112 protein-coding genes and 5 pseudogenes (1 of these 117 running past the window's edge) are annotated in these 113,645 nt (G+C 57.8%); 49 read left to right on the forward strand and 68 right to left on the reverse strand.

Annotated features, from left to right (window positions below; all coding sequences use genetic code 11):
* The 31 genes from MEB48_RS03830 to MEB48_RS03975 form a co-directional block, all read right to left on the reverse strand.
* Window positions 1-534, reverse strand: a 534-nt coding sequence (locus tag MEB48_RS03830; protein ID WP_237882034.1) for a phage tail protein, incomplete at its 3' end; no start/stop codon positions are given.
* 1 nt (window position 535) lies between these two features.
* Window positions 536-1,180 carry a putative phage tail protein gene (locus tag MEB48_RS03835; RefSeq protein WP_237882036.1) on the reverse strand — a complete coding sequence of 215 codons (645 nt, stop codon included), beginning with the start codon at window positions 1,178-1,180 and terminating at the stop codon, window positions 536-538.
* Window positions 1,171-2,214, reverse strand: coding sequence for a baseplate J/gp47 family protein (locus MEB48_RS03840; protein WP_237882038.1), 1,044 nt, complete (start codon window positions 2,212-2,214; stop codon window positions 1,171-1,173). The genes MEB48_RS03835 and MEB48_RS03840 overlap by 10 nt, the downstream gene beginning before the upstream one ends.
* Window positions 2,204-2,590 (reverse strand): phage GP46 family protein, encoded by a 387-nt coding sequence (locus MEB48_RS03845; protein ID WP_237882040.1) that lies wholly within the window; start codon window positions 2,588-2,590, stop codon window positions 2,204-2,206. The genes MEB48_RS03840 and MEB48_RS03845 overlap by 11 nt, the downstream gene beginning before the upstream one ends.
* Window positions 2,587-3,090, reverse strand: coding sequence for a phage baseplate assembly protein V (locus tag MEB48_RS03850; protein ID WP_237882042.1), 504 nt, complete (start codon window positions 3,088-3,090; stop codon window positions 2,587-2,589). The genes MEB48_RS03845 and MEB48_RS03850 overlap by 4 nt, the downstream gene beginning before the upstream one ends.
* A complete protein-coding gene (locus MEB48_RS03855; protein ID WP_237882045.1) occupies window positions 3,087-4,196 on the reverse strand; it encodes a phage baseplate assembly protein in 1,110 nt (369 codons plus the stop codon). Before MEB48_RS03855 ends, MEB48_RS03850 begins: the two co-directional genes overlap by 4 nt.
* 2 nt (window positions 4,197-4,198) lie before the next feature.
* Entirely contained in the window at window positions 4,199-5,458 is a 1,260-nt protein-coding gene (locus MEB48_RS03860; protein ID WP_237882047.1) for a DNA circularization protein, read from the reverse strand.
* A complete protein-coding gene (locus MEB48_RS03865; protein ID WP_237882049.1) occupies window positions 5,455-7,377 on the reverse strand; it encodes a phage tail tape measure protein in 1,923 nt (640 codons plus the stop codon). The genes MEB48_RS03860 and MEB48_RS03865 overlap by 4 nt, the downstream gene beginning before the upstream one ends.
* Before the next feature lie 3 nt (window positions 7,378-7,380).
* Entirely contained in the window at window positions 7,381-7,503 is a 123-nt protein-coding gene (locus MEB48_RS29085) for a hypothetical protein (protein WP_269137383.1), read from the reverse strand.
* A 5-nt stretch (window positions 7,504-7,508) separates the two neighbouring features.
* Window positions 7,509-7,811, reverse strand: a complete 303-nt coding sequence (locus tag MEB48_RS03870; protein WP_237882051.1) for a phage tail assembly protein — start codon at window positions 7,809-7,811, stop codon at window positions 7,509-7,511.
* Window positions 7,808-8,155, reverse strand: coding sequence for a phage tail tube protein (locus tag MEB48_RS03875; RefSeq protein WP_237882053.1), 348 nt, complete (start codon window positions 8,153-8,155; stop codon window positions 7,808-7,810). Before MEB48_RS03875 ends, MEB48_RS03870 begins: the two co-directional genes overlap by 4 nt.
* A 54-nt stretch (window positions 8,156-8,209) precedes the next feature.
* Window positions 8,210-9,694, reverse strand: coding sequence for a phage tail sheath subtilisin-like domain-containing protein (locus MEB48_RS03880; RefSeq protein ID WP_237882055.1), 1,485 nt, complete (start codon window positions 9,692-9,694; stop codon window positions 8,210-8,212).
* Window positions 9,694-9,903, reverse strand: coding sequence for a DUF2635 domain-containing protein (locus MEB48_RS03885; protein ID WP_237882057.1), 210 nt, complete (start codon window positions 9,901-9,903; stop codon window positions 9,694-9,696). The genes MEB48_RS03880 and MEB48_RS03885 overlap by 1 nt, the downstream gene beginning before the upstream one ends.
* Window positions 9,900-10,508 (reverse strand): phage tail terminator protein, encoded by a 609-nt coding sequence (locus tag MEB48_RS03890; RefSeq protein ID WP_237882059.1) that lies wholly within the window; start codon window positions 10,506-10,508, stop codon window positions 9,900-9,902. Before MEB48_RS03890 ends, MEB48_RS03885 begins: the two co-directional genes overlap by 4 nt.
* 42 nt (window positions 10,509-10,550) lie before the next feature.
* Window positions 10,551-11,072: a hypothetical protein gene (locus MEB48_RS03895; RefSeq protein WP_237882061.1), complete on the reverse strand. Its 522-nt coding sequence runs from the start codon at window positions 11,070-11,072 to the stop codon at window positions 10,551-10,553.
* Entirely contained in the window at window positions 11,065-11,427 is a 363-nt protein-coding gene (locus MEB48_RS03900) for a phage head closure protein (RefSeq protein WP_237882063.1), read from the reverse strand. The genes MEB48_RS03895 and MEB48_RS03900 overlap by 8 nt, the downstream gene beginning before the upstream one ends.
* A gap of 2 nt (window positions 11,428-11,429) precedes the next feature.
* Window positions 11,430-11,981, reverse strand: a complete 552-nt coding sequence (locus MEB48_RS03905) for a hypothetical protein (RefSeq protein ID WP_237882065.1) — start codon at window positions 11,979-11,981, stop codon at window positions 11,430-11,432.
* 3 nt (window positions 11,982-11,984) lie between these two features.
* Window positions 11,985-12,272, reverse strand: coding sequence for a hypothetical protein (locus MEB48_RS03910; protein ID WP_237882067.1), 288 nt, complete (start codon window positions 12,270-12,272; stop codon window positions 11,985-11,987).
* A gap of 48 nt (window positions 12,273-12,320) precedes the next feature.
* Window positions 12,321-13,640 (reverse strand): phage major capsid protein, encoded by a 1,320-nt coding sequence (locus tag MEB48_RS03915; RefSeq protein WP_237882069.1) that lies wholly within the window; start codon window positions 13,638-13,640, stop codon window positions 12,321-12,323.
* A gap of 63 nt (window positions 13,641-13,703) precedes the next feature.
* Complete coding sequence (locus tag MEB48_RS03920; protein ID WP_237882071.1) at window positions 13,704-14,648, reverse strand: S49 family peptidase; 945 nt, start codon at window positions 14,646-14,648, stop codon at window positions 13,704-13,706.
* Window positions 14,645-15,916, reverse strand: a complete 1,272-nt coding sequence (locus MEB48_RS03925) for a phage portal protein (protein ID WP_237882072.1) — start codon at window positions 15,914-15,916, stop codon at window positions 14,645-14,647. The genes MEB48_RS03920 and MEB48_RS03925 overlap by 4 nt, the downstream gene beginning before the upstream one ends.
* Window positions 15,917-15,918: 2 nt before the next feature.
* Window positions 15,919-16,104: a hypothetical protein gene (locus MEB48_RS03930; RefSeq protein WP_237882074.1), complete on the reverse strand. Its 186-nt coding sequence runs from the start codon at window positions 16,102-16,104 to the stop codon at window positions 15,919-15,921.
* Window positions 16,101-17,915 (reverse strand): terminase large subunit, encoded by a 1,815-nt coding sequence (locus MEB48_RS03935; protein WP_237882076.1) that lies wholly within the window; start codon window positions 17,913-17,915, stop codon window positions 16,101-16,103. The genes MEB48_RS03930 and MEB48_RS03935 overlap by 4 nt, the downstream gene beginning before the upstream one ends.
* On the reverse strand, window positions 17,878-18,369 hold the full coding sequence (locus tag MEB48_RS03940) for a phage terminase small subunit P27 family (RefSeq protein ID WP_237882078.1): 492 nt from the start codon (window positions 18,367-18,369) through the stop codon (window positions 17,878-17,880). Before MEB48_RS03940 ends, MEB48_RS03935 begins: the two co-directional genes overlap by 38 nt.
* 195 nt (window positions 18,370-18,564) lie before the next feature.
* Window positions 18,565-18,825 carry an HNH endonuclease gene (locus MEB48_RS03945; RefSeq protein ID WP_237882080.1) on the reverse strand — a complete coding sequence of 87 codons (261 nt, stop codon included), beginning with the start codon at window positions 18,823-18,825 and terminating at the stop codon, window positions 18,565-18,567.
* Between the two features lie 88 nt (window positions 18,826-18,913).
* Window positions 18,914-19,264 carry a phage holin family protein gene (locus tag MEB48_RS03950; RefSeq protein ID WP_237882082.1) on the reverse strand — a complete coding sequence of 117 codons (351 nt, stop codon included), beginning with the start codon at window positions 19,262-19,264 and terminating at the stop codon, window positions 18,914-18,916.
* A 232-nt stretch (window positions 19,265-19,496) separates the two neighbouring features.
* On the reverse strand, window positions 19,497-20,273 hold the full coding sequence (locus tag MEB48_RS03955; RefSeq protein WP_237882084.1) for a hypothetical protein: 777 nt from the start codon (window positions 20,271-20,273) through the stop codon (window positions 19,497-19,499).
* Between the two features lie 34 nt (window positions 20,274-20,307).
* Window positions 20,308-23,007 (reverse strand): bifunctional DNA primase/polymerase, encoded by a 2,700-nt coding sequence (locus tag MEB48_RS03960; protein ID WP_237882086.1) that lies wholly within the window; start codon window positions 23,005-23,007, stop codon window positions 20,308-20,310.
* The gene (locus MEB48_RS03965) at window positions 23,004-23,210 is read right to left on the reverse strand and encodes a TraR/DksA C4-type zinc finger protein (protein WP_237882088.1); all 207 of its coding nucleotides are present in this window, start codon (window positions 23,208-23,210) and stop codon (window positions 23,004-23,006) included. Before MEB48_RS03965 ends, MEB48_RS03960 begins: the two co-directional genes overlap by 4 nt.
* Complete coding sequence (locus tag MEB48_RS03970) at window positions 23,203-23,691, reverse strand: phage regulatory CII family protein (protein ID WP_237882090.1); 489 nt, start codon at window positions 23,689-23,691, stop codon at window positions 23,203-23,205. Before MEB48_RS03970 ends, MEB48_RS03965 begins: the two co-directional genes overlap by 8 nt.
* A 139-nt stretch (window positions 23,692-23,830) precedes the next feature.
* On the reverse strand, window positions 23,831-24,058 hold the full coding sequence (locus MEB48_RS03975; protein ID WP_237882092.1) for a transcriptional regulator: 228 nt from the start codon (window positions 24,056-24,058) through the stop codon (window positions 23,831-23,833).
* A 99-nt stretch (window positions 24,059-24,157) separates the two neighbouring features.
* On the opposite strand from MEB48_RS03975, the gene MEB48_RS03980 reads away from it, so the two are divergent.
* From MEB48_RS03980 to MEB48_RS04020, 9 genes are all read left to right on the forward strand, one after another.
* On the forward strand, window positions 24,158-24,904 hold the full coding sequence (locus MEB48_RS03980) for a LexA family transcriptional regulator (RefSeq protein ID WP_237882094.1): 747 nt from the start codon (window positions 24,158-24,160) through the stop codon (window positions 24,902-24,904).
* Window positions 24,905-25,242: 338 nt separating this feature from the next.
* Window positions 25,243-25,617, forward strand: a complete 375-nt coding sequence (locus MEB48_RS03985) for a hypothetical protein (protein WP_237882096.1) — start codon at window positions 25,243-25,245, stop codon at window positions 25,615-25,617.
* 10 nt (window positions 25,618-25,627) lie between these two features.
* On the forward strand, window positions 25,628-25,903 hold the full coding sequence (locus MEB48_RS03990; RefSeq protein WP_237882098.1) for a phage antirepressor KilAC domain-containing protein: 276 nt from the start codon (window positions 25,628-25,630) through the stop codon (window positions 25,901-25,903).
* On the forward strand, window positions 25,900-26,274 hold the full coding sequence (locus tag MEB48_RS03995; protein WP_237882100.1) for a hypothetical protein: 375 nt from the start codon (window positions 25,900-25,902) through the stop codon (window positions 26,272-26,274). Before MEB48_RS03990 ends, MEB48_RS03995 begins: the two co-directional genes overlap by 4 nt.
* Window positions 26,271-26,513, forward strand: a complete 243-nt coding sequence (locus MEB48_RS04000) for a pyocin activator PrtN family protein (protein ID WP_237882103.1) — start codon at window positions 26,271-26,273, stop codon at window positions 26,511-26,513. Before MEB48_RS03995 ends, MEB48_RS04000 begins: the two co-directional genes overlap by 4 nt.
* 59 nt (window positions 26,514-26,572) lie before the next feature.
* Window positions 26,573-26,914 carry a hypothetical protein gene (locus tag MEB48_RS04005; protein WP_237882105.1) on the forward strand — a complete coding sequence of 114 codons (342 nt, stop codon included), beginning with the start codon at window positions 26,573-26,575 and terminating at the stop codon, window positions 26,912-26,914.
* A 33-nt stretch (window positions 26,915-26,947) separates the two neighbouring features.
* Window positions 26,948-27,769 carry a DUF2303 family protein gene (locus MEB48_RS04010; RefSeq protein WP_237882107.1) on the forward strand — a complete coding sequence of 274 codons (822 nt, stop codon included), beginning with the start codon at window positions 26,948-26,950 and terminating at the stop codon, window positions 27,767-27,769.
* A gap of 653 nt (window positions 27,770-28,422) precedes the next feature.
* Entirely contained in the window at window positions 28,423-29,616 is a 1,194-nt protein-coding gene (locus MEB48_RS04015) for a tyrosine-type recombinase/integrase (RefSeq protein ID WP_237882109.1), read from the forward strand.
* A gap of 20 nt (window positions 29,617-29,636) precedes the next feature.
* On the forward strand, window positions 29,637-31,226 hold the full coding sequence (locus MEB48_RS04020; RefSeq protein ID WP_237882112.1) for an ABC-F family ATPase: 1,590 nt from the start codon (window positions 29,637-29,639) through the stop codon (window positions 31,224-31,226).
* 192 nt (window positions 31,227-31,418) lie between these two features.
* Here the strand turns inward: MEB48_RS04020 and MEB48_RS04025 are convergent, their stop codons facing one another.
* Window positions 31,419-32,456: an alpha/beta hydrolase family protein gene (locus MEB48_RS04025; RefSeq protein WP_237882114.1), complete on the reverse strand. Its 1,038-nt coding sequence runs from the start codon at window positions 32,454-32,456 to the stop codon at window positions 31,419-31,421.
* Window positions 32,457-32,625: 169 nt separating this feature from the next.
* Entirely contained in the window at window positions 32,626-33,237 is a 612-nt protein-coding gene (locus MEB48_RS04030; protein WP_237882115.1) for an FMN-dependent NADH-azoreductase, read from the reverse strand.
* Window positions 33,238-33,369: 132 nt separating this feature from the next.
* On the opposite strand from MEB48_RS04030, the gene MEB48_RS04035 reads away from it, so the two are divergent.
* Together MEB48_RS04035 and MEB48_RS04040 are read left to right on the forward strand one after the other, a co-directional pair.
* On the forward strand, window positions 33,370-34,278 hold the full coding sequence (locus MEB48_RS04035) for a LysR substrate-binding domain-containing protein (RefSeq protein WP_237882117.1): 909 nt from the start codon (window positions 33,370-33,372) through the stop codon (window positions 34,276-34,278).
* Window positions 34,275-34,634, forward strand: a complete 360-nt coding sequence (locus MEB48_RS04040; RefSeq protein ID WP_237882119.1) for an MmcQ/YjbR family DNA-binding protein — start codon at window positions 34,275-34,277, stop codon at window positions 34,632-34,634. The genes MEB48_RS04035 and MEB48_RS04040 overlap by 4 nt, the downstream gene beginning before the upstream one ends.
* A 5-nt stretch (window positions 34,635-34,639) precedes the next feature.
* On the opposite strand, the gene MEB48_RS04045 is transcribed toward MEB48_RS04040, so the two are convergent.
* Both MEB48_RS04045 and MEB48_RS04050 read right to left on the reverse strand, forming a co-directional pair.
* Window positions 34,640-35,068, reverse strand: a complete 429-nt coding sequence (locus MEB48_RS04045) for a DUF1294 domain-containing protein (protein ID WP_237882121.1) — start codon at window positions 35,066-35,068, stop codon at window positions 34,640-34,642.
* Window positions 35,065-35,895 carry an undecaprenyl-diphosphate phosphatase gene (locus MEB48_RS04050; protein ID WP_237882123.1) on the reverse strand — a complete coding sequence of 277 codons (831 nt, stop codon included), beginning with the start codon at window positions 35,893-35,895 and terminating at the stop codon, window positions 35,065-35,067. Before MEB48_RS04050 ends, MEB48_RS04045 begins: the two co-directional genes overlap by 4 nt.
* A 291-nt stretch (window positions 35,896-36,186) precedes the next feature.
* On the opposite strand from MEB48_RS04050, the gene MEB48_RS04055 reads away from it, so the two are divergent.
* The 9 genes from MEB48_RS04055 to MEB48_RS04095 all read left to right on the forward strand — a co-directional run bounded on the left by MEB48_RS04055 (window position 36,187) and on the right by MEB48_RS04095 (window position 44,851).
* Complete coding sequence (locus tag MEB48_RS04055) at window positions 36,187-37,821, forward strand: methyl-accepting chemotaxis protein (RefSeq protein ID WP_237882125.1); 1,635 nt, start codon at window positions 36,187-36,189, stop codon at window positions 37,819-37,821.
* A gap of 215 nt (window positions 37,822-38,036) precedes the next feature.
* Window positions 38,037-38,600, forward strand: coding sequence for a nicotinamide riboside transporter PnuC (gene pnuC, locus MEB48_RS04060; protein WP_237882127.1), 564 nt, complete (start codon window positions 38,037-38,039; stop codon window positions 38,598-38,600).
* Window positions 38,597-39,121: an AAA family ATPase gene (locus MEB48_RS04065; RefSeq protein ID WP_237882129.1), complete on the forward strand. Its 525-nt coding sequence runs from the start codon at window positions 38,597-38,599 to the stop codon at window positions 39,119-39,121. Before pnuC ends, MEB48_RS04065 begins: the two co-directional genes overlap by 4 nt.
* Window positions 39,122-39,605: 484 nt before the next feature.
* Window positions 39,606-40,043 carry a hypothetical protein gene (locus tag MEB48_RS04070; protein ID WP_237882131.1) on the forward strand — a complete coding sequence of 146 codons (438 nt, stop codon included), beginning with the start codon at window positions 39,606-39,608 and terminating at the stop codon, window positions 40,041-40,043.
* Between the two features lies 1 nt (window position 40,044).
* Entirely contained in the window at window positions 40,045-40,617 is a 573-nt protein-coding gene (locus MEB48_RS04075) for an adhesin (RefSeq protein ID WP_237882133.1), read from the forward strand.
* Window positions 40,618-40,667: 50 nt separating this feature from the next.
* The gene (locus tag MEB48_RS04080) at window positions 40,668-42,008 is read left to right on the forward strand and encodes a heme utilization protein (RefSeq protein ID WP_237882135.1); all 1,341 of its coding nucleotides are present in this window, start codon (window positions 40,668-40,670) and stop codon (window positions 42,006-42,008) included.
* Between the two features lie 62 nt (window positions 42,009-42,070).
* On the forward strand, window positions 42,071-42,751 hold the full coding sequence (locus tag MEB48_RS04085) for a C39 family peptidase (protein WP_237882137.1): 681 nt from the start codon (window positions 42,071-42,073) through the stop codon (window positions 42,749-42,751).
* 32 nt (window positions 42,752-42,783) lie between these two features.
* Window positions 42,784-43,524 (forward strand): hypothetical protein, encoded by a 741-nt coding sequence (locus MEB48_RS04090; protein WP_237882139.1) that lies wholly within the window; start codon window positions 42,784-42,786, stop codon window positions 43,522-43,524.
* A gap of 46 nt (window positions 43,525-43,570) precedes the next feature.
* Window positions 43,571-44,851 (forward strand): hypothetical protein, encoded by a 1,281-nt coding sequence (locus tag MEB48_RS04095; protein ID WP_237882141.1) that lies wholly within the window; start codon window positions 43,571-43,573, stop codon window positions 44,849-44,851.
* A gap of 1,321 nt (window positions 44,852-46,172) precedes the next feature.
* Here the strand turns inward: MEB48_RS04095 and MEB48_RS04100 are convergent.
* The gene (locus MEB48_RS04100) at window positions 46,173-47,498 is read right to left on the reverse strand and encodes a sigma-54 dependent transcriptional regulator (protein WP_237882143.1); all 1,326 of its coding nucleotides are present in this window, start codon (window positions 47,496-47,498) and stop codon (window positions 46,173-46,175) included.
* A 343-nt stretch (window positions 47,499-47,841) separates the two neighbouring features.
* On the opposite strand from MEB48_RS04100, the gene MEB48_RS04105 reads away from it, so the two are divergent.
* The 3 genes from MEB48_RS04105 (at window position 47,842) to nhaB (ending at window position 51,257) form a co-directional block, all read left to right on the forward strand.
* Entirely contained in the window at window positions 47,842-48,108 is a 267-nt protein-coding gene (locus MEB48_RS04105; RefSeq protein WP_237882145.1) for a hypothetical protein, read from the forward strand.
* Window positions 48,109-48,387: 279 nt separating this feature from the next.
* Complete coding sequence (locus MEB48_RS04110) at window positions 48,388-49,677, forward strand: hypothetical protein (RefSeq protein ID WP_237882147.1); 1,290 nt, start codon at window positions 48,388-48,390, stop codon at window positions 49,675-49,677.
* 77 nt (window positions 49,678-49,754) lie between these two features.
* Window positions 49,755-51,257: a sodium/proton antiporter NhaB gene (nhaB, locus tag MEB48_RS04115; RefSeq protein WP_237882149.1), complete on the forward strand. Its 1,503-nt coding sequence runs from the start codon at window positions 49,755-49,757 to the stop codon at window positions 51,255-51,257.
* 119 nt (window positions 51,258-51,376) lie between these two features.
* Here nhaB and MEB48_RS04120 read toward each other — a convergent pair whose 3' ends face one another.
* Genes MEB48_RS04120 through gnd form a run of 3 tightly spaced genes read right to left on the reverse strand, consistent with a single transcriptional unit; the run spans window position 51,377 to window position 54,694 of the window.
* Window positions 51,377-52,198 carry an HAD family hydrolase gene (locus MEB48_RS04120; RefSeq protein WP_237882151.1) on the reverse strand — a complete coding sequence of 274 codons (822 nt, stop codon included), beginning with the start codon at window positions 52,196-52,198 and terminating at the stop codon, window positions 51,377-51,379.
* A complete protein-coding gene (gene zwf, locus MEB48_RS04125) occupies window positions 52,191-53,717 on the reverse strand; it encodes a glucose-6-phosphate dehydrogenase (protein ID WP_237882153.1) in 1,527 nt (508 codons plus the stop codon). Before zwf ends, MEB48_RS04120 begins: the two co-directional genes overlap by 8 nt.
* On the reverse strand, window positions 53,714-54,694 hold the full coding sequence (gene gnd, locus MEB48_RS04130; RefSeq protein ID WP_237882155.1) for a phosphogluconate dehydrogenase (NAD(+)-dependent, decarboxylating): 981 nt from the start codon (window positions 54,692-54,694) through the stop codon (window positions 53,714-53,716). Before gnd ends, zwf begins: the two co-directional genes overlap by 4 nt.
* A 272-nt stretch (window positions 54,695-54,966) precedes the next feature.
* Between gnd and MEB48_RS04135 the strand changes: the two genes are divergently transcribed.
* Together MEB48_RS04135 and MEB48_RS04140 are read left to right on the forward strand one after the other, a co-directional pair.
* Window positions 54,967-55,149, forward strand: coding sequence for a DUF6026 family protein (locus tag MEB48_RS04135; RefSeq protein WP_008069248.1), 183 nt, complete (start codon window positions 54,967-54,969; stop codon window positions 55,147-55,149).
* A gap of 188 nt (window positions 55,150-55,337) precedes the next feature.
* A complete protein-coding gene (locus tag MEB48_RS04140; protein ID WP_237882157.1) occupies window positions 55,338-57,083 on the forward strand; it encodes a phosphoethanolamine transferase CptA in 1,746 nt (581 codons plus the stop codon).
* A 119-nt stretch (window positions 57,084-57,202) separates the two neighbouring features.
* Here MEB48_RS04140 and MEB48_RS04145 read toward each other — a convergent pair whose 3' ends face one another.
* The 3 genes from MEB48_RS04145 to zapE all read right to left on the reverse strand — a co-directional run bounded on the left by MEB48_RS04145 (window position 57,203) and on the right by zapE (window position 59,528).
* Window positions 57,203-57,694 carry a GNAT family N-acetyltransferase gene (locus MEB48_RS04145; RefSeq protein WP_237882159.1) on the reverse strand — a complete coding sequence of 164 codons (492 nt, stop codon included), beginning with the start codon at window positions 57,692-57,694 and terminating at the stop codon, window positions 57,203-57,205.
* Window positions 57,695-57,809: 115 nt separating this feature from the next.
* Entirely contained in the window at window positions 57,810-58,391 is a 582-nt protein-coding gene (locus MEB48_RS04150) for a DinB family protein (RefSeq protein ID WP_237882161.1), read from the reverse strand.
* Between the two features lie 18 nt (window positions 58,392-58,409).
* Entirely contained in the window at window positions 58,410-59,528 is a 1,119-nt protein-coding gene (zapE, locus tag MEB48_RS04155) for a cell division protein ZapE (protein ID WP_237882163.1), read from the reverse strand.
* Between the two features lie 38 nt (window positions 59,529-59,566).
* Between zapE and MEB48_RS04160 the strand changes: the two are divergent.
* Window positions 59,567-59,662: pseudogene (locus tag MEB48_RS04160) on the forward strand (metal ABC transporter ATP-binding protein); the annotation flags it as partial.
* A gap of 20 nt (window positions 59,663-59,682) precedes the next feature.
* Here MEB48_RS04160 and MEB48_RS04165 read toward each other — a convergent pair.
* Both MEB48_RS04165 and MEB48_RS04170 read right to left on the reverse strand, forming a co-directional pair.
* Window positions 59,683-60,024 carry a nuclear transport factor 2 family protein gene (locus MEB48_RS04165; RefSeq protein WP_237882164.1) on the reverse strand — a complete coding sequence of 114 codons (342 nt, stop codon included), beginning with the start codon at window positions 60,022-60,024 and terminating at the stop codon, window positions 59,683-59,685.
* 52 nt (window positions 60,025-60,076) lie between these two features.
* On the reverse strand, window positions 60,077-60,793 hold the full coding sequence (locus MEB48_RS04170; protein WP_237882166.1) for a helix-turn-helix transcriptional regulator: 717 nt from the start codon (window positions 60,791-60,793) through the stop codon (window positions 60,077-60,079).
* 224 nt (window positions 60,794-61,017) lie between these two features.
* Between MEB48_RS04170 and MEB48_RS04175 the strand changes: the two are divergent.
* Window positions 61,018-61,152 (forward strand): annotated as a pseudogene (locus MEB48_RS04175) (LysR family transcriptional regulator); the annotation flags it as partial.
* Between the two features lie 255 nt (window positions 61,153-61,407).
* A complete protein-coding gene (locus MEB48_RS04180) occupies window positions 61,408-61,875 on the forward strand; it encodes an LEA type 2 family protein (protein ID WP_237882168.1) in 468 nt (155 codons plus the stop codon).
* 3 nt (window positions 61,876-61,878) lie between these two features.
* Here MEB48_RS04180 and MEB48_RS04185 read toward each other — a convergent pair whose 3' ends face one another.
* Window positions 61,879-63,456, reverse strand: a complete 1,578-nt coding sequence (locus MEB48_RS04185) for an alkaline phosphatase D family protein (protein WP_237882170.1) — start codon at window positions 63,454-63,456, stop codon at window positions 61,879-61,881.
* A 67-nt stretch (window positions 63,457-63,523) separates the two neighbouring features.
* Window positions 63,524-64,447, reverse strand: coding sequence for a carbon-nitrogen hydrolase family protein (locus MEB48_RS04190; RefSeq protein ID WP_237882172.1), 924 nt, complete (start codon window positions 64,445-64,447; stop codon window positions 63,524-63,526).
* Between the two features lie 677 nt (window positions 64,448-65,124).
* On the opposite strand from MEB48_RS04190, the gene MEB48_RS04195 reads away from it, so the two are divergent.
* Complete coding sequence (locus MEB48_RS04195) at window positions 65,125-65,349, forward strand: BPSL0761 family protein (RefSeq protein ID WP_330932692.1); 225 nt, start codon at window positions 65,125-65,127, stop codon at window positions 65,347-65,349.
* A gap of 118 nt (window positions 65,350-65,467) precedes the next feature.
* Entirely contained in the window at window positions 65,468-65,944 is a 477-nt protein-coding gene (locus MEB48_RS04200; protein WP_237882176.1) for an antitoxin Xre/MbcA/ParS toxin-binding domain-containing protein, read from the forward strand.
* 165 nt (window positions 65,945-66,109) lie between these two features.
* On the opposite strand, the gene MEB48_RS04205 is transcribed toward MEB48_RS04200, so the two are convergent.
* The 5 genes from MEB48_RS04205 to MEB48_RS04225 form a co-directional block, all read right to left on the reverse strand.
* Complete coding sequence (locus MEB48_RS04205; RefSeq protein ID WP_237882178.1) at window positions 66,110-66,922, reverse strand: inositol monophosphatase family protein; 813 nt, start codon at window positions 66,920-66,922, stop codon at window positions 66,110-66,112.
* Between the two features lie 1,240 nt (window positions 66,923-68,162).
* Window positions 68,163-72,668: a sacsin N-terminal ATP-binding-like domain-containing protein gene (locus tag MEB48_RS04210; protein WP_237882180.1), complete on the reverse strand. Its 4,506-nt coding sequence runs from the start codon at window positions 72,666-72,668 to the stop codon at window positions 68,163-68,165.
* Window positions 72,669-73,067: 399 nt separating this feature from the next.
* Window positions 73,068-74,306 carry a hypothetical protein gene (locus MEB48_RS04215; protein ID WP_237882182.1) on the reverse strand — a complete coding sequence of 413 codons (1,239 nt, stop codon included), beginning with the start codon at window positions 74,304-74,306 and terminating at the stop codon, window positions 73,068-73,070.
* Window positions 74,307-74,557: 251 nt separating this feature from the next.
* Window positions 74,558-76,315: a UvrD-helicase domain-containing protein gene (locus MEB48_RS04220; RefSeq protein ID WP_237882184.1), complete on the reverse strand. Its 1,758-nt coding sequence runs from the start codon at window positions 76,313-76,315 to the stop codon at window positions 74,558-74,560.
* Window positions 76,315-78,204: an ATP-dependent nuclease gene (locus MEB48_RS04225; protein ID WP_237882186.1), complete on the reverse strand. Its 1,890-nt coding sequence runs from the start codon at window positions 78,202-78,204 to the stop codon at window positions 76,315-76,317. Before MEB48_RS04225 ends, MEB48_RS04220 begins: the two co-directional genes overlap by 1 nt.
* 548 nt (window positions 78,205-78,752) lie before the next feature.
* On the opposite strand from MEB48_RS04225, the gene MEB48_RS04230 reads away from it, so the two are divergent.
* Together MEB48_RS04230 and MEB48_RS04235 are read left to right on the forward strand one after the other, a co-directional pair.
* Window positions 78,753-79,235, forward strand: a complete 483-nt coding sequence (locus MEB48_RS04230) for a GNAT family N-acetyltransferase (RefSeq protein ID WP_237882188.1) — start codon at window positions 78,753-78,755, stop codon at window positions 79,233-79,235.
* 150 nt (window positions 79,236-79,385) lie between these two features.
* Entirely contained in the window at window positions 79,386-80,759 is a 1,374-nt protein-coding gene (locus MEB48_RS04235) for a transposase (RefSeq protein WP_237882190.1), read from the forward strand.
* Between the two features lie 265 nt (window positions 80,760-81,024).
* Here the strand turns inward: MEB48_RS04235 and MEB48_RS04240 are convergent, their stop codons facing one another.
* On the reverse strand, window positions 81,025-81,336 hold the full coding sequence (locus tag MEB48_RS04240; RefSeq protein ID WP_237882192.1) for a hypothetical protein: 312 nt from the start codon (window positions 81,334-81,336) through the stop codon (window positions 81,025-81,027).
* Between the two features lie 479 nt (window positions 81,337-81,815).
* Between MEB48_RS04240 and MEB48_RS04245 the strand changes: the two genes are divergently transcribed.
* Window positions 81,816-82,148: a hypothetical protein gene (locus MEB48_RS04245; RefSeq protein ID WP_237882194.1), complete on the forward strand. Its 333-nt coding sequence runs from the start codon at window positions 81,816-81,818 to the stop codon at window positions 82,146-82,148.
* 251 nt (window positions 82,149-82,399) lie between these two features.
* On the opposite strand, the gene MEB48_RS04250 is transcribed toward MEB48_RS04245, so the two are convergent.
* On the reverse strand, window positions 82,400-82,612 hold the full coding sequence (locus MEB48_RS04250) for a hypothetical protein (protein WP_237882196.1): 213 nt from the start codon (window positions 82,610-82,612) through the stop codon (window positions 82,400-82,402).
* 18 nt (window positions 82,613-82,630) lie between these two features.
* The gene (locus tag MEB48_RS04255) at window positions 82,631-83,638 is read right to left on the reverse strand and encodes a DNA-binding protein (RefSeq protein WP_237882198.1); all 1,008 of its coding nucleotides are present in this window, start codon (window positions 83,636-83,638) and stop codon (window positions 82,631-82,633) included.
* A gap of 181 nt (window positions 83,639-83,819) precedes the next feature.
* On the opposite strand from MEB48_RS04255, the gene MEB48_RS04260 reads away from it, so the two are divergent.
* The 3 genes and pseudogenes from MEB48_RS04260 to MEB48_RS04270 all read left to right on the forward strand — a co-directional run bounded on the left by MEB48_RS04260 (window position 83,820) and on the right by MEB48_RS04270 (window position 86,192).
* Window positions 83,820-84,800, forward strand: a complete 981-nt coding sequence (locus tag MEB48_RS04260; protein WP_237882200.1) for a site-specific integrase — start codon at window positions 83,820-83,822, stop codon at window positions 84,798-84,800.
* A gap of 404 nt (window positions 84,801-85,204) precedes the next feature.
* Window positions 85,205-85,554, forward strand: a pseudogene (locus MEB48_RS04265) (transposase); the annotation flags it as partial.
* Window positions 85,555-85,982: 428 nt separating this feature from the next.
* The gene (locus MEB48_RS04270; RefSeq protein ID WP_237882202.1) at window positions 85,983-86,192 is read left to right on the forward strand and encodes a hypothetical protein; all 210 of its coding nucleotides are present in this window, start codon (window positions 85,983-85,985) and stop codon (window positions 86,190-86,192) included.
* Between the two features lie 265 nt (window positions 86,193-86,457).
* Here the strand turns inward: MEB48_RS04270 and MEB48_RS29090 are convergent, their stop codons facing one another.
* The gene (locus tag MEB48_RS29090; protein ID WP_269137384.1) at window positions 86,458-86,787 is read right to left on the reverse strand and encodes an abortive infection family protein; all 330 of its coding nucleotides are present in this window, start codon (window positions 86,785-86,787) and stop codon (window positions 86,458-86,460) included.
* A gap of 80 nt (window positions 86,788-86,867) precedes the next feature.
* Between MEB48_RS29090 and MEB48_RS04280 the strand changes: the two are divergent.
* Window positions 86,868-87,480: pseudogene (locus MEB48_RS04280) on the forward strand (tyrosine-type recombinase/integrase).
* Between the two features lie 194 nt (window positions 87,481-87,674).
* On the opposite strand, the gene MEB48_RS04285 reads toward MEB48_RS04280, so the two are convergent.
* Complete coding sequence (locus MEB48_RS04285) at window positions 87,675-89,282, reverse strand: tyrosinase family protein (protein WP_237882207.1); 1,608 nt, start codon at window positions 89,280-89,282, stop codon at window positions 87,675-87,677.
* A gap of 432 nt (window positions 89,283-89,714) precedes the next feature.
* On the opposite strand from MEB48_RS04285, the gene MEB48_RS04290 reads away from it, so the two are divergent.
* The 4 genes from MEB48_RS04290 to MEB48_RS04305 all read left to right on the forward strand — a co-directional run bounded on the left by MEB48_RS04290 (window position 89,715) and on the right by MEB48_RS04305 (window position 93,167).
* The gene (locus tag MEB48_RS04290; protein WP_237882209.1) at window positions 89,715-89,870 is read left to right on the forward strand and encodes a hypothetical protein; all 156 of its coding nucleotides are present in this window, start codon (window positions 89,715-89,717) and stop codon (window positions 89,868-89,870) included.
* A gap of 72 nt (window positions 89,871-89,942) precedes the next feature.
* Entirely contained in the window at window positions 89,943-92,123 is a 2,181-nt protein-coding gene (locus MEB48_RS04295; RefSeq protein ID WP_237882211.1) for a multicopper oxidase family protein, read from the forward strand.
* Between the two features lie 43 nt (window positions 92,124-92,166).
* Complete coding sequence (locus tag MEB48_RS04300; protein ID WP_237882213.1) at window positions 92,167-92,400, forward strand: hypothetical protein; 234 nt, start codon at window positions 92,167-92,169, stop codon at window positions 92,398-92,400.
* Between the two features lie 215 nt (window positions 92,401-92,615).
* A complete protein-coding gene (locus MEB48_RS04305) occupies window positions 92,616-93,167 on the forward strand; it encodes a copper chaperone (RefSeq protein WP_269137385.1) in 552 nt (183 codons plus the stop codon).
* A gap of 355 nt (window positions 93,168-93,522) precedes the next feature.
* Here the strand turns inward: MEB48_RS04305 and MEB48_RS04310 are convergent, their stop codons facing one another.
* Together MEB48_RS04310 and MEB48_RS04315 are read right to left on the reverse strand one after the other, a co-directional pair.
* Window positions 93,523-94,170, reverse strand: coding sequence for a hypothetical protein (locus MEB48_RS04310; RefSeq protein ID WP_237882216.1), 648 nt, complete (start codon window positions 94,168-94,170; stop codon window positions 93,523-93,525).
* A gap of 81 nt (window positions 94,171-94,251) precedes the next feature.
* Window positions 94,252-95,298 (reverse strand): DUF4062 domain-containing protein, encoded by a 1,047-nt coding sequence (locus MEB48_RS04315; protein WP_237882218.1) that lies wholly within the window; start codon window positions 95,296-95,298, stop codon window positions 94,252-94,254.
* 251 nt (window positions 95,299-95,549) lie between these two features.
* Between MEB48_RS04315 and MEB48_RS04320 the strand changes: the two genes are divergently transcribed.
* Entirely contained in the window at window positions 95,550-97,322 is a 1,773-nt protein-coding gene (locus MEB48_RS04320; RefSeq protein ID WP_237882220.1) for an SIR2 family protein, read from the forward strand.
* 230 nt (window positions 97,323-97,552) lie between these two features.
* On the opposite strand, the gene MEB48_RS04325 is transcribed toward MEB48_RS04320, so the two are convergent.
* From MEB48_RS04325 to yhhA, 4 genes are read right to left on the reverse strand one after another with little or no spacing between them, the layout of a single operon-like run.
* Window positions 97,553-98,764: a class I SAM-dependent methyltransferase gene (locus MEB48_RS04325; protein ID WP_237882222.1), complete on the reverse strand. Its 1,212-nt coding sequence runs from the start codon at window positions 98,762-98,764 to the stop codon at window positions 97,553-97,555.
* Entirely contained in the window at window positions 98,749-99,762 is a 1,014-nt protein-coding gene (locus MEB48_RS04330; protein ID WP_237882224.1) for a hypothetical protein, read from the reverse strand. Before MEB48_RS04330 ends, MEB48_RS04325 begins: the two co-directional genes overlap by 16 nt.
* Complete coding sequence (yhhB, locus tag MEB48_RS04335) at window positions 99,719-101,893, reverse strand: cyclophane-forming radical SAM/SPASM peptide maturase YhhB (protein WP_237882225.1); 2,175 nt, start codon at window positions 101,891-101,893, stop codon at window positions 99,719-99,721. The genes MEB48_RS04330 and yhhB overlap by 44 nt, the downstream gene beginning before the upstream one ends.
* Before the next feature lie 9 nt (window positions 101,894-101,902).
* A complete protein-coding gene (gene yhhA / locus MEB48_RS04340) occupies window positions 101,903-102,085 on the reverse strand; it encodes a YhhA family cyclophane-containing RiPP (RefSeq protein ID WP_223523683.1) in 183 nt (60 codons plus the stop codon).
* 211 nt (window positions 102,086-102,296) lie between these two features.
* On the opposite strand from yhhA, the gene MEB48_RS04345 reads away from it, so the two are divergent.
* Window positions 102,297-102,488 (forward strand): hypothetical protein, encoded by a 192-nt coding sequence (locus tag MEB48_RS04345; RefSeq protein WP_237882227.1) that lies wholly within the window; start codon window positions 102,297-102,299, stop codon window positions 102,486-102,488.
* A 15-nt stretch (window positions 102,489-102,503) separates the two neighbouring features.
* Window positions 102,504-103,065, forward strand: a pseudogene (locus tag MEB48_RS04350) (efflux RND transporter permease subunit); the annotation flags it as partial.
* A 390-nt stretch (window positions 103,066-103,455) separates the two neighbouring features.
* Here the strand turns inward: MEB48_RS04350 and MEB48_RS04355 are convergent.
* Complete coding sequence (locus tag MEB48_RS04355; RefSeq protein ID WP_237882229.1) at window positions 103,456-104,025, reverse strand: flavodoxin family protein; 570 nt, start codon at window positions 104,023-104,025, stop codon at window positions 103,456-103,458.
* A 105-nt stretch (window positions 104,026-104,130) separates the two neighbouring features.
* On the reverse strand, window positions 104,131-104,457 hold the full coding sequence (locus MEB48_RS04360; RefSeq protein WP_237882231.1) for a luciferase domain-containing protein: 327 nt from the start codon (window positions 104,455-104,457) through the stop codon (window positions 104,131-104,133).
* A gap of 287 nt (window positions 104,458-104,744) precedes the next feature.
* On the opposite strand from MEB48_RS04360, the gene MEB48_RS04365 reads away from it, so the two are divergent.
* The 4 genes from MEB48_RS04365 to MEB48_RS04380 all read left to right on the forward strand — a co-directional run bounded on the left by MEB48_RS04365 (window position 104,745) and on the right by MEB48_RS04380 (window position 109,929).
* Window positions 104,745-105,668 carry a LysR family transcriptional regulator gene (locus MEB48_RS04365; RefSeq protein WP_237882234.1) on the forward strand — a complete coding sequence of 308 codons (924 nt, stop codon included), beginning with the start codon at window positions 104,745-104,747 and terminating at the stop codon, window positions 105,666-105,668.
* A 516-nt stretch (window positions 105,669-106,184) separates the two neighbouring features.
* Window positions 106,185-107,405: an amino acid deaminase/aldolase gene (locus MEB48_RS04370; RefSeq protein ID WP_237882236.1), complete on the forward strand. Its 1,221-nt coding sequence runs from the start codon at window positions 106,185-106,187 to the stop codon at window positions 107,403-107,405.
* Window positions 107,406-107,457: 52 nt separating this feature from the next.
* Window positions 107,458-108,894 carry a coniferyl aldehyde dehydrogenase gene (locus tag MEB48_RS04375; protein ID WP_237882238.1) on the forward strand — a complete coding sequence of 479 codons (1,437 nt, stop codon included), beginning with the start codon at window positions 107,458-107,460 and terminating at the stop codon, window positions 108,892-108,894.
* A 21-nt stretch (window positions 108,895-108,915) separates the two neighbouring features.
* Window positions 108,916-109,929: an AraC family transcriptional regulator gene (locus tag MEB48_RS04380; protein ID WP_237882240.1), complete on the forward strand. Its 1,014-nt coding sequence runs from the start codon at window positions 108,916-108,918 to the stop codon at window positions 109,927-109,929.
* Between the two features lie 6 nt (window positions 109,930-109,935).
* Here MEB48_RS04380 and MEB48_RS29095 read toward each other — a convergent pair whose 3' ends face one another.
* A complete protein-coding gene (locus MEB48_RS29095) occupies window positions 109,936-110,451 on the reverse strand; it encodes an aldehyde dehydrogenase family protein (RefSeq protein ID WP_330932691.1) in 516 nt (171 codons plus the stop codon).
* 2 nt (window positions 110,452-110,453) lie between these two features.
* On the reverse strand, window positions 110,454-111,470 hold the full coding sequence (locus tag MEB48_RS04385) for an aldehyde dehydrogenase family protein (protein WP_269137386.1): 1,017 nt from the start codon (window positions 111,468-111,470) through the stop codon (window positions 110,454-110,456).
* 430 nt (window positions 111,471-111,900) lie between these two features.
* On the opposite strand from MEB48_RS04385, the gene MEB48_RS04390 reads away from it, so the two are divergent.
* Window positions 111,901-112,812: an N-acyl homoserine lactonase family protein gene (locus tag MEB48_RS04390; protein ID WP_237882242.1), complete on the forward strand. Its 912-nt coding sequence runs from the start codon at window positions 111,901-111,903 to the stop codon at window positions 112,810-112,812.
* 57 nt (window positions 112,813-112,869) lie between these two features.
* On the opposite strand, the gene MEB48_RS29325 is transcribed toward MEB48_RS04390, so the two are convergent.
* Together MEB48_RS29325 and MEB48_RS04400 are read right to left on the reverse strand one after the other, a co-directional pair.
* Window positions 112,870-113,025: a hypothetical protein gene (locus MEB48_RS29325; RefSeq protein ID WP_237882244.1), complete on the reverse strand. Its 156-nt coding sequence runs from the start codon at window positions 113,023-113,025 to the stop codon at window positions 112,870-112,872.
* A gap of 231 nt (window positions 113,026-113,256) precedes the next feature.
* Window positions 113,257-113,645 carry the final stretch of an N-acyl homoserine lactonase family protein gene (locus MEB48_RS04400; RefSeq protein WP_237882246.1) on the reverse strand. Its footprint extends 424 nt past the window's final position, so 389 of the gene's 813 nt are visible here — the last part of the coding sequence; its start codon lies beyond the right edge, outside the window; it ends in the stop codon at window positions 113,257-113,259.

Genomic DNA, 113,645 nt, shown 5'->3' on the forward strand with positions numbered 1-113,645 from the left:
ACCCATATCGAAAGAACCGAACTGCTCAAGCGACCCCGTAGCGGAATCCCGCGTCCAACTGGCGACGCCAAAGGAAGCCGTGTTCTTGTCTTGCTTGATCGCTGCCAAGTTATCTATCGAGGCTTGCTTGGCGGCCAACGCAGCATTGATCACCGCCAACAACGCATCGACCGCCGTCTTGGTGTACGCGTCGCCAATCCCGTAGCCGGCCAAGGTAATGGCGTTATTGGCTTTTTGTGACAGCAGCCAATCGGTCTCCGGCTTGGTGTAAGCATTCAAAATGCCATAGCCGGCCAAGGTGGTCGCCTTCAAAGCATAGTTTGCGCCGGAGGCCTGAATGGCCTGGAGCAGTTGCGTGGGGTCATTGGCATCAAGCTCTGGCAGATAAGCCAGGATAGCGTTGACCAACTCTTCTTGAACCATGTTCAGCCACTCCGCCTTGAGTGGCGTGGGGGCCACCCCGCCCGTTACGGTGCCGTAACGAAAGAGGCCTAGGGCCGCGACCAGATCGGTCCAGCTGGAAATTCTCTGCATGTTATACGTCCTCGATACCGGCCACAGCGGCCGGTATCACGTAATGAACGGCGTTCAACAGTTGGTCCACCGTGTCGACAATGCCGTCGACAACTTCTTGGCCAAAGCCCAGCACCACGTCGGTGTATTCCGGGGCGTCGCGTTGCAGCCGGCAATCCAGCGTGGCCGCCGCGTCGGTGCCATAGGTCTCAATGGGCACTGCGGCGATCCAGCTCCACGGCCAACCGGCCCCGTACAAGAAATCACCGACACTGGTCAGGCCCACTCGGGCCGGGCGGAACTCTTGAATCTCGACGGCGATATCCAGCTGCGTGCCAAGCTTTCGGTAATAACTCAGCTGCGGCGCACCAGTGGCGGTCAGCTTGTCGAGCACCGCTTGCCGGCGCTCGTCCAGGGTTTGCGAGCCGGGCATCGTGCACACATCCGGCAGGCCCAGATAGCCCTCCCAATACGGCAACAACGCCGTGGCCGTGGCCGGGTTCAACTCCAGCAACAACGCCTCGCCGTTGCCCTCGATCCGGGCCAATTCCGGGGCCAGGGCCGCCACGATCTGCGCCCAGTCCGGCTGTAATGCCGGATCAAACGCCGGACCCGGCGGTAACATCTGGCGCAATTGCTGCTGGTAATCCGTCTCGGTTAAACCCATGTGATTGCCCCCGGCACTGCCACCTCATTGGCCGCCATCACCACATCATTCGGCGGCACGCTCAAGGCATTGTCTGTTTCACCCGGGGTATTACTGATCGTCGCCCGAATACGGGAAATTTTCAGTGTTTGGTTCGGCCCGCCTTCATCCACAATCAGGCCTCGCAACGCTTGCGTGACCGCGGCGCGCAGAGCGGTGCCATCCGGTACCAGACGGACGCTGAAATCAATCACCCGCTCGATTGGGGCAATGGCATACACCTCGGAGGTAACAGGCCGCTTCTTGTCCAGATAGGCTTGGACCTCGGCGACCTGGGCCGGCGTGGGAATAATGCTTGGATCACCATCACGCACGAACGCTAGGCCAAACGTGCCCGGTCCCATCCAGCGCGGCAAGGCCCATGCCCGGGTGACGCCTGGCACCTCTAATGCCCACTCGACAAAGTCATCACCGTTGCCGACCTTGCTTGGGTTTTTGAAGGCCGCTTGAACCCGCGCGCGCAGCGCTTCAATGCCTTCCTTTTCGGCGCCGCCAACGATGCCATCCGCGCCAATGACTGCCGCCGAGTTGACACCCAGTACCGGCGTCACCGCCGTCAGGGTGCCGGCCTCGATGTTGCCCAGAGTGCCCACGTCTTCGGCCACCACTTGCAAGATGGCCGCACCATTCACCAGGGTGACAGCGTGCAGCACCACATAGCGTCGACCGTCCGGCAATTGATAGAGCTGGCCGGCGTCGACCAGAGCGCCGCTCGATCCCGTCACCGTTGCCAGGCCCTTGGCCGCCACGGCCGGTGTCGGACCTTCCTCCAAACGCCAATCGGCCCAGTGCAGCAGCATGGTTTCATCGCACGTCGCCGGGTTGGACTGGCGCGCGATCCAGTCTTGATAGCCGTACAGCTCGTAGGCCGTACCGCTCAACGCCCGCGCCGCCACCTTAGCATCCGCGCGGCGCAAGGCGTCCGGGGCATTGCGTTCAAAATCGGCCTCGGTGCGCTGGATCAGCGCCGGCAGCGTCGGAATCTCATACGCCATTGATCAGCTCCCAAGTGTCTGCAAAATTCAGTTCCAGCGTTTCACCGCTCTGCTCGGTCAGCATCACGCGCAGGTTCATCCGGTCGTTGCCTTGCCGCTCGGCCGTGACCGTCACAGCCGTGACAATCTGATCATCAAGCAGCCAGGCCAGCGCCTCTTCGGCGTAGTCCTGGGCGTCCTGCAGCGTCTGCGCGACCAGCGTGCGCCGCGACAACAACCACAGCCGCGAGCCGATCTGGTCGCCGGCCACCGTCGGCACGCAGTCGCCCCACCAGCCCTTACGGTCGCTGTCGTCCACCCGGTCATCCGGCCCGGCCCGGCGCCAGGTGAACAGGCTGATGGTCACCGAGCGGCGCAACAGATCTTCACGCGTCATGCCCCACCCCCGGCCGGCGGCCCGCTTTGCTCGGTGCCCTGTTTCACGCCGTTATGCAGGTGATTGATTTGGCTCACGTCGCCGGCGACCTGATCGCCATCCGATTCAATGCGGCCGGTCGTTTTGATCAGCGGCGTATCAAAGTTCACCGACTGCGTGGCCTTGATATTCAGGGTCACGGTTTCAATGTCGATAATCCGACCGCGTTTGAAATGAATGAAATCGCCTTCGTCGGTGTACAAGGCCACCTCGCCCGACTTGAGTCCCTGCAGGCGGAAGCGCCGATCCGCGACCACGATCACCACCGCGTGGCTGCGGTCGCCGCCGATGAAGCCAGCCAGTGCCTCGGCGCCTTCCAGGGGGCAGGCGGTGAAGCCATACGGCTCCAAGTGCTCCACGTTGTCTTTAACCTCACCGGCCAACAACCGCAGCTGCAGGCTTTGCAACTTGCTCGCCGAGTTGCCCAGGGCCACCAGGCCGCGCGCCAGAATGTTTCTCATGGTTTGTAATCCGCTGGAATGAGGTATTCGAAGTTGTCGCTTTTTTTGCCTTTCTTCAGTTTGCGTTTGGCCTGCGCGTCGTTCGGCTCTGGCAGGGAAGCCTCCGGCGGCGCCACGCTGATCTTCGCCGTGGTGCCCTGCTCGCCCAGCTCGTAACTGATTTCACTGATCAGCATGTCGCGGTCCAGGCCGATCAACCGGTCGACCACCCGCACAATCATGTTGTGCCGCCACAGCGCGCCGTTGCTTTGTCGCCAGCCCTGAATCACATAGTTAATGGTCAAGGCCTTACCGACCGCGTTGGCCCGCTCCCACTCGACCCGCTCGCGGGCCAGCGTTGGGGTGATTTGCCCGGATTGTTGAATGACCTTCACCCGCCTCCGGTTAATCCGTGGGTCGCTCAGGCGCGCTTCGACCTCGCTGGCCGCAGCGCCAAAACTGTCGTCGCTGCCGCTGCGTTGGCCCTTGCTGACGTATTCGGAAAACACGCCGGAGAAATCCAGTTCGGTATCGCCGGCCAGCAGGTTTTTACCCAGCTCCAGAATATCGACCGCACGCCCGGCGCTGCCCGGACGGGCAATCACCAGGCGCCCCTGGCCGTCGTCGGTGCTGAACAGCCGCGACAAGGTCAGCAGCCGGTCGATGCTTTCAAACGCGGTCTCGCCGGGCTCCAGCGTGTGGTCCTCGAGGCCCAAGGTCACCGCCGCATCGTTGACCACCTTGATCCCGTATTCGCCGGCAATCGCCGCGATGATCGTCTGCACGCTTTGCCCGCGCCATTGCCCGGGCTGATTGACTGCAGCGCAGTCGACCAGGTCCGCCGTGCGCGAGCGCCCGCCAATGCTCAGGGTCACCGACTTGTCGTCGTAACGAATCGGCGTTTTGTCCACATAACCGGTCAACAGCAGATCCGGGCCAATGCGCACCTCCACCGCTTCGCCTTGGCCAATCCGCACCGGAACCTCGCCACTGCCCGGCCAGATCCACGTCACGCCCAGGTTGAAATCCCGCGCCTGGCGTTCCAGTCCCGCGCCGATGCTGACGCTTTTCCAACCGGCGTAGTCGTGCCCACCCACGCTGAGGGTGACTTTGTTCAGCTCGTCCATGGTTAGGTTTTCGCGACTTGAAGTTCGGTGGCGGGCACAAAGCCCGGGTGACGCACGCGGTTGCGCGCAACGATTTCCCCGCTGCGCCGCGCATCGCCATACAGCGCATGAGCCAGCACCAGGGCTGACACGGTTTCAGCCGGGGCATACACGCGCAGCCCGACCCCACTGCGCGCCACTTCGGTCAAGTGCCGATCCAGGGCCACCCGCGCCTCGCTCAGCGCGCCGAAGTGGTCCGGCGGGCTTTCTCCCGCCACCGACCACACCGCCTCGCTGATCGCGTCACGCACCGCCAGCACGTCATCGGCCACCGGCACGGCCGTCTCGACCTCGGTACCGGCCGCGACCGTGGCCCCTTGCTGCGACAGCTGCACGTCCACCGCCGCCGGCGCACTGCCCCCCTGACTGACCGCGACCGGCACCTCGGCCATGTCCAGCAGCACATCCAGCAGCGCCGCATCTTGCACCAGGCCAATCACCGCGCTCTGAATCGTCGCCACCTGCGGGTCCGCCGGTACCGGCGCCGAAGCCTGCAGCGCGGACAACTCCACGGCCTTGCTGCGGCTACCGTTAAACGCACCGCCGGAGCCGTAGCCGCTGAAAGAACGCTCCAGGCCGCTGATCCCGGAAAGCAGACTGTCGGCGAACGCCCCCGGGCCATTCATCAGCGAGGACACCAGGCCGTTGAGATCGCTGCCCAAGGCGGTACCAGGACTGAGGAACTTCAGGGCAAAGCCCAGCGCCCCCGACACCGCCGAACGCACGGCACTGGTGCGTTGCCGCGCCAGATCCACCGGCGCCATGGCGGTGTTGAAGCGATCCTTGATCGAATCCACCAGGCTCGGTGCCTGGGCCGCCAGCGCCCGGCGGGTATTCGTCGACTGCACCGGGAATTCCAGCATGCCATCGATAAACACCAGGTTAAAACGCGCCATGCCCAGCTCATTGCGCGCATGTGACAGCTCGCATTCGCCGGCGGTAACGGTCAGGCGACCGAACCACGGGTGCACCAACTCACCGGGGCCAGGTTTGTCCAGCGCGGTCAGCAGCCGGTCACGTTGCGCCAGGAAGTCATCCCCGGCGACAAAGCCGGTGAACTTGTACTGCCGGGTACGCCGCCCGAGGTCTTCGACAAAGGGTTGATCGCGCTGCGGGAATTCATGCAACTGGGTCCGCCGCCCGACAGGCACGCTGTCGCTGTCCACCAGGAACGGCACCCCCCGAAAGGAGGCACCTTGTTTGCGGTCACGCCATTCACTCATTGCGGCTTACTCCCTGACAACGTGCGGTAGCCCACCTTCGGCGTGATCGACAGACCCGGCTGATTACTAGTCCCCGGATCGACCCGAAAGCCGGCCGGTGCATTCTCGAAACGCATCACCAGACCGCCTTCCAGCTGCGCCCGGTTATTCGCAGCGCCTTGCTGTAGCAGGGCGCCCGGCGCCGGCATGACCGGCGGGCGCAACAGCTGGCCCGGGGCGAGGCCGGCTTGGGTGAGGTTGCGTTCGGCCTGCTGATTCCGCGCCAGGCTCACTGCATTGGCTTGCAGGAACGCGCCGGTGCCGCCGCCGACGCCAGCATTGCGTTGGCGTTGCTCCTCGGCGTAACTGGCTACTTTCGCGGTGAGCCCGGCGCCGCCCTCTTCCAGCCCGAACACACTGAGGATCGGCTGCAAGTACGGTTTGACCCCATCCCACAGTTCTTTAAAAAAGGCGGTGATTGGCGACCAGTGTTTGATCAGCAGCCCGAGCGGCGACCAATCAAACACGCCCTTCATAAACTCCACAAAGGGTGTCGCCAGCGCCTTGATCAGCTCCCAGAGTGCAGTGAAGAACGGCCCGATCGTTTCCCAGTTGCCCACGATTAAACCCGCCGCCGCCGCGATAGCGACGGCAATGATGCCCACCGGTGTCGCCGCAAAGGCCACACCCAACACCCGGGTGGCCACGGTCGCGGCGTACACCCCAACGCGCAGCGCGGTGAAAGCAGCGCCGGCGATGGCCAGGCCCTTGACCAACTGCGGGTTGGCCTGGATCAGTTCGGCCGCCTGAGAAATCATCGGTCGCAGGCTATTCACTACGGCGTTGATCCCCGGCAGCAGGGCATTGCCAACTGCCCGCGCCACACTGGCTGCGGCGTTGCGCAACAGCTGCAGGTTATTGGCCGTGGTTTCCGCCCGCGAGGCGTACTCCGCATCCATCGAGCCGGCGTATTTCGAGGCGTCGCCGACTTTCTGCAAGTTGCTCTCGAGCAACTCCAGATTGGTCAGCAGCGGCGTAATCGCCGAGATTGATTCACTACCGAATAAATTGGTGAGCAACGCTGGGCGCTTGGCTTTATCGACCTGCGAAATACGCTTGAGCAGATCCAGCATTGTCCCCTGGGCATCCTTTTGCATCGCCACAGCAACGCTTTTGGAGTCCAGCCGTAACGCCTTGTAGGCCTCCGTTTGGCTCTTGGTCGCCGCCGAGCCCTTCGTCATTGCCAGCATGAAGTTCTTGATGCCAGTGGCGGCGACATCTTGCTTCACGCCGACACCGGCCATGGTCGCGCCCAACGCGGCGATCTGACCCGACGAAAGACCTGCGACCTCACCCAGCGACCCGACCTCCGTGACGATGGCGGAAATCTGCTTGGTGTTGGCCGGGCCGGTGTTGCCCAGGTAGTTGATCCTATCCGCCAAGCCGACCACATCGGTTTGAGTCATTTTGAACGCAGTGCGCCACCTCGCCATCATGCTGCCGCTTTCGTCGGCGCTCTGGTCGAAGGCAATGCCCATCTTCACCGCGGCCTCGGCGAAGCCCAGCAGCTCCTCCCGGGCAATGCCCGACTGGCCGCCGGCGGCGACAATTTTGGCAATGTCGTTGGCGGCCATGGGCAGCCGGTCAGACATTTTGCCGATGTCCTCACCCATTTCTTTGAACTGCGCCGGGGTGTCAAAATTGACCACCTTCTTGACGTCTGCCATGACCGACTCGAACTGAATCGCCGCCGCGGCCCCGGCAATGAACGGGGCCGCCAAGGCCCCGCCGGTGACAACGTCGCTAAAGCCGATCTTGCCCAGCCCGGTGCGCTCCAGCCCTTTGCGAAAGCCGGCGACGTTCTTCCGAATACCGGCCAGGGTCGGTGACAGCTTATCGACGCCGGTGATCAGCGCCTTGAGTTGAAACTTATCGGCCATACCCTACCCCTGCTGAACTTGATTAATGCGTTGGGCGTTCGCCAGCGATTCGGCGAACGTATCCAGCGGCAGCACCATCATTTGTTCGGGTCCGACTTTCCAAAAAAAGGCCAGGTCATAGGCCACGGCAATCAGGCCACTGACTTTTTCGATGCCGCAGTCATGAAAAAACCCGCGATGGCCCAGCCCAAGTTGTTCAGGTCGGAAAGGTCGAGCTGGTTGACCGATGGCCCCGGAATCGCCGCACAGATGGCGATGTATTTGGCCACCACGTCCATGTCGAGCGACACCGCTTCGTCCTTGTCGATCTTGTACGGCAGCGCCTTGATCTCGCGGACCTCGGCCACCGTCGGCCGGCGCAGAGTCAGCTCCAGCACCTGCTCGTCATGCGCCTGAATCGGCGCGGCCAGTTTGTGTACGCTCACCTGACTCATTGGAACCCCCCTTTGTTGCCATCCCATTGGATGTCGATGGTGCCGTCGTCGCCCTTGGAGGCCGGCTCGCCCACCACAAACCCACCCGCCAGCACGTACACCCGGCCGTTCTTGAACTCGACGGTGACCGTCTGGTCGGTGGCTTCCATGAGTTGCTTGATCGGCAGGTCCGGCGCATCGATCACAGTGGCCTTCACATACGGCACCAGGTCCTCTTCCTTGAAACAGCCCGGCGCCACCGACTCGCGCTTTTTGTCGCTCAGCGGCACTTCCACACCACCGGTGACGGTGAACTGAACGCCGTCTGCCTTGATGTAGACGGTGCCCGCAACTTTCTGGCCCATGGCCTCTCTCCTATAAAAAAGCCCGCACGCGGCGGGCTATGAACATTGGCTGGATCACACGGCGTATTGCAGACGGAACTGGTACTGCAGCGCGAAGATCCGCAGCTGATTGACCAGGTCCGGCGGGTACAGCACGTTGAGCCGATTCGGGTTGGTGCCGGAGCGCTCGACGATCAGGTTGGCCGCAAAGGCTTCGGCGTTTTCGACAATGCCCAGCTGCTCCAGCGCGTAGTAGCCGGCGATCATTTCGGCGCGAATCACGTTCGGCGTGACGATGGCCTGGCCGGCGCCAAAGCGCGTGCCGTCATTGGCCAACTTGTGTCGACCGTACTTGCTGGTGACCCGCGACTTCAGGTAGCCGATCACAAACGCTGACTGGTGCAACGTCTCGCTGTCCAGGTAGGAATCATCCGCCTGGCCGAAGGCATTGAACTGGTAGCTGGTGATCGCCCGCTCGATGCGCTGCGAACCGCCGCCGAAGTAGGCCGTGGCAATGCCGCGGTTCAATAACGACTGCCGCTCGGTCAAGGTGAAGCGTGCGCCGGCCGGGGCCGGGGTGATGCCTGATAGCTCACCGGTTTGCGTCGGCCGCGCCGGATCGGCCGAGATGAACACCGCCGTGCGCGCCGCATAGGCGGCGGCCACGTTCCACACCGGATCGGGGCAGCTGACCTCAAACCCGTGAATCGTCGCATGCTGATCGTTGCGCGAAGCGCTCAACGCCACCAATTCACCGAGGGTGCCGCGCTGGGCGGTGTAGACATGCCCATAAAGTTGTTTGGCCCAGCTCCAGCGACCGCTGGAGTCGTCCATGAAAGCCTTCCAGGCATCCAACGAGGTGGCATCGGCCCACGGCGCACAGATGAACTCGAACGGCTCGTCGCCGAGACTGGCCAAGGCCACCGCAACGTCAGGTGTCCCCACACCGCCGGTCATCGGTGCCACTACCACCGTCAGCCCGGCCGGCGTGGACTCGCCGTTGTTACGGCCCAAGCGATTGAGGTGCAGCGCCAGGTCGTTGCCGCTCAGGCCCGACCACTTGCAGGTCAGCGTCACCACACCGACGGCTGCCACCGCCGTCACCGCCAGCCCGGCGGCATTCACCGCCGCCGCCAACGCCACAGCCGCCGCCGTCGGGGTCGCGCCCTTGGCCACGGTCGCACGCACACGGCTGCCACCGACGTACAGGTTCAGCTCGCCACCGGCGGTGGCCGTGCCGGTGATGGTCACGGTGCCGGACGCCTTGACGCCGACGCCCTTAAGCGGCAGGCACCAGACCTCACCCGCTGGATCGCTACGGCACCAGGTGTCGTACATCTGCGCCAGCATCGAGCCGATGCCGCCGATGCTCTTGGCCAGGCCCAGGCTCGACACCAGCGTCAGTTGGCCAATTTCCGCCGCAGTGGCGTCGTCGTTGACCTGTGCCACGATCAGCCGCGGCATGCTCGACCCACCGCTGTTGGCTTGCGAATTGTCGACCTCGGCGTAAAACAGCGGCACGCGCAAATCGCTGGGGATGGTGTTAAAGCTGATCGCCATTATTCAGTGCTCCCTGGTTCGGACAAAGCCGGGGTTTTAGGGATGGTTTTGGCCTTCTTCGGCGCGTCGAGGGTGACGTCCAGATCCTGCAGGCGGCGCAGCCAATAGGCGTCACGCGGGACTTCACGCCCCTCCGCGGGCAAGTCGCCGCCAGCTTCAGGGTCGGGCACCACCCGGCCCGCGGCCGGGTACACAGTCATGCGGCTCATGGAGAGTCCTCAGTGGGTTGCGGTAGTTCAACGGAGAAAGTCGCCTCGACCCGGCCATCGGGGCCAGGCCGCTGCAGGTTGGGGTCAGCGGGATCAATGAAGTCGACGTTGAAATCGACGCCTTCCAGCGCCGAAAGCCCATCAAGCTCAAACTCCTCCCAAGTTTCGGCAGGGTCAGACGCCCGGTTTCGGCCCAGCTGAAACGCAGCTTCAAAGCTGAAGCGGTACACAACACGAGCCCGGTTGATAAAGACCAAGCTGCCACCGCCGTACTCGATCGGGTCGTACTCGGTGCCGGGCTTCCAGCCCACTAACGCCTTCCATAGGCCACCCCGCAAATCGTGCAGCAGATCTGCTGCCTCTTGGCCGCGCTCATCGGTGCTGTCGAGCACCAGGATCACGTCAAACAAATCGGTGATGTCTTGGCGGACTCCGTTCTGTAGGTCGTTACCGGCAGCGTCATCACCGGCGGCGATCACGTATGCCGACGGATGGCTCAGCTTTGCGCTATTGGCTACGGCGTCCCAATCGATACCAGCAGACACACGGCCGGAAAAGGCAGGACAGTACGCACGCAGGTGCGCGACGATCAGACTGATTTTCATCTTTGTTCCAGGGATAGAAGCGCCAGCAGCTGCTGGCGGAGATCAGCTCAGAGCCGCGGCGAACGCCGCAGAGAGAATGGCTTGAACGTCTGCTTTGGAGTCCTGCAATGCATCGGCCATGTAGTTGTCACGGGGCGTGATACGCCACTCACCGGCAGCCCGCTCAGCAACGAGTCGAGCGCGGGCACCAGCGGCGCGACGATTTTTCCGCCCCTTGCCCTTACCGGGTGCCAGCTTCCCAGGACGACGGCCTTTCTTCACACCGTAGTGCAAATAGGCTGGATAAAACTCTGGCATGGCACTGGTCTTGCGCGGGGCAACCCTGACCAGGAAACCCGATCGCGACACCTTGAAAGAGATCGACTCCAAGGTCGCCCCGGTGCGATTGACCGGGTAGCCCTCTTCACCACGTGCAAGAGCCAGGTTCATCTGGGCCTTTTGCATCACTAGGCGCCCGGCTTTGCGCATGCCTGCACGAATTTTCTTCTTGTCGAAGATATCTCGCGGCAGGTTGTCGTAGCCCTCGAAATGCAAGTAACCGTCAACAGAAGCTGAGTTAGCCATAGATCCCTCCCCCGGCTTGCTCCGGTCCTAACTCTTCAACCTCAAGCAGGGTAAACCGACGATTACCGTTCATGTCCGCGACCCTGCGAACACGATAAATCGTGGCACCGTGCACAACTTCGTGCGATTCGTTCATGCCCTTCAGATAGTAGAAGGTCACCCGATGGCTGATCTTCACATCGGTCTGGACACCGTTCGCGTAAACAGCGGTACCGACCGGCTCAATCTTTGCCCATCGTTTTTTCTGATCGGTGAACAACGAGTCAAGCCCCTGATCCAGCGCCGGGATGTCGGTTCTCAACCTTAGAGTGATACGCCGGTCCAACTCCCCCGCACTCGGTTCGCGCATGGCCATATTCAGAACCTCGGGGGGACGGTGATCTCTGCCACCAGGTGATCTAAAAATGCCGACGGCAGTTCGGCCAACGCCTGACCCACCAAGAACATTTCCGGGTGACGGTAGATTGTCGCTGCCGCCATTAGCAGCCAGTTGCGGACACCAGGGTGAAGTTCAAGATCGAGCCCGGCCTTGTAGCGGATCCGAAGCCGACCACCGGGGCGAGATGCTGGGAAGAACAGAAAGCTTTCCCGCTGGTCCTGCCGCAACTCGAATGGTCCGGCCTGCTCGGTCCATGTTCCGTCTGGCTGCTGCGAAAAAACCGAGACAACCTCATTGGCCTGCCCAACATCCAAGGCATGCCCGCTCTGCCGATCGGCTGGCCATTCTTCTTCGTAAACGGCACCACGAATCGAAGCACCTGTTTTCGACTCGCACTGGGTGGTAACACCGGGAATGATGATCTGTTCAATCAGCGCCGGCTCCATATCCTCCGGCTCAACCCGACACTGGAAAGCCACCTGTTCCAGTGTCAGGACCGGGTCGCCGAAGTACTCGATTCGACGGGCCATGGCTTACGGCTTCGCTTCGTCATCGGTACCTGTATTACCTTCGCCGCCATCAGCACCGTTCGACGTTGCGCCTGCCGCCTCTGCGGGCGAGCTAGCCGCGCCCGCTTCACCAACATTTTTTGCACTACTGGTTTTCGCCGTTGCAGTCTTACCGGCTTTTGGTTTTTCGTAGACTTCAGCAAAGCCCTTGGATTTCAGGCCTTCAACAACCTCTTCGTCAAACCCAGCCAACTCGTCTGCCGAGTAACCACGCCAGGCTTTCAGAAACCGCACCACAACTTTATCGCTCATCGTTTCGACCTCAGAGATGCAAAGCCCCGCCGAAGCGGGGCAAAGGGATTACATGCCGGCGCCCCACTTCACAGCGACGGCGATCACAATGCACTCCACGTGGCGTGGCCCGAAGTCGTGCTTGGCGATTACCTTGACCAGAGTCTGGTCACGCTGGAAGGCGCTGACCATGTTGCCCTCGGAGTCCTTATACGAAGCCTCGTTGCTGAACGAGATCGTCAGGTCCATGTCTTCGCCGATCATCATGTCTGCGAAGTTGACGAAGTAGAATTCGGTCTCGTTACCGCCGGCGCCGAGGTTGACCGGGATCTGGTTGCTAAGACCAACCGGGTAACCCTTGAACAGACCCTGTTCAATTTCCGGATAGGCTTTGTTGCCGTTGCCATCACGCAGCGATTGCAACCAGCGAAACACGCGCGGATGCATCAACCAACCGCAGTCCTTCATCATCACATTGGCCGTTTCGATGCGAAGCATCATGCCGCCGCAGAACAGGTCGATTTTTTCCAGGGTGATGTCAGCAGTGTCGGGAGCGGGCAACACGTTGAACGCCTGCGCCCAATAGCGCATGCCCTTGGGCAGCGTGCCGCTACCATCTGCACGAATGAAGTGCAGGTCTTCCGAGAGCCCCATCGACACTGCCAGATCGTTCACAACAATGTCGTCAATGCGTGGACTGATACCGGCATTGGCAATCAGGTCATTCGAGATAGGCACAATCGCTGCTGCTTTTTTCGCGGAAAGCTTCGTGTCAGCGAACGTCATGCCGGTGATCGGGATATCGGTTTCGGTACCGATGTAGGTCACGATGGTGTTGCCGGTGATTCGCGGCATGGTCAAGTTGCCATTGTTCAATGGCAGACTCCGGGTACCCATCTTGCGCACAACCGACATTGGGCGCAGAGCTTCAATGATTTCGGTTGCAAAGTTTTGAGGAACCAACACACCACCGGCACCCGGCGTCACGGTGCTCAAAGCCATGGCAACATCGGTGGAATAACCACCTTGCTCTGCCATTTGAGCAGCCTGCTGCTGATTGCCACCGGCAGCGGCCAGCAACCGAACCATCTGAGCCATGCGCACACCTGGCGAATCAGCTGGACCCGAACCGGAAATATAACCTGGTGGTGGACCGGTGCGGCCTTGCGCCGACTCACTGACCGGTACCGCACTGGCGGCGGCCATTCGCTCAGCCTGTTCGGCGCGGCTGATTTTATCAGTCAGCGCATTGAACTGAGCTTCCAGACTGGTGAATTGAGTCAGTTGCTCAGCCGACAGGGTTTCACCGCCAGACTCAAGCTTTGCCAGAGCCTGAAGCGACTCATTGAGTTTGGCGCGTTCGCTACGCAATTGAAGTACAAGGGACATGGTGCCTCCTGGGCATTAAAAAACCCGCACGAGGCGGGCTTCGAACGACTGCCGCGAACGCGGTCAGATCTTGGTTTGAAAATCCATTGCAGCTGCACGGACCGAAAGACGGCCTTGCTGCCGGATGGCTCGACTCTGTGCCACCGAGTTGGATAAATCATCGACGGCTTGTTGGGGGCTTTGCATGCGATCGGCGAGGCCCGCCGCGATGCCGGCCTGCCCTCGGTACAAGCCCGCCTCAGTGGCAATGACCTGCTTTACCGAGAGCCCGCGGTAATCGGCAATCGCATTGACGAAGAGCTGATAGCTCTCCTGCACGACGTCGTTGAGGTACTTGAGCGACTGGTCACTCAAAGGTTCGTGAGGGCTGAGGTCGTTTTTGTGAGCGCCGGCAAACACAGTAGTCACCTTGACGCCCATCCCTTCCTCTTGCTTGGATCGATCCATGTGACTGGCGATGACTCCGATGGAGCCGACACCACTGGTCTGGCTCACCACCAGTTCGCTACAGGCCGCGCCGATCAGGTAGCCGCCGCTGTAGGCCATAAAGTTGACGATGCCGGTGATGGGCTTCTGCTGCGCCATGGCGCGAATGTCGGCCGCCAGCTCGAATGCGCCGACAGCGGAACCGCCGGGGCTGTCGATGTCCAACACGATGCGCTCGACCATCGGATCCGCGACAGCGTTGCGAATCTGAGCCCGCAGCGTTTCATAGCTGGTCATCGTCTCGCACATGCTGACGTGGCTGCCGCGACTGACCAACACGCCGCTAACCGGAATCACTTCGATACCGGTGCGGGCAATGGATGTGCGGCGTTCTTCTTCGCGCTGGGCGATGCGGTCCAGGCCATCATCCGACCAAAGACCGGCGCCTGCTACAGCCCCGATGTTGACGATGTTCAAGCTCATTGCCTGGTTGGCCCAGCGAACGCCGAGGTCCAACATGTCAGGCGTCACTAACAGCGGCTGATTGAACAGCAGGCTGGAAGCTCGCAGATAGTGTTTCATTGCGCCAACATCCTCTCAATTTCAGCGTGCCGCAGTTCGAGCTGCGCTCGCACGTTGGGGTTAGTCAGATCAGGAGCACCCTTGCCGGCGTCCACCATGTTCAGCGGTTGCAGGTAAATCTCACCGCCCGGTACCGGAGGCATGTTCTCCAGCCGGCGGATGTCGTTGACGCTGAGCCAGCCCCACTGGCGCCCGATGGCGTAGGCCTCATACCGACTTTTCTGGTCGCCCCGCAGCAGGCCAGACAAGTTGAATTCGATGAAGTACTCACGCCGGTCAGCGGGCAATAGAAAGTCGCGCATCATCGACTGCTCGTGACGCTTGACCCAAGGCAACAACGCGAACACCACGAACTGAATCATCAGCTGCTCAAGCGTGTTGTAGTTGGACTTCTCCAGGTCGTTGACCATGGGCAGTGGGATCTTGTAAATGCGGGCGATGTCGGTACCGGTGGTTTTGAGAATCCCCAGCACTTCGGCATCGACGTTGTTCATGGAGACGGGCTTGAAGGTCATGCCCTCCTGCAGCAGCGCAACCTTCTTGGCGTTGTCCATGCCGCCAAACTTTTGCCCCCACTGATCGACAATCTTGTCGATGCTGCCTTGATCCTTGATCGCCGGGGCCTCACGCGGCCGCTCGATCACACCGGAGACGGTCACACCGTTGGCGAAGCTTTTACCCGTGTATTGCCGCACCGCCTGAGCCAACCCCAACGATTCGGCATGGACCTCTATCGGCGACAGCCCTACGTAATGGTTGGTGCTGAACCACCGTACGTGGTGGATCATGCGCATCGGCAGAGCTTCGCCACCGCTGATCCGGTAGTACGGCAGCATGTCCCCGCCCTTCAGTACCTGCACCTTGTCGTTGCACAACGGCCAGAGCGCCGCCACGTTTCCATCATCCCGACGGTCAATGAAGCTGTAAGCGTTACCCCGCAAACCAGCAGCACCTTGCGTGCACTCCCGGTATTCATAAGGCGTCTGAAATCCGTTTGGCTGGTACCGAAGGACGTCATACGCCGGATGGTTGATGGCCGCTTCGCGCTGGCCTTTGTCCAGCCGGCGGTACATCTCGCAAGGCAGTTGTCCCATGGTCTCGGCCAGGAGCGTGACGCAGTTTTGCAGGATCGGCAGGCCCAACGCCGACTCCGGCGTGACCCTCACGCCCGTGCTGTTGCGGCCGCCACCCAGAAGACCACGCCAAAAGCCGCCACCCGTGTCTGTCAGATTGCCGCGCCCCTCGCCGAGCACGCTTGAAAAGAACATGCTCAACCTCCTTGGGGTTTGGATTTGGCTTTCAGTGCGGCGGATGCGCGATCGGCAAGGAATGACCAGGCCATCAAGCCGAGGCCTGCGACTATGCAGGCAACCGGCGTACTGATCATTGCCACGCCGCACACCAGCAGACCGAAGCCCAGCAGACCGGCCAGCCATGAAAGGATGACCAATTTCATATACCCGCCCCTTCGTCGTAGATGGATTTGCCACTCGGCCCCGCAGCCTTACTGCTGATTCCGACGGCCATGATGGATGCGACGATGCCGTCGATCCGACCGGTCGCCTTGGCCTTGTCGGCCTTTCGGTTATTGGCTGGATCGGAGACGATCACCGCGTTGCCGGCGCACCAGGTCATTACCGGGTTGCCGTCGTGACGCAGGGTTTCAACTGTCTCGCTTTCAATGACCTCCCAGTCAGCGGGATCAAGAGCGATTACGTCCTGCTCAGGAGCCAGCCCCAGCAGGCGGCGCTCAAACTCATCTACCGCTGGCCCCATGTCCTTGTAGCCCTGGCCGAAGCCCACCATTTCCGGCAGCGAGATGTCGTATTCGGACATCAGCTGCAACAGGTCTTCAATGCGCCACCGGTCATAGGCGATGCGCTCGACGTCGAAATACGCACAGATCGTGACCAGGCGACGCAGCACATGCAGCTTGCTGATGGCCCGGCCCGGGGTCGTTTCAAGGTGCCCATCTTTAACCCACATGGCGTAGGGCACCTTGTCGCGGTCCTCCCGCCCTTGCAGGTCGTCGTCCGGGATCCAGAAGTACGGCAACAGCCGCCAGTGCGGATCGTGTGGGGCAGGCCAGAAGATCAGGACGAATGCGGTCAAGTCCGTGGTGCTGGCAAGATCGAGTCCGCCGACACATCGGCGGTTCCGGAGTAGCCGCATTGGCACACGTTCTTCGGCCTGCTTCCAAACACCCCAAGAAATCCACGGGGCATCGGCTTGCGTCCACTCGCAGAAGTTGAGACGGCGCACCACCGACTCCTGAGCCGGCAACCCTCGGGCCGACTGGACCTGCTCACGCAAGTACTTACGACCGGGGATGCCATCGCTTTGCCCTTCGGCGATGTAGTCCAGCGAGGGGTTGACCTTGGGCCAGCAGGCTTCGTCCTTGAATGGGTCATCACCTTCATCCAGCGAGCAGATGAACGCGAAGAAACTGTCGTCATCTTCAATGGCCGCGCAGATCCGCACGCCCAGATCGTGGTACTGACCGCAGACCGTCTTCTTGTCGGAACCGCTGTTGGTGATCATCACCACCATGGCTTTGCGGCGGTTCTTGGTACCGGCGCGCATCATGTTCACAGTGGCCGCGCTCTTGTGCTCGTGCACCTCATCGAGCAACCCAATGTGGGGCCGTGGGCCGGACTTGCCTTCGTCGGCACTGATCGGCCTGAAGAAGGAATTGGTGCTCGGATAGAACAGGTTCCAGACCTTTTCGTCGCGCCCCGACTGCACGAGCCGGGAGCGAAGTTTTTCCGACATGTCCACCATCGACACGGCATCGCGAAACAAGATCATCGCCTGATCGCGCTTGGTGGCCGCCGCATAAATTTCAGCGCGCTGTTCACCGTCGGCAACCAACCCGTAAAGGCCGATCCCACCAACCAATGGGCTTTTACCAGAGCCCTTGCCAGTCTCGATGTAGCCCAGTCGGAAACGCCGATAACCGTCAACGGTCATCCAGCCAAACAAACTTCCGACCACAAATGCCTGCCAGGGTGCGAGCAGGAAAGGCATGCCTTCGTAATCACCTCCGTTGAGGCAAAGCACATCTTCGAAAAAGCCGATCGCACGATTGGCTTTTTCCAGATCCCAAACCAAACCGCGAGCCGGTCCGTGTTCGAGGTCCCGCAAATGACGTTTAGAAGCGTTTCGAACGTTGGGACCGGCGACAATTTCGCCGGCCAATACAGCATGGGCAAAGGAGGTGACGCGATCGTCAACTGAAGTATTTGTCTGCGGCGTCTCGTTGCTCATTGGGGAATAGCTCACCTTGCGGCGCCGGCATGGTTTTCAGATTGCGCCGGGACATTGGCGACAGGCCAAACTGAGCGCCGGCGGCGTTGGCGCGCTTTTCGGCGTCGTTCGCCAGCTGGCGGAGGACGTGCATTTGCTGCGCGCCGGTTTTGAAGGTCTGGATATCGCCACCCAATTCGTCATCGGATGCAGCGTTGCGCTTGGTGATCAGCCGCTGGTAGCGGCGCCAATCAGCGGCGGCCTGGCAATAAGTCGCCAGCGCCATCGAATCCAGGTTCGAAACGATACCGAGGGCGATCAGTGCGGGAACCAACTGTTCCCATTCAGCAATCGCCTCTGTCGACAGGACGTCTGGCATCGGCGGTGCCCCGACGGGGACCGCCGGCGAAGTGGCTTCGGCCAGCAGGTCACCGAGATTTTCCCGGCCCCGATTTCCCTGCAAAAGTTTGAGCACCGCTGGTTTTCCAGGGCGACCCGAGTTTCCGTTTCCGGCCATAAATACCCCTGCCTATTGATACCCCCCTCCCCTCATTTTTCCCGACTTTGCGAAGAGAGGGGGGCGAGCGGTCTAGAACGAAGTCCGAAAGAAGTTTTTCACCCCCCCTACCCTCGGGGTGGTGCATTTTTTTGGTGCACCGAAGGGTGCCGATCACCGATTCCAGTGGTGGCCCGGATCGACTGGTCTGCCGTCTGCCTGACAGCCAGGGAGCCGGCCGCTCTTCTCCATCCGTTGCTTGGTCGAGTCGTGGCAGAACTTGCACAGGCTCGCCCAGTTCTTCGGGTTCCAGAACAGCTTCCATGCCGCCTTGATACGAACCGGATCACCACTGTCCTTGGCGTCCTTCAGCTTGGGTGCGGTCTTGTGGTCGACAATGGTCGCAGCGACTGGCCGTTGATCAGTCGAGCACATGGTGCAATAGGGAAACTGACTTAGGTGCCCATCACGGGACTTCTGCCACTTGTATCCATAACCCCGCTCTGTGCTACTGCCCCGCCGATCACTGCTCATGCTGACTGCTCGGCGGGACCTCGCACAGGCCGGCCTTCTTCGCCAGCCAACGAGCGTACAACCCGCTGGCTACATCGGCACCGAGGCAAGCCACGACGCTGCCGATCGCGGCAGCCGTCATCAGGCTACAGCTCAAGGCAGTGGCAAGCATTACCGTCGCCAGACCAAACACTGCCGAAGCGCCGAAGCGCAACAGCACCCGTTTGATCAACACCGGCACAGCCATCCCTGCCGCATCAGCGCGCCACATCTCCCCAGTTAAACCTGCAAGCGCCACCAGAATCAGCAGCCAGGTAGGAAGATCGGCCAGCGACTGCTGCACCTCCTGTTCAGTCGACATGCGTTGCCTCCTCGGCGACGGAAGAAAAGCCCTACTGTCTCGGGCAAGACTGGCGGCTCGCATCAGGGCCGGCAGCAAAATGAAAACCCCGCCGAAGCGGGGTTAGGTGACCGGCTCAGGGAGGGCCGGGTGAAGCTGCACAGCACGTGCGAGGTAAGCGCCAAGGCGCAAATTTCATATCGTGGTGACTTTTTACCCCCTGAGTACGGAACCGAAAAGGGGGCACTTTCGGTTATCCGGCTCGATGCAACTTTGACGCAACTTTGAGGAGACTTTGAGGCAAAACGCCCCGACCAGCGGTAAGCCACTTACGGGCATCGGCACGCTCGGTCAACACTTCCAACAGCCGCTCATGCAGCCGGTGCACCTGGTCGTAGTAAGTCTGTTTCGCTCTCGACTCCAACCCCAGCAGATGCAACTGCATAAGCCAGGTCGGCGCCGGATCATCGCCATAACGCAAGGCTGCCAACCGCTGCAACCGCTCACCGCGCTCATCCTGCCGAGCAATCTCCGACAGCGCGGCGGTAATCTCTTGAGCAACACCATCAGGACCAGCTCCAGCACCGAGGATGATCCGCGAGCCAGGCGTGCCGCGAGGTGCACATCCGCCCCACTCCATGATCGTTGCCATCGGGCTGCCCATGCCGCCGCTTTCGCCATTGAGACGGCATTGTTCGCCCCAGTGCTTCAGCAGTACTTCCATTGCCTCAATCATCGCCCTTCCCCCCGAAAAACCGAACCCAACACAGAAAACCCGCAACCCAACACAAACCCAACACAAATAAATCCTTTTAAAATCAATACCCTTATCAACTTTGAGTTGAGTGTGTTGGGTTTGTTGGGTTTCTTGTTCCTCGCATAAGAAAAAAATCCCGCCCTTCTTTTCGGTGCATTTAACGTCACGTATGCGCGTGCGCGACGACAAACCCAACACACCCGGCACAACTGCCGGAAAGCCGCACAAATAAAGGTCCGGAATTGTGTGGGGTACCAAAAACCAACCCGACACACACCCGACACACCCAACACACTTTTAGGCGCACTCATGCTGCTGCCGCCTTGACGTGTTCCCAGTTGTCCACGTTCCAGCCGGCCAACTTCGCCTGGGCACGCCAGTTGGTGACCGTCTTGCCCAGATCGGCCGCCTTCAGTGATGGGGGCTGGGAAGCACCGGGGTCGTTCGGAAAGAAGAACGCACCAAACCGCCTGTTGCTGCCTTCGGTCCAGGGGATAGATCGGGTCTTGTCCACTTCCGAACCGATAAACAGCGAGAACTTCGTCTGGCTCATCACGTGCTCTTTGTTGCGGTGACACCATTCAAGGAACAGCGAATAAAGGTCGGTCGAAAGGCACACGCCCCACAGATCGCGCCCCAGCTCGCCGTACTTCCAAAGGTTGAGGAATGTCTGCCAGCCGGCCCGACTCAACGCCACCAGGCGTTCACGTGCCGCCGTACTAGGTGGCCGAGTGCGCTGGTCAAAATCACCGAGGTCGACCGACAACAGCCAACCATACAGAGCAGCAACTCCGCCGTTTTTCAGCTCCTGGCCGATAGCCTTCTGGCGGTCTTCCGGTAGGGTGAGCTCGGGCCACATCACCAACATTCGCCGGTCACTTTCGCTGATGGGCCACGGCATAATCTCGTTGCTCAGGAAAACCGCGTTCATATGGTTGGCTTCTTCCCAGCCATTGATGAACTTCGATTCCATACGCACCGTCTTGCCGGTGATCAAATGCTTGATCTTGCCCACCTGGTTGTAGCGCTGATCGCGGCTGACGACCTCCTCAAACACCGACCACAGCTTGCGGCTTTGCCAGGCGTTGAAGTTGCTTTCAAGCTGGGTCTGTCCAACGGTGGCGGCGTACTGACCGTAAAGCATGCCCATCGCATCGGCGAACAGCAGGCTCTTACCGGAGCCCTCCATGATCGAGTGCATCAGTACTGCCGTGTCCATCTTGGCGCCGAGGTGTTGCAGCGGGTACGCCATCCACCGTGTCAACCACCGAGCGGCATCCTGATCATGGTTGCAAAGGAACGAAATCAACCAGCGCAGGTTTTCGCAGGCGGCTTCATCATTGATCGGTTCAAGCGGCAGGCCATCGAAGGTATTGATGTAGACGTTCGGGTCTTTGGTCATTGTCGGGTCAAAGACAATATGGTCAACATCGACCACCCGACGCTCGCTGCTGTTCAACCACAATGGATACGTGTCCCCCAGGGCCATCTTCACGGCGCCCTCTGCTACGCGCCGCTTTTTCTCGCGGTCCCAAACATCCTTCGTACCATCGATGTACACGTATCGTTCGGTCGGCGGCATACCGAAGGCACCGCCTTTCTTGCCTGCCATGCGTCGAGACTGTTCGATGTCACGCACATGGTCATCGGATATCAGCTTTCGACGTTCGGTGTCCTCCAGCCATTGTTTCGCCAAAGGCTTACCGACTCGCGCTTCAAATGCCGACTTTTTCATAACCCGCGATTGATCGAAGTCCCACACGTGCGTGGTGCCCTCCACCAATGCAAATCGCCGAAGGACGTGATCGAGCGTCAGCACCTCCCCCGCACCCCCATTAGGAGCCGAAGCGGCCTCGCTGGCGCCGTCATCAGGCGAGCCCGGCTCGCTAGCGTCATCGGATGGGGTCGGGGGAAGATCACGCGGATCAGGCCGCGATGAATGCTGCATACCCAACATGCGCGCAGCATCCTTCACCGCCTTCGACTGGTCACCTCCATGCTCGAGTAAACAGAACACCTCGAAGGCGTCATTCTGATGCCCGTTGGCGAGCGGATCGGCGCCGTGGTGCGAGTAAACTTTTCCATCACTGATCGTCACGCCTGGCAGGCCAGTACTGCTTTGCGGGTAAAGCCATTTGCTGCCCCGTTTGATGTAACCGTGGGTGCGCAAAAGCTCCTCGATGTCGTGGCAACGATTGAACTCATCAATCACCGATGGAGACCTACCCGCCGTAGGAGCTGGACGTTTGTTGACCTTCGCCGGCGGCACTGTTGACTTGACCGCCCACGGGCACGCCGCCTCAGCATCACGCTTGAAGATGTCCCAGTTTTGCCAGATGTTCAGCAGATCGTTGGTGAGCGTCGGCAACCCGTCCATGGCGCTTGGTGGGGTTTTCCAGGTGTAAGGCTTACCGGTACCCGGGTGAATCGAAGGCGGAAACACGTCCTGTACCAGGCCAGCCCGAAGCTCGAACACCGTGAAGCGCTTGTACTCTTCAGCCTCCGCGCGAGCTGCAGCCTCCCCGACACCATCGCCCTGCTCTTTCGCAGCCTTGGCCTTATCCATCAAGCCTTTATGAATCGAACCGTCGGGGTCTTTTTCATTCGGCCAGGAAAGAGAATGCCGGGTCAGCTCAATGCCGTCCGGCACTTTGAACATCACCCGGAAGCGCGCTGGGTTACCAACAATCGTCGGATACACCAACGCCATGGCATCCAGATCGACACCCAGCAGCTCGTACAACACATGCCGCGTCCATTGAACGTCGTCGACATCCAGCGAACAGACACGGCTCGGCCCAAGCACGACGCCGAGGTTGTGATTAGGGTTTCGTTGCCAGAATGCTTCAGCGGTGGCGGCATCAGTGATGTAACCGCCGGGTTTGTTCCACCCCAGGCCCTTTGGGGCTTTTTCACCTGGCTCAATGGAGACCAGGGCAAGATCGAAAGTAGTGATGTAACGTTTTGCCCATGTGGCGATGGCTAGTCCTTTGGCCGATTCACTCATCGCCGAGCCTCCCGCAACCCCTGACAGTCAACGCAGGTTTGGCAACCCACAATCGTCTGCTGTCGAAGCAACGGGATAGCTTCGTCGCAATCCGCGCAAAACTGCGCGCTGATGCGGCTTGATGGCGCACGGCGGCTGCGCTGAAGCGCAACGTCGAGCAGGTATTGCGCCTGGTCGTTGGCGCGATCGATATCGTCAGCCATGGATGCGATCCTCCATCGCCTGACGGGCACCCGCCATGATGCCGAGGATTTCGCGAATCACGTCCATACCCTTCTTTTCAAGATCGAGGACTTCGTGAAGCTCCCAGACATTGTCGTCAGCACCATCGTGCATGGCTGCCACGAATTCGCCAGTTTCGCCGAGCAGCTTACCAACGGCCTTCAACGCATCGCGTGTTGCCGGTACCGGTACCGGGCGATACCAAACCGCACCTGCCGGCCGCATGAGCGCGTCGAGCAAGCGCGTATCGGCTGTCAGCCTGATCACCTCCTCAAGCTCATCAGGATTCAGCCAGCGGCGCTCTTCATCGAGCTTGAGTTTCTTCTGGAGGGTGTCGTTATCCAACACCATGTCAAAGGCAAGGGCGGTGATTCCGCCCTTGTAGTCACGACCAGCGCGATAGATCGCCTGGCGTAGAGGAAGGACCGGACCCGCGTCCGGCAAAAGATCTGTTCGACTCATAACCGTAAATCCCCTGTTTACGGTGTAGCCATAAGACAGGGCAATCCCTATCCTACAACCACGACCGATGTGCATGTGCTGTGTGTCGTCGTAGCCGGGCTGGGGGATTCTTTGGTGAGAGGCCCCAGCTCGGCACCCTTTAAGCAGCGTTGGAACCGCGAAGGTAAGCCCAGTCAATGTCTGCTCGAAGTTGCTCGCAAGTGACCAAGCCAGTCGACTCTCGCTCGATACCGACCGCCAAAGCGGCGCCGGCGCGTCGGTTGCCGTAAGCAACCTGCTTCAACTGGCCGACTGAAGTACCGCATCGGCTCGCGAATGCATCCATCGCAGCCTTATCAAGACTCTTCAAATACTCGTGCAAGGTCATGTGCACCTCCTTCTGGATGCCGAGATTAGCAACTGCTAATGCTTTCAGCAATAGCAAACCGTAATTTACTGTTTGCTAACGGGAAGCGATGATTGGGGAATGGATATAAAGAAGATGCGAGTTCAGGTTCTGCGTGACTTGATGGGTGAAAAAACCCAGAAAGAGTTCGCCGACCTATACAACCTAGACGCCTCATACCTGTCGCAATTGCTCAACGGGCATCGATCGCTGGGCGAGAAAGCGGCGTCAAATCTTGAAGCGAAAATTGGTCTTGCTGAGGGCACACTGACGGTGCCGTCCGTCTCGATGCGCGCACCCGGGCCAGGAGCGCCGCATACGTCAGAGAATCAGATCGTCCCAAGCAACGCCGAGTATCTCGGCCCCATAGATGTCTGGGACGACGATACCCCCTTGGATGATGATGAGGTCTACGTGCCGTTCCTTAAGGAAGTTGAACTGTCCGCTGGAAGCGGCCGGACCGCTGTACATCAGTCCAACAAGCAAAAGCTTCGGTTCGGCAAGAAGACCCTGAGGCGGCAGAACGTCCAGGCAAATGAAGCAGTCTGCGTAACCGTTAACGGCAACAGCATGGAACCCGTTCTCCCTCATGGGAGCACCGTTGGGGTTGATCAGGGTTGCACAGCCATCACGGATGGAAAAATGTATGCGCTGAATCATGGTGGCCAGCTGCGAGTTAAAACGCTGTACCGGTTACCCGGTGGAGGCATCAGGATGCGTAGCTATAACCGAGAGGAGCATCCGGACGAAGAGTACAGTGCGACCGAACTGGTCAAAAATGAAATCATCGTGATCGGTAAAGTCTTCTGGTATTCCGTGCTGCTATAACCGACTGCGACTAAAAGAACCCGCCATGTGCGGGTTTTTTTTGGCCTTCGCAAAACTAATTTAGCATTTGCTATTGCATGTTTATTTAGCTATTGCTAATTTTGCGCTCGTATCTACCTCTCACCAAGAGTACGAGCCATGCAAACCACACAGCACAGCAACACACGCTGCCCTGTCTACCTGCACCCATCTGCGTGCAGTAGCCGAGAAGCAGTCGAGGCCATCCAGCACCGCACCGGGCTACTGGTGGTCGCTACCCCCAAAGGTCACACCGAGGCCGTCCAGCCCACTGTTACCACCACAACCGATACCTTGTGGCCGTTCGGAGGTGATGCAGCATGAATAACTACCTCATCCCACTCGCAAAACAAGAGCTGCTGCATCACATGCTTCAGGTCGGCGGCGCAGCCGTTTGCCCTCTTCAACGGCCAGAGCAAACCATCCATGCAAGCTTTGAAGTGGAGCTCACCGATGACAACGCAGTCATCAGCGTGGACTTCGGCGGCCACACCGGCGAACTGACACTCAAGCGTTCAGATCGCGCCAATCATCTGCACCTACGGGATTTCATCCAAGACATCGCGAACGGTCGCATTGAGTCGGCAGAGCCTACGCCGCCGCCAGAGCAACCCGATAGCGCAGCGCAAATACAGCAGATGCTGGCCGAGTCGGAAGCACTGCTGAACAACGTTCGAAAACTGCTCGCAGCCTGAGGACAGCGCCGTGAATCGCACCCTGGATCAAACAGCCGCCGTGCTCGGCCTCAAGCCCCGCGCCTTCCGCACCAGGTTGCGAGAGCTACGCATCCTGACCAATGACGGCGACCTGGCCAGCCATCACCGCGACCGGGGCTATCTGTTCTCGGATCCGCGCAGCGTCCAGATCGGAAACACCAACCGCTTTCGTCACTACGCCGTAGTGATGGTGAAGGAAGAAGGCGTCGAGTGGATTGCCAAAAAACTGAATATCACCATTACGCACAAGGACGCCGCAGCATGAGCCAGAACGCCATTACCCCAGCCATCGGCGCATTGAAACTGGTCCCGATGTTCCTCAACCACCCGACTGTCATCAGCCGCGCCACGCTAATTGGTGCTTCAGCCGAAGCGGTGCAGCTTCTGGAATCGTTGCCACCAGTCAGCGCGGAACTGGCCGAGGTATTCCGCTGCGTCGACGCGGTCATTGGTGAGGGGCAAATCGCCTACGTCACACCGACCAAATCGCCAGAATACCCCTACGGTGCGGTTGTCGCTGATCAACAAGGTAGCGTCTGCGCAGCCGCCATAGGCAAAAGCAAAGAAGGCCTCGCCGAACTGATCCGCCTCAAGTTGCTGCCTCCATCGGAGGGGTTCGGGGAGGACGCAACGTGAGCAACACCCTCGACCAACTCCGCCGTCAGTTCGCAACACCGTGCCCGACCCTGGCAGCAGTGCGTGAGCATTACTTCTCGCACATCCGCACCGACCGCCACCTGCTGACCGAAATCAAGAAAGGCCGCATCAAGCTCACAGTCAAGCGCCTGCACGGCTCGACCCGGGCCAAGCCGGTGGTTTACCTACACGACCTCGCTGAATACCTCGACGCCCAAGCGTTAACAGCAGCAGCCTGATTCACCGGTAGCCCCTGCCGTCCAGGGGCAAATAACTCGCACTCAATGAGGCACAGCACATGAGCAAAGCACGCCCTTTTATCGACACGCTGCGGGACATCGAGGCCGGCGGCCTGCTCGATGAACTGAGCGAAGCCCAGTTCAACCTGATCGATGCCATTCGCCTGTCCGGCAAGGCCGGCAAGCTGGTCATCGAACTGAACTACAAGCCCGACGGGCGCGGCCAGATGAACATCAAGGCCGACGTGAAGGTGAAGGAACCGGTTCTTTCTCGCGGCACGTCTCTGTTCTTCCTGACGCCCGAAGGCAACCTCACCCGCCGCGATCCGCGACAGCAGGACCTGGCTCTGCGCCCAGTAGAGGACGACACCCAGTCCCCGTTGCGTCACGTCGCGCCGTAACGATCACTCACCAAAGAAACTGGAGCACATTCAATGCAAGAAGCAATTAATCAGTTGGTCACTCTCGCCCAAGCATTGGGCAAGCCGCTGGACCACCCCGCCCTGCCCGCGCCATTCGCTCTTGTACCGCAAGGCGTCAAGGTTCAGGACCTTGAAGGCATGCTGCCCGCACCGGTACGTATCCGCCAAGCCGTAAGCGTACTCGACGCGGATACTTTCATTTCATACGTCAACCGCTTCGCCACTACCGCGTCGGTGGTTTTCTGCGATGGGCCAGAAGGCCGCACCTTCCGTGCTGTGCTCGACTACCACCAACCCGAGAAACCCTCTTGGGGTCAGCACGTCGCGGTCTACCAGTGCCCGATCAGCATCGAATGGGGCCGTTGGAAAAGCTCGGATCGCAAAAAGATGGATCAAGCTACGTTCGCCGAGTTCTTTGAAGAAAACATCAGGGACATCACTGCGCCCGAAGGTATCCCCGGGGCACCATCCGCGGCGGACATGCTGGAAATCAGCCGCACCCTCGAAGCCAAGAAGAACATCAGCTTCCGGCAAGGCACCCGCTTGGATAACGGCCAGGTCCAGCTGACCTACAACGAGCAGATCGATGGTCAGGCCGGCGAAACCGGTCAACTGAAAATCCCTGAACAGTTCTACATCGGTGTGAAGCCATTCCTCGGCGGCGACGCGTTCTGCGTGGCTGTTCGCTTCCGCTATCGCATTCAAGAGTCCCGCCTGGTTATGTGGTTCGAACTGGTCCGCCCGGACAAGGTACTTGAAGAGGCTTACACCACCGTGCGCGCCAAGATCCAAGGATCTATCGGCGAAGTGCCGATGTACGAAGCAATTATCTAACCATTGCATCACCCCCGCCGCCGTCCTCTCACCAAGAATCCCGGCGGCGGGCTCTAACGAGGTACACAGCACATGATCATTCCTATCTACGCCGCGCTGTTCATGTTCCAGCACATCTACCGGGGGCCACGCCGATGAGGCCACGAATGACCTACTGGAACGGCCACTGGTGGTGTCGCCGAATGGGTATCACTGGCCAAGGCCTGACCATGCAAGAGGCATGGGCGGACATGTGGTCGCTTTATCGCGAAACCTTCCGACCATCAATCAACCACGAAGTGAGGTGTCCGCGAGCATGACTGCACTTCGCCGAATAGTCCGCATCCGCAGAGGACAAATGCCACCACTCGATCTGAACACTATCTGCGACAAATGCAACAAGTCGCGGGCCCATGGCAACCACGAACAATGCAGCAAGCAGCGCCAGGCCGAGGGCATCGCACGGCGCGCTAAGGAGAATCAGTGATGGCCAACATCGAACCGGAAACGCTGCCCCACCCCGAAGTAGACAAGGTATCGGAAGAAGTCATGGCCCATATCTTGGGTATTTCATTTAGAGCACTCGCAACCCGACGCGCCCGAAAGCAGATACCCGAAGGTGTCTGGAACAAACTCGGCAACCGCATCATGTACAGCAGAAAAAGGTATTACGAATGGGAAGAAGCACAATGGATTTGCCCGATGGAGTTGAACTCTTCCGCAAATCCCTCCGGATTCGTTTTACTTGGAACGGTGTCCGCCGAAGCGAAACCCTCCCCCTCCCCGCGACGCAGAAAGGCATTAAAGCTGCATCCCAACTACGCAATCAGGTAGACAGCCTGATCAAGCTCGGCCTCTTGGATGATGCCAAGTACGCCGAGCTGTTTCCCGGATCGACTGTTTCACTCGGCGGCGTGCCGGCCTTTCATGAGTACGCACAGTTGTGGCTGGATGGCCGGGTCATCACCGACGGCACACGCAAGAACTATAAGGGCGCACTGAACCTGTATTGGATTCCGCCGCTTGCCCTGGTACGCATCGATCTGATTACCACCACACTCCTGCGCCGCATCATTGCGGCCACGGAGTGGACGTCGCCGGGTGTCCGGCGTAACGCCATAGTAAAGCTCTCGACCATCCTGGAATCGGCCGTCACTGAAGAGCTGATCAAGAAGAACCCGGCGAAGATAATCGACCTCCCGAAGCGGGCGCGTAAGGAGATCAACCCTTTCTCGCTGGACGAGGCGAACCGGATCATCGCCCACATGTACCAGACCACTCACTGGCCCAGCGGAATTTACGCCGCGTTCTTTGAGTTCGCGTTCTTCACTGGGCTCCGGCTGTCGGAGGTGGCGGCGCTGCGCTGGGATGCCGTAGACCTGGTGAAACGCCAAGTCCATGTCCGCCGCACTGTGGCACTGGGCGTAGTCGAAGAGCGCACCAAAACCGGAAAAGATCGCTATGTGCTGCTCAACGAGCGGGCGCTGCATGCGCTGGAGTTCGCCCGCCAGTACGCCGAACGTCGCAAAAAAGGCGTCGGCAAGATCAAGGAAACGCCTTACGTATTCCCGCCATCGAAGAACAGCGAGTACATCAAACAGACGTCCGACCTGCATAAGCAGTGGGGACCAGCCCTGAAGGCACTGGTGATGTCTTATCGGCCACCGTACAACTGCCGTCATACTTATGCGACAATATGCTTAATGTCCAACATGAACCCCGCCTTCATCGCTCAGCAACTTGGCCACAGCGTCCAAATGTTGCTGACGACGTATGCGCGTTGGCTCAACTCAAGCTCAGACTGGGCGGAGCTGGAAAAGCTCCAGATTGGTATCAAATCGGTATCAGGCAAAAACGACCAGCTCTAACCCATTGATAGGTAAGGTAATTGATTTCCACAGCTAACATCACGATGCAGTTCGGCGCCAAGCCGCTATTCGAAAACGTTTCGGTCAAATTCGGCGCCGGTAACCGCTACGGCCTGATCGGCGCCAACGGTTGCGGCAAGTCGACCTTCATGAAAATCCTCGGTAGCGACCTTGAGCCATCCGGTGGCCAGGTCATGCTCGAGCCGAACGTGCGTCTGGGTAAATTGCGCCAGGACCAGTTCGCCTACGAAGAATTTACCGTGATCGACACCGTGATCATGGGCCACGAAGAGCTGTGGAAGGTCAAGGCCGAGCGCGATCGCATCTACTCGCTGCCGGAAATGACCGAAGAAGACGGCATGGCCGTGGCCGAGCTGGAAACCGAATTCGCCGAAATGGACGGCTACACCGCCGAATCCCGTGCCGGCGAGCTGTTGCTGGGCCTGGGTATCGGCATCGAACAGCACTTCGGCCCGATGAGCGAAGTGTCCCCGGGCTGGAAACTGCGCGTATTGCTGGCGCAGGCGCTGTTCTCCGATCCTGAAGTATTGTTGCTCGACGAACCGACCAACCACCTGGACATCAACACCATCCGCTGGCTGGAAAACATTCTGACCCAGCGCTCCAGCCTGATGATCATCATCTCCCACGACCGTCACTTCCTGAACAGCGTGTGCACCCACATGGCTGACCTGGACTACGGCGAACTGCGCCTGTTCCCGGGCAACTACGACGAGTACATGACCGTGGCGACCCAGTCCCGCGAGCAGCTGCTGTCGGACAACGCCAAGAAGAAAGCGCAAATCTCGGAACTGCAATCGTTCGTCAGCCGCTTCTCGGCCAACGCCTCGAAAGCCAAGCAAGCGACTTCCCGTGCCAAGGCCATCGACAAGATCCAACTGGCCGAAGTCAAGCCTTCGAGCCGTGTGAGCCCGTTCATCCGTTTCGAACAGACCAAGAAGCTGCACCGTCAGGCGGTCATCGTCGAGCGCATGGCCAAAGGCTTCGACGGCAAAACCCTGTTCAAGGACTTCAGCTTCCAGGTTGAAGCCGGCGAGCGCGTGGCGATCATCGGCCCGAACGGTATCGGTAAAACCACCCTGCTGCGCACCTTGGTCAACGAATTGACTCCGGATGCCGGTACCGTGAAATGGACCGACGCTGCCGAACTGGGCTACTACGCCCAGGACCACGCTCACGACTTCGAAGACGACTGCAACCTGTTCGACTGGATGGGTCAGTGGACCCAGGGCGGCGAGCAACTGGTTCGCGGCACCCTCGGTCGCATGCTGTTCTCCAACGACGAGATCCTCAAGTCGGTCAAGGTCATCTCCGGTGGTGAGCAAGGTCGCATGCTGTTCGGCAAGCTGATCCTGCAAAAGCCGAACGTGCTGATCATGGACGAACCGACCAACCACTTGGACATGGAATCCATCGAGTCGCTGAACCTGGCACTGGAGAACTACCCGGGCACGCTGATTTTCGTCAGCCACGACCGTGAGTTCGTATCGTCCCTGGCCACTCGCATCATCGAGTTGAGTGCCAACGGTGTGATCGACTTCAGCGGCACCTATGACGACTACCTGCGTAGTCAGGGTGTGTTGATGTAAGGCTGCTGCAAGCTTCAATTGAAAAGCCCTGTCCTGGTGACGGGGCTTTTTGGTTTTCAAGATCAAAAGATCATCCGAATGCGGTGCAGCTCCTCGTAGGAGCTGGCTTGCCAGCGAAAGCGGCTTCACGTCATGCAGCGCCCATGAAAACGCCTTCGCCGGCAAGCCGGGCTCCTACGGGTCAGCGGCGTTTTATTGATCCGCGGTTTGCATGCCGGCGCGGGTGGGCTTGCCCAAGGCATGGGCGAAGAACCGTCCGGCTTCGGAAATCATGTTGCGGTGAATGTCCTTGCGGTCTACGCCGTCAGCGTCGGTGCACAGTGCCGGCATGGCGGCGATCTGTTCTTCGTCGCAGGGCGCCAGGAATACGAAGTGCCCCGCCCCGGCCAGCAATTTGAAGTCCGGTGCGGTCGGCAGCTTGCGCGCAAGCGCTGCGGCGTTTTTATCGAATGCCACCAGTTTGTCGCCGTCGCCGCTGTATAGCAGCACCGGCACATGCACGTCGGCCAGGGTATGACGGCCGAATTTCAGACTCAGCGGCGCCATCAGCAACAAGGCATGCACGCGCGGGTCCGCCACTGGCTGCAAGTCATCACGGTCGACGATCAGTTCGCCTTGAGTGTCGCAGGCATCGTGATCATCCGGGCGCTCCTGGCAATAACGGCGCAGACGATTCAGATCCGGGGTGGCGCCGGACAGGATCAACGCGGTCTCACCGCCCGCCGAATAGCCAATCATCCCGACCTGCTCGGCATTGACGAAGGGCGCGAGCGTCCGGTCGCTCAGTGTCGCGGTAATGGCTTCGGAAATCTGGATCGGCCGCCCATAAAGGTTGCTCAAGGTGCCGAGACGGCTGTGGTCTTTGGAGTTGTCGCCGGGATGGATCACCGCGACCACCACAAAGCCTTTGCGTGCCAATGAGGTGGCGAGGTCGTGCAGGGCCAGCGGGGTTCCGGTGTTGCCGTGAGACAGCATCAGCATCGGGAAACGCCCGATGGCGACTTTGGTGTCTTCACCGGCTTCGACCGAGTAACCCTCCAGCGTGCTGGAATGTTCCTTTTCACTGGACGGGTAAAAAGCGATGGCACGCATCGGCTGCAAATCCAGCGGATCGAGGAAGGTCATCTCATGGAAACCGGCGCTCCAGGGAGGATGTGGCGCAGACGCGGCGTGCACCAGACTCAGACTGCCGAGCAGGCAAATCAGTAGCGTTGCACAAAGACGCACCATGGGAGGCCCCACCCTGTTACCTGACCGCAGATGTCAGCCCTCGACTGCATAACCTGGGCCAGAAACGGATAACCGCCAGAAACAAAAAACTCCGTACCTGGCCATCACGATGACCAGAATACAGAGTTTCAGGGGTATTGCCCGAGCTGTTTACGTCTTTACCCAAGCCTTACGCGGCGGCGAACAATTGCTCGCTGATCTGCGCCTGAGCGTCGCTCATGGCTTTGGTGCGCACTTCATCACCGTAGGCCAGGCCATGGGCGCGGACGAACTCGATGTCAGTGATGCCGAGGAAACCGAACAGCACTTTCAGATAGTCTTCGTGTGCAACACCAGTCGCTTGACCGGCATGCAGGCCACCGGCAGTCGAGACGATCACGACTTTCTTGCCGCCGCACAGGCCTTCAGGGCCGGCTTCGGTGTAGCGGAAAGTCTGGCCGGCTACGGCGATGCGATCGATCCAGGCCTTGAGTTGGGTCGGGATGGTGAAGTTGTACATCGGCGCGGCAATCACGACAGCATCGGCGGCGATGAATTCGGCCAAGGCCTGCGCGCTCAGATCGGCTTCGTGCTGTTGCGCGGCGTTGCGCAGCTCAGCGGCGGTGCCGGCGGCGACCAGAGTGGCGGCGGAGAAATGGCTGATGGCATCGGCGGCCAGGTCGCGGTAAGTCACCACAACGCCAGGCTCGGCGGCTTGCCAGGTTTTGACCACTTCGCCGCTCAGCTGACGGGAAGCCGAGTTGTCACCCAGAATGCTCGAATCGATATGCAGTAATTTCATGTGGGATCTCCAAGGTGAGGATCGCCACCGGGCGATCTGATGGAGACAATCCTACCGACGAAACCAATAGCTGATTAGTCGGTAACAATGCGATAGTTCGTCCCACTGATAGAACAGTCGAGCTTAAAATCAATGCAAGATCTCAACGACCTCTACTACTTCGCCAAAGTGGTCGAAGCCGGTGGCTTCGCGGCGGCCGGGCGTCTACTGGGGATTCCCAAGTCGCGGTTGTCGCGACGCATCGCCGAGCTGGAAGAACGCCTGGGCGCGCGCCTGCTGCAACGCACCACCCGCCAACTTAACCTGACAGCCGTGGGTGAGCGCTATTTGCGGCATTGTCAGGCAATGCTGCTGGAAGCCGAGATGGCCGACGAAGCGGTGGCCAGTATGTCCAGCGAGCCTCGGGGGCGCTTGCGAGTGTCCTGCCCCGTGGGGTTGGCCCACGAAATGCTGCCTGGGGTGATCAGTAACTTCCTGGAGAAATTCCCTCAGGTTCAGCTGGAGGTCATGCTGCTCAACCGTCGGGTTGATCTGGTGACCGAGGGCGTCGACGTCGCCTTGAGAGTGCGGGATCTGGGTGATGAAGATCCATTACTGGTCACCCGCCGTTTACGTCAGGCCCAAATGGCGATGGTTGCCAGCCCCGCATTTCTGCTGGGTCGTGAAATCAATCATCCTGAAGACCTGAAAAACCTGCCCGTGCTCGGCGCCCTGGAAGCCGACCGCATGGTGCATATCCGCCTGCTTGATCAAACAGGCAAAAGTTACGACCTGAGTCTCGAAGCGCGATTGGGCATCGACGATTTCATCGTGCGCAAAGCCTGCACCCTCAATGGCCAAGGCTTTACCATGTTGCCGATGATGCATTGCGAGCAGGAGCTGAAAAACGGCGAGCTGGTGCAACTCTTGCCCGACTGGTCATTGCCGGGCGGTTGGCTGCTAGCCGTCTACCCTCATCGACGCGGGGTGATGCCGGCACTGCGCGCCTGGATCGACCATTTGATCGAATCATTCAATGCGTGTGGGGACAGACTGTTATGAAAGCCGGATTAATGAGCGAAGAGGACGTCGCGCAATTCTGCCTGGCGCTGCCCGGTGCGCGGGAGGATTACAAGTGGGGTGGCGTGCGGGTGTTTTCGATTGCCGGGAACAAGATGTTCGCCTTGCAGAACCTGCGGGGACAGTCCCTGGCTTTCAAGGTCGACAAGGACCTGTTCCTGGGCCATTGCGACCGGCCGGGCATTCACCCGGCGCCATATCTGGCCCGGGCTCAGTGGATCATCATGGAAACGCCCTACCCGCTGGGCACCGAAGAGCTGCAAGGCTTGTTGCAACGTTCCCACCAATTGGTGGTGAGCAAGTTGCCCAAGCGCACGCAGGTCGGCTTGTTGCTTTAAAGTGCTTAAAACAACGCGAACAGGTTAGCGCCCAGAAACAGCTGGTCGATCCAGAACACTTGATGCATCAGCACGATGAGCCAGAACACCAACTGAAACGAGACTTTGCGGGTCTTGTGCCGAAACGCTTGCTGGGCCAGCAAGGCGCCCGGCCAACCACCCGCCAGCTCCACCGCGTGCAAGACGTTTTCCGGTGTGCGCCAGCTGTCGGCGCGGGCCTTGTGCTTGTCGCTCCAGTACAGGAAAAACGCCAGCACGCTGACGATGCCGTAGGCCGCCAGGGGAATCACCGACACCCCGCGCAGCCACAGCGACATCGAGCCAAACAATGGCACTGCGCACAGCACAGCGAACGCCAGCAGTTTCAGCCGCAGGTTTTGAATGGCTCCCCCGGACTTCCGTCCGGCGTTGTTGCGCGTGCTGGAGTCGTTCATGGCTTGACTGCTGTCCAATCGACCCAACCGAATTGCCAGGTGGCCAGGATTACCAGACCGAACGCAATGCGATACCAGGCGAATGTCGCGTAGCTGTGGCTGGCAATGAACAGGAGCAAGCCGCGGACGGCGATCATCGCGAAGATAAACGCAGTGATGAAGCCAATGGCAAACACCGGAAAATCCGCCGGCACGAACAGATCGCGGTATTTGTAGCCCGAGTACACCGCTGCGCCGACCATGGTCGGCATGGCGAGAAAGAACGAGAACTCGGTGGCCGTCTTGCGCGACAACCCGAACAGCAAGCCGCCAATGATCGTCGAGCCGGAACGCGAGGTCCCCGGAATCATCGCCAGGCACTGGGCGAAGCCGACTTTCAGGGCGTCTTTCCAGGTGATGTCGTCGACACTTTCAGCATGCACTTCATGCTGACGGCGTTCTGCCCACAACATGACGACCCCGCCCACGACCAATGCGGTGGCCACAGTAATCGGGTTGAACAGGTACTCGTGAATCAGATCGGCGAAAATCACCCCCAACACTACCGCTGGCAGGAAAGCGATCAACAGGTTTGCGGTGAAGCGTCGCGCGCTGGGTTGTGTCGGCAAGCCGATGACAACGTCGAAGATCTTGCGGCGAAACTGCCAGACCACCGCCAGGATCGCGCCGAGCTGAATGATGATGTTGAAGGCCATGGCCCGCTCGCCGCCGAAATTGAGCAAGTCCGCCACAATAATCTGGTGCCCGGTACTGGAAATGGGCAAGAACTCCGTCAGCCCTTCTACAACGCCTAAAATCAATGCCTGAAAGGCCGTCCAAAGATCCATCAATCCCCCAAGAAGCCATGCCCCCAGGCATGCTCCGTTAATAATTTATAAGCGTTAACGCGATCAGCCCTGGCTGAATCCCCGCGCGCGCAAGATCCACACAAAACCGTAAAAATTGCGTGAAAAAAGGCCTTGGGCTCAGGTTTTTCCGTGCGGGGCCGAAATCCTATCAGACACGCCCCATTTACGCTGCCGCGTAATAGGACCTGAGTCGCATAGGCTCGATCGGCAAAGCGTGGTTGGATGCTGGCGATCGTTTATGACAAGAACAAGAAAACGGAGTAACAGCGTATGAACAGCTTGCGCAGTGTGTCGATCAGCCGGCGCTTGTGGCTCATTTTGATCGTGGCCGTGGTGATGCTGTTGACGTTGGGCGTGTTGATGCTCAAGCAGATTCACGACGACCTCTATCAGGCCAAGGCCCAGAAGACCCAGCACGTGGTGCAGACCGCCAGTGGCATTCTCACCTACTATCATGGCCTGGAAACTGCCGGCACCCTCACCCGCGACGCCGCGCAAAAACAGGCACTGACCGCCGTGCGCGGTTTGCGCTACGACCAGAATGATTATTTCTGGATCAACGACCTGACGCCCGTCATGGTCATGCACCCGACCAATCCGAAGCTCGAAGGCCAGAATCTCTCGACGATCCGCGACCCGGACGGTTTCGCGCTGTTCAACGAGATGGTCGCCATCGCGAAGGCCAAGGGCGCCGGCATGGTCGACTATCGCTGGCCAAAACCGGGCGCCAGCGCGCCGGTGGAAAAAACCTCCTACGTCAAACTGTTCGAGCCCTGGGGTTGGGTGATCGGTTCTGGCGTGTACATCGATGACATGCAGGCCGAGTTTTATGCGCAGGTCTGGAAGGCGTCTTTCGTGGGCCTGGTGATTGCTCTGATCATGGCGCTGCTGGTGATCATGATTGCCCGCAGCATCGTGCGCCCGCTCCAGGAAACCGTGAACGCCATGGCCAACATCGCCAGCGGTGAAAGCGACCTGACCCGCAGCCTCGATACCCATGGCCAGGATGAAGTCACGCAATTGGCCCGGCACTTCAACGCCTTTACCGCGAAACTGCGCTTGGTGATCAGTCAGTTGCAAGTATCCGCCAGCGCCTTGGGCCAGTCCTCCAGCGAATTGGGCAACGATGCCACGCAGGCCCAGCAACGCAGCCAGCAGCAATCGCAGCAAATGGAACTGGTGGCGACTGCGATCAATGAAGTGACCTACGGCGTGCAGGATGTGGCCAAAAACGCTGAACACGCGGCCAGCGAAATGCGCGATGCCGAATCTCAGGCGCAGCAGGGCCAGGTCAACATCGACGGCAGCTTGCAGCAGATCGACAAGCTGTCTTCGACCATCGATCAAGCCGTCGAAGTGATTCGTACGCTGGCCGACGAAAGCACGCAAATCGGCAGTGTCCTGGAGGTGATCCGCTCCATCGCCGAGCAAACCAACCTGCTGGCCCTCAACGCCGCCATCGAAGCCGCCCGGGCCGGCGAGCAAGGTCGCGGGTTTGCGGTGGTTGCCGACGAAGTGCGCCTGCTGGCCCAGCGTACTCAGAAGTCCACGGCGGAAATCCAGTCGATGATCGAACGCCTGCAAAGCCATTCCGAAGCGGCGGTCAAGGTGATCGGCGACAGCAGCCGTGCATCGCAACTGACCATCGAGCAGGCCGGGCTGGCCGGCGCCAGCCTGAATGCCATCGGCCAGGCCTTGCGCAACCTCAACGGATTGAACGCTTCGATTGCCAGTGCGACCTTGCAGCAGGCCCATGTGGTGGAAGACATCAATCAGAACGTCACCCAGGCCGCCGGGTTGTCCCACAGCACGGCACTGGCGGCCGAACAGTCGAGCGTGGCGAGCGCTCACCTCAAGGAGTTGAGCGAGCAGTTAAATGGGTTGCTGAAGCAGTTTCGGGTGTAACTCTTTTCTATCCCCAACGCGGTCCCCCTGTAGGAGCGAGGCTCGCCCGCGAAGGCGGTGTATCAGGCGACATCAATATTTGACTGTGCCGCCGCCTTCGCGGGCAAGCCTCGCTCCTACAGGGACCGCGCCTGACCGACTGGCATTGGCAAGCCCCTTTCCCACAATCCGGGTACAATTTGCCCCCCTCATTTTTACGACACCAAGGAATCTCCATGTCCGGGCTTGAACTGTTTGCTGCCGCCCTCGGCGTGATTGCCGTCTGGTTGACGGTCAAACAGAACCCTTGGTGCTGGCCGATCGGCCTGGTCATGGTGCTGCTGTATAGCTGGATCTTTTTCGAGGTGAAGCTGTATTCGGACATGCTGTTGCAAGTGATCTACGCCGGTTTGCAGATCTACGGCTGGTGGCAGTGGACTCAGGGGACTGCGACTCATGGCAAGCGGCATATCAGCTTGCTCGATGGAAAATCCATTGCGCTCGGTCTGGCCGTGGGCGCAGTCGGCAGTCTGCTGCTGGGCGCCGCAATGGCCCACTGGACCGATGCCGCCCAGCCTTGGCTCGATGCGGCGTTGACTGGTTTCAGCCTGGTGGCGCAGCTATGGATGGCGCAAAAACGTCTGCAATGCTGGCCGTTGTGGATCGCGCTGGACATCATCTTCGTTGGCCTGTTCATCTACAAAGAGCTGTACCTGACCGCCGGTCTTTATGGGGCTTTCGCACTGCTGGCGGTGCATGGCTGGCGGACGTGGCGCGCTGATCCGGCGTTGCGCACATGAAGGTTTTGGTACTCACAGGGCCTGAATCCAGCGGCAAGAGCTGGCTCGCCGCCGAACTGCAACAGCAATTCGGCGGTGTTCTGGTGGGCGAATACGTGCGCTGGTTCATTGAGCAGGAAGCACGAGACACGTGCCCGGCCGATATCCCCGACATCGCTCGCGGTCAGCTGCAGTGGGAGGATGACGCCCGCGCCCTTGGGCCGCCGTTGCTGATTCTCGACACTCACTTGCTGAGCAACATGCTCTGGAGCCAGACCCTGTTTGGCGATTGCCCGACCTGGCTTGAACAGTCACTGTTGGCTCGGCGCTATGACTTGCACTTGCTGCTGTCTCCCGAACAGGTCGACTGGACGGATGACGGTCAGCGTTGTCAGCCAGAGCTGGATGAACGCCGGGCTTTTTTCAGCGCGACTCAGGCATGGCTGGAGCAGCATCGACAGCCGGTTCAGGTGCTTCAGGGCGATTGGGCCGAACGCCGGCTTCAAGCAATACAAGCCGTCGCGTTACTGCTCGGGCGCTGACCTTCCTTAGTGGGGGTCAACCCCCAATCCCTGTGGGAGCGGGCTTGCTCGCGAAGGCAGTGTGCCAGCCAGCATCGATGTTGGATGTGCCGACCTCTTCGCGGGCAAGCCTCGCTCCTACAGGGATTGCGCTGCGTGACGAGTACCCCAGCATTTGTTGCGATATCTTTGCAAAATACGTCCACTTCTGAAACACGCTTCTCCTCTCGAACAGCCCGTTTCAACGCTGGCCTTCGTCTTGTCACACCATCTGTTAAAACGCTGATACATCCCACCTAAGCCCTTGGATCCAGAGTGTTTGCGATCCTTCATCGCATTACCGCCCCGGCGGTCTTCTCAAACCTGAAACACCTCACTCCATCGATCCACTTGCCTTGATCGATAACCCTCTGAATCAAAACAACAATCAAAATCCGGCACAGCTTTCGCTCCCCCCTTCCCAAGGCTGACTAAGCCAGCCCACAACAAAGAAGGAATTGCCGCCGTGGGGACATTTGATAAAAGCATCTATTGCCTCTTGCTGATCGGATGCGCACTGGGCTCAAGTGTCAGCCTGCCCGTACAGGCTGACAACGGCATCATTATTATCAAACGTGATGTCCAACCGCGCATGGCAACGCGTGCACCGGTGATGCCCGACCCTAGCCCCACGACCGCCAATGCCAACCCGTCCAGACAAGTCCTCAGGCAAACGAACGAATTGAGCGACGGCGACTTTGCCAGCGTCGCCAGCGGTGCAGGCATCTCGGGCCTGGTCACGCAAAACACCAATAACCTGGGCGGCAATATCACCAACCAGACCCAGCTTTCCAACCTCCCCGCTGGACGTTCGGGCAATTCGGGCAACGGTATTGCCAACATGGTCAATTCAAACATCCAGCGAGGCATGGGTGCTCTGAAAGTCGTCACGGGAGACCGTTAAGATGACTCGTACGCTGCTAATGATCGCCATGTTTTGCAGTGCATCGACCTTTGCCCAACCTCCCGCCATCAATAACGCTGAAATCGACGGTTCGGGCATGCAGCACCAGGGCAACCTCTCGGTCAACCAGGCGGCGGGCGATCAGCAGCAACAGGCCAATGCCCGAGCCATCGCTATTGGCAACAACGCCAGTGCTACCACACAGATTCGCCAACGGCTGCGTACGCAAGTCGACCCCAGGATCGATGCTCGATCCAGTATTCAAGGCGACGCCTTCAGCCATGGCAACGGCGTACTGGGCGTCAACCAGAGCGCGGGCGCCAGCAACCAGCAAGCCAATGCCCTGCGGATAAGCGTCAGTACGCAGCCGCAAAGTATCGACGACAGCGTCCTCATGCAGCAGAACGTGGCGCTGATCACCAACTCCGATCCAATTGACTCTGCACCAGGCCATCGCCAGGTCGCTACCAGCGATCAGGCTTTCACCGGTAGCCGTGGGGTGATCCAGTTGAATCAGAGCGCCGGGGTGGGAAACCGAACGGCCAACACCCTGAGCGTACGGGTCGTGGATTGACCCAAACAGGTAGGAACAACACTTAACCTAAATAAGTACGGAGAATCACCATGAAACCCTCGATGGCACTCAAGCCTCTGGTTTTCGCAATTGCTGCGGTCATGGCTGTTGCTGTACAAGCTGGGCAGAACGATTGGCGTAACAACCACCACAATGGCCATCACACCCCTCCTCCTACAAAGATCCCTATCTCTGCGACTGCCAATGCATGGGATAACCAGAGCAGTACCAACAACCGCATCCGTAACGAAGGGACGATCAACGAAGCTGAAATGAACAGCTCTGCCACAGGCGCCAGCGGCAACGTCGGCGTCAACGTGGCTGCAGGCAGCGGCAACCAACAAGACAACGCGTCCGCTATCGCGAACGCTGCCTCAGATTCCAGTCTCGATAACACCTTCGTGTTCGGCACTGCCACGGCCACCGCCGACGTTACGCAATACAGCAACAATAACAGGGTCAACAACTTCGGCAGCACAGCCTCTGCCGTGATGGGTGGATCGGGTAATGGCGGCAGCGGCAATATGGGTATCAACATTGCTGGCGGCGACCTTAACCAACAGAAAAACACCATGGCCATTGCCAACACCAATGCCCCGCTTGGTAATGCAGTAGCCACCGCCTCTGCCGATCAACAAGGGCCTGGCCTGGTAGTCAATAACAACGCCGATCGGACGTATCGCCTGGATACGATGACAGTTACCAACTCGGCCAGCGGTAGTTTCTCTCGCGATAAGTCTTCCGATTTGAGCGTTGATAAAAGCGCTTCTTCGAGCTTTGACGTGAGTGGTTCCAGGAGTTCTGATGCGAGTGGTTTCAGGAGCTCTGATGTGAGTGGTTCCAGGAGCTCTGATGCGAGCGGCTCCAGGAGTTCGGATAGCAGCTCTACTCGCAGTGCGTCTTTGAACGTTGATGTGGACGCGTCTGCGAATGCTACCAGAACTGTTACTTGGAATAATGGCTTTGGCGATCGCACCCGCACCAGGTCTGTCGATGCATCGCTTGACGCATCGCTCGATGCAGATTTCGACGCATCGCGCGAAAGATCGAGCGATTCATCGTTCGACAGATCGAGCGATTCCTCGTTCGAAAGATCGTTCGATAAATCGTGGGCGAAATCGTCCGACTCCTCGTTCGAAAAATCGGGCAGTAAAGAGTCCGAATCTTCGTACGACAAATCGAAAACGTTCAGTGAGAGCAGCTCTTTCGATTTGAGCAACACCTATTCCTATCAAGTGCTGACTCCAACTGGCTGGGCAAACCCTGTGACCAACACTGCGTCCCTGAACGGCTCGGTGAATGGTGGCAGTGGCAACCTGGGCGTCAACGTGGCTGCGGGTGTGGGTAACCAACAAAGCAACTCGCTGGCCATTTCCAACAACTCGTTCTGATTGCTGTCTCTGGAGGCCCCCTTACGGGGGCCTGTTTCAACACAACCAGAAGGCGTACTTCCATGCGCATTATCGCTTTGGCATTTTTGCTTTGCGTGGCCAGTGTGAGCGAGGCTGCACAAATGCCGCTTTCCGTCCTGCCGGGCGGCGCGGTGGTGTACAAGCCGATCCAGAGCATGCGCGAGCGTAAATTTGCCGACCTGGTGCAACAGAAAACCGACTTCAGTTGCGGCGCAGCTGCGCTGGCGACCATCTTGCGCCAAGCCTATTGGCTGGACGTGGATGAAGAACAGATCATCGAAGGCATGCTGGCACACTCCGATCAAGATCTTGTCCGCGTACAGGGTTTCTCCATGCTCGACATGAAGCGTTATGTGGAAAGCATCGGCATGCGGGCCCGTGGCTATCGGGTCGCGCAGGAAACGTTGAGCGAAATCAGAATTCCGGTGGTGGTACTCCTTGATATCCGTGGCTACAAACATTTTGTGGTCATGCAAAAAGTCCATAAGGGCTGGGTCTATATCGGAGATCCGGTACTCGGTCATAAACGCTACAAAGTCGACGACTTTGTAAAAGGCTGGAACGGCATCATCTTTGCCGTTATCGGCCAGGGCTATGACAAAGCCAATGCGTTGCTCGACCCACCCATGCCACTGACCGCCAAGAACCGTATCAACACCTTCACCCCGGTGCGAGACGCAGAGTTGATGGATTTCGGATTTATCCAAAGTGATTTCTTCTAATGACAAGGAGCACGACGCTCCCGGAGCATCCAATGAAGACTCCAATCTGGCTAGTCGTGGTTTGCCTGGCCGCCAGCCTGCCGAGCCAGGCACAGACGTTCAAACCCATTGAACTGAAGGATCAGGAATTGGCGACCCTGCGAGGCCGCTATGTCATGCCGGGAAGGATCATCAGTTTCGGTCTTGTCATGACCAGCACTTGGCAAAATGCCAACGGTGAAGTAATCGGGGCAACGTCCTCGATGCAAATTCAACAATCGACCATCACGCCACAGTTCTATGTGTCGATGATTGACGAAAAAGGTAATGGCTCAGTGTCTTCGCAAGGCACCGGCATCGTCGTTGGCGGCAGTGGCCTCAACAGCACCGAGGGCGTCACTCAAGTCGTGCGTGCGGCTGGCGACCACAATACTGCCTACAACGATGTTCATATCAACGTCACAAAGGCTAGCCAAGTGCCAGCAACGCAACAGCAGGGCCAGGCATTGGCCGCAGGCTCGACGTTGATCGGCGCCAATGGCGCGGGCTCGTTGAGCGTTTCCTCGACCGGTACGGGTGTGCAATTCAACATTGTGGCCAACAACAACCAGGGCAGTACCGTACAACGCCTGGCCCAGGGGGGGCTGATGCAGAACACGACGTTGCTCGGCGGTGGCAACCAGGTCAACAACCTCACGTCCTTCAATGTTGTGCTGCGTGACGACGTGTCGACCGCCGGATCGCTGAACGGCAACCTGGACCAACTCAGAGGTCTTCGCACTCTCGGATTTTGATCTACGCTCAGTGTCACCCGATGGAGTCAAAAGGGACGGCTAACCCATGCACCGATCGTTGACGTTCAGAGCTATCGTTTGTTTGAGTAGCCTGGCGCCGGCCACACTGCTGTACGCAGCAACGGACCCCCAGGTCGAAGCACTAAAACAAGAACTCATGGAGTTGAAACAGCGTTACGAAGCACAACAGAACGCGCTGATGGTACTTGAGCAACGCGTTCGCCAAGTCGAAGAAACACCTGCGACACCTGCTCCCAAGCGCCTGACCAAATCCCCCGCAGAAACGCCCGGGAGTGGTCAGTCGGTGGCCGCCGGTGCGCCGGGAACCACTGGCAGTTCATACGGCCAATCGCTCAAGGATGATTCGGCGCCCGCGCAAAGCGTTTCCAACCTGTATGACGAAGCCAGCGGCTTTTTCGGTGGCGGCAAGTTCAGCGTCGAAACCGGCCTGACCTACACGCACTATGATACCCGTGCATTGGTACTCAACGGCTTCCTGGCCCTGGACGCGATTTTCCTCGGCAACATCAACCTTGACCGTATCAAGGCGGATAACTGGACCCTGGACCTGACCGCTCGCTACAACGTGGCACAACGTTGGCAGTTCGACATTAACATCCCGGTGGTTTATCGCGAATCAACGTATTCCTCCGGTGGCGCCGGTGGCGCAGGCCCGGTGACGTCGGACGCCACCGTTACCCGCGACCCGACCATCGGCGATGTGAACTTTGGCGTTGCTTACAAGTTTCTGGATGAGGCGGCCAATCTGCCCGACGCGGTCTTTACCCTGCGCGTCAAGGCGCCGACCGGTAAAGACCCTTATGGCATCAAGCTGGTCAATGACCCGAACAACGATAACCTCTCGGTACCCGAGGACTTGCCTACCGGCAATGGTGTCTGGTCGATCACCCCGGGTATCTCGCTGGTCAAGAGCTTCGACCCGGCGGTGCTGTTCGGCAGCCTGGCCTACACCTACAACATGGAAGACTCTTTCAGCGACATCAGTCCTCAGGTCAACTCCAAGGTGCCCGGGGACGTGAAACTGGGCGATTCCTGGCAGATCGGCGCTGGCATTGCATTCGCCTTGAACGAGAAGATGAGTATGTCGTTCTCGTTCACCGATCAGTTCGCCCGCAAGAGCAAGATCAAGCCGGACGGTGGCGACTGGCAATCGATTTCCAACAGCGATTACAACTCGGCCAACTTCAACATCGGCATGACTCTGGCAGCGACCGATAACCTGACGATCGTGCCCAACCTGGCCATAGGCCTGACCGACGACTCGCCAGACTTTTCCTTCAGCCTGAAATTCCCGTACTACTTTTAAGCACAGATTTGCTGAGTGCCTGTGGAGCGGATAGCGACCTGTCTGACACATCAATGGTGGATGGGCTGCCGTCATCGCTGCATGGGTATCTACACATTTCTTGAGCTACAGAGATTCATTGTGGGGCTTGGTGTTGGGGATTGGGGATTGGGAGTACATATCCGTTTCTGCGGTCATGGCCGCTGGCGGTTTCGCTTTTACAGCGAGTCACTTGGAAAAGCCCCAAGTAACCAAGGGCTCTTGCCCCGCCATTCGGTGCCTCGCCTGGGCTCGGCATGCCCTCACTCCGGCATTGCTCCGGGGCCCGCCGCGATCGGCCATCCATGGCCTTCCGCGGCTAACCCGGCATCCATGCCGGGTTGCCCCCTGCGCAATACCTGCGTTCGGCCTCTGGGAAAAGGGGCAAGCAGATCAGGATCAAAAGCCAAAGCAACGGCAACGGCAACGGCAACGGCAAGATCAACAGCTTCGCGAGCAGGCTCGCTCCCACATTGGATGGGTGGTGTTGCCGGTTTCTGGTTGGCATCGCTGCCTGAACAAGTACCGCTCCCGCAAACACCCAATATCCCTGTAGGAGCGAGGCTTGCCCGCGAAGGCGGAGTATCAGCCGACATCAATGTTGAATGTGCTGGCCTCTTCGCGAGCAAGCCCGCTCCCACATTAGTTGGACCGGGTACATCCGGGAAAAATGGATCGGCTGACAGGCCGCCATCGCAGCGATGCGGCGACCCGACAAGCCAGCTCCCACAAAAAATCAGCGCACATCCAAAATCAGCGCCCATCCACTGTGCTTTTCACCACTCAACAGGCCGAGCGTTAGCTCGCCTGCAGCTCTTGATCTTGAGGCACCGCCGCCTCGAGAGGCCGAGTGGAGGTTCTGCGCAGTGGGCAACCCGGCATGGATGCCGGGTTAGCCGCGCACGGCCAGGGATGGCCGATCGCGGCGGGCCCACGGAGCAGGACCGGAGCGAGGGCATGCCGAGCCCAGGCGAGGCACCGAACGACAGGGGCAGAAGCGCTTTGGTTACTTTCGCGCTTTTCGAAAGTGACTCGCTGTAAAAGCGAAACCGTCAGCGGCCGTGACCGCAGAAACGGATATGTACACCATCAAAATCGTGTAGATACCCATGCCGCGATGACAACAGCACATTCACCATTGATGTGTCAGATAGGTCGCTATCGCGGGCAAGCCACGCTCCCACAGGTTCCGCACTTAACTGACTGGCATTGGGGCACGCCCGCTCCCACAAGGAGCCTGGTTAAAAATGGAAAAGGCCCGCTGCGATGGATGTCGCAGCGGGCCTCTTCGTTTCACCGCGCCCTAGCGGATCTGGTGCTTATGCAGCAATCGGTAAAAAGTCGGCCTCGAAACGCCCAAAACCCTGGCAGCGACGCTCAGGTTGTCGCTGTGGCGGTTCAATACATCGCACAACGCCTGACGTTCGGCGCGGGTCTTGTAGTCTTCAAGAGTGCCCATCGGCGTGGCGAAGGCGTGTTGACTGATCAGCCCCAGGTCTCGCGCCTCGATCTGCCGTCCTTCGGCCAGAACCAGCCCGCGCCGTACCCGGTTGGCTAACTCGCGGACATTGCCCGGCCAGTCATGCTTGCCCATGGCGATCAGCGCGTCCTCACTGAAGCTGCGGGGACGGCGGCCGGTTTCATGGCTGTAGAAGTGGGAAAAATGGTTGGCCAGCATCGAGAGATCGCCATGGCGTTCACGCAACGGCACGGTGATGACCTGCAGTACGTTCAAACGGTAATACAGATCTTCACGAAAGCATTTCTTCTCGATGGCCGCTTCAAGGTCGACGTTAGTCGCGGCCAATACCCGCACATCCACCGGAATAGGCTGATGCCCCCCTACACGCTCAATGTGTTTTTCCTGCAGGAAGCGCAGCAGATTGGCTTGCAGCTCCAGGGGTAGATCACCGATTTCATCGAGAAACAACGTTCCACCGTTGGCCGCCTCGATCCGCCCGATCTTGCGCTGATGAGCGCCGGTGAAGGCCCCCTTTTCGTGGCCAAACAGTTCGGACTGGATCAAGTGTTCGGGAATCGCACCGCAGTTGATCGCCACGAACGGTTTGCTATGACGCTGGGATTGTCGGTGCAAGGTGCGGGCGACCAGTTCCTTACCGGTCCCGCTTTCGCCGCGGATCAGCACGGGAGATTCAGTGGGTGCCAGTTTACTCAGCAGTTTGCGCAGTTCGCGAATGGGTTTGCTGTCGCCGAGCAGTTCGTGTTCAGGCTGATCGATATGAACCGTGCCCTGGCCGCGCAGGCGCGCCATGCCGAACGCGCGCCCCAGTGTCACCTGAACCCGTGAGACATCGAACGGCAGTGTGTGGAAGTCAAAAAACCATTCGCAGACGAAGTCCCCGACATTTTGCAATCGCAAAACTTCTTGATTCAGCACTGCAATCCACTCAGTACCGCTATGGGTGATCAATTCCTTGACGGCTTCCGGGCGTTCCAGATGAAAGGGCTGCAAACGCAACAGGCCGACATCGCAGCTTCGTTCGGTGGCGTTTTCCAGGGTGCAGCTGTCAACATCCCAACCCACGGCGCGTAAACCCGGCAACAAACGGTGGCAGTCGTCGCAAGGATCCACTACTAACAGACGTCGTAAGACAGGCGCTTCAATCATGACTGTTCCTTGACGCCAAATTTTAGGAAATATTATTAAAAACAGTCATTTGGCGGCCTTGGTTGTAACACTAGCAAGATTTTGACGCGAGCTTGTATCGATTGCTTATAGAGCAGTTTGCTTATTAGTTATAAGAAACCACTTGGTTAGTTGCCTAACGAGTTGAACCTTTCAACAAGCTTTCAGAAACGACCCGACTATCGAATCAATGGAAGAAAGTTGAAATTTCTTTTGATTGTGTGTGACCCAAACCCCGGTTGCGGACATCAGTACAAGTAACCAGCCGCACGGTAAGCCCAACCGACGGCACATCACTTGTTTGGGCATACAGAGAGAAGACCCCATGAACGCCCCGCTCCGTATCAACGAAGCACTTTTGATTGCCGACCGCGCATTCCAACCCTTTCAATGCGTGGCCTGGGCACCACAAGACGGTAACGGCGAACTCAGCCTGACCATCATCGATCGCACTAACACACGCATCAGCCGCAAACAAATTCCTAGCAGCGCCTATTCCGATCCAGAGCAACTCGAACACGTGCTGGAAGAAGCCCGTGCCGAGTTGAGCAAGGAAGGTTACACACTGCAATCGTGGTCCATGCCGCACTAAGCGTTTTCGCGGATTACCTTCCGGTAATCCGCGCCCCCTCTTCCTCTGGTTGACGATTTACTCCCGTCAGCTGCGCGACTCACCTGTTTTCACCTTCTAACCCGCCAGATTACTTGGCAGGCTTGGCAGTGGTACGAAAAGACATTGTTCTGGCACGAAACGCCCCAACTTCTGCTCATGAATACAGTTGTGCGCCGGGTCATTCAGGGATTGAATGTTGTGCTCAGGCAGTCACCTTCCGGGCACCCGGATAAGGACGCCTGGCAAGGAGATGGATGCATGTCACCTCAGACTGCTTTTGCCTTACCTGCAACCGTGAATGGCGCCGAACGACTCGATATGAGTTTCGCCGGCACCGGCATGACTCAAGTGTATTTCGCCGGCAGTCTCTCCAGCATGGCCAATGACGTTGCGATTGACCCCGTCGGCCGGTTGTTGGTGGCGGCAAAAGTCGGTACGCCGGGCGGCCAGCGTTTTGGCCTGGCCCGCCTGCTTGCAGATGGTTCGGCGGATCTGGCATTCGGCAAACAAGGCAGCATCAGTGGGCAGTTCGCACACGGCTTCGAGGCCATGGCTGGCAAGGTACGGGTGTTGGCCAACGGGCACATTCTGGTGGCCGGCCTGCACTACGAAAATGCTCACCGTACGCTGCCCGCCCTGGCGATGTTTGATCAGCAAGGCTGCCCGGTCTGGAGTTTTGGCGACAATGGACGCTGCGTGGTGCGCCTGCCGGGTGATCTTTCCCGGGGTGCTCGTGACGCCTGGTTACCACCCGGCGTGCCGCGCGCCGAAGCCTGTGATATTTGTGTGCAGGACGACGGTCGAGTCCTGCTGCTGGCCAATCACTACTTCGAACCGACCGATCACGTCGGCATGCTGATACGACTCAACGCCGACGGCTCGCTGGACGACAGTTTCAACGGTCGCGGTTTCGTCATGGTCCGGCACTTGTTGATGAACACCTGGCTTAACAGCCTGAAGGTGCAGCGAGATGGTCGGATTTTGGTGAGTGGATCAATCAACTTTCCCGAGGAAGGTCTGCTGGCGCGTTATCACCCGGATGGCCGACTGGACGACAGCTTCGCCATGGATGGTTTCATGACCTTCAAGGCACGGGAATACAGCGCTCAAATCTGCCAGATCGTTCAGCATGAAAATGGTGACTTGCATTGCTTTGGCGGCAGTCGCGACCCGATGCACTGCCTGTCTCTGAAAGTTCACAGTAATGGTCGACCCGACAATCATTGCAATGGGGGCCAGCCAAAGTTATTTGGAGTCGGCCGTAGCGGCTGCCACTGGACCGCCGCCGAAGTTCAGCCGGACGGGCGTGTGCTGACAGTCGGAGCGACGGTTGGCAGGCTCGAAGCCGATTTCATTCTCGCCCGGCATTTACCCAGTGGGCAGCTGGATCGCAGTTTTGCCAAGGGCATCGGCTGGTGTCGTACACGCCTGAGTCGCGGTTCGCATACCGCGACTTCATTGGCCATACAGGCCAACGGTTGCATTGTCATAGGCGGCTATTCACTGGAGGGAATCTGTCGCGCGGTCGTCGCGCGCTATCAGTGTTAGGCCAGCGTCATTTTCTGCACTTGATCTTCCCTGCTTCTTACGGCAAGTTGCGCGCTTCTTAATACAAGGAGTAGCCGATGTCCGGTTCAATGGCCCAGGCCTTCGCGCATAACTTTCTCGGGCACTCACCCCGCTGGTACAAGGCGAGCATTGTCGGCTTTCTGATTCTCAATGCCCTGGTGTTGTGGACGGTCGGGCCGGTGGCGGCCGGCTGGCTATTGGTGCTGGAGTTCATTTTCACCCTGGCCATGGCGCTCAAGTGTTACCCGCTGATGCCCGGCGGCTTGCTGCTGATCGAAGCACTGCTGCTGAAAATGACCACGCCCCAGGCGCTCTATGATGAGTTGGTGCACAACTTCCCGGTGATTCTGCTGCTGATGTTCATGGTAGCGGGCATCTATTTCATGAAAGACCTGCTGCTGTTTCTGTTCTCGCGCCTGCTGCTGGGGGTTCGCTCCAAAGCCCTGCTGGCATTGATGTTCTGTTTCCTGTCAGCGTTTCTGTCGGCCTTTCTCGATGCGTTGACCGTGACCGCCGTGATTATCAGTGCGGCCGTGGGGTTCTATTCGGTGTATCACCGCGTCGCCTCAGGCAGCGATCCGCGTAAGGACAGCGAAATCAGCGATGACCGGCACTTGCCCACCCTCCATCATGCCGACCTCGAACAGTTCCGCGCCTTCCTGCGCAGCCTGCTGATGCATGGCGCGGTCGGCACGGCGTTGGGTGGTGTGTGCACACTGGTTGGCGAGCCGCAGAACCTGCTGATCGGCCATGAGATGGGGTGGCACTTCGCCGAGTTCTTTCTGAAGACCGCCCCGGTGTCGTTGCCGGTACTGGCAGCCGGTCTGGTGACCTGCGTACTGCTGGAGAAACTGCGCTGGTTCGGCTATGGCACGCTGCTGCCGGACAACGTGTATACGGTGCTGGCCAACTACGCCGCCGAAGACAACGCCGAACGCACTGCACGTCAGCGCGCTGCGCTGCTGGTTCAAGGGGTGGCGGCGCTGATTCTGATTGCCGGGCTGGCGTTTCACGTCGCCGAAGTCGGCCTGATCGGTTTGATGGTGATCGTGCTGATCACCGCATTCACCGGCATAACTGACGAACACCGTCTAGGCAACGCCTTCAAGGACGCCATGCCGTTCACGTCATTGCTGGTAGTGTTTTTCGCGGTGGTGGCAGTGATTCACGATCAACAACTGTTCGCGCCGCTGATCCAATGGGTGCTGGCGCTGCCAGCGGATCAACAGCCGGGCATGCTGTTTATTGCCAATGGCTTGCTGTCGGCCATTAGCGACAACGTGTTCGTGGCGACCATTTACATCACCGAAGTGAAGCAGGCGTTCCTCTCCGGCCATATAAGCCGCGAGCACTTTGAAACCCTGGCGATTGCGATCAATACCGGCACCAACCTGCCGAGCGTGGCAACGCCCAATGGTCAGGCAGCATTCCTGTTCCTGCTGACCTCGGCGATTGCACCGCTGATTCGCTTGTCGTACGGGCGGATGGTATGGATGGCATTGCCTTACACGGTGGTGATGGGCGTGTTGGGCTGGTATGCGGTGAGTTACTGGCTGTAACGCTGAACAAAATGTGGGAGCGGGCTTGCTCGCGAATGCGGTGGGTCATTCAACGAATATGTTGTCTGACACGGCCTCTTCGCGAGCAAGCCCGCTCCCACATTTCGATTTGTGTTTTTTCAGCGAGGGAGGATGTATCGCTCAATCGCCTGGGCCGCGCCGTCTTCGGTATTGGTCCCGGTCACCACATTGGCCTGACGCTTCACCGTCTCTTCCGCCTGCCCCATGGCGATCGATAACCCGGCCCGGTGAAACATCGCAGGGTCGTTGCCGCCATCACCCATGGCAGCGGTCTGTTCCAGCGGCACCCCGAGAAACTCGGCCAGTGTCGCCAATGCCTCGCCCTTGTTGGCCAGCATCGCAGTCACGTCCAGATAGATCGGTTGTGAGCGCGAAACCTGCGCCTGCCCTTCGACCGTGTGCAGCAACTGCGCTTCCAGCTCGATCAACAGTTCAGTGTTGTTACTGGCGGCGACGATTTTGTCGATACCCTCCAGGTAAGGCTCAAAACTCTCGACCATCACCGGCGGATAACCCAGGCCATGCTGCTCTCGCGGGACCATTGGGCCGTACGGATCCTTCAACAGCCAGTCGCCGCCACTGAATACCCAGACTTCAATGTCCGGCTGATCGGCAAACAGCGTCAAAGCCGTCAGCGCTGCCGTGGCCGGCAAATAATGCGCAACCAGCAAACTGCCGTCCGGGTGGACGATCGTGCCGCCATTGAAGGCCGCCGTCGGCAAATCGACGCCCAGAGCCTCGATCTGCTGCAACATGGCTTTGGGCGGACGCCCGGTGGCCAGACTGAACAGCACGCCGGCCTCGCGCAAGGCGCGGACCGCTTCGATCGTGCGCTGACTGAGGCTGTGATCAGGGAGCAGCAACGTGCCGTCCATGTCACTGAGCAGAAAACGGATGGCGTGTTGCGTGACGTCACTCACCGACGTTGTGCCAAACGCGTCCATCGCGAGTCAGCAGTTCGTCAGCGGCCTGTGGTCCGTCTTCGCCGGCCGCATAGTCCTGCATCGTTGCATCCTGCTGCCAGGCGTCGAGAAATGGCTGCACGGCGCGCCAGCCGTTCTCAATATTGTCGGCGCGCTGGAACAGCGTCTGATCGCCGGTCAGGCAGTCGTAGATCAAGGTTTCATAGCCGGTCGACGGCTGCATCTCGAAGAAATCCTTATAGGCGAAACCCAGCTCGATGTTGGCCATGTTCAACGCCTGCCCGGGCCGTTTGGCCAGCAGGTCGAACCACATGCCTTCGTTGGGTTGAATCTGGATCCGCAGATAGGTCGGCTGCAACTCATCGACCTCGGTATCGCGGAACTGTGCATAGGGCGCCGGTTTGAAGCAAATGACAATCTCGGTGTCGCGCGCGCTCATGCGCTTGCCGGTGCGCAGGTAGAACGGCACGCCGACCCAGCGCCAATTGTCGATCATGATTTTGAGCGCGACATAGGTTTCGGTCGTGCTGTCGGGCGCCACGTTGGCTTCCTGGCGATAACCGGGCAGCGGCTCACCATCGATCTCGCCGGCGGTGTACTGGCCACGCACCGAGTTGGCTCGTGCTTCCTCGGTCGACCAAGGGCGGATCGCGCCGACGACTTTGGCTTTTTCGCCGCGTACCGCATCGGCGCCAAACGCGGCCGGTGGTTCCATGGCCACCATCGCCAATAATTGGAACAGGTGATTGGGCACCATGTCCCGCAGGGCGCCGGTGACCTCATAAAAACTGCCACGGGTTTCCACGCCGACGGTTTCGGCGGCGGTGATTTGCACGTGGTCGATGTAATGGTTGTTCCAGAAGGCTTCGAACAAGCTGTTGGAGAACCGGCTGACCAGAATGTTCTGCACGGTTTCCTTGCCCAGATAGTGATCGATCCGGTAGATCTGCTTTTCCGTCATCACTTTGAGCAAGCACGCGTTCAAGGCTTCGGCGGTGTGCAGATCGGAGCCGAAAGGTTTTTCGATCACCACCCTTCTGAACGCTTCGGGGGTTTCCTGGAGCAATCCGGCAGCGCCGAGACGCCGCACCACTTCGCTGAAAAAGCGCGGCGCGGTGGCCAGGTAGAAAATCGCATTGCCAGTGCCGCTGGCGGCAATTTTCGCCGCCAGCGCGTCATAGGTGCGTTCGTCAAGGAAGTCGCCCTGGACGTAGCTGATGTGTTTCGCCAGTTTGGCCCACAACGCCGGATCAAGGGCTTGATCGCCCTTGCCGACCTTGGTCGCCACTTCCGCCCGAATGAAATCCTCGAGTTTTTTGGCGAAGGCTTCGTCACTGATGGCGTTGTGATCAACGCCGATGATCCGCAGTCCATTCCCCAGCAAACCGTCGCGACTCAGGTTGTACAGCGCCGGCATCAGCAGGCGCTTGACCAGATCACCATGGGCACCGAACAAAAACAGCGTGGTAGGCGGTGCGGGTTCAGCCTTGGATTTCCTGCGGATCACATGGGTCATTTTTTCGGGGTCTCCACATGGCCGCCGAAGCCGAAGCGTTGGGCCGAGAGAATCTTGTCGCCAAAGGTGCCTTGCCCGCGCGAACGGTAGCGCGAGAACAGCGAGTTCGACAACACCGGCACCGGCACTGATTGCTCCATGGCGGCTTCGATGGTCCAGCGACCTTCACCGCTGTCAGCCACCGAGCCTGAGTAACCGTCGAGTTTCGGGTCGCTGGCCAGCGCATCGGCGGTCAGGTCGAGCAGCCAGGACGACACCACGCTGCCACGACGCCAGACTTCGGCGATGTCGGCGACGTTCAGATCGAAGCGCTGATCTTCCGGCAGATGGGTGCTGGCCTTGGTCTTGAGGATGTCGAAGCCTTCGGCGAAGGCCTGCATCATGCCGTACTCGATGCCGTTGTGGATCATCTTCACGAAGTGTCCGGCACCGGCCGGGCCTGCGTGGATGTAACCGCGCTCGGCGCGATCGTCATCGGACTGGCGATCCTTGGTGCGCGGGATGTCGCCCATGCCCGGGGCCAGGGTTTCGAATAGCGGGTCGAGACGTTTAACGGTTTCGGCATCGCCACCGATCATCATGCAGTAACCACGCTCCAGGCCCCAGACGCCACCGGAGGTGCCGACGTCAATGTAGTGCAGGCCTTTTGCCGACAAGGTTTTGGCCCGGCGGATGTCGTCTTTATAGAAAGTGTTGCCACCGTCGATGATGGTATCGCCAGCGTCAAGCAAGGTGCTCAGGGTGTCGATGGTGTCTTCGGTCGGTGCGCCGGCGGGCAGCATGACCCATACCGCGCGTGGTTTGCTCAGGCCAGCGACCAGGGCTGGCAAATCGGCAACACCGGTGGCGCCTTCTTCAGCCAGGGTGTCGACAAAGGCGGTATTGCGATCGTAAACAACAGTGGTATGTCCGTTGAGCATCAGGCGCCGCGCAATATTGCCGCCCATGCGGCCCAGTCCAATAATCCCGAGTTGCATGTACTGATGCTCCCTACTACAAATGAAGTGTGTCAAAGGTTATAGCCCAACGCGGCTCATGACGGTTAGTCCAGAGCGGCGGGATGAAGTTTCCCGGCATTGTGCCCGATCCAGACTGATAACGTCGCGAATCGTGCCGAAGACACAGCGACCATGAAAAATAAAAAAGTTCCCTTCAGGGACAAAAGAAACCAAAATTGGCGCCGATAGTAGGTGAGCACCTGATTCAGGGAGCGAACCTACAGTTGAGACAGCCATTTGCGAGGTGAGCAATGGGCACCGTACACACAGCACTGCCAGCACAAACCCTTTACGTCACGATCCGTCGCGATGAACTGCGCCAGTTGAAAGACGAGCGCGACCAGTTGAAACGGGAAGTCGCGCAATTGCGCCTGCTGACCCAAGGTAATCAGGCTCAGCCCTTGCCTGTTACCCAACGTGCTCCCCACGCCTGACCCCCTCGTTTGAATCGGAAACAGCCGCTGCTGTTTCCGACTCGCTGCAACCTGCCCGCTGCGGCAACTCACAAAGTTTTCACACCTGTTTGTTGATAATCCGGCTCATTGTGGCCGCTCGGTATCCGCGCGGTGCCCGTTCGTCTGTGACAGGGACGGTCGAAGTGATTATCAGGCTGGAGTGTTGAATGGCTTTGTTTAGACGCAGCAAAACGTCTGCGAAAGGTTTCGATTGGGCAGGGTTTCTCTGGTTATTTCTGTTCTTCTGGTATTTTTCCGGCATCACCCAACTGCTGATTCAACTGACGGGCACCTCCGGTTTTGCCGGGTTCCGCCAAGCCTTTTTGATGAGCGCGATCTGGCTAGCGCCAATGCTGCTGTTCCCTAAAAAAACACGCATCATGGCCGCGCTGATCGGCGTGGTGCTGTGGGCCTGCTCGATGGCCAGCCTCGGTTATTTCTTTATCTATCAGCAGGAATTTTCCCAGAGCGTCATCTTCATCATGTTCGAATCGAACGTGTCTGAAGCCGGCGAGTACATGACCCAGTATTTTGCCTGGTGGATGGTGCTGGCATTCCTCGCCCATACCGCATTCGGGTTTTTCCTTTGGACCCGCTTGCGTCCGGTGTACCTGCCACGTGGCCAGGCGCTGGTCGCGGCGACGGCGATTCTGCTGGCCGTGGTCGGTTACCCACTGATCAAGCACACTCTGCGCACCGGCAGTCTGGCGAGCGGCTTCGAGAAATTCGAAACCCGTATCGAGCCCGCCGTGCCGTGGCAGATGGCCGTGGCCTATCACCGTTACCTCAACACGTTGGCTGGCATGCAAGACATGCTCGACAGCGCCAGCAAGATCCCGCCCCTCAAGAACCTCACCGATTCGATGGCCAATCAGCCGGCGACCCTGGTGCTGGTGATCGGCGAGTCCACCAATCGTCAGCGCATGAGCCTGTACGGCTACCCTCGGGAAACCACCCCGGAACTGGACAAGCTCAAAGACCAACTGGCCGTTTTCGATAACGTCATTACGCCGCGCCCCTACACCATCGAAGCATTGCAGCAGGTACTGACGTTCGCCGACGAAGAAAACCCGGACCTCTACCTGTCGACGCCGTCGCTGGTCAGCATGATGAAACAGGCGGGATACAAGACCTTCTGGATCACCAACCAGCAGACCATGACCAAGCGCAACACCATGCTCACGACGTTCTCCCAGCAGGCGGACGAGCAGGTGTACCTGAACAACAACCGCAACCAGAACGCCGCCCAGTACGATGGCGATGTGATCGAACCGTTTAACAAGGCGCTGGCTGATGCGGCGCCACGCAAGCTGATCGTTGTGCATCTGCTCGGCACGCACATGAGCTACCAGTACCGTTACCCGCCGACGTTCAACACGTTCACCGATCGTAAAGGTGTTCCGGACGGCGTCCGTGATGATCAGGTGCCAACGTACAACAGCTATGACAACGCGGTGCTGTACAACGACTTCGTGGTGTCGAGCCTTATCAAGGACTACGCCAAGGCTGATCCGAACGGCTTCCTGCTGTACCTCTCCGACCATGGCGAAGACGTTTTCGACTCCGTAGGCCATAAAACCCTGGGCCGCAACGAGAGCAAACCGACGGCCCCGATGTACACCATTCCGTTCATGGCTTGGGCTTCGCCGAAATGGCGCGAAACCCATGACTGGAGTTTTGCCGGCGACCTGGGCCGGCCGTACAGCAGTTCGCAGCTGATTCACACCTGGGCGGATATGGCAGGCCTGAGCTTCGATGAACTGGACCGCAGCAAAAGCCTGATCAGCGACAGCTTCAAGTCTCGACCGTTGATGATCGGCGACCCTTATGCCCGTAAGCAAAGGCCGTTGATCGACTTCAGCCTGATGAAACCCAAGGGCGCGCCTGTCACGCCGCAAGTCGTTCAGCAGTGATTGCCCCCCTGTGGGAGCGGGCTTGCTCGCGAAGGCGACGGCACAGTCAACATTGATGTTGCCTGACACACCGCCTTCGCGAGCAAGCCCGCTCCTACAGGTTCCGCACCATCCGGCGATTAAAGCGCCTTGGTCCAGAACAGCATCCGCCCGTGCGCCGGGTCGAACATGCCTGGCGAAAATCCGAATTTGCCGTAGGCCCCCTGAGCCACCGCATTGCCTTCCAGTACTTCCAGGGTAATTTTGCAGCAACCACGCTGGCGCGCGATGTCCTCGACTTTGTGCAGCATCTTCTGGCTCAGCCCCAACCCGCGAAACTTTGACACCACCGCCACGTCATGCACGTTGACCAGCGGCCGGCAGGCGAAGGTCGAAAAACCTTCAAAGCAGTTGACCAGCCCTGCCGGCTCGCCGCCGACAAACGCCAGTACGCTGAAGGCATGGGGACGTTTGGCCAGTTCGCCCGGCAGTTGTTGCAACCTATCGGCGGGTAACGAGTGACCGCCGCCCATCGGGTCTTCGGCGTAGTGATTCAATACAAGACAAATAGCCTCGGCATGCACCGGGTTGGTGTAGCTGGCCTGAAGCACAAGAATTTCTGCGGATTCCATTTCCACCCTCAATCACACACGTTGCCCCAGGTCGCCTCTTGCGCACTGAAAGGTCCAGCGACCTTATCGCGAGTGCCGGGGTGCCGACAACCGGATCCTGTTGTGATCGTTTCTCTCAAACGCCCCAGATCAATGCCTCGGTCCATCCCAACTCGGCAAAATCCTCGGCCCTCAATGCTGCCTCACCGGCACAAAAGAATTCGTCCAGTTGCGGCGGCGTGACCGAGGTGCCACTGAGCATGGCGTGAACCTGCCCGCGATGATGAATCTGATGCTCGAACAAATGCGACAACAGGCGCAATCGGCTGTCATGTTGCGGGGTGTCGCGCGCGATGGTCACGATCCGTCCGAGGTCTGCGTCGCGTAATTGCTCGCAATAGGCGATCAGTCGACGGTCCACCAGGGCTTGCTCGCGCTTGAGATCGACGCCGTGGGTGAACGGTTCGTCTTCGTTGAAAAACACGTAGCAATCGGGATGCGGTTCGTCACCGCGCAACTCCCGCTCCAGTGCATCCACATAGAACCAGTCGCAGGTCAGGATGTGGTTGAGGGTTGCGCTGAGGCTGGGGAAGAAACTGACTCGCGGTGCCGCCAGCTCGGCCTGGCTTAGTTGAAGCCAGGCCTTGGCCAGTCGGTGATTGGCCCAAGCGTTCTGATAGGCCATGGTCAGCAAGTGGTGGGACAAGGGCTGATTCATGTTCGCGCCTCCCGGATATCAAGCCTCGGCGAAACGTTTTAGTTGCATTTCCTGAAGACGACTAAGGGTGCGGCGAAATGGAAACTCCAGATAGCCCTCGGTATACAACGCCTCCATTGACACCTGCGCTTCGAGGTACAGCGGCACCTTGCGATCGTAACATTCGTCCACCAGAGCGATGAACCGGCGCACGCCGTCGTCATGCACCGACAACTGCGGCAACTGGCGATCGCCCGCCTCTACCCGCTCGACACCGTCTTCAGTGCCGCGGGCGATGCGCCCTTCGCGTTTTTGCGCGCTGAGGTTGGGCACGTCGCTCAATAGGATAGCGTTGAAGGTGTCGCACAGTGCCATGAAGTCCATGGCGGCAAACGGCTGCTCGCAGAGTTCGGCATAACGACACCAAAGCACGGTTTGACTGGCCTGCATGACATTGACCGAACGGTAGCCGATCTTGACCGGATCGCCGGACAGCGACTGGCCGACGGTCAAGGCCTTGAACACTTCGCCCAGAGCACCGGGCTGACCCGGTACGTTCACCCAGTAACGCTGCAGACCGGCGCCAGGGTGCAGGCGATGATCTTCCCCGCCATCCACCGCAATCACCTGCATATGTTGCTTGATGGCGGTAATGGCCGGCACGAACCGGTCCCGGTTGAAGCCATCCGCGTACAGTTGATCCGGCGGCTGATTAGAGGTGCAGACCACCACCACGCCCTGCTCGAACATCACCTGAAACAAACGCCCGAGAATGATCGCGTCACCGATGTCGTTGACGAACAGTTCATCGAAACACAGCACCCGCACTTCCTGGCTCAGTTCGCGGGCCAGCGCCTTCAACGGGTCGGCGGTGCCGGTCAATTGAAAGGAGCGCTGATGGACCCAGCCCATGAAATGATGAAAGTGCTGACGCCGGGCCGGGACCCGCAGATTTTGGTAGAACTGATCCATCAACCAGGTCTTGCCCCGCCCGACCGGACCCCAGAGGTACACACCGGTGATCGGCCTGTGGTCTTCATGCAAGGCTTCGTGGCATTTTTGCAGCGCCCACACGGCGTGTTCCTGAGCTTCGTCCTGGACGAAGCCCTTCTGTTCGATGGCGTGTTGCCAGGCGCTTAAGGGGGAGTCGACATTCATGCGCGGCAGTATATAGCAGCTAGCGAAGCTCAACCCCTGTGGGAGCGGGCTTGCTCGCGAAGGCGTCGGGTCAGCCAACATCAATATTGAATGACACACCGCTTTCGCGAGCAAGCCCGCTCCCACAGGTTTCGTGCCGCTACACCGCACCGGGTTACAGCGAGATATCCAGCCGCGCAATCTTGCCCTGCTCATTGAGGCGGAACATGTAGCGCAGTTCCAGCGGGCTGCCGGGAAACGAGCCGGAGATCAAGTTGTGCACCAGTACTTTGCCGGTGCGCAATTGAACGTCAAGTACCTCGACCCGTGGCTGATAACGTTGGGCGGTGTCTTGCATCCATTGGGCGATGGCTTGCGTGCCGACCTGATGCTGCCCCTCATCGAACACGTTGGCATCCTCAGCGAAAAAACTGGCAACCCTCGACGTATCGCGGGCATTGGCAGCGGCAATGTAGGCGGCGATGGCGGGGGCCAGTGAAGAGGCTGGACTGGACATGTTTACGGCTCCTTGTGAGTTGATTCTGGAGCCATGCTAAAACAAGCCTGTGTCAGTTCTTGTCAGGAGTGAAACGCCCTGCTTCGTCGAGTTGCATCTGCTTGCGCCAGGTGCGCAACAGGTCGCTGCGCCGCCCCGGATAACGTTCGCCCTGCTCACTGGCAGCCGAGATCCGGTCGGTGCGAAAGGTGCGATAGGCACTGCGCAATTCACACCAGGCAACGATGATCCGCACCTCATTGAGGAAACCCAGAGCCAGCGGCCAGATCAGCCGCTGACTGGGCACCTGTTTGGCATCGGCGTAATCGATGTGCAGCTTGGCCTGATCGTGGATGGCTTGGCGAAACACGTTCAAAGGCACGGCATTTTGCGGATAGCCGTAACCCGGCGGGCCCGGCAGCACCGTCGGGTTGCGCAAGGCCTCTTGAGCCGCGGGGTCGAGTACCGCGGCGATTTTTGCCAGGGCATCGGCCGCGGCTTTGCCCAAGACCTCATCGCCACGCTGATCCACGTAGCGCAATCCGAGCACGATGGCTTCGGTTTCATCGGCATTGAGCATCAAGGGTGGCAGAAACAGACCGCTGCGCAATACGTAGCCAATCCCCGCCTCGCCAAAGATCGGCGCGCCGAGCGCGGTGAGTTCCGCGATGTCGCGGTACAGCGTGCGTTCGGAAATCTCCAGTTCGCTGGCCAATGTCGCGGCAGTCACCGGACGACTTTTGCCCCGCAGCACTTGTAACAAAGTCAATAGACGGCTGGTTCGCGACACGGTCGGCAGGCTCTTTCCTGAAAAGTTGTCGGAGATTAGCAGAGGCTGTTGTCAGAAACTGGCAGGAGTCATTCGCCAATCTGAAAAGCTTCGCGGACAAGCCTCGCTCCTACAGGATTGTGGCGATCCCGCAGGAACCAGACCCGCGAATGCGGACGATGGAGATCCTGTAGGAGCGAGGCTTGCCCGCGAAGGCGTCATACCAGACACCACACATCAGGACGCTGCGCGCCGTGCGTCAGGGCGATATGAGTTTCGAGGTGGCGTTCCATCTGGCCCGCCATCGCGCGCAGGTGCCGGGGGATGCGCAGAAGGCGTTTGCAGAAGATTTACTGGCGGCGTTTGCGACGCCCGTTTGATCTCCTCCGCACTTGTGGCGAGGGGGCTTGCCCTAATGCCAGTCAGTTAAGCGCCCTCCTGTAGGAGCGAGCTTGCTCCGGGCGGCGTTCCGACGAAAGCGGTATATCAGGCGATATCAACGTTGACTGTACTGTCGTCTTCGCGAGCAAGCTCGCTCCTACAGGGTTCCGGGCACGACCATCTTCTAATCGCCGACCACCGTCAGCGCGTTGTGCGCTATCGTGCTGAATAACTTCCTGTTCGAGAGCCTGTCCATGCGCAGATTGTTTGTCCTGTCCCTCCTGTTGCTCTCCTTGAGCGCCTGCGCCCTGTTCCCTGATCGCGACCCGCTGAACATCAACGTGGTCGGTATCGAGCCGCTGCCAAGCCAGGAACTGGAAGTGCGTTTTGCGGTAAAACTGCGTGTGCAAAACCCCAATGAAACGGCGATCGACTACAACGGCGTGGCCCTGGATCTGGAGGTGAATGGTCAATCCCTCGCCTCCGGTGTCAGCAACCAATCGGGCTCGATTCCACGTTTTTCCGAAGCGGTCATCGTCGTGCCGGTGAGCGTTTCGGCCTTCTCGGTGCTGCGTCAGACCCTCGGGCTGGGTCAAACGTACACATTGAACAATCTGCCGTATGTGCTTCGAGGCAAACTGGCCGGCGGCGTACTAGGCACGATGCGTTTCGTTGATCGCGGCAAGCTCAGCCTGCCGCGGCCAACCACCGGCACGTGGTAACGCTCACGGCTCGGCCCGTGGTTTAACGGGATCGATCACCTGGGTCACGCAATGTTTGAGACCTTCTACGTGCCAGTTGGCCCATAGCCGACTTCTGCCGGTGCTGTCTTCATCCGGCTCTATCGCCAGCCAGTTCCGAGCGGCGATCAGGTAACGTCCCCGCGCACCGATGGGCAACAGGGTTCCGGTGATGGCGTAGTCGATCTGTTCCTGGTGCTTGCCAATGGACTCCAGAAACTGCACCGCCAATACCGGCGGTGAAGGGTGCACGACCCCGGTCGAGATCAATTGGTAGATCAATCCTGAACCATCGTTGCGATGACGGGACAACGTCGATTCGATCACGCAAGCCCCTGCCACATGAACATCACCGGACACCAGCGTGACCTTGCAGGATTCGGCATGGGCGAAATCCAGCAATCGCATGATCAACCGCTTGCGTTCGTCTCGATGGGGCAGGCTTCGCCAATGGTCGCGCAAATCGTCCTCGAGTTCCTGTTGCCCGGAAATCAGATCCAGCGCCTTTTCGGCCGCCTGCAAATCCAGGTAACCCACGGGAATACTCGACATCAGCAACAGGTGCTTATGCCCCTTGACCTTACTCAGCCAGGCATAAATCGCATCCCAACTGACGGGCGAAATGATCCGGGTTTGCCGAGCCGGCGGGGTCGTCAAATCCGGCGCACGTTCGCTGCGCAAATCGGGAACCAACAATGCCAATTCGCCCAGCCCGGAAAACCCCAGATGAAAGCCGTCAGCGGTGTCGGGAATCGCACAGGGATGAGTATCAGCGGACGGTTTGAGGTGCGGATGAGTCTGGATCAGTTGCTGCTGGAAAATCCTGAAATAGCGTTTGGCCGTGGCAAACAGTCCCTGGAACACCGGGCTTGAATGCAATATCTCATCGTAGGAACCCCAGCCATCGATGATGTCATGGTCATCCCACATCATCACCGTCGGAACGGCGCTGAGCAGCTTCGCGACCTCGGGCTGTTTCCAATGCTCCAGGTAGAGTCTGGTGAAGAACTTGTCCAGATCGGCTTCGATCACCCTGCTGTAAACCGCCTTTCGACGGTCGGCGAAGGTTTTGGCAAACCAGGTTTTCATCGACGACACATTGCTGCGCATATCGTCGCTGTAAACCTGATCGCCCCCCATTAACAACAGATGATAGGGCTTGCTTTGATGAGCGCCCCACATGTGCTCCCAGCGCTCGTTGTTCCGGTCCACCTTCTCCATGTCCTTGGGGTCCGAGAAACCGTTGCACGACACATAGGCCATGCGCGGCGACTGGCCCTCGGGCGGAACGACGAAGTTGGCCTGCGCGTCCTCTATCTTGATCGTGTAAGTGCTGGCAACAGCCTGATCTTGCAGTGCTTTGAAATCGATGCGCCAGACGCGGTACTGAGGTTTGAGCAACGGGATATCAGCGGTGGCCAGCGGTTTCTCGGCAGTGACACCGCCGGGTACTTTTACGCTGGGCGATGATGCGCCCAAGGGTAAAACCACCAGAGCAGACACGTTATAAACATTACCGTTGATGCCACGAAACTGCAGAATCGGGCCGAGTAACAAACTCATGGACAGTCCATCCGTTGACAGGGGTGTGATCGCCTAGAGACTAGACGACAATCACGCCCCCAACGGTTTATGCATTGAACCGCACCCCCGGTTTGGCTCGCTCATCCACCGTCAACTCAAACACGTCCGGGCGCGCGTAGTGCCCGACCACGTCGTAGTCGTAACGGGCGCGGATCAGGTCGTCGGTGTCAATTTCGGCGGTCAGCAACCCCGCCTCGTCACGCAGCGGCCCGGCGAGAATATCGCCCATTAGCCCGACAATTATGCTGCCGCCGGCAATCAACGGACGCTCCGCCGGCCAGTTGGCGATTTCCACGCCCAAGGCTTGCGGTGAGGCCTGGACCTGACAGGCGCTGACCACAAAACAGCGTCCTTCATGGGCGATGTGACGCATGGTGACCTGCCACATTTCCCGCTCGTCCACGGTCGGCGCGCACCAGACCTCCACGCCTTTGGCGTACATCGCGGTGCGCAGCAGCGGCATCATGTTTTCCCAGCACACCACCGCGCCGATCCGCCCGACCTGGCTGTCGATCACCGGCAAGGTCGAGCCATCGCCCTTGCCCCAGATCAGCCGTTCGGTGCCGGTGGGCATCAGTTTGCGATGTTTGCCGACCAGCCCGGCCTGTGGATCGAAATACAGCGCGGTGCAGTACAAGGTGCTGCCCGCTCGTTCGATCACGCCGATCACTAGGTTGGCGCCCGTGCGTGAAGACAATCCGGCCAAGGCATCAGTTTCGACACCGGGCACGTCGATGGCATTGTCGAAATACCGCGCAAACGCTTCACGACCTTCTGGCAGTCGATAACCCAATTGCGTGCCAAAGCCCTCGCCTTTGGGGTAGCCACCGAGCAACGCCTCCGGCATGACCACCAGTGCGGCGCCGGATTCGATAATAGCGGTTTCCCAGGAGAGGATCTGATCGAGGGTATCGGCCTTGCCGCCGGGCAAGGCGCCGATTTGCAGGGCAGCAACAATGGACTTGGGCATCGCGGTAACTCCATCAGGAATGAGGTGTTGCTCATTCTCCGGCGTCACCGGATCATGAATAAAGCCCGACTCACTGCTGAATGATATGAACCAAATGAATATCGCCACCGTCGACCCGCACCGACAGAAATCTTAGACTATTTGGCGGTTTTATAGCGTCCAAAATCCCACTAGGTCAGAAAGCGTGGACTTCTCGTCGCCCTAGGACGGAATTCATGTAATTTCCGTAGGATGCGTCACAAAAGGTGGACTTTTAATCGTGAGATTTGCAACTTGGTTCCCCCGCGCCGACGTAATTCTTGGAATAAACGGCTCTTTTTCAGCAAAAAAAATTGCTGCCGACGCAATTCATGGCGTTTGAATCGTCCTACGACACAATAATTGGAAAGTCTGTCGTCTAGAGATGGAGTCTGATGACAGACCTGTATTTTCTGCGACTCCAGAACTCCGAACTAAAAAATTGAAAACTAGAGAACTAATTTCATGAAAAATCGGTGGCCGTATTCTCGAGAAACATTAGTTGCGCTTGTTCTGTCATTTGTCGGTTTGGTCTCGCAAGCCAAGTACACCGACGTAGAATGAAAACATCCGGAGGAATACCAGCCAATGAGCGATGGACTTGAGGCTGCAGGCCACAGCAACTGTGCATACCGCCCTTGTGGAGATAAAAAATGACGATGCCAGAGGAGCGTTCGCGCGCGGTGGTGCAGACTCGCGATTTTTTAGTTGAGCTAAGCCGAGATAGCTCCCTTCCAGATCGAGTAAGGCGTGATGCCAAGTTTTTGTTACGGCACTTTCCAACGCGAGATGACGTGGCCTTGGCAGGACGCATAGAGGAACATAGCGACACTTTGCCTTTCGGAGCTTCGGGGCCCGTGTTCAGCTCTACAATTACGCGTTGAAAGTAGGCCCGAATTGGCACACGGTTTGTACTGAATGATTGGTTGGTGACGGTTCGCCGTCGCCTCCCTCCCTGCAGGTTCTCATCCAAATTTCCCGTTGCTGACCCATATTGAACCGATGAATACCCCAACGATTGCTCGGCGTCAGGTAAACAAGAAAGGCGAATTGCGTGACGCCGCGATCGCCGCATTCTGGGATTTCAGCGCCAATCGCGTTCTGCTGAAGGATTCCGAGCGACTGCTTCAGATCAAAGCAGGGTTTTCCGCTCAGCTTTTCCAAGTGGTTCGCATTGCTTTTGACCTTCATGGGCGTAGCTTAGAGATGCTCTTCAACGCGTCAATCTCCACGTTCAAGCGACGTAGCCGTGAACAAAGGCCCCTCAACTCCGTCGCTTCAGAACGGCTAGATCGAGTTGCCGTGGTTTGCCATTTGGCTGAACAGGTGTTCCAAAACAGAAATATGGCCGCATGCTGGATGTCGAAACCAAACAAAGCCCTCGGCGGAGATACGCCAGTACTGCTCTGTGGAACTGAGATTGGAGGCAAGCAGGTTCGTCGGGTACTTCAAGCGCTGGAATGGGGAGGTCCTGCCTAGATTTAAAATTCGGAGCGTAAGCGTTCCGCTAATCGACGCCTGGGTTTTAGGAAATTTCATTCGAGAGGTTTTCGGTCGGGCGCTTGCGGACTGTGTACAGTTGAATCGGTCAAGTACAAGCGATACCAGTTGCTCGAATAAGTTGGGCAGCGGGTTGGTTGCGGATTAAGTGAAAATAAGATCCCATTCACGAGCCAGCAAGACGCGGCACGCTGCCACTGAACCACCGAAGCAGCGTTGTGAAACCGTTTGCATATTGGCTTCGGTAACGTAGGTAATCACTTCGCCTCGCTCATCAAATAAAACGCCGCCCGCTCCTATCAAAAGTGCGTGGCCCGCGACAACGTCATGTGCAGAAACCGGATAAAGAGAGATGCCACAGACCCCCTCCCCGGCGGCGACTTTGGCGAGCCTGTAGGCAATGGATGGCATTGCTACAAAAGTGCTGGGTTGGCAGAGCTTGCTATTAAGTTCAGGCTTATTGATTGCAGCGGCACTGACCATCACGAACTCGTCGCTCGACAACGTTTTGGTAGTAAGCCGTGACGTGACCGACTGTCCATTGCGGTTCACCTCGGCCATCCCTTCTGCCCAAGCAATGCAATCAGGCGTTCCCTCAACGGTGACGGGGGCATACACCACACCTAATACCGGCGACTGTTTGTGCAATAGACCGATGGAAAGGGCTGAGCCTTTGAGCCCCTTGAGAAAATCTGCGGTCCCATCGTTCGGGTCAACGACCCAGCACCATGGATGGCCCGTCAGAAGATGTCCGGTCTCTTCTCCCCAGAAGTCGCATGGAAGAAGCTTCAGCAGGTGCTGATGTAAGAACTGTTCGATTTCTTCGTCTACGGCGGCCTTGTCACCTTGACCCCGAGGTCCGTCAACTCTCGCCCACTCGGCAATCAGTAGCTGGCCGGCACGAATAACGACCTCAATGGTCTGAGTGAGCAGTTGCTCAAGGTTGGGGTTTTGCACGAAATGGGAAGCCCTATGGTTGGGTGAGGTAATGCGATGGTCCTCGACTATAAGGCGACGCGAATCGCCCTTCAGTCGTCTAATAAGCTGTCAGCCAAACTGGCAACATCTTCTCAAAATCTGTGTGTGCCCTCCTGCCTCTTTCCGCAGAACTCGATGGCTTTGCCTTCAATCTACGCTTGCAATGACTGTTAATGGCTGATGAGCTTACGTGCAGCGGAAGGATTTCGCTGCCATTAGGACTCTGTCCGTTTTTGGGTTAAGGGTTGTAGAGTCAGGCTTTTCAAACTGTGCGCCCTGTTGCTTCGACCTGTAGTAGTAGGCAAGCCGCTTTCCCTTTCTGGGTGATGACGAACGTCTGCCCTTGCGCAACCAATACCAGCAGACGGCGCATACGGCGGCGAGCCTGGCTTTTACTGTAAGTGGTGCGCATGGCTGATACCCTAATAGAATAGCCTTCTATTCCATTCTGCTACCTCAGCGCACCGACGGCACCACCCAACACATGGGGGTCGACACAGCGCTCGCAGGTCGATAACACCTGAAATTCCAGGCGTTATCGAGATAAATCTGCGGTTGCGCCTAGAATCCTAGGAGCTCGCTCAATGAAGTGTTTGGTGGCAAGCGGGCTACCGCGTAGGCGGTTGGACAACCAGCAATGGATTCGGACGATCGTTGCAGAGAAACGAACGCTCTAGATCGCTGTTATGTCGACGGAAGCAGCGGCTGACCACCGCTATACCCTCACATTTTATTTCACATATTTTAAGACAACACCTCAGCAAATACATGGCTTGCAGACCAACGTGCCGCACATGTAAGACTCATACCCTTCACATTTTTTGGCGCGCCTCCCGAGCGTGTAAAACACTGTATGGCCACGCTAGCCGACGCCCACAGTAGGCTCAACACCTTCCAAATGCCCTACTTAGTAGTCGATCATCATGCGCCTGCAAAACGGCCAATCGGCCGGTGTCCGACGCGAACGATTGTAGGGCGGCGAGGCTGATGGGCCACCAGATCAGGTCGACCGTGCCAGCGAATGGATGCGCTCAGATCGTCGGACGGTGACAAAAAGAGCAACAAGCAGGTGCCTGATAGTCAAAAACGGTTACACACAGATGCAATATCCGATAACTGTCAGACCCGGATGTTGCATAACCCCCCTTTGACACGCAAGCTGGTGCCACCCCAGCGCCACGTATGAATTTCCGAGCCCCCCCCCGCTCTATTACATTCGTTATTCTTGGCCGCTGTCTTGGGGGGTGAGTCGGTAGGTGAGCGCCTTCGCCGCGCGCACGCCTGCGAACTGAACGGATGTGGTTGGCTGTAATTGGAGCTGGTCTAACGGATTGATGATTATTCGTACCTCGGGATCTCCTGCCCCTGCTTGAAGGTTGCCGATTACGACTAGAAAAAAGTTGGGAGTAGTCCGAGCCCTTTCGATCTGACTCGGTTCGAGTCGAATCACATCAGGGATGGCGTTGGCATGCACCTTGTATTCGTAAAAATTGTCGAGTTGGTCGATCGCATCTGCTCCAACATTGTGCTGATTGCGAATGTCGACGATCTCACTTTCATCGAGTCCAAGAACCAAGCGGCAAATCTCTGCGCCCAGGCTTTCCTGTTCCTCTTGTGTGTAGTTGCGCGGGGCCGGCCCAGCGCCTGGCAGCCGCTTCGCCTTGGGGTTGTTCATATCGACATCCTGCAGTTGCTTACCGCTCTTCGTCCCCTCCTTCGGTGGCACAGATTTTTTCGTGTGGGTTCCCACCAGAATCTCCCCTACGGGATTCGTCAGCCTCAGTTTCGAGAGGTCTACCAGGGTCTTCGGCGGCTGCCTGCGCGCGGAGCCCTCTTCCGGAGTGCCGGTTGGCCTGTCCCCCGGTTTGGTGCTCAACTTCTTTTGACGGCGTCGCGCCGATTCCTCTGACAGTTGCTGGAGCACGACGCTGCCGGCAACCTCGCGCTCGGCGCGGTCACGCTTCTGCTCAGCCTCCAGACTCGCGGCAGTCTTGATCGCCTCAGCCCGATGCCCCGCTTTTGCGGTGGCCCAAGCTGCCAGCCAATCGTGGGCCATCCGCCGCGTATCGCTGGCGAAGACCGTCGCGACTGCGTACGCACCGGAATCCGGATCGCCTATATCGTCCGGATCGGCGATGTAAAACGTTGCTGCGCTCATGTCGATCCAGGCTCGCGCCGCGAAGGACAAGACTTTGCTCGGGATGAGATCCTCCAGCGTGACACTTAGATCTCGCAGAACGCAGACGTTGAACCGCGATAGCGCCTCCCATGACACCCGAATGCTGGCTTCGCTGTCAGAATCGCTTAATGCCAGATCCTTGCGCAGGTTGGAAACCGCGCTGGAGAACATGCTAGTGAGTTCGGGGCTGTACTCAGCGTGTTCGGCCCCCTTGATCCGCGCCAGAGAGGTGTCGACGCGCGTGAGCCCGTAAGGTTCGACAAGTGAGTCGAGCTGCGCTAGAGCTCCACCCGGCGCCCAGATCGGGATTTGGCGTGACAATCCGCCAGCAATGAGCGGGTTTTCGATCGCGAAGACGGGGCGCATCGACATCCAGCGATCCCCCACCCACACCGGGCTTCGAGTTAACTTGCCTCGTTGATCGACCGGTGCCATGGCAAGAATGCGCAATGCTTCGAGCATCACAAGCAACTGCTCCTTGGTCAGGGTATTTCGCTTGGCTAATTTTCGGAGAATCACCTTCGCGTCCGTTGCGTCCGGGGGGCGGACGTCCAGCGCACTCCACAGTGGCTCCGTACCCTCGACAGCCGGAACGAATGGCTGCATGAGACCGAAAACAGCGCGCCCATTTCGAACAACTGACGGTCGCCGCCAGCCAACATTGGTGGAAATCAGCCCTTCCCCCCTCCCGAACTCCGAGCGTAGTGTGCCAAGACTCAATTGACCGGGGTGGCGCAGTGTCCCGCGACTGGGTATCTGGGTTGCGAGTGCACGGTACAGGGGGGCTGCATGGTCCGCGGCTGCGGTTGCATCCACAGGAAAGTCTTCCCGAATCGTGCGTAGTCTATGGAAAAGTTGCTCGGGCCGTGGGTCGCCCGCTACGCCCAGAACGGCAAGTACCTCCTGGAATGCAGCATTATCGAGCCCGCCATCGAGGTATGCGGCAGGGTTGTTCCCGAAGAACGCCTCAGTAACCTTCGTCCTGATCCGAAGCTGGTCAGGCTCAGTGGCGGCCCCGCTGGCTGAGGTGAGCCAAGGAATCGAAGCAGCGTTCGCTACCCACCATGCATCGACGAAGCCCCGCGGCTGCCAAGAATAGTAATCGTCGACGGCGCGTATCCTGGTGCAAGAAGCCAGACGGTCCCAGGCCCGATTGAGACTGTTCAGGATTGCGTTCGCGCGTCGGATTCTGTCACCAGTCTTCTTCTCGCACGCAATGTTAGAAAGCACTGCATCCAAGTCGGGCGACATTAGATCCGCCAACGTATATGTTGCCCCGATATCTTCCATCTGGGCATTGCGCCGTATTGGTGAGCCGGTCCGGTAGCGACTGACTCCCGGTTCGGTATTCGCGAAACGCAGATAATGCGCTGGGTGTTCGACCAGTCGTGGTGCAGTCTCAGCCCCCAGGTAGCGAAACAGACGCTGAGCTCCGATCCCTTCGCGACCAGACTCGGCGCGCAACTTCTCTGCATACCGGCTGTGAAGCCAGACCAAGCCAGGCGTCTTGCCTGCAGCCACACGCCATGAGTTCGCCTCGCGCTCAATGATGTAGGCCTCACTCGGCCTTGCCGTCGTGGGTATCGTCTTTCCGGTTGCGTCGTAGGTGACCGCAGCGAACCGGACCGCTTGACCAATACCGGCCCCCAACGTCTGTCGGTCTCCAACTGGCAGTTGCTCAAATGCCACACGTAGCGCGTCGGCCTGCTCGTCGGTCAGCGGCGTACTTAGTTCAACTCTATCGTTGCCAGCTTTTGCGAGCACTCGTAACGCAGCAACATCGGTTGCCTCCATGAGAAGGCGATCACTCCTTCGCAGCCAGTCTCCCACGCACTCGCATCCCGGTCGCATCCCATATACCGAGTGAAGCCGTTGACCGATGTCAAGAACGTCCCACAGGATGTTCGCCTTCTCGGGCAACAGCACTCCCAGCCCGACAGCATCCTCGGGGGTGACCCGGGCGGCGTCGTCCAAAACGAGGCATGGCAGTTTTTCGAGGTCTTTTGTCAGTCCGGTTTTTATAGCGATCGCGACGAGGTCCGCAGCGAACTCCGGGGTGCACGAGACGTCATCGAGCAACTTGAGAGCGTCGGCCACCTCTACGAGTTTCGGAGCCTGCGCTCCGATGTCGCGAAGTGCTTCAAGTGTCTCTCGCCAACGATTGTCGTCTGACCTGACCGCCGCGATAACGGTCCCGGGGGTGCCTGCGACGGATTGAACGTCATTAGGAGTCAGCACATGTTCGAGTTCCAGAGCCTCGTACGAGAGCTCATGGAGGTGATACCGCTGGTTCCCGTCCGGAAGTGTCACTTCCTTGGCGAAAGCTACACGCGCGCTTTTCATCAAATGACGATCGATTTCCGCCCGCAACTGCCCGGTGGTTTGCCCATCGTCGTCCAACTCGCTTTGCAGCGGAACCGCAGCCCATGCGGCAGCAGGGTTGCGCTTGAAGTGGTCAAGCATGGATTCCAGCCACAGGACACTGAGCGGTTCGACTAACGAGTGATTCCACGGATCGTCGGAGATGTCTCGCCGGCTGGTCAACGGGTCGAACTGGGCCATAAGTCGAAAAGGCAGACCGATGGGGCGTACCGGAAGGCCGACATGCAAATGTCCTGTGTCCGCGCCACCCACAGAGAACGCAACAGCAATAGGAGTGCACCGCGTCTGGGCCTTGCGTGCTCGAGTACGATCCGTATGCACTGGAACCGACCGTGAGTAGACCACCCATTCCCGAGAGTCGGAGGCCTTAGCACTGCGCCGAGTTATCTCACCGCTGGCGCACTTAATAAACTCGGGGGCGCAGCGATCCAAGTGAAGCTTGGCTAGTACCTCGCCGTCAGGACTGCGCATCACCACGGTGTTGAGAGCGGACAGGAAGACCAAACCAGCGTCACTCCAACGCGTCAACCAAGCGGTCACTATCGCCGCTGTAGACGCGTCGGACTCCAATGGGATCACGAACATCGTCATGGCATCCGCAGGCTCCTCACCTGGCCACGTTATGTTGCTCGATGCAACCGACAGATCGTTTGCTTCGTAGCGCACCCGGAAGTGGCCCTGATGAACCTCAAGGACGTCGGAAAGCGCATGGAGCATTTTCAGTCCGATTCCAAACCGACCCAACTGCTCAGGGTCGTCCACTTTTAGGCTCAGCCAAGGGATCGCTAGGGCCCAAACGTCGTGAAGAGTAAGACCGGCCCCGTTGTGCCGAAACATGAGGCACGACCCGGTCGCGTCAACCATAAACTCTGCGTACGTTGCACCGAGATCGTCGGCGTTCTGGATAAGTTCGGCGAGACCTTGCAGCCGGTCATCGCTGATGTGACCCGCACTCGACTCAGCATTGGCAAGCGCGTTTCGAATGCTCGCAGGCAGCGCCTTGAGTTTGGCCGAAAGTGCTTCGACACCAGCGTCTGCAGCCAGACCGTCTTGAGGAACAAGCGAAAAAGTGCGGGGCGTTGCGGGGTCGTGGTGAACGACTTCGTGGGCCTCCTTCTGAGCATCCAGCGCAGTAAAAAACCGCTGTTTCCGCCGTGTTGCCATTCAGTCCACCCAATCCATGTTTCTTCGCTGCCGCGACAGTTTCAACACTCGCATCTACCCCGGTACGGCGCGCCAAGGCGACCAGAACGCAGTTAAATCGCATGATCAACCATTTGGGAGGATGCGCTCAACTACGTAGGCTACCACTTGGGATAACCATAGGCTGTGAAAGAACGGTCCGGAGCCTAAACGCTGCGCTGATTCCCCTGACGCCCGGCCATCGCCATCACCACTATTACAAGCTTACCCAGCACGCCCTGCTGCGCTACTCCGACAGGGTGCAAGGAGCCATCAAAGCCCCACTGTTCTCAGCTTCTTGCTCGCATCCCCCTCCTCCCCATACCCTAAAGTATCGCGTCTGCCGTTGAGCCTCCGGCTTATATTGCGGAACGATTCAATTCACAACCAGCGCCCCTGCTCTTTCCGCACCAAAGCGTGCATGGCGTCAATGCTCAACGACAAGGCGGCAGCGCGACGCTTTGCAACGTGTGCAGGTGATAGGAAACACTTGGTGTTCTCGCTAGCGCTGGATAGACAGATGGCCTGGAAGCTCGCTTCATCAGCCCGCCCCGAGAGCATCCGACGGGTGCGGTCATCGAACAACATGAAGCGGATGGGATTCAAACGCAGTAACGCTCGCCACTTGGCATCCAACGAGACAAAAAACGGAATGTGAAATGCACCATAGCTATTTTGCGCGGCCATACGCTCCAGTAGTCGTAAGTGTGAGATATCCCAAGCCATTCCCTTTACTTTTTCAAGCATCGTGTGCGAACGACCAGTGACAGGTCCGAAAAAGGGGGCCGGCTGCTTGGTCGCTATCCCCTTCCAGATCAGACTCAAGTCGGACATCGGAATAAAACCTAGATCATTGACGCAGTAGTCGATCAGTTTTCCGAAAATCGTCTTCACATCTCGATTGGGAACATGCCAAAGCCCCGCCAGCCTCAGCAGCAAGGCCTCTGTCGCCAAGGCCGATGCCTCATGGCGCAAAAAATCTTCGTTCGTGTGAAGGTCGTAAATCAGCCGCACAGCCGCTGGGCGAAGCCCCTCCTTCAAGGCGTCGATCGATTCACCATGGAAGTGCAGCTCCTCCGTATCTCGGTAGCGCTCCCAATCGAGATAGTCCAAAGTGCGGAACGCGACGAGCGTGTCGATCGGTCGCTCGTTACTGGTGTCATCTCGTGTCAGTCGGACATTTTCATAGAGAAACGGCAAGATATCGAATTGAACCCGCGGATTGTTCGCCTTCAACATGAGAACGCTTTTGACCCGCGCAAGATCCTGATCTCCAGAGGTCGTCTGCTGATTGATCAGCCGCCTTAATCTCTCAGCGAAGTTCGAATCGAAACTGAGCGAGTAATCAAGCAAAAGTTCGGAGCGACCAGCCTGCAGCGCTCCCTGCACAGCCGTCTCCGCTGAGACAAAGAAGGCCCTAGGCCCCTGAATAACCGGTATTATAAATTCATTGCCATCCACGCCAAGGCCAAGACTCAGGTCTATTCCACCTGGCTGATCCGTACTGACCAGGCTCCGCAGCGCTGCGCACTCAGCAGCGCGCTCATCAAGCAACTGCCAAGCCTCCTCATGATTAAACACTGCCGCTCGATACAACTCATCGATTACTGCCGGCTGCACGCGCTTCCTCCTTGATACCACCCACCCCTGGAACGCCCTCAGTCAGCTTTAAGGGCCAATAGGCATCTGCTGAGACTTAATTGTTGAGCGCCGAGAGCCTCAGCGCAATTGCCGATGCACCATGCTGACGCCTGCTCAGCTATCCAAAACTTGCTCGCTTGCAAGGTTGATGACGGAGTTCAAAGTTACAGCACAACTCGCTTCGTCGCGAACGAGGTTCGCAAGGAGAGCTGCATTTTTTTGCTGCTGGATTATCGCTGGGCTATTTCAAACCCCAGCCGTTGAAGCGTGGTGCGCTCTGCGGCCTTCAACTTCTTGACCGCCCAGACCAGGAGATTTTTGGGCCTTGAACTCGCGACATAGGCGAGCCTTGCCGCTTCCAAGTTCTTGTCACCAATCCAATCCGCCCAATGTGACTGATCCCCTCGCCTGGAAGCTGAAACCAGCATTGTCGCTTCGTGGGTTTCTCCCTTGATCTGATGAATCGTCGCCAGTCGGATGCGGCTCTGGTGCAACGCCACCAACGAAAGTCTCTGAGTGACAAGTTGCTCACCGAGTCCCGCCGGTGAGCGCAAACCAAGTTCTGCCAATGGTGCAATTGCCACAGCGATATCTGCGATGACAAAGGCCTGCATTGGCAGCTCATTAAGACGGGCCTTGGCCACTCTGCACCACCCCCTCCAGTGTTGCCCTGCGATAGAGGCGCCCGTGGTCGTGACAAATGCCAACGCCTGATGGAGAAACAATCGCCACTCGAGCTCGGACTCGACATCCACAGGGCAGTGGAAGGAATTGGGTTTTGCCGAATAGTCCAACTTGCTTGCCAGCCACCCTCCAAACAGCGCGAGCGACTTCTGGATAGCGAACGCCGAATCATTGCCCGCCAAGGCGCACGCCAGTGCCAAGCGCTCGGTATCGTTCAGATCGTTGGCGCCACTGCAAAACCGGTTCAGCGTCGAGTGACCACGCGAGACGATCACCCGGTTCGCGTAGCTGTCACTGAGGCTCATGAACAGAGGCATCGCTTCAGAGGGACAGTCGTCATACTCGACAATCACAGGCGCAGTAGGCTGAATCGCTGGATTGCCGTGGATTTTGTTCCCCGGCACCAGTTCGGAGCACAGGTCGACAATTGCCTGCGAACTGCGAAAATTCTGACGCAGCTGCATACCGGTGAATCTATGATCGCGGATGAAACACATGACACGTGCAGGATCCGCATGGCGAAATCCGTAAATCGACTGATTGAGATCCCCCACGACATGCATTTTCACGCCCAGCCTGAGCAAGCCCTCCAGGACGTTCAATTGCTCCACCGAAAGATCCTGACATTCATCGATTACCAGAAATGGATAACGCAGGGCTAGTCGCGTGCAAAAGGCTGACAACTTTGCCTCCTGCAGGATCTGGATCGCGAGATGCTCGACATCCCGGTAGGTGGCAAAACCTGACGCTTTGAAACGCGTCTTGGCGTCCCTGAGGTCGCGCAGTTGCCAATCGGCCAAGACCACGGCGTTCAGCTTGCGGTCCAGTCCAGGTTCACCCGTTCGGAAGACAAATTTACCCGTAGCCAGATCAAAGTCGTATTGGTTGGCAGGAACACGGATGTGTTCTAGGGCGTATTTTGTTTTGAAGAACACCGTTGACGCAGTGTCGACCAGCCTCAACCGGAAATCGCCGTCCTTGCCGGCATAGCCGGTGAGCGTGTGGGCTACGGGCGCCACGAGACAATTGAGGATGAAGCTGTCAATCGTCGACACCCAGTGCGGATAAGCCACCGGAGCCCGCCGTTGGTGGGCAATCAGCCGGGTTTTCAGTTCATTGGCGGCGCTGTTTGCAAATGACAGCAGCGCAATCCCCCCCGGATACCCTCGCCAATCCTCAATCTCACGGGCCACTTTGGCGGCGATGACCTCAGTTTTTCCGCTTCCCGGACAGGCCTCCAAGTAAATATTTTCGTCGATGGAGGACCCCAAATACTCGCGCTGCTCTTCGCTGGGAAAGGTCATTAAAGTGGCTTCTCAGCAATACCGCATGCCCAGAGGATCGCCTGTTTGATGTAATGCGGTACCGCAAAGGCGCAATCGTTTTGCTCGAGCTTGTCGGCCATTAGTTGCGCGTACAGGCCCTTACCCATGCTATTGGAGTCAATGCGCTCGAGAAGTTCGTAGGCATACTCGGCCTTCTGCGATTCAGACAGGGCACCAAAGTCGGCCTCGAGCATGATCTTGAACGATGCCTTGACCGGGCCGTCTGTGGGCCAGTTCTCATACGCTACTCGCAGCATGACTTGCAGATTGTCCGCCGTCATCGCCAGGTCATACTCAAAGGTTTTCAGCTCGCCACTAAACAACCGCCCATATTGGGACATCGCAATGTTGGGGGTCAGGGCCAGCGCAGGGTTGGTCCCAACGGCCAGATTCCCTAGATACGGTTTGAAGACCACTTCGACAAGCTGCTCCTGCACCAACACCTTCTGGTTTTTGGCCGGGTCCTTGTCGGTGAGACCTGCGCAGGGAATGGGCAGGTTACGGCTACGCAACTGCCCCTCGACCTCACAAAACAGTTGCATGAAATGGGCGAAATAGATGCCATTTAGATTGATTACTGACACCCCGTAGTCATCTAGGGTGTTCAAACCTTTGCCGCGGTCCGCGAGGACGATTTTCGCCAGCTCCGGCAGCGCAATGGCCTCCGCCACTCCTTCGACCAGAATGACGCCTCTGGAAAAAAGTAGGTTTGACTTGGTCACGTCCAGCCACCGGTCGATAAAACGGCGACTAGGTTCCGACAGGCCGCAAAAGCGCGCAGGAACGGCCAGCGGTTCCGCTCCGCCGTTGATGTGGATGATGTTGTTGATTGAAACGGCCGACGAAATCACCGTGGAATGGGTGGTGATCACCACCTGAATATTCTTGTTCAGGGCCACCTCCTGCAGGTGCTTTAACAGCCTGATCTGAAGTTGCGGATGCAGATGCGCTTCCGGCTCCTCAATCAGCAGCAACTTATGCAGCGTGCGCTCCTCCGGGCCCTCGCCATCCTCAACGATCAACTCGGCGAGGATGGAGGCGATGTAGAGCAGATTGTTGTAGCCCAGACTGTTCTCATCCAGCGAGCGGAACTGCGACAATTCGGCAGGTGATCCATTAGGAAAATAGAGCAAACGCAAGCCTTCGACGATCCTGGTGAAGTTGGATTCCGAAAACTGAATCGTCGTGTTTTGCGACAGCCTTTCTCCGAGGGCCGCACGCAGGCTACTGGAAATCAGTGCATTCGCCCGTTTAATGTCCTGTTCAGCGGCCAACTGGGAATTGAAGTCGGCGACTTTCACTTCTAGCGGATGTAACGTTCCGTTCTTGGCGCACGCCTGTAACTGATCCTTGCACAACGCCTTCATCAGCTTGGATAGCCTTGACTGCCGTCCCTCCCGCAACTTCTGCTCCGCATCGCGCAACGGGGGCAAATAGATGCAGTGAATCAGATCCAACGTCTGTTGATTGAGTACCCCGGTCCTGATGGCGCCGCCCCAGAGATCCTGACTGTAGCGGCCGCGTACTTCCCGGTTCAACACGCTCAGATTGAGCACCGCTTCGTCCTGCCCACCACACCAGGAGTCAAGCGCTACTTTCTCGAACACGCTTAGATCACCAAAAATCGCCTTGATGGCGAAACTGGAGGCAGGCACCGCGTCAAGCTCGAACGACTTGTGGAAGTCGCGCTCGTTGACCGAACGTTTTCCCGACTCCGAATCTTGAAAAAGCTGACGCAACGCGTTGATCACGCCCGTTTTGCCCGCGCCGTTCTCCCCGACCAACACGTTCAGCCCCGCATGAAACTCAACGGTAAAGCGCCTGCCGAAGCTCTTGAAGCCCTCAATCTCTACCTGTCTCAAGTACATTAAATCTCATCCTTTCCATTTAACGTTTAGCGACTTCGCTTGCCCGCCCGCCCGGGGCTGACCAATGTCGCCAAATGGCAAAGGGATGTCCATAGGACATTAGCTGCCAAGTAAAAATGCCCACCAGCTAATTCAATAGCAGTCGTGGTTCGCATGAGTTTTCACTACGATTGGAGTTCTTTTCATAAAGAATGGAATCAGCCGACCATCCGTGTCGCGAAAACCTTAAACGCCAGCATGGGCGCCGTTTGTGAAAGGTTTGATGTCGTGATGTCGCGCCATTGTTAGAAGAATTTCCGCGGTGCGGCGCTGAGCAGCCGCACTCCCAAACACACCTCCTGCTCGGCGACACTCTGGCCCCGCAGTTGTATCGATCATGATAAACAACGGTCAATAGCTACCCTCGGAAACTGGCGGCTTTCGGCCAGCTTCAGCCCTTCGCGACAGACTGCAATCGGCCAGAAGTAGCATTGGAATATCCTCCCTGCCATGAGACAAAGACCGGGAGCTCTGCGAACCACCCACACAATCAAGGAGAGCTGCACATCATGGACGAAGCCATTACTTACCGAATCGCAACGGTAGAAGATGCATTTAGCATTTGTGAGTTGGGACAATTGCTTAACGCGGTGCATCACGCTGCCCGTCCCGATATTTACGCGGCTGCCACCCAAGACTTCGCGCGCGACCTTCCTCACTGGTCAGGTATTTTCGAGAAACCGGGTCAGGTTGTATTCATCGCGAATGTCGGTCACCAAGCCGCGGCCTTCATTACTGCCAGCCTGTCGGCAAGCTCCGGGCCGCTGATGCAACCGCTGAATGTTGTTCGCATCGGATCGGTATGTGTTGCCGAGCAATTTTGGGGGAAAGGTATTGGACGTAGGCTTATTCAACTCGTTAAAAACTGGGCAATCGAAAATGACGCTCAGGACTTGAGGTTGTCTGTCTGGCCGTTCAATGCACGTGCTGCTCGCATGTACACAGAGTTCGGGTTTGAGACACGTGCTTTCGAGATGGGAATGCGTCTGTGAAGGCGATTCCCCTAAAGGTGAAAAGAGGTTCGAGGGACGTCTGCGGGGTCATTCGTGACTGACAGCAATCGGCCGATTCTGTTGAAAAAGTAGCTCCCCTGTCTGGCCTGCGGCAAAATCTCTGCATTGGCCAGCAGGGAAGCACGCAGCATGATGGGACAGTTATCGAGTGGGCAGGAGCGGCTGTTTTACTCGTTCAACCTTGAAGATCACATTCCAGCCAATCACCTTCTGCGCAGCATTGATCGGTGTCTCGATCTGAGCGACCTGCGCCATTACCTCGCCGATTTCTATAGCCCGATTGGGCGTCCGTCGATTGATCCTGAACTGATGATTCGCATGCTGATCGTGGGCTATTGCTACGGCATTCGCTCAGAGCGGCGGTTGTGCGAAGAGGCCCATTTGAACCTGGCGTATCGCTGGTTCTGCCGGTTAAGCCTTGAAGATGAAGTCCCCAATCACTCGACCTTTTCCAAAAATAGACACGGCCGTTTTCGGGACAGCGATCTGTTTCGCTGGTTGTTTAATGAAGTGCTGCGTCGTTGCATGGAGGCAGGTCTGGTCAAGGGTGAAGGCTTTGCCGTGGACGCCAGCATCATCAAAGCGGATGCGAGTCGGCAGCGCGGCGTACCGGGTGATGAGCCGGTCAACTGGAGCGATCCGACCCTGAGCACCCGCGCCGTGCGTGAGTATCTTGAAGCCCTCGATGAAGAGGCTCTGGCCGAAACGCTACCGAAGCGCCTGTCGCTGACGGATCCTCAAGCCCGCTGGACCGCAGCTCCAGGTGGCCCAGCGTTCTACGCTTACTCCACGAATTATCTGATCGATACCGAGCACGGCGTGATCATGGATGTGGAACCCACACCGGCTCATCGAACCGCAGAAGTCGAGAGCACCAAGACGATGATCGATCGGGTCGAAGCGCAGTTCGACATCAAGCCGGAACGCCTCATTGGCGACACCGCTTACGGTACCGCGCCGATGCTGGCCTGGATGGTGGAGGAAAAAGACATCGAGCCGCATGTGCCGGTGTGGGACAAAACTGAGCGCAAGAACGACAGCTTTTCGAGTAACGATTTCCACTGGAATGAAGAGGCCGAGGAATACCGCTGCCCGGCCGGCAACGCATTGCGCAGCGAATGGCGAGCTTTCAAAAACGAGCGTTCGCACGTCACAAAAGCCAACACCATCATCTTCCGATCCAGACAGACCGACTGCGCGACATGTCCGATGAAAGCCAAGTGCTGCCCGAACACTTCGATTCGCAAGATCGCTCGCAGCGTCCATGAAGCCGCTCGCGATGTGGCTCGGCGCATTGCAGCAACGCCGGCGTATCAGCGCTCTCGCCACGAACGTAAAAAGGTCGAAATGTTGTTTGCCCACCTCAAGCGCATCCTGAAATTGGATCGCCTGCGGCTACGTGGCCTGAGTGGCGCGACGGATGAATTCACGCTGGCCGCTGCGGTGCAGAACCTGCGACGGCTGGCCAGATTTTCATCTCAAGGGCCACCAGTCACAGGATAGGTGCGCCTGCACCAAGCAAAAAACCTCAAATTAACCCAATAACAGAGCAGCAAAGGTCACCGAAGGGCCGAAAAACCACTCAATGTGGTGAGTAGGTTCTCCGGTGGTGCTCGTGCCTGAGTTCAAGCCATTTGAAAATCCCACTTTTTCAACAGAATCGGCTAAAAGCTGACGGTGGCGACGGGTAGAGATCGCCAAGAGCAGACACTTCCCCGAAGTGCTAGTTGTTCGGGAGTGGTACGCAGACAGATAAACAATGGACAGCCTAACGACTCCCCTCGTCTCCGAAGAAATTGTCCCTTGCGACCAAGCCAAAATCATCAGGGGCGTCAGCAGCTTTGTCGCTGAACAAATTCTCGGTCCGCCGTTCCTGCTTAAGGTAAGCAATGGTCTTGAAGAAGCAGCCCTCACAGAGATGAAACTCATACCGCTCGCCGTCATGTCTGGTGCCATAACCCCAGTGAGCGTGGAGGCTGGCATATTGAAGTCCGCCATTCTCAGAACGCGTGGAACTGCTGCATGCATCACACAAGACGTCAATGACGGTCTCGATCTCGACTCTTCCCGTGATCTTCATTGCTGCCCTCTACGTATGTCTTGAATCAAGACGTCAGCATACAGTTTGCGAACCGGACCTATTGAACCGTTTGATGCAGCAACATTGACGCCACAGCGTTTGCTTGAGGCGGTTGCAGTCCCTGCTGACAGGCACCTTTCGACCCAACGATAGCAGTGGCGACAGGCAAAAATTAGCCAATTTCTGCCTTTCTTGAATGTCTGTTTTGGGAAGTGGTCCTTCGATATGGAGGTTCTCCCTGAAGAAAAGTCTCGGGAGCGGCAAGTCGCGGCTGATATGAACTCGTCAAAAGTTACGAGTCCGTCGCCCCAGTCAGCAGTGGTTCGGCCTCACGTAGCCGTATCGATAAATAGCGAACCTAAATCCTCCAGCCGTGGTTGCAGGGGATTAGACCTGAGCAGACGGGACTCTCGACTGGATAAATTCGCCATGCTGATAGAATCGCACTAGCAACCCATAACACCCCTCTGAGAATTGGCATGAATCCAGATTTAACTGAAGAAGAAATGCGCCGGGCGCTGTTCGGTGGTAGCGAGCAAGCTCCGCTATGCAGTGAGCCTCCAGTGCAAAAGCCTGTCTCGAATATCGTGTTCACGCAGCCAGCGAAAGTGGCAGAGAAAAAGAAAGTCGCGAAAACATTTACACCCAGGCTCAGAGTCACGCTTCGAGTGGGCAATGAATTTGAAGGCGAGACGCACGAGATGGTCCATGAGGCCGATACGCTAAGTACCCTCCTAGCCGAGCAAGAAGCTATTAGGGCGGCCAAGAAAAAATTCCGATTTGTGAAAGTGGTTTCGATCAAGTCGATGTAAGAGAATTTTCACGAGGCTTGCGGGCTGGGCGTGGAACGCCTTTCATTTGGTTGCTGACCCGAACGATCTCTCTAGGGTGGGGGATCCTGGCCTGACGCACTGGCGGAAATCGACCCAGTACGGCCTGTCGCCGTCGGCAATTTATGCCCAATTGCCACCGCTGATATGAGATGGTCGCCTACAGTTACAGCGCTGTGCAAGCGAACGCGGAATGTGTGCTTAGTATGCAACTCAATACAATCCCTAGAAATTCACAGCGGCGTTTCTTTACCCTTATACGCATCAAGGCTCCCCCTGCTCATTTTGGGCGCCACCTTCTTCGCTTGAGACTTGAGTCGCCCGGCGCGCTTCAGTGGCCCCGAACAATCGTCCGAGGAAACCATCTGATTCAGGCGCTCATGCGCATATTTGAGGTCAAGAGTGTTTCCAGCGGAACCGCTGCACGCCACGTCAAATTTGCTCAATCAAACTCTCCTCTGGCCTTATCTTGTGGAGCTTTCATTGTCGATATCAGGATGGCCCGCGGCTTGTCGTAGCTGAGTGAGCTCCGCAGAATATTGTTCCGACAATCTTTGGGCTTCGGCCAATTGCGTGCTTGCCTGCGCCAGGCCCTCCTCCAGTCGCTTAGCTTCGGCGCGCGACACATCGAGCTGCTCTTGAAACGCTTCTTTCGCCCCGTCTGCCTTGGCAACCGCTGTCTTCATTGCAGTAATCTCACCGGCCAATCGAAGCACCGAGTCTTCCTGCGTCGCGACTGCTTTGCTCTGCTGGCGAGCCTCACTCAGTAGGCGCTCGTTATCTCTGTTGAGTCGAGTCAGTTCATCCTGCTTAAGCATCAACGTCTGCTGGAGCTGTCGTAGCTCAACCTGAACTTGCTGCACCTGTCCTTCGTGTCGTTGCTGCTCCTGTTCACGCTGCTCCTTGACCGCGTTGCGGTAATGTTCCAGCGCCTCGCGGGAGTGAAGGTGCTTTTCTTCCAGAGAGCGGATCTGCTCATCCTTCTCCTGCACGCGAATTTCCAAGTCACTGCAATTTTGGCTCAGGCGGGCATTGCGGGTGAGCTCGGCTTGCAGGCTTGTCTGACAAATCTGCAACTCATCCGCTTGAAGCGCTAACCCTCCTTTCTGACTATCCACTTCACGCTGCAATGAGGTGAGTTCGGCACTCAAGCCGTCGAGCTTTTGCTCCAACTCGCTGCGCTGCTCGTCGAAGCGCGCCTGGGCGTACGCAAGAGCTTCGCCTCCCTCCTCCGTCATTCGCTCTAAAAGGCCGGCAACAAGCTCGGTCAGTTCATCACTCAGCCGCTCTCTAGAGGCCCGCGGTCGCGGGTCAAAATCTTCTATTTCCTTTAAATAACGGTGAATAGTCGTCTTCGAACCGGTATTGCCCAGTTCGATGCGCACGGCGTCGATGCTCGGATTCTCGCCGCGGGCGAGCAGCGCTCTCCTAGCCTCCAGGACTATCGCCCTGTTGATTCCACCGCGCGCCATTTTCCTCTCCTACGATTTCGTACTGTTTTACATACTACGTATATACATAGCATTTCCGTGGTCAAAAAAGAATAATTTACGTAGCTTTCTTTGATAAAATAATGGAGCGTTATCGCATCAGATAGGCAAAAATCGTCTTTTCCTTGGCTGGAAAAGGTACGTTTACGGTGGATGGGTCGAGATGAACAAGGCGGATCGCTACCTGCAGGCCGGCACCCGGGAGAACACCCGGCGCAGCTACCGCGCCGCGGTGGAGCACTTCGAAGTGACTTGGGGTGGCTTTCTCCCCACGACCGGGGACGGCATCGTGCGTTACTTGGCGGAGTACGCGGACCAGCACGCCATCAGTACGCTGAAACAGCGCCTGGCCGCCCTCGCCCAGTGGCACATCACCCAGGGCTTCCCCGATCCGACTAAAACGCCGGCGGTGCGGCAGATGATCAAGGGCATTCGCACCTTGCACCCCACCCAGGAAAAGCAGGCGGCGCCCCTGCTCCTGCAGCACCTGGAGCAAGCTGTTCAGTGGTTGGAACGAGAGGCGGAACAGGCCGCCGCGCGGTACGACCTGACAGGCATTTTGCGCAGTCGACGCGATATCGCCTTGGTACTGATTGGATTTTGGCGCGGGTTTCGCGGCGATGAGCTGTCACGGTTGCAAGTGGAGCACACCCAGGCGCAAACGGGCGTGGGTATCACGTTCTACCTACCGCACAGCAAAGGCGATCGTCAGCACCTGGGAACGACCTTTCGCACGCCAGCCCTGAAGAAGCTTTGCCCCGTCCAGGCCTATGTGAATTGGATTACCGTGGCGGGGATTGCGCACGGCCCGGTCTTCAGAAAGCTCGATCGTTGGGGGCATCTGGCTGAAGACGGCTTTAACGCCAACAGCCTGATTCCACTGCTGCGGCGAATTTTTAATCGCGCGGGGGTGACTGGCGATCTGTATACCAGTCACTCACTGCGTCGCGGCTTCGCCACCTGGGCCGCGGCCAATGGCTGGGATATCAAAGCGCTGATGACGTACGTCGGCTGGAAGGACATGAAGTCAGCCATGCGCTACATCGACACGGCAGATTCCTTTGGGGAGTTGGCGACAGGTCGGCCGCTCACTTCATCAGCTATTCCCCAAGTGCAAGCGTTGACAGTGGCTGAAAATCCCTAAGGGCCGGATGAAGTGTCGCGAGTAAATTTGTTTCACCGTTGATGGAACGGTTGGACTCGGTTCGCGTGGTTGTGCGCCATCTACTAAGATTTCCGGCCATGGCATCTCGCCATGAGGCCGAGCCCCGCAAAGCGGGCGGCCAATTAGCATGAGAGAGGAAATCACGTGCGCCTATCCAAGCTGAGCATTCGTAATTTCCGCAATTCAACGACAATTGATATCCCGCTAGCAGGCAATGTCGTGTTGCTGGGCGAGAATCGCGTAGGCAAGAGCAACGTGGTGTTTGCCATTCGCTTGGTGCTGGATCCGACGCTCCCTGACTCCGCACGGCAGCGGAAGCTTCCGATTTCTGGGATCGTGGGCTATCACGTATTCTCTACGTCGAGATCGTAAGGTGGACGATCATAAAACGCCTCATTGAAGGTGAGACTCGAACTCAAATCACCTTGCTGCCGGATTGTCTGGACGATTAAGTAGCGGAAAAAAATCCGGTGCGTGTGGTCGACGAACTCGACCTGGGTGCACTCGGTTTTGAGGGTGTTGATCCTGCTGCCACAGGTCCTCCGGCCTACCATCCAGCGGTCTTGCTGAAGATCCAAATCTACGGTTACCTCAATCGAATTCAGTCCAGCCGCAGCTGGAGCGCGAGGCCGAGCGCAACGTCGAGTTGATGTGGCTAACTGTTCGCCTGGTCCCGGACTTCAAAACCTTTGCCTACTTTCGCAAGGACAACGGCAAAGCCATTCGCAGCGTATGAGCTTCCTTTTGGAACGCTCAGTTACTGAATGGGAAGTACCCACTTCCTGAGCAAAACCCTGCCGAGAGTAGTGGCGCCCTCCTACCAGAAGCTATCATGCAATATCCGATAACTTTCAGCCCCGGATATTGCATACCCCCCCTAGACACGCAAGCTACGCCATTCCAGTACCACATTGGTCCACTCATGTGCATCCCTTAGCCGGCGCTCGACATCTTCGAGTGCTTCCACGAGCTCAATTTCTGTTGCTGAGTTGGAGGAAATTAAGAAAAAAGCGGAGGCAAACAGTAGCGCGCCCTGAGCCTTCACGCTGCGCGAGCTGGCGCGCGATACCGAGATCTTCCTCCGGCTTCCTGCCGACCGCCCCACCTTCCCTCCCTAACGATTGACGACTGTTACGCTGAAATCTCCACGGAGGATTCGCGATGCCAAATTCAGACCTGCTCCCTTCCCTGCTGTTTAAGCTCAACGAAAACCAGCTGGCTCTCGAAGCCGCCATCCTGGAGCTTTCGAACTGGGTCGAACAGCACGGATCCGCCGAGATTGCCGACAACGTGCGCGGCGCCCTTGAAGCCATCAATAGGAATGAGGAATTCATCAAGATGACGCTCGCAGTGATGATGGCGCCGGAGTGACGGCTATCGAAAGCAGCCCCTCGCGACAGGCAAAAAACGGCCGATTCTGTTGAAAAAGTCGGCCATGGTTTGCGCATCAAAAAAGTACGCGTCCGAGATTGAATTCTTTACTTCGGGCAGAGGCTTTCAGACTCGGATTTCACGTAGTCGCGTGCAAAAAAGGCGTTTTCACCAATCAATGATCAGGTAGTTTTGGCAGACCGACTTTTTCAACAGAATCGGTCAACAGCAGTCATTCAGATGCGTCTACGAAAATAGTGGCGATTCAGTTCAAGCCTTCTCTGTGGCGGAAGGTCTCCGACACAAAGTCGATGAAGGCAACCGCGGACGCTACAGCAAGCCGAGCATGCCGCGGCTGAAGTCCGCGATGTTGACCGTCTCTCCCGTGTCCTGTGCCGTATAGTCCACGCAACTGAGCAAGGTTGTTCGTGAGTTGGGTAAGATTTCGAAGAATCAAACGAATGTTATCCGCCCCCTTGCCCCGAACAAGTCGGGGCCTTTGGTTCGGGCTGGCCTTCAGTGCGTTTTCACACAGTCTGGACCCAAAGCAGACGGTTAGTATTGGCTGAAATCGGCCGATTTCTGCCCGTCGCAATCGTCAGCTTTGGGTCGGATAGCGACCACCAGCCATGTGACTAATCCACCCTTGTCCTCCCTCAACGTGGAGGACGAGCCATGAACACTGCTAGATACAGCCCTCAGCCTTGGAACAAGGGAAAGCTTGTCGGGCAGAAAGCCCCGCTCCGAGTCAGAGATATCTGGGCCATCCGCGTAAGACTTCAGCTTGCTGAGAAGACCCGTGATTTGGCGCTGTTCAACTTGGCCATCGATAGCAAGCTGCGTGCCTGTGACTTAACCAAGTTGCGAGTCCGAGACATCGCCCATGGGGAGCATGTGTCGTCACGGGCCATCGTGATGCAGCAGAAAACTCAGCACCCAGTGCAATTTGAAATCACCGAGCAAACCCGAACGGTCCTGGAGGCTTGAATGCATCAGGCTCACCTCCGTGGGGAGGACTTCTTGTGTCCGAACCGGCGGCTCAGACCATCTCTCCGCCAGGCAATACGCTCGAATAGTCAAAGCGTGGGTGACAGCCATTGGCCTTGACCCAACCATGTACAGTACACACAAGCTACGGAGAACCAAGACATCGTTGATCTATCGCAGGACGAAGAACCTGAGAGCTGTCCAACTTCTGCTTGGTCATACGAAACTTGAAAGCACTGTCAGATACCTGGGAATCGAGGTCGATGATGCCCTGGAAATGGCGGAACAGAGGGAAGTCTGACAAACCAATTATTGGAAGGTCTAGCGATGTCTAGCGAATTTTGCTAGACATCGCTAGCAGTTCTTCGGAAACCCGAACGCATCAATTGCTCAGGTTCAGATCGAGATCCGTCCCCACCGACACGCCCCCCTGGGCGCAGCGACCGAAGATTGCCTCCGGCCGCCGCGCTAGCAGTGGGCAAAGCTAGCTGTGGATCAGTAGGTTTCCAGCTTAAACGGCGCGTCCGCAGTGGCAGCGTTGCCTGTGCTGAGCAGACCTGCCGCATTTGGCTGCGTCAGGACCGTGTCACGGGTCTGTATTTCCACCTCGATACTGTCGTCGTCAATCGCCGAGTTATCGGCGTTGAGTGGCAGCTTGAAGGTGGCCTTGGCCTCCAGGTGCGTCTGGCAGTTCATGCAACCTTCGACGTGCCAACGGCTGAGGATCGGTCGGGTACCGAGGTACTCGCGCTTGCCGTCGACCTTGGCGTAGGCCGAGATCAGGAACGAACCACGGATTTTCGCTCGGTTGACACGGCTGATCCGCAGGGTCTTGCCGGTTGGCTGTGGTGCCTCGGCCTTGAACAGCAACTGCTTGGCGGGTTGGGCATAGGCATCCAGGGAGCCGGCGCCATAGACGTAGCCCAGTTGCTTCTCGATGTTGATGCAGTCACGGGTGGTGAAGGGTTTTTCGTCGGCCTTGACGAAGGGGTCCAGGGTGGTGTCCAGGCTCAGTATGGCGTTCGGGTCCAGGCCCGCGCCGCCCGCAGGGGGTTGCACGCCGCCGGGTTTATAGTAAGTGGCTCCGGGATCCTGGGGGTCGATGCTGAATTCATCGGTGACCCCTTGCCGGCGCTGCCAGGTCCAGAACACATAGTCGATAAAGCAGTGGTGGAAGAAGAAAACCGGGTCCAGGCCAGCGGTTTCATTCTCGCCCATATCGCCATTGGCCCCGGGAATCGCCGAACTGTCGCCCTGGCCCGGGTAGTCGAAACCGCCGACCGCCAAGTGCATGAAGTTGTGGGGCTCCTCCAGCGACACATGGTGAGGGCCCTCCGGGACGGCATCGTTCTTCGCGCCGGCGGAGGTGGTATTGGAGAACAGCGTGTAGTTCGGAGAGTCGAGGCAGGCTTCGAAGCGACTGAACACCTCGCCGCGCCACTTGCCACCAATCTTGATCTTGCCGCTCAGCCAGGTGCTGACGTTCTCATTGAGGTAGGTGATGTTCTTCGCCGTGTCCTTGAACTGCGCGTTGTGTACCGCCGTGGCTACGCGGTCCGATTCGGTGCCCAACAGCCCGGACAGCGGATAGCGCACGGTCTCGTAGCCCTCGGGTTTGCTGTAGATGATCGGTGTGTCCTTGACCTCATCGTTGATGGCTTGCGGGAACACAAAAGAGCGCAGCGGGTTTTCGATGTTCTGACCGTCGATCACGAAATATTCCTGGGTCAGGGCCGACGGCAGGCCATTTTCTCGTGACTCGTCGCTACATTCATCCCAGAACGGCAGGGTGACGTTTTCACATTTTGGGATACTGCGCAGCGCCTCCTCCAGGCGCCAGAGATAGGCGCGGTGCCAGCTCGGAAAGAGCACCGTGCCGTGCTGGCAGTAGCCGCCCCACCAGTTGGGGTCGGTCTTGCCTTCACCACGGAACGGTTCGCCATGCAGACCACCGATGGAGAAGAAGGAGTTGGGGTGGCTGGCGGGAAGATCCTTGATGCCTTTCCAGGCGCGGATCAGTGCTTCAAGTTCATCTTTCTTGCCGTGGTCATAATCGTACTGAACATCACTGAGAGAACGGCGTACACGAGGGGCGGATGACATGGTGACCTCCTTGTTGCCAGAAGTCCCGAAAGGCTCGGGGGGTACTGCTCCGTCGTCAGCATATATGGGATCTAGCAACGTGCCAGTACGAACGCCAATACACAGACCAGCGGCTCATATTGGTCGAAAACAGATGAGCAACGGTTTTCAGCCTGAAACGGTCCCGCCGCGATCGCAAAAAAGTCGCCGGAACTCCCCTCCTCGCTAATCACACTCCCACACCCGTCGATCAATACCACTCAGCACCTGCCTGAGAAAACGCCTTGCAGGTGGAAGGGCGCCAACTATGCTCCCCGGAAGCTGCCCTTGGGCATTGGTTTCAGGCAGCAGGACCTCCGGTTTTGCCGTCCGGGCATCGCAACGTTGATTAGCAGGACGCTACACACCTGACGACGCAAGCGCGTTCGCCGCGGTGTTCCCCAGGAGGGAGCCATGCCCGCACCAGGACAGTTCTTGATTGCAATCCCAATCTACGATGGCGTGGACTTGCTCGACGTCAGCGCCCCGTACGAGCTGTTCAATTGGATGGCCCGGATTGAATCGCAGCACAACCCCGCTGCACCACCCCGCATGCCGCTTGCCATGTAATTCAGCTGATCAAAGGACACACGGCCGTCAAGGCCGTCGCACACATTCGCGCAGTGGCGCAGGGAGCACAACATGACTTCGCTTCGTATAGTCCTGGCCGGGTTGATGGTCTGTACAGCCTCCACGGCAGCGCTCGCCGAACTCGCCGCCCAGCCTTTCCTCGCACCGCCCAGGCTCCTTGAAAAAGGACCGACGGGCACGCTGAAGGCGACCGAACTGGCCGTTCCGCAAGGTGGTTGCAACCCGGCGGGCGACATCACCCGTGACGGTCAAACCGTCGAACTCAACCTGCAAGTGCAAAAGCGCGAAAACTCTATCTACAACCCGGGCAATCCCGACGGCGCCAAGGACCAGGTCAAGCTACGTTCCTATGGCGGCTGCCTGTCGGGGCCGCTCATCGATGTGCAGCCAGGCAACACCCTGCGAGTGCACCTGGACAACCAACTGGAGAAAAACGATCCCAGCTGTCCGGGGGGAAGCGATCCGGCGAATGGTGGGGCGGGTTGCTTCAATACGATCAATCTGCATTACCACGGGATGCACGTCTCGCCGTCGGGCAACAGCGACAACGTGCTGTTGAACATCGCTCCACAAACCAAATTCGAATACGAGATCAACATCCCCACCGATCACCCTTCGGGCACCTTCTGGTACCACGCGCACCGGCATGGTTCCACGGCGCTGCAAGTAGCCAGCGGTGCCGCGGGCGCCCTGATTGTGCGCGGCAACCGCCCCTACACCGGCAGCAATCCAGGCGACATCGACACCATTCTCAAGAACGCTGCCGGGAAGCCCATTACCGAACAAGTCTTTCTGTTCCAGCAAATCCCGTATGCCTGTTTCGACGACAAGGGCGCCATCATTACGCAAAAAGATGGCACCTGGACGTGTCCCAGCGGCAAGACAGGTGTGGTAGAGAACTTCGATGCGCAACTCTCCTCGCCCACTGTCTGGGATGAGAGCGGTCGGTTCACCAGCATCAATGGCGTGGTGCAACCGACCCTCCAGGGCATTGCCGCGGGAGAAATCCAACGCTGGCGCTTCATTCACGGGGGTATCCACGACACCGTGAACCTGCAGATCGTGCCCATGAACACGACCAATCCCAAAGCCAGTCTCGCGCTCAAAGGTGTGCTCAGTGGTACACCGAAGGAACAGGCTGCGCTGATCGCCGACCTGTGCCCGGTGACCGTGCCCGATTCCAGCAAACCGGTCGAGCTCGTCCCTCAATTCGAGATCGCCGCCGACGGACTCACGCGCACCGCAATTCGACCCATCGGCGTGAACAAAAAGAGCGTCAGCGGTGGCATCGGCAGCAACTTCCTGCAACCCGGTTATCGCAGTGATGTGTTGCTGATGTTCCCCCGCGACGGCACCTACTGTGTGCTGAACCAGTCGGCAACACCCGCAGAACGTGCCAATGCCGGCCCCAATGGTGGCCCGGGCGGCCAGGGCCCGAACGAAACCCAATTGCTGGCAACGGTGATCGTCTCTGGCGGCAAGGTCGTGACCGACGATCCGCAAAGCTATATCCAGCAAGCGCTCTACGACGCCAACAAAACGGACCCATCGCTACCCGCCTCGGCCCTCGAAGGATTGCGTACCGGCAATCTGAACCCTTGGCGCGGGATGGACGACCTCAAGGGTGCGGTGGTCAACAACGATATCCAGAAGGTTGCCTTCTTCATCGGCAATCCGCCATTCCCGCCCTCACCGCCTGCCACCCCGCCGAAAAAACCGGGAGATCCGTGGACAGGCGCGTTCGGCTTTTTCATCAACTACAAGTCCTATGACCCCGACCGCATCGACTTCACTCGCCAGGTCAACACCACCGACGACTGGGTGCTGAGCTCGCAGGGCGAACCCCACATCTTTCACATTCACGTCAACCCATTCCAGGTGATGGACGTGCTCTACGCCAAACCCGGCGAGAAACCCAAAAGTATCTTCGGCCCCAATGGCGAGTGCCTGGTTCCGGCCGACGAACTGGGCCTGCAAAACCAATACTGCGGGATGTGGCACGAGTTCAAGGACACCCTCTTCGTGCAGAACGATTACCAGGTGTTGGTGCGCACGCACTACGACCGTTACATCGGCGAGTTCGTCATCCACTGCCACATCCTCGACCACGAAGACGGCGGCATGATGACCAATATCCAGATCGTTCCAGACCTCAAAGCCGTTGGCGGCGGCATTGGCATGGCCGGCATGAAGCACACCTCGAATCAACCGTCGGCCCCCCATCAACATTGATGGGTAATCCGATTGCACGAAAATTGTCGACAAGGAGTCGGGCATGACAATTAATTCCACAACCGCGCCTGTCACCGACCCCACCTGGTATGGGCAGATCCGCGATATGTTCACCTCCGAGGACCGGGGGCACATGGCCAGGCAAGGCCTCGACCTGGCCAGCTACGGCGTAGTGGAGGGCAAAATGCCGCCGGGGCAACCCTGGTCCCCTGACTGGGTGGGTAAGCGTTCTCAAGCGAAGTGGTGTCGTGAGTTGAGAGCGACCTCATGCGACTAGGCCCTGTTCTACGCAGTTTTACTTACGACCCCTGGCCATTGCTTTTGGCCACGGCGGGACTCGGCCTGGCCCTTTCCGTTTACAACGGGGTCAACACAGAAGGTCCCGCGTTTTGCGTGGCCGTGAATGGGCTATCGATCATCACCAGTTGGCCCGCTGCACTGCAAGCGGAGCTCGCACTGAACCCACTCCACCGAATCCTGGCGGGTTGGGCCTTGATGCTTCTGGCCATGATGCCGCCCCTTTTGGCGATGCCACTCATGCATGTCTGGCGCTCTAGCTTGCCGAGCAGACGAATACGAGCGTCAGTCGGATTCCTGCTCGGTTACTGTGCGCTGTGGATGGCCGTCGGCCCCATCCTGATAGCCCTGCAGTTGCTGCTACAGATTGCTGTCGTAAAAAACGCCCTGGCCGTGGCACTGCTGATCGCGATGCTATGGAGCGCGAGCCCGTGGCACCACGCTGCACTCAATCGTGGCCATCAACGGCGGCAAATAGGCCTGTTCGGCTGGGCTGCCGACAGGGATTGTCTGATCTTGGGCATGACGCATGGCGTATTTTGTATTGTTTCGTGCTGGGCCTGGATGTTAGTGCCGCTTGTTAGCGGTGCATGGCACATTCCGATGATGTTGTTCGCAGGCGTAATCTTGCTCGCTGAACGGCTCACGCCTCCTGGCCCGCCACGCTGGGGCTGGCACCCGGTTTTTTCACCGATTTACCTTTACACCCTCCTCACTAAACGCAATGCGCAGCGTCCCCAAGATTAAAGGGGGTTGTTCAAGCCATCGTTGCAACCTTACGTCTACTCGTAGCGGCGAGTAAGGACTATCCACCCAGGAAAAACGGAATAGAAGCTGTAGAACAATAATTGGAGCGGGAAACGAGACTCGTATCGGGTGCCCGACTCATTGAAATGTAAGGGGTTTATTTTCTTGCCAGGGCAGGAAAAGACTTAATTCTGGACTTGTTTTCACAGCGTATCAAGAGGCAATTGGAGCGGTTCCAAACCAAGCGATTGAGCTTCTTTCGTAGCCAGCCGGACAAGCGTTCATCAAACTGATGGCATCAATGGGCAAGATTATCAGTAGATGATGTTTGCCTATAGCAGCAGCTCAGTTCCCACTAGGGATACTGGGTCAGCGCGAATTGAACGCGGAGGTGTAGCGCAAGCCGCGCCCGCCATTTCTCCACAATCAGCCCCGCTAAGTCTTTGATGTTGCCGTCACTTGTATTAGCAATGGCGCGTACGGCAGAAAGCAGGTTATCTGCCAAATCTTGCTTCGGACTCATTCCGACGACACGGACCAGATTGATTGTAGCTTGCTGTTGGGTTGACACGCTCTCGTCCCAGTCTTCCGGCCACTCGAAGCGGTGTTTATAAAAGTTCGCAGCTCCGTTGGCGATTGCAACGTAGCTAAGGCCTAACTTCGGATTGATCTCCGCCTCTAGCGACATCACGGCGTCCTTGCGTATGGACTGTCCGTTTAGCTCGTAGATCCGCTTTACAATCGAGACCGTCTCTGTGATTGCCGCCTGAATGAGTACAAACATGGCTCCAACGAGCACGCCAGCCTCGTCGTACATCAGCTCCGCCGGATAATCCCAAAACTTGCGCCCTGGATACCCCAACCCCCTGAGTCGCTCAGACCAAGCAACCAGTGTTTGTTCAGTTAGCTCCGCGTGCGATCGAATTACGTTTGAAAGAGGAAACTGATCGAGTAGGTCTTCTAGTCCCTGCACCAATCTCAATGTGTGTGTCTGCGCGTCCAAAAACGTCCTCCTATGTGGCGCCCTTGATCCCAAGGGGTTAGCTATTAAAGCGCGAACTCACAAGGCAAACATCGAACAAGACTACGTTGATAGCTTTCGCGCAAAGCGGAACATCACGTCATCGAGCCAGCGGCTGTAAGCGCCTTTAGAGGCGGGAATCATCAATTGGCGCGCCTCCAGGCTCTGCTCTGAACGGTGTGGCATCGACATGCTAGTGACCGAACCCGCCGGAGGCTCAGCAAACACTTTATAGGCCACGCCATACAGTCCGAGTTGGAGCCATCCACCTTTCCCCTCGCTTAGCAGCTCAAATGCTGCAAGTGCCGCCGCCCTAACACGAGATGGAGAAATGTAGTACGAGGCGAAGGAATTGCCGGCCGATGATGGGTTGGTCAGGGAGATCGACAACCAACTCATTCCACTATCATGATGTCTCCACACAAGACCTTTGGTATCCAGCCCCGTCAGATCAGCGTTGTCAAAATCATCGTAGCCTGCCTTGAGCTCACCCAATCCTGCCTGGCAAAGCTTCAAGAAAAACGCCTCGTGCTGCATGTGGGCCGCGCGCAGACTACCTGCCAGCTTAGGCTGCGGCAGGAAAGCGAGCTCCAGGCGCGTTTCATCACTCCGGATACCCCACCGACTGTCGTTTGGTCGCTGCTGAAGCTCACGAACGAAGTCTTGCTCAGAAATGGCTTCACGGCTGACAGCCATCTGGCTGAGCGCACGGACAACGCCGTCCGACAGCTCCTGCTCATTGGTAAAGGTCACCCGGAACAGGCCATCAACGTAGTCGGATACTTCCCAGCGAAAATCTTGCTGCTTCCCCTCAACTGGCAGCTCTTGCAGAAATGCCAGAATTGGCTTACCACCAGCTTTTGCTCGACGGAACTCCTGCTGGGTCACCGATTCCCCGCTGCTTGTTTGATATCCGAACTCTGCCCCGAGGATGAGCACCACAATATCCGCCTGATCGACCTCCGTCATGCATGCCTCTTGGGAAGAATAAGGTCTTGCGCCAAAGTCCTCGCACATCACTGGAGTATGGCCAAGCAGTGAAACTGCCTTTTTGGCTGCAGCACGATATTGCTCAAAATCGCGTACAACGGAGCTGACGAACACCTTCATAGAAATCCCCCATTAAATGCCTGCGCGCCCCCTGTCGTAGAAGCATAGCGATCATACCGTCTGGCTGACGTGTCGTGTCACTGCAGCCATCTCCTTTCCCTTGCCCTCTCAGCGAACGAAACCGCTGTTGTGAAAAAAGGGGCTTTTGATCGGCGTCCACGACCGCGCCATCCATTACACTAATCTCGGCAAAGGACATCGTTTCCGCATCATGACATCCGGATATCTCCCACGATCTCAAGGACTACTGCATGACTACCATTGCTAGCGATCCCACGACCCAGCTTGCATTCTCCATGTATGAGAACAAGGGTGTATATGCAGTGCTGCTTGGATCTGGGGTTTCTCGTTCTGCCGGGATACCCACGGGCTGGGAAATCACGATGGAGCTGGTCAAGCGGGCAGGCATTTCCTCGGGCGCGGGCGAACAAGAGGACTGGCTCTCCTGGTACGTAGGTCAGACAGGGCAACAACCCAATTACTCATCACTGCTGGAGACTCTGGCCAGTACACAAACGGAGCGACGAGCGATTATTCAAGGTTTCCTCGAGCCCAACGAGCAGGAACTGGAGGATGGCCTAAAAGTGCCTACACGAGCGCATCACGCGATCGCCGCCATGGTTAAGTCCAGCCACGTGCGCGTCAGCATCACCACCAACTTTGACAGATTAATGGAGAATGCCTTACGCGATCTTGGGATTGAGCCAACGGTGGTCACTTCAGTCGATACGTTGGTTGGAGCTGAACCGCTTCCCCATACACAATGCTACATTTTCAAGGTTCATGGCGATTACAAAGACGCGAGGATTCTTAACACAGACGTAGAGCTGAGTGAGTACCCCTCCGAATTCAACACCCTCCTTGACCGCATCATCGATGAGTTTGGGTTGATAGTCGCTGGGTGGTCGGGCGAATGGGATCACGCATTGAGAACTGCGCTTCTTCGGGCTCCATCTCGGCGCTACCCCACCTTTTGGCTGGCACGTGGTCGGCTGTCCGAGCGCCGGGAGGAATTGGTAGCGCACCGCCGCGCATCCGTGGTGAGAGGTGCTGACGCAGACATTTTTTTTGACGAACTGAATGTGAAGCTTGAGACCATTCAGCAGTCGCACCAGCCCAACCCCCTCGGAATCGAACTCGCCATCGCGATGGCAAAGCGCTTTATTGCCAAACCCGAGCACAGGATCCAGTTGGACGATTTGGTGGCAACTCAAACTCATCAAGCCATCGGCCACTTGGCACCGATTTTCGAATCTCGTGAAGATCGCAGATCCCAATCGTTCAATGACTGGGTTCTATTGTTTGAGGCATCCATCGAGCCGCTAGCAAGGCTTTGCACTGTGCTGGGACGCTGGGGTACCGGGAATGAATCAAATTTGGTGTTGGACGCTATCAAAGGGCTTTACGCCGAAGCACAAAAGGAACAGTCCGGCTACACCCACTGGCTGGCGTTGAAGAGCTACCCAGCCGCTTTGATCATGTATGGCTATGGCATGGGACTTACCCGCGCCGGACGCCTGGATGAATTGTATAAACTCCTTGGCTCTGCACTGATGAACAGGCGCGAGATGCCAGGTGTCATGGGTGAGGAGCTATCACCGTTTTACGTTGAGGATGGCACCGGTTTGCTTCAACATTGGAGAGGATTCGAAGGTCAGACAAATGCCAAAACTCCTCTGAGCGATAGGTTGGCGAGCGTACTGTCTACTCGCTGGGCTCAGAGCTTTGCCGGAGTACATGACTCGGTGCTTCTCTACGAGCGATTCGAATTTCTGTGCCTTCTGCGTTTCATCCAACAGCGTGGTGTTAACGAAGATGTGCTCAATGACATGATTGAGAAAAACCAGTTCCGGCAAATCGCAATGGGACGTCTCACTTGGCACTCAGAGACTATCAACCGCTTTATCCATGAGTACTCGACGGACGAGTACAAGGCACCCCTGCTAGCCGCTGGATTTGCCTTGGGCAGCCAATCCTACCTTCAACGCTTCTTGGAAGGTCTGCAGCGATTGTCGAGGTGGTGATTAGTAAGTTCGGAATCCTCTAATAGCTGAGTCATCGCCCGGATAGACGAGTACTCGCCCCTTCCCCAGACGAAGATTACCAACAAGCTGGTTTAGCACGATACATTTAACGCAGTCCGCAGAGCCTGATCGGAATAGAACAGGCTCTGTCGATTACCGACAGCGGACGCTAAGTCAACGTTAACACGTCACGTCTAAAGACAACGTTTGGGCGCCCTTCGCCTACCCCATTATGCTTCAGTCCGAAAATCTTCTGGCTGATGAAAAATTATGGCCACATCTTCGCAAGACGTTTCATCGGCCATTCTAATAGGCGGCACCTTTAGGCGCTCGACGATGACCGTTGTGAAACCCGGCAGATCAGGTACGTCGCCATCGCCAAAGTGCGGGTGACACAGAACGCCTCCAGGATTCAGGAGAAGCTTCATCCGCCTCGCCGTATCACTGCGCTCCTCTTCAGCTCCCTGCTTATTTGGAGAGTAATCAAACGGATCAAAAAATATGAAGTCGTACCGTTGATCAATGGTGAGCTGCTTCCAATCTCCGTAGTGGGGATGCACAGACGGATTTGCCTCAGCAAAACGCTCCAGGTCTTGGTAGACGGCCTTTTCGATCTCAACAATATCGTGCCGGGTAGGCTTCATATGCTCCTGTATGAGACTGGCCGAGATGCCTAGCCCGAAACCAATTTCCAGCACGGTTGCTGGATTGAGGTAGGCAAGTCGAAAAAACAAGGCCCTGAAGTACTCCTCTTCGGTACGCGACATGACCACCTGGCCACCCCAAACGAGCACGTCTTCATTCTTTTCGTCAAAATCCAACTCGATCGAACTCATAGGGTTCTCAACTATGCCGCCTGCCTGATCCGTGGACTGACCAACCAATTGACGACCGACGTCATGACATTGCGATGGGGTTTCATTGCGAACGGTTAAACCGTCGTCATCCGAGCCGACCACAGCTTCCTCGTTCCTATCGGCGGTCGGCCTGTGCCATACCAACACAAGCTGAGAGTCATCAGGCCCTGTCGCATCGACAAAACCAGCATGCTCAGCCGCCTTGCGCGATGATGTATTGGATTTGCGCATATGCGCGTAAATGACATCGTGTTGACTGAGTGCACAGCAACGCAGGTAGGCAATGCGACCAATCTGACGGCCCTGACTGGGCCTGTTCAGAAATACGTGAAAGGATGCATGAAGGCCACGGATCGGATCATCGACGATATTGATGTAAGCGGCACCTGCCCTCTTGCCATTGGCCAATATGATCCAAGCCTCTCCTCCCGGCCCACCTCCTCGCTCACGCGAACCCGGGGTTTTTACCAACTCGATAGCATCTGCGCAGACAGGGCCCAACTTTGATTTGGCTTTTCCTGCAGGAGGGTTAAGCGTCTGCCGCTTGGCTACTTTCGCCTTCGTACCGCTCAACGATCGAGCCATGGCGACTCTCCCAAGCCGAGAAGTAGCCGATCGCAACTTTGAGCCCAGAACTCCGCTGGGAAGAAACCTGGAGAAAACGCAATCACGATATCTGCAATACGATCCACCAGGCCGTGCCGTTGCAATGCCTGGATTAACTCATCAATACGATTCAACACATCCGGTAACGGGCAGTTCAAAGGACACGGATGCTCAACCGAATCACTGTCGCCGTCATACCTATTGCAGAAGTAGTCCATGTCAATGTGAAGCAAGATGGCTGCTTCATTCCCTTCTAGCCCCTCAAGCCAAGCGTCGAGATCATCAGTGAATCGATAACGCCCGCGCCCTACTCCTTTCTCAACCGGAATAAGCGAAACCGCAGGACGATTCTCACCGGGACTCAGCAACGTATCTGCCAGCAGTTCCAGATTAATCAACGAATCATGCGTACCGATGCATTTGGGGCCTTGGCAAAGATGCCGCACATCTGTTGCAGGGGCGTAGTGAAGAAAGGGTGTCAAAAAACTACCCATCCCCAAAGCGCCGCTCATGATCGCTCTCGCTACCGTGCTGGGCTGAAGCAAATTGACGACCTGTTTTTCGATTGGATCGATCCAACCGTCAGCATGTTCAAAGAGTCGAGGCGCACCTAGATCTTTATGGTCATCGACATGAAGCACGGTAAGTTCGGAATGCTGCGGATTCCTGGCCAACCACTCGCTCCAGCTTTCCAGTGTCCATGTATCATTCAACGACAGCAGCACCCGCCCCCTGCGTTTACGAGCGACAGCCATATCCTGACAACGCAAATCATCGCCCCACCATGCAAGGCCATCGTTGAGCAGAGGGTCGATATAGCGATACGGATCATCCGACCATCCCAGCTCCAAACTCCAGAGATCGCCGGCCTGACTGGCTATCGCATCTTTATCGCAGAAATAGTCCCGAAGCTGAGCATGTCTTTGTTGTGGGTCAAGTGACAGTCGGGACAGTGGAATGGTGATCGGCAGACTCATAGGACTCTGTCCCTTCCTGGGCGGCGCGGTTCAATATGTCAACAAGACTCAGCCCGACCTGCGTCAATGGACACTCTTTCAGCGTGGCGAATGCCTGCTTCAGGTGCAGATCGGTGTCTTCGATTTGGTTTACCGCGCGCGAGCTGAGGCTCACTGGCCCGTGGTCACGCACATAAATCCAGAAACGCTTGAGCTCTACAAAAACGAAGACTGCATGGAGCAACCCAGAGGGTGGTCGCAAGTCCTCTCTCCAAGGAGACACGACTTGGGCAGATGTACGCTCGACAGTCGGCGCGTATCGCTCCAGGAGATAGAGTTTTTGGTGACGATGTTCATGGATCAATGAGTCCGCCAAATCGTACGGATCAATCAATCCCTCACCTTGAGAAATCGACACGTAAAGTGCGCCTGGAACGGAATTGTCACTGAACGATACGATTTTTTTTGGATCTGCGGTGAGATCACGAACAAATTGAACAGCACTGCATGCTGCCAATATCTCGGCCGCGAGCTCTGGACGCCAAGCTTTAACGATCGCCATGGCACACTCAACAAGCTCTCGCCCGGCATCCACAAGCTCATCGCCTTCGAAGAAAATAGCGTCTCCGAATGGTGCCCTCAGCCAACGGTCATCACGACCAACATCAAGGTCTGCACCATCCTTTTTCTCACCAGCCAGTGTAAGCAACAGATCCAGATAGACCGGGCTAACTGCAACGGGCTGACCGTCCACTGCTAATAGGGTGTGCCCTCGGTTCTGAGCCACTACCGCACTCGACCATGCGATGGCACCTGGATGAACTGCCACAGACTCAAAGGTGGCACCATCCATTGATTTAAGCTGCGTGGCTCGATTGTCCTGCGCGAACAAACTCAACGCCTCGTGCAGACGCCTAACCGCCTCCTCTCGGGCACCGCAACACAGCCAATCCAAGTGAGGTCGGGAGGTCTCGGCCAATTCGAAACGGGTCAAGTCGAATGAGTCAGGAAGCGACACTGTGGGCTCCTCAAACAAATCGGAAGAAAGATGCTCCTTCAGTCGATTGTTGATGTGCGAGACCAACCGCTTCATTTCGTTGCAGTACACCGTTGGATTACTAAAGCCATTCTCATCGAAGCGATGAGGAAGTGAGCCGCCACCACAGACTTCTACGATTGCACATGACTGGCAAGTGGCTGACAGACCATCCTTGCGCAAATAACGCCGATGCTGCTCGATGGAAGGTGAAAGAGCCACCTGAGCAATGGACGTATCTGACACTGTTCCTCCGAGCTTGGTCGCTCCATCCTGGGTAACTTTCAGAACGTCCAGATCGTGATAGCTGCCATCAGTCTCAATCGACAACAAGCTCACGTCACCAAAGCCAAATGCATCAGTACCTGAGGGCAGCCCTGCGCTGACATCGAGCAGAGCCTCAAAGGTTCTCAGTGGGATGTGCGCATATTGGTCGAACCAGACATCAAATGCATTGACCAGCCAATTCTCGTACAGACCTGGGTCTTGGTTTCGTCCTGGAGGTGGGCGAAGCCAGTGGGCGTCGGGTAACAGGAAATCCAAACGCGGAATGCTGAATTGATCAAAATATTCAAACAGCTCATTCGCGCTTATCGAAGCGTCCACCACAGCAATGACACCCGAGAAGATCGACGGATACTGCTGCAGACGCTTGAGTGCCTGCTCTGTCTGATCAAAACTCGAACGCCCCTTCCGGGTCAGACGATGCTTGTCGTTAGTAGACTTAGGTCCATCGAGACTGAGCGACACGCCGATGTCAGCTTTCTCAAGGATACCCAGTGCCTCGTCAGTCAACAACAGACCATTCGTCTGCAGGCTGACATCAACAGAAACGGTACAGTCCTCACGCAGAAGTTGCGCAAAACTCGCTAGCGCTTGAGCGCCTGCCAACAAGGGCTCACCACCATGGAAAATGACTGCACAGTGCTTCAGATTAGTCTGAAGTACGTACTCCGCGAGTCGTCGGGCAAATGCCTCACGGTGCTCAGCGGAGAGAAATTTGGGCATGGAGCGCCAACTCTGATCCGCGTGGTGGTAGACATAGCAGTAATCGCAATCAAGGTTGCATCGCGAAGCCAACTTTACCAAAAACGACGAAAACTTAGTGGCGTCCATGCAGACGACTCACGAACGGTTATGGCGGTGATGCAAACGATCATAACTGGTGATGACTTGGCTGGCGTCCGACTCAGTCAACACGCGCGAACGCAGGCGTTGGATTGCAGGATTGGTGCTCTGCACCTTCGCCAAGCTATGGCGGATTGTCGACTGAGACGACTCTTCGATCTTGATTGCTGTAGATGACATCGCACACTCCTTGACATGTTGAAGTGCTATCATCATGGACGATGGATCCAAAATATCAAGGATTATTGTCGCCTTGTAACAAATTCAACAAATGAACACATTATCGGAGAAATTTTAGCGAGAATTCGATTAATTTCGAAGATTTTCGCAGATTTTGCTCGTTACAATAACTTCAGGGGACACGTTCAGTGATGGCTAAAAATGGCACGAAATGGCCGATGTGCTCGAAGCTATTGCGGAACGCGAACTGCCCCCTGCTTTCAAGAGAGCAGGAGTAGTCCCAGGCATCCGCAACGTCGACATAGATCTGGAAGAGGATTACAGACCCAACTACGCGACCTGGAACACCTCAACGGTATGTGATCTGGCAACGACGCACGAGGAAGCGATGCCCTATGCCTGATATCCTTTCTATCAGGGCTACCGCATTGAACTGGGCGGCGAGATCGAAGACTCGGCGGACGCCAACCAGGCGCTGCTGCAATACCTGCCCCACGCGCTGATCGCCATGCTGTTGCTGTTCGTCTGGCAGTTCAATTCGTTTCGCAAGCTGCTGATCGTGGTCTCGGCGATCCCCTTCGTCCTGATCGGCGTGGCCGTTGCGCTGCTGATCACCGGTTACCCGTTCGGCTTCATGGCCACCTTCGGCCTGTTGTCACTGGCGGGGATTATCGTGAACAACGCCGTGCTGTTGCTGGAGCGTATCGAGGCCGAACTCCACGAGGGCCTGCCGGTGTACGAGGCGGTGGTGAACGCCGCCGTAAAGCGCCTGCGCCCCATCGTCATGACCAAACTGACCTGCATTATCGGGCTGGTCCCGCTGATGCTATTTGCCGGGCCGCTGTGGGAAGGCATGGCGATCACGCTGATGGGCGGCCTGGCGCTCGGCACGTTGGTAACGCTGGGGCTGATCCCGGTGCTGTACGTATTGCTGGTTTACACCGCGTAAGACTCCACGCATCAAGGGGAACGGACGATGACCTTTTTGCCCAGGGCAAGGCTCCAAGTTCAGTCTGCCCGTTATCAAATGCAACAAGTTTTCTTTCCATAGGGCACGATCGACCACCGTCAGTACGACCCAATAAACACGCCGATTCGACAGCGGTAGACCATGCTGCTCTCCGCTGTCGAAAATGCATGGCCCGAGAGTCTGGACGATAACCGGCTGGTACTGAGAGCCTAGGAAGAGACTGTAGCGAAGGCAATTAGCACATTGCCGAACGTCCTGTCGCACGCTGCCCGAGTTGCCGCCCTGGAACCTCAGGCCGGACACCACAGCGCGCGCCGCCCGGCTGCTCGCGTCCTCACCCAACGCCTATCTTCGCACTGTCGTGATGATAGCCGGCGAAGCATCCCACCGGCAGTCACCGTCATCCCTTTACGGCCTTCGTGACGTCCGCGACGTTATATCCGAACGCTTCCGCCGTCAGCAGATCGCCCGATATCATCTCCTCGACCGATGCATCGGACGGCGAGACCACCAGCAGTCCGCGATATCCGCCCAGATTATTGAGATCGTCTCGCGTCGAAGCCTTGGCGTTCGACGGATGCATTCCGGTGCCAGTCCACAGCATCTTGTGCTGCGCACCGAGCGCCGACAGATAGGAGATCGTGAGTTCCTTGTCGCCGTTCAGCGTCGCGGAATTGGTGAAGCCGGCCGCAATTTTGCCCTTCCAGTCCATTGTGTACCAAGGCTTGCTGGAGGCGTCAGCGAACTTCTTGAATTGCCACGAAACCATTCCCATGTAAGTGGGCGCACCGAAGATGATGGCGTCAGCGTCCTTTAATATCTCCCACCCCGTATCGGGAATATCGCCCTCGGCATTGATGGCAACGAGATTGACCGTCGCCCCGGCGGACGTCGCGCCTTTACCGACATGCTCGGCGACGCGCGCAGTGTGGCCATAGCCAGAGTGGTAGACGATTGCTATAGGTGTCATGAACATTTCTCTGTTGGGTTGCGTATTGCGAGCCCTCGCCCGAGATGTCCGGCAAGGTGTGAAGCCCCAGTCGAGCCGGTGGCCGTTGATTTGCTTGGAGATTGATTACACTGAGGCGACTTGGCCGGTCGCGAAGGCGTAGGAGGTGCGCAATAGACCAGCGACCGTCTTGAACTCGCTCTCGTCGCGCGGACCGAAGATCATCGCGATGGTCGACGGAAAACCGAACTTGCCGGCCACAGGGTGCGGCTCGCCCCAGCCTTTCGCATAAACCGCTTCAAGAACCTGCATCGGCAAGCACATGTGGAGGCTGCAGTCGCGCGGCGCATGGACATGCGCGAACTCATAGCCCTCCACCATGAAGGCGTCAGAGGAAGCTTGCCGCCCGAGAGATGGCGATAGATGAAACGCCAGTGTATCGGGCAGGGACACGTTACTCCGCCCTAGGCTAACGCCGGAAAATTCGCTGCCGACTCGGATCAGGCGTTCATGCATCCCTGCCGGCGCGATTTGGTCAAGCTGCATATGCGGTGTTTGGGGCGTGGTCCTTGGCTTTGGACCTGGTCGGTTGGGCAGGGACAGCCGATCACATATCTCACACATAAGGACACTCCACGTCTATTCAACTTGAAATGCAATATAATGGGATCCTCCCCGACGGATTAGTACCTCTTTAGTAATTCCGTTGATTACTGACGTTATATAATCAGAGTCGCATCATGGACCGCCTTTCGAGCCTCTCCGCTTTCGTGAACGCCGTCGATCTCGGAGGCTTCGCCCCCGCCGCGCGTCACCTACGGCTATCACCTGCGATGATTGGCAAGCATGTTGCGTCGCTGGAAGGACAGCTTGGCACGCGCCTGTTACATCGCACCACGCGGCGTCTGACGCTGACTGAAGCGGGGCAGCTCTTCTACGAGCGCGCGATACTGATTCTACGTGCATATGAGGAGGCCACGCGCGCCACTGCTTCTTTCCAGGAAAGCCCTCAAGGGCTCTTGCGGATCACCACGCCGATCGCGTTCGCTGAACTGATCGGTGAAGCACTGGGAGATTTTGCGCGCGCATATCCTCAGGTACGGCTCAACGTTACCTGCGACGATCGGGTCCTAGACCTTGCCGAACACCGGTTCGACCTCGCGCTGCGTGCCGGCAAACTAGCGGATTCCAGTCTTATCGCACGTAAACTAGCCCTCATACCCGTCGTGGTCTGCGCGTCGCCTCGATACATCGAACAGCATGGCGCGCCTATGGCACTGGAGGAGCTGACTCGCCACGAATGCATTGCCTATGAATATCAGCGCTCGGGCGAGAACTGGGCCTTCGCCGACGGCGCCGGCGAGATTTTGGTGCCCCTGACGAACACAACCTACCGTTCCAACAACCTATCCATCCAGCGCGCGTTGGTGCTGGCGGGACACGGCATCGCGCAATTGCCGCGGATCGCCGTTGAAGAAGACCTCGCGAAGGGAACGCTGGTGCCTCTTCTTGAGCATGTGCCGACGATCGAGCGCTGGCTCAGCGCCGTCTATGCGCCCGGCTACAAGGTTCCGCTCGCCGTGCGTGTTCTAATCGACTTTCTGGCCAAGCGGTTCGAGCCGATGCGCGAAGGCCGACCTCAACGGAGTCTCGAGGAAGCTTAGGGCAAATTATGAGTGCCGGCTTCAGGAGTTATCTTGACGCATCCCCCCTGAGCCTGCCCCCAACCATCGAGGCTCGACCAGGTGATCAAGCTCATCAGCAACATGGATTTTCAAGGGGGTGCGCGCTGCCCCGGCGCTGATGCATGGAGGCTCGATTCCCACCGCAAGGTCTCTGGCGCACAGGCACAGATTCTCTCAGAAGTGTTTCCTCAGGCCGATCATTAACAGCTGACCACCGCTGCACGTGTCTCGGTGGAGATGATTCACGGGACAATCGAATTGTTGTTCGATGAGTTCGTGGCCCCCAAAAGCGTCTGCTCGATGGTTGCGTCGATGATTGTCAGCCATCTGGACCGGTTGGCGCCTGCTCCAAGCGCATGAAGTGAGAGCGAACATGGCCGGCACGAACCCATTGCCCGGCCGGATCGCACCTCCATCGTCATCCCGGAGCCCTTTACCCTCTCAGTAGCCAGACCACGCGTCATTTCATTTATCGCTGAACTCATTGGGTCCTTCATGCGCCGTGTCGAAACTGCCCCGCTGCCACCTGCTCGCGATTACGCCTACTACCATCGGGTGCTGGCCGGGGTGCAGTTACCCGCCGCGTTCATCGACCTGGATGCGCTAACCGCCAACCTCCAACAGCTGGGCAAGCGTGCCGGGCGCCTGCCCGTGCGGTTGGTGACCAAATCCATACGCTCGGTGGAGATGATGCGGATGATCATGAGCGCAGGCCCTTTTGTGCAAGGCCTGCTGTGTTACTCCGCCGCCGAAGCCGCCTGGCTGGCCGGTCTGGGTTTCGACGATATCGTGGTGGCCTACCCGACCGTCGATGCGCGCAGCCTGGTCAAAGTCGCCTGCCAACTGCGCCAGGGACGCTCGATTACGCTGATGGTTGATAACCAGGCCCAGGTGCAGGCGATCAACGAGATAGCCGTGACGGAAGGGGTGATTATGCCGTTGGCGATCGATCTGGATATGTCATCGGTTTTCCCCGGGCTGTACTTCGGTGTGCACCGTTCGCCGATCAATGACGAGGCGAGTGCGCTTGCACTCGCAGCCGCTATCGTCGCGTTGCAAGGTGTCGAGTTGCAGGGCCTGATGGGCTATGAAGGGCAGATCGCCGGGTTGATGGACGCGGTGCCGGGCCAAGCCATCAAGAATGTGATCATCCGTTTTCTCAAACGCCGCTCCATTGCCGAGGTCAATAAACGCCGTGAGCAGGTGGTACACGCATTGCGCAGGGCCGGCCACACGCTGCGGTTCGTAAACGGCGGCGGGACGGGCAGTTTTGAAAGCACCCGTCTCGACCCTTCAGTGACCGAGTTGGCGGCCGGCTCGGGCCTGTACGCACCGACCTTGTTCGACCATTACCAAGCCTTTGAACTGACGCCCGCCGCCGGCTTTGCCTTGCCCGTGACACGCACCCAGGCCCCGGGCGTGATGGTGTGTTCAGGCGGCGGTTACATCGCCTCCGGGCCCGTGGGCAAGGACCGATCGCCCTTGCCTTGGCTGCCCGGCGGCTGCCGCTTGATCGACAACGAAGCCGCTGGCGAGGTGCAAACGCCATTGCTGCACACGTTGGAGCGACCTTTGAACATTGGAGATCCCGTATTGTTTCGTCACGCCAAGGCGGGCGAGCTATGCGAACGTTTTAATGAGCTATTGGTGATCAGCAATGGGCGCGTCGTTGAACGCGTGCCGACCTACCGTGGTGAGGGCAAAAATTTTTTCTGACAGCCCCCGCTTTCTCACACCCCCTGGCACAGTGCCAAAAGGAATACTGTCAATGAATCAGCCTGTCAGCCACATAGCTCCCTCCCTTGAGCCCGTACCGTTACTTAATGAACTGTTCGCGGCCCAACAAGCCGCCGTGCGTGCCCAGGGGGCGCCTACCTATGAACAGCGCATCGCGAACTTGAATTCCTTGCTGCGCCTGATCAGCGATCATCAAGAACAACTGTTGGAAGCGGTGTGTGCGGATTTCGGCAACCGATCATTCGCCGAGACCAAACTCAGTGAACTGATGCCCATCGTCAATGGCATCAAGCATGTTCGCTCGCATCTCAAGGCTTGGATGCGCCCCAGCAAACGCAAGGTCGGTATCGCCTTCAAGCCCGCCTCGGCCAAAGTGATCTATCAACCGCTCGGTGTCGTGGGTATTCTCGCACCGTGGAATTATCCGTTGACGCTAACCCTGGTACCGCTGGTTGAAGCATTAGCGGCGGGCAATCGGGTGATGATCAAGCCATCTGAACTGACTCCGCGCACGGCAGCGCTGCTTCAATACTTACTCGCACAGACCTTTCCCGCCGACCAAGTCGCCGTTGTCACAGGCGACGCTCAATTGGCCAGCCGCTTCAGCGAGCTGCCTTTTGATCACTTGTTATTTACAGGCTCCACTCAGGTCGGGCGCCTGGTCATGGCGGCAGCAGCACGCAACCTGACACCCGTGACCCTGGAGTTGGGCGGTAAATCCCCGGTGGTACTCTGCGCTGACTTCCCACTGGAAAAAGCGGCACGGATGATTGCCATCGGCAAGCTGTTTAACGCCGGTCAAACCTGTGTCGCACCCGATTATGTGTTGGTGCCGCGCCACCTTGTCGACAGTTTTGCTACTCAATGGCTGGCGGCGACCAAACAGCTGTATCCCACTATTGATGGCAATAAAGACTACACGTCGATTATCTCGCGTCGTCACTATGATCGACTGCTGAACCTGGTGGATCAGGCGATCGTCGCCGGCGCCAAGGTGTGGCAGGACAATGCTTTCGACCATACCAGCGAGCGCAAGGTCCCACCTACCCTGCTGACCGACGTGCCGTTAAACACCGATATCATGCGTGAAGAGATTTTCGGCCCGCTGCTGCCAGTAGTGGCCTATGACACACTCGATGAAGCGCTGGCATTTATCAACACGCGGCCCAAACCACTAGCGCTATATTGCTTTTCCAACGATCGAGCCTGCATCACGCAAGTGGTGCAACAAACCCGCTCAGGCGGCGTGACGATCAATGGCACCATGCTGCATGCCACCCAGGACGACCTGCCCTTCGGTGGCGTGGGTGAAAGCGGCACGGGGGCCTACCATGGTTACGAAGGGTTTGTACGCCTCTCCCATGCGCGTGGCGTATTCAAGCTGAGCCCCTTCAATATGTCTGATAAAGTTGCAGCGCCGTACGGGCGTTTAACCCGCCTGGTCACCCGTCTCATGCTCGGCAAATAACCGCACCACGGGGAGCCTGCCATGCTCAGTGCTACACGGTATACCGCCGATCTACCGGTCAACCTGCTGCGCAGCCTGGCAGATCTTATTGTGCAGTTAGGCCTGGACCCGAATCGACTGTGCCTGGGGCTGGGTTTCAACCTCGCCGACCTGGCCAACCCGCAAAGTCGGGTGTCGATTCGCCAGGCGTGCCTGATGATCAAGCGCGCCCTGGACATGACCCAGGGTCGTGACAGAGGACTAGGCCTGGACATGAGTGCGACCGAGTCCATCGCCTCCATGGGCCTGGTGGGCTATGCCATGTTGACCAGCGCCACCCTTGGCAGCGCCATAGCACTGGGCATCGACATGCAGAAGCAGACCGGCGCGCTGTTGAGCTTCGAGCACCTCGAATCCCCGGGACATATCACCCTCCAGGTCACCTGCCCGTTTGATGAGCCCGAGGTCCTGACCTTTCTGGTGGAGGAAGCCTTCGGCATGTTCCTTAATATCGCGCGTACCCTCGCGGGTCCGGCGTTCAGCCCATTTTCGATCGAGCTGAGTTACCCAAGGCCCATCTATGCCGACCACTATGAACACCTGTTCCGATGCCCCGTGCACTTCGGTCGCAAGGACAATCTGTTTGTCTGCGCCAACCACTGGGCCAACACCCCCATCGGCACTCACGATGCATTGAGCAATCGACAAGTGATGGAGTTGCTGGAGATGAGTGCCGACCGGGGCGGCGAAATCGAGTTCGTCGAATCCGTCGAGCGCATCCTGCGCCGCGATCTTCGCACGCCCCTCAGCTTGTCTGCTGTAGCCGCGCAGTTGTGCATGAGCGAGCGGACGCTGCGCCGGCGCCTGGCGCAGAATCACAGGCCCTATCAAGCCATTCTGGATGATCTGCGCAAGCAGCGTGCACTGTCGTTGCTGGGCAATGTACGCATGACCCTGGATGAAGTGGCTTATGAGGTCGGCTTCAGCGACGCGCAGAACTTCCGCAAGGCGTTCAAGCGCTGGACGGGGCATGGCCCGCGCCAAACCCGTGCATGAGGGCCATCACTCGCGTGGCTTTTGACTGAACGCTTCCAATCGCAGGCCGTGCCAGGCGATCGCCAGCAAGCGTAAACGCCGTGGTCCGTAAAGTGCCTGGATGAAGCGTTCGAACAGCTTGAATTTACGCGCTGTATAGGGGTACCAATTAGCTTCGATCTTGCTCCCGGCCTTGTCGATCAGCACCGCCTTGCTTCGGGTGAACCCCAACAACCCCTCCGGCCCGCGCAGTTTGCCGAAGCCACTTTTCTTCGCGCCGCCAAACGGCAAGCCTGGGTTGCCTTCGCTCATGTTGACGTTATTGATCGACACCCCACCGACCTCCAGTGCACCGGCCACCCGCAGCGCGCGTTGCGGATCGGCGGTGAACACACTGGCACACAGGCCGTAGGGGGTGTCATTGGCCAACTCAATGGCTTGTGCTTCGCTGGTGAAGGCCATGACCGGCAGCACCGGCCCGAAAGTTTCTTCGGTCCAGACCTGCATCTGCGGCGTGACGCGGTCCAGAATGATCGGCTGCACGGTCAGGGAGTCCGCGCTGGTACGGCACCGAATCGCAAGCGTGCTCCGAACTTCAGGGCATCCTGCACATGTTCGATGACCTTGTCGCGCTGAAAGTCGACGGTCATACGCCCGACATCGGCATTACCATTATCGCCAACGCGCACGACGAGCTTATGCGCCTCCTTGACCAGGCTATCGACGAAACGCTCCTGCACGCTTTGTTCTACCAACAAACGCTCCACGCCGCTGCAGGATTGCCCGGCATTGGTGAAACCGCCCCACAACGCGCCTGCCACCGAGCGAGCCATGGATGCGTCGGCAAACACGATCATCGGGTCTTTACCCCCCAGCTCCAACTCCACGGGGATCAACTCTCGACTGGCCTGGGCCATGATCTTGCTGCCAGTGGGACCGCTACCGGTAAAGAAGATTTTCGCCGGCTTTTGTTCAATCAACGCCGAGCCCATGCCTGCGCCGCCGTAGACCACCTGGACCAGACTCTGAAGTATGGATGAACACCCTAGGACCTGTTCGATTAAACCCTCACACGGCGCATGCTCGGAGGGCTTATAGACCACTGCGTTACCCGTTACGATTGCTGCCGCTATGCCGGTGATGGCGTTATGGAAGGGGTAATTCCAAGGGCAGATGATCAGCACAACCCCCAGGGGTTCATGCAGCAGTAATGACTGCTTGCCCAGCAACGTAATCGGCGTCTTGACCTTTTCAGGCCTGAGCAGACGCTCGGCATTGTTTTCCAGCCAGTTGAGCCAGTCGAGGGTGCCGAGAATCTCTGCGATCAATGCATCCGTTCGACATTTACCCACCTCCTGCATCACCCGCTCGATGATGCTCGAGCGCTCAGCCAGAATCGTTTGCTTGAGCTTGGACAGCTCCGCCAGGCGCGCCCGGATCGACAGCTGTGAATGGATGCTGAACGCCTGGCGGGCCTTCGCAAAGGCGATCCGGGGTATCTCTGCCTCGCCGGAGGGTGTGTTGTCGTGCGGGTAAGTTTTAAGCTCATGAGGGGTGTGCATGCAAGGTTCCTCGGGATCATCGGCCAACCTCCAAGGTAACGGGTAGCGAGATCGTGAGGCAGGGTTGATACGGACGAAAACCGGTTAAAAACGGCTAATTGGCAGCGCCCGGCTACACCTCAGCTGAAGACCATGCCGACGGTTTCGCCAAGGCTATGACCGCTGGTGGCGACGCTGCGACCGTGCGCCCCACCACCCGGTCGATCTAAAAAAGCTCTGTGCTTCGACACGCGCGACCTTCCCCTTTCGCTTTGCCAATGGCTTCTAATCCTACAATATCATTGACATATTGTATTACAACTTACTAGATTGTGAGGAGGCACTCATCGACTGTGCAACATTTGCTGAATGACTGCTTCGTTCAAACGCTCAGCGAATGCCGACGTTGCCATGAGCGCCGAATCATTCATTCCCATAAAACAAGAAGAACATGATGAAAAATGACCGCAACGCAATGAGTAAAACGCTCGGGTTGAGCCTGTACATGGCAGCAGCACTCTCCTGTAGCGGCTGGGTGTATGCTCAAACTCTACCCTCCTCACACGTTCAGCATCGGCCTGCGATGGCCCCGCTGCCGATCGTTAAAACCTTGCGCGTCTACGTGCTCGATTGTGGACAGCTGATATACAACCATCCGGAATCTTACAACCTGACGCGTGAGGAGGTGGTCGATACAAACATGCCCGTCACCTGCTACCTGGTCATGCATCCCAAAGGTGTTTTGTTATTCGATACCGGGCTTTCCGACCAACTGATCGGGCGACCGGTGTATGAAAATGCCATTGATGGATATGGCCAAATCGTCACCAAGACATTGCTCAGCCAGTTGGCCGACATCGGGGTCGCACCTTCGGATATCAACTACCTCGCGCTTTCCCACTCGCATTTTGATCATGTGGGGAATATCAGCGAGTTTCCGAACGCAACGTGGCTTACCTCCAAAGCTGAGCAGGACTTCATGTTCACTGCACAGGCCACTCCGGAAAACGCAGCGTCTTTCGCCTCACTCAAACACAACCCCCAGCAGTTGTTCAAAGGCGATCACGATGTCTTTGGCGATGACTCAGTCATTTTGAAACAAACCCCGGGTCATACGCCCGGTCACCAATCCCTTTATGTGAAGCTCAAGCAATTCGGCGGAGTCGTGATTTCTGGAGACCTTTACCATTATCCCGAAGAACGCACGAAAAACCGCATGCCGGAAAAGGAAAAGGATTCGGGCACTCCTGAATCGCGTCAAGCTATGGAAGATTTTCTCAAGCAAACCCATTCGCAGTTATGGATTGGTCACAGCACTGAGTTCGTGCGCAATGCGTTGAAATCGCCTGCCTGGTATGAATAAGCGTTAACTCACACAACGAGGGCCAATAATGGTGTTGACCCTCGTTCTACTCGCTCGTCAGGTGCGGAAACGCCGGAGCAGGCTGTCCAATTCATTGAAGAACCCAGCTAGACCAGCAGCGTTCAACCGCGCCGACTTGGCTAAATGTTGCTTGATGATTTCGGTGAGTTGCTGCAACGACACCTCGATGCTGCGAACAACGCTGGCATACATCGCGCCCTTAGGTGCGTAGTAATAGCATTAGTGGGCAGACCTGGACTGCTCAACGCAGACTTGTACCAGGGCCGCTCGCGGGAGTCGTAATTGGCCCGGTGGCGCCGCTGTAGTTCTTCAGGCTACCGTCAGCGTTGCGCAATAACGGCTGAGAGGCGAGGTAATCGACGTTCTGGCGAATACTTCGAAATACAATTGCATGGCTGTATCGACCTGGCGTATTTCGCGAGGTCAACGTTCTGCAGGTTGATCATGCAGCGCGCAGATCGAGCCTTCCGACGCGCCAGCGAGTTGCGGGTAGAGGCTCATCACCAAGGGGTCATGCCCTGGAACAATATGCTTTTCGGAATCCGCCAACGATCTGATCCTAGCCCAGCCACTTCGCATATCGTCCACATTAAAGACGATTGGAAATGGGCAGTCCTCGATGAAGTTGCGGTAGTAGTGGCTGGCGTCGGAGGCCAGCACCACCCAGCCTCGGCGCGTAAAAATGCGTACGACTTGCAGCCCCATGGTGTGACCGCCTATCAGGTGCACAGACAGACCAGGCGTCAATGTGGCGTCGCCTTCATGAAACTGCACACGCCCGCGGTAGACCTCGCGGACCATCCCGACCACAT

The sequence above is a fragment of the Pseudomonas sp. PGPR40 genome, assembly GCF_022014505.1.
In the GTDB taxonomy this organism is placed as follows: Bacteria; Pseudomonadota; Gammaproteobacteria; order Pseudomonadales; family Pseudomonadaceae; genus Aquipseudomonas.

Excerpts from the sequence above, each read along its gene's own strand:
- MEB48_RS03835 (WP_237882036.1), bottom strand. The coding sequence starts at position 1,180 with ATGGGTTTAACCGAGACGGATTACCAGCAGCAATTGCGCCAGATGTTA.
- MEB48_RS03840 (WP_237882038.1), bottom strand. The coding sequence starts at position 2,214 with ATGGCGTATGAGATTCCGACGCTGCCGGCGCTGATCCAGCGCACCGAG.
- MEB48_RS03845 (WP_237882040.1), bottom strand. The coding sequence starts at position 2,590 with ATGACGCGTGAAGATCTGTTGCGCCGCTCGGTGACCATCAGCCTGTTC.
- MEB48_RS03850 (WP_237882042.1), bottom strand. The coding sequence starts at position 3,090 with ATGAGAAACATTCTGGCGCGCGGCCTGGTGGCCCTGGGCAACTCGGCG.
- MEB48_RS03855 (WP_237882045.1), bottom strand. The coding sequence starts at position 4,196 with ATGGACGAGCTGAACAAAGTCACCCTCAGCGTGGGTGGGCACGACTAC.
- MEB48_RS03860 (WP_237882047.1), bottom strand. The coding sequence starts at position 5,458 with ATGAGTGAATGGCGTGACCGCAAACAAGGTGCCTCCTTTCGGGGGGTG.
- MEB48_RS03865 (WP_237882049.1), bottom strand. The coding sequence starts at position 7,377 with ATGGCCGATAAGTTTCAACTCAAGGCGCTGATCACCGGCGTCGATAAG.
- MEB48_RS03870 (WP_237882051.1), bottom strand. The coding sequence starts at position 7,811 with ATGAGTCAGGTGAGCGTACACAAACTGGCCGCGCCGATTCAGGCGCAT.
- MEB48_RS03875 (WP_237882053.1), bottom strand. The coding sequence starts at position 8,155 with ATGGGCCAGAAAGTTGCGGGCACCGTCTACATCAAGGCAGACGGCGTT.
- MEB48_RS03880 (WP_237882055.1), bottom strand. The coding sequence starts at position 9,694 with ATGGCGATCAGCTTTAACACCATCCCCAGCGATTTGCGCGTGCCGCTG.
- MEB48_RS03885 (WP_237882057.1), bottom strand. The coding sequence starts at position 9,903 with ATGAGCCGCATGACTGTGTACCCGGCCGCGGGCCGGGTGGTGCCCGAC.
- MEB48_RS03890 (WP_237882059.1), bottom strand. The coding sequence starts at position 10,508 with ATGAAAATCAGTCTGATCGTCGCGCACCTGCGTGCGTACTGTCCTGCC.
- MEB48_RS03895 (WP_237882061.1), bottom strand. The coding sequence starts at position 11,072 with ATGGCTAACTCAGCTTCTGTTGACGGTTACTTGCATTTCGAGGGCTAC.
- MEB48_RS03900 (WP_237882063.1), bottom strand. The coding sequence starts at position 11,427 with ATGGCCATGCGCGAACCGAGTGCGGGGGAGTTGGACCGGCGTATCACT.
- MEB48_RS03905 (WP_237882065.1), bottom strand. The coding sequence starts at position 11,981 with ATGGCCCGTCGAATCGAGTACTTCGGCGACCCGGTCCTGACACTGGAA.
- MEB48_RS03910 (WP_237882067.1), bottom strand. The coding sequence starts at position 12,272 with ATGAGCGATAAAGTTGTGGTGCGGTTTCTGAAAGCCTGGCGTGGTTAC.
- MEB48_RS03915 (WP_237882069.1), bottom strand. The coding sequence starts at position 13,640 with ATGTCCCTTGTACTTCAATTGCGTAGCGAACGCGCCAAACTCAATGAG.
- MEB48_RS03920 (WP_237882071.1), bottom strand. The coding sequence starts at position 14,648 with ATGAAACACTATCTGCGAGCTTCCAGCCTGCTGTTCAATCAGCCGCTG.
- MEB48_RS03925 (WP_237882072.1), bottom strand. The coding sequence starts at position 15,916 with ATGTTCTTTTCAAGCGTGCTCGGCGAGGGGCGCGGCAATCTGACAGAC.
- MEB48_RS03930 (WP_237882074.1), bottom strand. The coding sequence starts at position 16,104 with ATGAAATTGGTCATCCTTTCATGGCTGGCCGGTCTGCTGGGCTTCGGT.
- MEB48_RS03935 (WP_237882076.1), bottom strand. The coding sequence starts at position 17,915 with ATGAGCAACGAGACGCCGCAGACAAATACTTCAGTTGACGATCGCGTC.
- MEB48_RS03945 (WP_237882080.1), bottom strand. The coding sequence starts at position 18,825 with ATGTGCTCGACTGATCAACGGCCAGTCGCTGCGACCATTGTCGACCAC.
- MEB48_RS03950 (WP_237882082.1), bottom strand. The coding sequence starts at position 19,264 with ATGTCGACTGAACAGGAGGTGCAGCAGTCGCTGGCCGATCTTCCTACC.
- MEB48_RS03960 (WP_237882086.1), bottom strand. The coding sequence starts at position 23,007 with ATGAGTGAATCGGCCAAAGGACTAGCCATCGCCACATGGGCAAAACGT.
- MEB48_RS03965 (WP_237882088.1), bottom strand. The coding sequence starts at position 23,210 with ATGGCTGACGATATCGATCGCGCCAACGACCAGGCGCAATACCTGCTC.
- MEB48_RS03970 (WP_237882090.1), bottom strand. The coding sequence starts at position 23,691 with ATGAGTCGAACAGATCTTTTGCCGGACGCGGGTCCGGTCCTTCCTCTA.
- MEB48_RS03975 (WP_237882092.1), bottom strand. The coding sequence starts at position 24,058 with ATGACCTTGCACGAGTATTTGAAGAGTCTTGATAAGGCTGCGATGGAT.
- MEB48_RS03980 (WP_237882094.1), top strand. The coding sequence starts at position 24,158 with ATGGATATAAAGAAGATGCGAGTTCAGGTTCTGCGTGACTTGATGGGT.
- MEB48_RS03985 (WP_237882096.1), top strand. The coding sequence starts at position 25,243 with ATGAATAACTACCTCATCCCACTCGCAAAACAAGAGCTGCTGCATCAC.
- MEB48_RS03995 (WP_237882100.1), top strand. The coding sequence starts at position 25,900 with ATGAGCCAGAACGCCATTACCCCAGCCATCGGCGCATTGAAACTGGTC.
- MEB48_RS04005 (WP_237882105.1), top strand. The coding sequence starts at position 26,573 with ATGAGCAAAGCACGCCCTTTTATCGACACGCTGCGGGACATCGAGGCC.
- MEB48_RS04010 (WP_237882107.1), top strand. The coding sequence starts at position 26,948 with ATGCAAGAAGCAATTAATCAGTTGGTCACTCTCGCCCAAGCATTGGGC.
- MEB48_RS04015 (WP_237882109.1), top strand. The coding sequence starts at position 28,423 with ATGGGAAGAAGCACAATGGATTTGCCCGATGGAGTTGAACTCTTCCGC.
- MEB48_RS04025 (WP_237882114.1), bottom strand. The coding sequence starts at position 32,456 with ATGGTGCGTCTTTGTGCAACGCTACTGATTTGCCTGCTCGGCAGTCTG.
- MEB48_RS04030 (WP_237882115.1), bottom strand. The coding sequence starts at position 33,237 with ATGAAATTACTGCATATCGATTCGAGCATTCTGGGTGACAACTCGGCT.
- MEB48_RS04035 (WP_237882117.1), top strand. The coding sequence starts at position 33,370 with ATGCAAGATCTCAACGACCTCTACTACTTCGCCAAAGTGGTCGAAGCC.
- MEB48_RS04040 (WP_237882119.1), top strand. The coding sequence starts at position 34,275 with ATGAAAGCCGGATTAATGAGCGAAGAGGACGTCGCGCAATTCTGCCTG.
- MEB48_RS04045 (WP_237882121.1), bottom strand. The coding sequence starts at position 35,068 with ATGAACGACTCCAGCACGCGCAACAACGCCGGACGGAAGTCCGGGGGA.
- MEB48_RS04050 (WP_237882123.1), bottom strand. The coding sequence starts at position 35,895 with ATGGATCTTTGGACGGCCTTTCAGGCATTGATTTTAGGCGTTGTAGAA.
- MEB48_RS04055 (WP_237882125.1), top strand. The coding sequence starts at position 36,187 with ATGAACAGCTTGCGCAGTGTGTCGATCAGCCGGCGCTTGTGGCTCATT.
- pnuC (WP_237882127.1), top strand. The coding sequence starts at position 38,037 with ATGTCCGGGCTTGAACTGTTTGCTGCCGCCCTCGGCGTGATTGCCGTC.
- MEB48_RS04065 (WP_237882129.1), top strand. The coding sequence starts at position 38,597 with ATGAAGGTTTTGGTACTCACAGGGCCTGAATCCAGCGGCAAGAGCTGG.
- MEB48_RS04075 (WP_237882133.1), top strand. The coding sequence starts at position 40,045 with ATGACTCGTACGCTGCTAATGATCGCCATGTTTTGCAGTGCATCGACC.
- MEB48_RS04080 (WP_237882135.1), top strand. The coding sequence starts at position 40,668 with ATGAAACCCTCGATGGCACTCAAGCCTCTGGTTTTCGCAATTGCTGCG.
- MEB48_RS04085 (WP_237882137.1), top strand. The coding sequence starts at position 42,071 with ATGCGCATTATCGCTTTGGCATTTTTGCTTTGCGTGGCCAGTGTGAGC.
- MEB48_RS04090 (WP_237882139.1), top strand. The coding sequence starts at position 42,784 with ATGAAGACTCCAATCTGGCTAGTCGTGGTTTGCCTGGCCGCCAGCCTG.
- MEB48_RS04095 (WP_237882141.1), top strand. The coding sequence starts at position 43,571 with ATGCACCGATCGTTGACGTTCAGAGCTATCGTTTGTTTGAGTAGCCTG.
- MEB48_RS04100 (WP_237882143.1), bottom strand. The coding sequence starts at position 47,498 with ATGATTGAAGCGCCTGTCTTACGACGTCTGTTAGTAGTGGATCCTTGC.
- MEB48_RS04105 (WP_237882145.1), top strand. The coding sequence starts at position 47,842 with ATGAACGCCCCGCTCCGTATCAACGAAGCACTTTTGATTGCCGACCGC.
- MEB48_RS04110 (WP_237882147.1), top strand. The coding sequence starts at position 48,388 with ATGTCACCTCAGACTGCTTTTGCCTTACCTGCAACCGTGAATGGCGCC.
- nhaB (WP_237882149.1), top strand. The coding sequence starts at position 49,755 with ATGTCCGGTTCAATGGCCCAGGCCTTCGCGCATAACTTTCTCGGGCAC.
- zwf (WP_237882153.1), bottom strand. The coding sequence starts at position 53,717 with ATGACCCATGTGATCCGCAGGAAATCCAAGGCTGAACCCGCACCGCCT.
- gnd (WP_237882155.1), bottom strand. The coding sequence starts at position 54,694 with ATGCAACTCGGGATTATTGGACTGGGCCGCATGGGCGGCAATATTGCG.
- MEB48_RS04135 (WP_008069248.1), top strand. The coding sequence starts at position 54,967 with ATGGGCACCGTACACACAGCACTGCCAGCACAAACCCTTTACGTCACG.
- MEB48_RS04140 (WP_237882157.1), top strand. The coding sequence starts at position 55,338 with ATGGCTTTGTTTAGACGCAGCAAAACGTCTGCGAAAGGTTTCGATTGG.
- MEB48_RS04145 (WP_237882159.1), bottom strand. The coding sequence starts at position 57,694 with ATGGAATCCGCAGAAATTCTTGTGCTTCAGGCCAGCTACACCAACCCG.
- MEB48_RS04150 (WP_237882161.1), bottom strand. The coding sequence starts at position 58,391 with ATGAATCAGCCCTTGTCCCACCACTTGCTGACCATGGCCTATCAGAAC.
- zapE (WP_237882163.1), bottom strand. The coding sequence starts at position 59,528 with ATGAATGTCGACTCCCCCTTAAGCGCCTGGCAACACGCCATCGAACAG.
- MEB48_RS04165 (WP_237882164.1), bottom strand. The coding sequence starts at position 60,024 with ATGTCCAGTCCAGCCTCTTCACTGGCCCCCGCCATCGCCGCCTACATT.
- MEB48_RS04180 (WP_237882168.1), top strand. The coding sequence starts at position 61,408 with ATGCGCAGATTGTTTGTCCTGTCCCTCCTGTTGCTCTCCTTGAGCGCC.
- MEB48_RS04185 (WP_237882170.1), bottom strand. The coding sequence starts at position 63,456 with ATGAGTTTGTTACTCGGCCCGATTCTGCAGTTTCGTGGCATCAACGGT.
- MEB48_RS04190 (WP_237882172.1), bottom strand. The coding sequence starts at position 64,447 with ATGCCCAAGTCCATTGTTGCTGCCCTGCAAATCGGCGCCTTGCCCGGC.
- MEB48_RS04195 (WP_330932692.1), top strand. The coding sequence starts at position 65,125 with ATGCCAGAGGAGCGTTCGCGCGCGGTGGTGCAGACTCGCGATTTTTTA.
- MEB48_RS04200 (WP_237882176.1), top strand. The coding sequence starts at position 65,468 with ATGAATACCCCAACGATTGCTCGGCGTCAGGTAAACAAGAAAGGCGAA.
- MEB48_RS04210 (WP_237882180.1), bottom strand. The coding sequence starts at position 72,668 with ATGGCAACACGGCGGAAACAGCGGTTTTTTACTGCGCTGGATGCTCAG.
- MEB48_RS04220 (WP_237882184.1), bottom strand. The coding sequence starts at position 76,315 with ATGACCTTTCCCAGCGAAGAGCAGCGCGAGTATTTGGGGTCCTCCATC.
- MEB48_RS04225 (WP_237882186.1), bottom strand. The coding sequence starts at position 78,204 with ATGTACTTGAGACAGGTAGAGATTGAGGGCTTCAAGAGCTTCGGCAGG.
- MEB48_RS04230 (WP_237882188.1), top strand. The coding sequence starts at position 78,753 with ATGGACGAAGCCATTACTTACCGAATCGCAACGGTAGAAGATGCATTT.
- MEB48_RS04235 (WP_237882190.1), top strand. The coding sequence starts at position 79,386 with ATGATGGGACAGTTATCGAGTGGGCAGGAGCGGCTGTTTTACTCGTTC.
- MEB48_RS04240 (WP_237882192.1), bottom strand. The coding sequence starts at position 81,336 with ATGAAGATCACGGGAAGAGTCGAGATCGAGACCGTCATTGACGTCTTG.
- MEB48_RS04245 (WP_237882194.1), top strand. The coding sequence starts at position 81,816 with ATGAATCCAGATTTAACTGAAGAAGAAATGCGCCGGGCGCTGTTCGGT.
- MEB48_RS04255 (WP_237882198.1), bottom strand. The coding sequence starts at position 83,638 with ATGGCGCGCGGTGGAATCAACAGGGCGATAGTCCTGGAGGCTAGGAGA.
- MEB48_RS04260 (WP_237882200.1), top strand. The coding sequence starts at position 83,820 with ATGAACAAGGCGGATCGCTACCTGCAGGCCGGCACCCGGGAGAACACC.
- MEB48_RS04270 (WP_237882202.1), top strand. The coding sequence starts at position 85,983 with ATGCCAAATTCAGACCTGCTCCCTTCCCTGCTGTTTAAGCTCAACGAA.
- MEB48_RS04285 (WP_237882207.1), bottom strand. The coding sequence starts at position 89,282 with ATGTCATCCGCCCCTCGTGTACGCCGTTCTCTCAGTGATGTTCAGTAC.
- MEB48_RS04290 (WP_237882209.1), top strand. The coding sequence starts at position 89,715 with ATGCCCGCACCAGGACAGTTCTTGATTGCAATCCCAATCTACGATGGC.
- MEB48_RS04295 (WP_237882211.1), top strand. The coding sequence starts at position 89,943 with ATGACTTCGCTTCGTATAGTCCTGGCCGGGTTGATGGTCTGTACAGCC.
- MEB48_RS04300 (WP_237882213.1), top strand. The coding sequence starts at position 92,167 with ATGACAATTAATTCCACAACCGCGCCTGTCACCGACCCCACCTGGTAT.
- MEB48_RS04315 (WP_237882218.1), bottom strand. The coding sequence starts at position 95,298 with ATGAAGGTGTTCGTCAGCTCCGTTGTACGCGATTTTGAGCAATATCGT.
- MEB48_RS04320 (WP_237882220.1), top strand. The coding sequence starts at position 95,550 with ATGACTACCATTGCTAGCGATCCCACGACCCAGCTTGCATTCTCCATG.
- MEB48_RS04325 (WP_237882222.1), bottom strand. The coding sequence starts at position 98,764 with ATGGCTCGATCGTTGAGCGGTACGAAGGCGAAAGTAGCCAAGCGGCAG.
- MEB48_RS04330 (WP_237882224.1), bottom strand. The coding sequence starts at position 99,762 with ATGAGTCTGCCGATCACCATTCCACTGTCCCGACTGTCACTTGACCCA.
- yhhB (WP_237882225.1), bottom strand. The coding sequence starts at position 101,893 with ATGGACGCCACTAAGTTTTCGTCGTTTTTGGTAAAGTTGGCTTCGCGA.
- yhhA (WP_223523683.1), bottom strand. The coding sequence starts at position 102,085 with ATGTCATCTACAGCAATCAAGATCGAAGAGTCGTCTCAGTCGACAATC.
- MEB48_RS04345 (WP_237882227.1), top strand. The coding sequence starts at position 102,297 with ATGGCCGATGTGCTCGAAGCTATTGCGGAACGCGAACTGCCCCCTGCT.
- MEB48_RS04355 (WP_237882229.1), bottom strand. The coding sequence starts at position 104,025 with ATGACACCTATAGCAATCGTCTACCACTCTGGCTATGGCCACACTGCG.
- MEB48_RS04365 (WP_237882234.1), top strand. The coding sequence starts at position 104,745 with ATGGACCGCCTTTCGAGCCTCTCCGCTTTCGTGAACGCCGTCGATCTC.
- MEB48_RS04370 (WP_237882236.1), top strand. The coding sequence starts at position 106,185 with ATGCGCCGTGTCGAAACTGCCCCGCTGCCACCTGCTCGCGATTACGCC.
- MEB48_RS04375 (WP_237882238.1), top strand. The coding sequence starts at position 107,458 with ATGAATCAGCCTGTCAGCCACATAGCTCCCTCCCTTGAGCCCGTACCG.
- MEB48_RS04380 (WP_237882240.1), top strand. The coding sequence starts at position 108,916 with ATGCTCAGTGCTACACGGTATACCGCCGATCTACCGGTCAACCTGCTG.
- MEB48_RS04385 (WP_269137386.1), bottom strand. The coding sequence starts at position 111,470 with ATGCACACCCCTCATGAGCTTAAAACTTACCCGCACGACAACACACCC.
- MEB48_RS04390 (WP_237882242.1), top strand. The coding sequence starts at position 111,901 with ATGATGAAAAATGACCGCAACGCAATGAGTAAAACGCTCGGGTTGAGC.
- MEB48_RS29325 (WP_237882244.1), bottom strand. The coding sequence starts at position 113,025 with ATGTATGCCAGCGTTGTTCGCAGCATCGAGGTGTCGTTGCAGCAACTC.